67 protein-coding genes, 2 rRNA genes, 1 other RNA gene and 8 pseudogenes (2 of these 78 running past the window's edge) are annotated in these 105,229 nt (G+C 70.7%); 37 read left to right on the top strand and 41 right to left on the bottom strand.

What is annotated here, in order from left to right; all coding sequences use genetic code 11:
- Both N8I84_RS16580 and rrf read left to right on the top strand, forming a co-directional pair.
- A 23S ribosomal RNA gene (locus tag N8I84_RS16580) occupies window positions 1–1,557 on the top strand; it begins 1,566 nt to the left of the window's first position.
- A gap of 88 nt (window positions 1,558–1,645) precedes the next feature.
- Window positions 1,646–1,762: ribosomal RNA gene (rrf, locus tag N8I84_RS16575) — 5S ribosomal RNA — on the top strand.
- Window positions 1,763–1,877: 115 nt separating this feature from the next.
- Here rrf and N8I84_RS16570 read toward each other — a convergent pair.
- From N8I84_RS16570 to N8I84_RS16550, 5 genes and pseudogenes are all read right to left on the bottom strand, one after another.
- Window positions 1,878–3,188: a DUF58 domain-containing protein gene (locus tag N8I84_RS16570; RefSeq protein WP_263230255.1), complete on the bottom strand. Its 1,311-nt coding sequence runs from the start codon at window positions 3,186–3,188 to the stop codon at window positions 1,878–1,880.
- Window positions 3,188–4,177 (bottom strand): AAA family ATPase, encoded by a 990-nt coding sequence (locus tag N8I84_RS16565; protein ID WP_390899033.1) that lies wholly within the window; start codon window positions 4,175–4,177, stop codon window positions 3,188–3,190. Before N8I84_RS16565 ends, N8I84_RS16570 begins: the two co-directional genes overlap by 1 nt.
- Complete coding sequence (locus N8I84_RS16560) at window positions 4,177–5,367, bottom strand: DUF4350 domain-containing protein (protein WP_263230253.1); 1,191 nt, start codon at window positions 5,365–5,367, stop codon at window positions 4,177–4,179. The genes N8I84_RS16565 and N8I84_RS16560 overlap by 1 nt, the downstream gene beginning before the upstream one ends.
- A complete protein-coding gene (locus N8I84_RS16555; protein ID WP_263230252.1) occupies window positions 5,364–6,080 on the bottom strand; it encodes a DUF4129 domain-containing protein in 717 nt (238 codons plus the stop codon). The genes N8I84_RS16560 and N8I84_RS16555 overlap by 4 nt, the downstream gene beginning before the upstream one ends.
- Before the next feature lie 4 nt (window positions 6,081–6,084).
- Window positions 6,085–7,424, bottom strand: a pseudogene (locus N8I84_RS16550) (glycerophosphoryl diester phosphodiesterase membrane domain-containing protein).
- Between the two features lie 140 nt (window positions 7,425–7,564).
- On the opposite strand from N8I84_RS16550, the gene mtnA reads away from it, so the two are divergent.
- The 7 genes and pseudogenes from mtnA (at window position 7,565) to N8I84_RS16515 (ending at window position 16,215) form a co-directional block, all read left to right on the top strand.
- Window positions 7,565–8,710: an S-methyl-5-thioribose-1-phosphate isomerase gene (gene mtnA / locus N8I84_RS16545; RefSeq protein ID WP_263230251.1), complete on the top strand. Its 1,146-nt coding sequence runs from the start codon at window positions 7,565–7,567 to the stop codon at window positions 8,708–8,710.
- An 8-nt stretch (window positions 8,711–8,718) separates the two neighbouring features.
- Window positions 8,719–9,408: a two-component system response regulator MtrA gene (gene mtrA, locus N8I84_RS16540; protein WP_200417736.1), complete on the top strand. Its 690-nt coding sequence runs from the start codon at window positions 8,719–8,721 to the stop codon at window positions 9,406–9,408.
- A 2-nt stretch (window positions 9,409–9,410) separates the two neighbouring features.
- Window positions 9,411–11,461: pseudogene (mtrB, locus tag N8I84_RS16535) on the top strand (MtrAB system histidine kinase MtrB).
- A complete protein-coding gene (locus tag N8I84_RS16530) occupies window positions 11,451–13,283 on the top strand; it encodes an LpqB family beta-propeller domain-containing protein (protein ID WP_263230250.1) in 1,833 nt (610 codons plus the stop codon). The pseudogene mtrB and the gene N8I84_RS16530 overlap by 11 nt, the downstream one beginning before the upstream one ends.
- A 115-nt stretch (window positions 13,284–13,398) precedes the next feature.
- Window positions 13,399–14,256 carry a ComF family protein gene (locus N8I84_RS16525; RefSeq protein WP_263230249.1) on the top strand — a complete coding sequence of 286 codons (858 nt, stop codon included), beginning with the start codon at window positions 13,399–13,401 and terminating at the stop codon, window positions 14,254–14,256.
- 314 nt (window positions 14,257–14,570) lie between these two features.
- Window positions 14,571–15,263 (top strand): ribosome hibernation-promoting factor, HPF/YfiA family, encoded by a 693-nt coding sequence (gene hpf / locus N8I84_RS16520; protein WP_263230248.1) that lies wholly within the window; start codon window positions 14,571–14,573, stop codon window positions 15,261–15,263.
- Window positions 15,264–15,468: 205 nt separating this feature from the next.
- Window positions 15,469–16,215: a response regulator gene (locus N8I84_RS16515; RefSeq protein WP_263230247.1), complete on the top strand. Its 747-nt coding sequence runs from the start codon at window positions 15,469–15,471 to the stop codon at window positions 16,213–16,215.
- 21 nt (window positions 16,216–16,236) lie between these two features.
- Here the strand turns inward: N8I84_RS16515 and N8I84_RS16510 are convergent, their stop codons facing one another.
- Together N8I84_RS16510 and N8I84_RS16505 are read right to left on the bottom strand one after the other, a co-directional pair.
- Window positions 16,237–17,439 carry a winged helix-turn-helix domain-containing protein gene (locus N8I84_RS16510; RefSeq protein WP_263230246.1) on the bottom strand — a complete coding sequence of 401 codons (1,203 nt, stop codon included), beginning with the start codon at window positions 17,437–17,439 and terminating at the stop codon, window positions 16,237–16,239.
- Window positions 17,440–17,495: 56 nt separating this feature from the next.
- A complete protein-coding gene (locus N8I84_RS16505) occupies window positions 17,496–18,074 on the bottom strand; it encodes a GNAT family N-acetyltransferase (protein ID WP_263230245.1) in 579 nt (192 codons plus the stop codon).
- Window positions 18,075–18,391: 317 nt separating this feature from the next.
- Between N8I84_RS16505 and secA the strand changes: the two genes are divergently transcribed.
- On the top strand, window positions 18,392–21,202 hold the full coding sequence (gene secA / locus N8I84_RS16500) for a preprotein translocase subunit SecA (protein ID WP_263230244.1): 2,811 nt from the start codon (window positions 18,392–18,394) through the stop codon (window positions 21,200–21,202).
- Window positions 21,203–21,279: 77 nt separating this feature from the next.
- Here the strand turns inward: secA and N8I84_RS16495 are convergent, their stop codons facing one another.
- Entirely contained in the window at window positions 21,280–21,627 is a 348-nt protein-coding gene (locus N8I84_RS16495) for an Rv3235 family protein (RefSeq protein WP_263230243.1), read from the bottom strand.
- Window positions 21,628–22,195: 568 nt separating this feature from the next.
- Here N8I84_RS16495 and N8I84_RS16490 point away from each other — a divergent pair.
- Both N8I84_RS16490 and N8I84_RS16485 read left to right on the top strand, forming a co-directional pair.
- A complete protein-coding gene (locus N8I84_RS16490; protein WP_263230242.1) occupies window positions 22,196–22,711 on the top strand; it encodes a DUF6912 family protein in 516 nt (171 codons plus the stop codon).
- 68 nt (window positions 22,712–22,779) lie between these two features.
- A complete protein-coding gene (locus N8I84_RS16485) occupies window positions 22,780–23,445 on the top strand; it encodes an HAD family hydrolase (RefSeq protein WP_263230241.1) in 666 nt (221 codons plus the stop codon).
- Between the two features lie 95 nt (window positions 23,446–23,540).
- Here the strand turns inward: N8I84_RS16485 and N8I84_RS16480 are convergent, their stop codons facing one another.
- Complete coding sequence (locus N8I84_RS16480; RefSeq protein ID WP_263230240.1) at window positions 23,541–24,107, bottom strand: DJ-1/PfpI family protein; 567 nt, start codon at window positions 24,105–24,107, stop codon at window positions 23,541–23,543.
- Window positions 24,108–24,732: 625 nt separating this feature from the next.
- Here N8I84_RS16480 and N8I84_RS16475 point away from each other — a divergent pair.
- The 3 genes from N8I84_RS16475 (at window position 24,733) to N8I84_RS16465 (ending at window position 31,972) form a co-directional block, all read left to right on the top strand.
- Entirely contained in the window at window positions 24,733–29,673 is a 4,941-nt protein-coding gene (locus N8I84_RS16475) for an NAD-glutamate dehydrogenase (protein WP_263230239.1), read from the top strand.
- Window positions 29,674–29,888: 215 nt separating this feature from the next.
- Window positions 29,889–30,401 carry a GtrA family protein gene (locus N8I84_RS16470; RefSeq protein WP_263230238.1) on the top strand — a complete coding sequence of 171 codons (513 nt, stop codon included), beginning with the start codon at window positions 29,889–29,891 and terminating at the stop codon, window positions 30,399–30,401.
- Window positions 30,398–31,972, top strand: coding sequence for a hypothetical protein (locus N8I84_RS16465; protein ID WP_390898903.1), 1,575 nt, complete (start codon window positions 30,398–30,400; stop codon window positions 31,970–31,972). The genes N8I84_RS16470 and N8I84_RS16465 overlap by 4 nt, the downstream gene beginning before the upstream one ends.
- Window positions 31,973–33,283: 1,311 nt before the next feature.
- On the opposite strand, the gene N8I84_RS16460 is transcribed toward N8I84_RS16465, so the two are convergent.
- From N8I84_RS16460 to N8I84_RS16445, 4 genes are all read right to left on the bottom strand, one after another.
- Complete coding sequence (locus tag N8I84_RS16460; protein ID WP_263230237.1) at window positions 33,284–34,960, bottom strand: glycosyltransferase family 2 protein; 1,677 nt, start codon at window positions 34,958–34,960, stop codon at window positions 33,284–33,286.
- Window positions 34,957–37,188: a bifunctional glycosyltransferase/CDP-glycerol:glycerophosphate glycerophosphotransferase gene (locus N8I84_RS16455; protein WP_263230236.1), complete on the bottom strand. Its 2,232-nt coding sequence runs from the start codon at window positions 37,186–37,188 to the stop codon at window positions 34,957–34,959. The genes N8I84_RS16460 and N8I84_RS16455 overlap by 4 nt, the downstream gene beginning before the upstream one ends.
- A 138-nt stretch (window positions 37,189–37,326) precedes the next feature.
- Window positions 37,327–38,211 (bottom strand): ABC transporter ATP-binding protein, encoded by an 885-nt coding sequence (locus tag N8I84_RS16450; RefSeq protein ID WP_263230235.1) that lies wholly within the window; start codon window positions 38,209–38,211, stop codon window positions 37,327–37,329.
- Complete coding sequence (locus tag N8I84_RS16445; RefSeq protein ID WP_263230234.1) at window positions 38,204–39,118, bottom strand: ABC transporter permease; 915 nt, start codon at window positions 39,116–39,118, stop codon at window positions 38,204–38,206. Before N8I84_RS16445 ends, N8I84_RS16450 begins: the two co-directional genes overlap by 8 nt.
- A 259-nt stretch (window positions 39,119–39,377) precedes the next feature.
- On the opposite strand from N8I84_RS16445, the gene N8I84_RS16440 reads away from it, so the two are divergent.
- Window positions 39,378–40,004 carry a TetR/AcrR family transcriptional regulator gene (locus N8I84_RS16440; RefSeq protein ID WP_263230233.1) on the top strand — a complete coding sequence of 209 codons (627 nt, stop codon included), beginning with the start codon at window positions 39,378–39,380 and terminating at the stop codon, window positions 40,002–40,004.
- 285 nt (window positions 40,005–40,289) lie between these two features.
- Window positions 40,290–43,085, top strand: a complete 2,796-nt coding sequence (locus tag N8I84_RS16435; protein WP_263230232.1) for an N-acetylmuramoyl-L-alanine amidase — start codon at window positions 40,290–40,292, stop codon at window positions 43,083–43,085.
- A 121-nt stretch (window positions 43,086–43,206) separates the two neighbouring features.
- Here N8I84_RS16435 and N8I84_RS16430 read toward each other — a convergent pair whose 3' ends face one another.
- Window positions 43,207–43,803, bottom strand: a complete 597-nt coding sequence (locus N8I84_RS16430; RefSeq protein WP_263230231.1) for a TetR/AcrR family transcriptional regulator — start codon at window positions 43,801–43,803, stop codon at window positions 43,207–43,209.
- A gap of 82 nt (window positions 43,804–43,885) precedes the next feature.
- Here N8I84_RS16430 and N8I84_RS16425 point away from each other — a divergent pair, with 82 nt between their 5' ends.
- Window positions 43,886–44,818 carry an oxidoreductase gene (locus tag N8I84_RS16425; protein ID WP_263230230.1) on the top strand — a complete coding sequence of 311 codons (933 nt, stop codon included), beginning with the start codon at window positions 43,886–43,888 and terminating at the stop codon, window positions 44,816–44,818.
- 5 nt (window positions 44,819–44,823) lie between these two features.
- Here the strand turns inward: N8I84_RS16425 and galE are convergent, their stop codons facing one another.
- From galE to N8I84_RS16410, 3 genes are all read right to left on the bottom strand, one after another.
- On the bottom strand, window positions 44,824–45,804 hold the full coding sequence (galE, locus tag N8I84_RS16420) for a UDP-glucose 4-epimerase GalE (protein WP_263230229.1): 981 nt from the start codon (window positions 45,802–45,804) through the stop codon (window positions 44,824–44,826).
- Window positions 45,805–45,886: 82 nt separating this feature from the next.
- A complete protein-coding gene (locus tag N8I84_RS16415; protein ID WP_263234781.1) occupies window positions 45,887–47,491 on the bottom strand; it encodes a glycosyltransferase family 2 protein in 1,605 nt (534 codons plus the stop codon).
- 53 nt (window positions 47,492–47,544) lie between these two features.
- Complete coding sequence (locus N8I84_RS16410; protein ID WP_263234780.1) at window positions 47,545–48,738, bottom strand: glycosyltransferase 87 family protein; 1,194 nt, start codon at window positions 48,736–48,738, stop codon at window positions 47,545–47,547.
- Window positions 48,739–48,982: 244 nt separating this feature from the next.
- Here N8I84_RS16410 and N8I84_RS16405 point away from each other — a divergent pair, with 244 nt between their 5' ends.
- Window positions 48,983–50,503: a glycosyltransferase family 39 protein gene (locus N8I84_RS16405; protein WP_263230228.1), complete on the top strand. Its 1,521-nt coding sequence runs from the start codon at window positions 48,983–48,985 to the stop codon at window positions 50,501–50,503.
- On the opposite strand, the gene N8I84_RS16400 is transcribed toward N8I84_RS16405, so the two are convergent.
- Window positions 50,500–51,000 carry a MarR family winged helix-turn-helix transcriptional regulator gene (locus N8I84_RS16400; RefSeq protein WP_263230227.1) on the bottom strand — a complete coding sequence of 167 codons (501 nt, stop codon included), beginning with the start codon at window positions 50,998–51,000 and terminating at the stop codon, window positions 50,500–50,502. The two genes, N8I84_RS16405 and N8I84_RS16400, sit on opposite strands and share 4 nt — an antisense overlap.
- Before the next feature lie 130 nt (window positions 51,001–51,130).
- Here N8I84_RS16400 and N8I84_RS16395 point away from each other — a divergent pair, with 130 nt between their 5' ends.
- Window positions 51,131–51,544, top strand: coding sequence for an organic hydroperoxide resistance protein (locus N8I84_RS16395; RefSeq protein WP_263230226.1), 414 nt, complete (start codon window positions 51,131–51,133; stop codon window positions 51,542–51,544).
- A 58-nt stretch (window positions 51,545–51,602) separates the two neighbouring features.
- On the opposite strand, the pseudogene N8I84_RS16390 reads toward N8I84_RS16395, so the two are convergent.
- The 7 genes and pseudogenes from N8I84_RS16390 to N8I84_RS16360 form a co-directional block, all read right to left on the bottom strand.
- Window positions 51,603–53,809, bottom strand: a pseudogene (locus tag N8I84_RS16390) (bifunctional glycosyltransferase/CDP-glycerol:glycerophosphate glycerophosphotransferase).
- A gap of 5 nt (window positions 53,810–53,814) precedes the next feature.
- Entirely contained in the window at window positions 53,815–56,007 is a 2,193-nt protein-coding gene (locus tag N8I84_RS16385) for a bifunctional glycosyltransferase family 2 protein/CDP-glycerol:glycerophosphate glycerophosphotransferase (protein WP_263230225.1), read from the bottom strand.
- A gap of 78 nt (window positions 56,008–56,085) precedes the next feature.
- Window positions 56,086–58,340 (bottom strand): annotated as a pseudogene (locus tag N8I84_RS16380) (bifunctional glycosyltransferase/CDP-glycerol:glycerophosphate glycerophosphotransferase).
- A gap of 167 nt (window positions 58,341–58,507) precedes the next feature.
- Entirely contained in the window at window positions 58,508–59,416 is a 909-nt protein-coding gene (locus N8I84_RS16375; protein WP_263230224.1) for a carbohydrate ABC transporter permease, read from the bottom strand.
- The gene (locus tag N8I84_RS16370; RefSeq protein WP_263230223.1) at window positions 59,413–60,756 is read right to left on the bottom strand and encodes a carbohydrate ABC transporter permease; all 1,344 of its coding nucleotides are present in this window, start codon (window positions 60,754–60,756) and stop codon (window positions 59,413–59,415) included. Before N8I84_RS16370 ends, N8I84_RS16375 begins: the two co-directional genes overlap by 4 nt.
- A gap of 7 nt (window positions 60,757–60,763) precedes the next feature.
- The gene (locus N8I84_RS16365; RefSeq protein WP_263230222.1) at window positions 60,764–62,155 is read right to left on the bottom strand and encodes an ABC transporter substrate-binding protein; all 1,392 of its coding nucleotides are present in this window, start codon (window positions 62,153–62,155) and stop codon (window positions 60,764–60,766) included.
- A 187-nt stretch (window positions 62,156–62,342) separates the two neighbouring features.
- Window positions 62,343–65,610 (bottom strand): annotated as a pseudogene (locus N8I84_RS16360) (FHA domain-containing protein).
- 557 nt (window positions 65,611–66,167) lie between these two features.
- Here N8I84_RS16360 and N8I84_RS16355 point away from each other — a divergent pair.
- The 4 genes and pseudogenes from N8I84_RS16355 (at window position 66,168) to N8I84_RS16340 (ending at window position 71,620) form a co-directional block, all read left to right on the top strand.
- Window positions 66,168–67,837 (top strand): annotated as a pseudogene (locus tag N8I84_RS16355) (serine/threonine-protein kinase).
- Between the two features lie 160 nt (window positions 67,838–67,997).
- A pseudogene (locus N8I84_RS16350) lies at window positions 67,998–69,226 on the top strand (serine/threonine-protein kinase).
- A 266-nt stretch (window positions 69,227–69,492) separates the two neighbouring features.
- Window positions 69,493–70,599, top strand: coding sequence for a peptide chain release factor 2 (gene prfB, locus N8I84_RS16345; protein ID WP_263230221.1), 1,107 nt, complete (start codon window positions 69,493–69,495; stop codon window positions 70,597–70,599).
- 346 nt (window positions 70,600–70,945) lie between these two features.
- Complete coding sequence (locus tag N8I84_RS16340; protein ID WP_263230220.1) at window positions 70,946–71,620, top strand: hypothetical protein; 675 nt, start codon at window positions 70,946–70,948, stop codon at window positions 71,618–71,620.
- Between the two features lie 105 nt (window positions 71,621–71,725).
- Here N8I84_RS16340 and N8I84_RS16335 read toward each other — a convergent pair whose 3' ends face one another.
- Window positions 71,726–71,917 (bottom strand): hypothetical protein, encoded by a 192-nt coding sequence (locus N8I84_RS16335; protein WP_200417705.1) that lies wholly within the window; start codon window positions 71,915–71,917, stop codon window positions 71,726–71,728.
- 264 nt (window positions 71,918–72,181) lie between these two features.
- On the opposite strand from N8I84_RS16335, the gene ftsE reads away from it, so the two are divergent.
- The 7 genes from ftsE to N8I84_RS16300 all read left to right on the top strand — a co-directional run bounded on the left by ftsE (window position 72,182) and on the right by N8I84_RS16300 (window position 79,109).
- Window positions 72,182–72,871: a cell division ATP-binding protein FtsE gene (ftsE, locus tag N8I84_RS16330; RefSeq protein WP_103841080.1), complete on the top strand. Its 690-nt coding sequence runs from the start codon at window positions 72,182–72,184 to the stop codon at window positions 72,869–72,871.
- A 28-nt stretch (window positions 72,872–72,899) separates the two neighbouring features.
- Window positions 72,900–73,817 carry a permease-like cell division protein FtsX gene (gene ftsX / locus N8I84_RS16325; protein ID WP_200417704.1) on the top strand — a complete coding sequence of 306 codons (918 nt, stop codon included), beginning with the start codon at window positions 72,900–72,902 and terminating at the stop codon, window positions 73,815–73,817.
- A 67-nt stretch (window positions 73,818–73,884) separates the two neighbouring features.
- On the top strand, window positions 73,885–75,045 hold the full coding sequence (locus N8I84_RS16320; RefSeq protein ID WP_263230219.1) for a S41 family peptidase: 1,161 nt from the start codon (window positions 73,885–73,887) through the stop codon (window positions 75,043–75,045).
- Window positions 75,046–75,114: 69 nt separating this feature from the next.
- Complete coding sequence (gene smpB, locus N8I84_RS16315; RefSeq protein WP_200417702.1) at window positions 75,115–75,594, top strand: SsrA-binding protein SmpB; 480 nt, start codon at window positions 75,115–75,117, stop codon at window positions 75,592–75,594.
- Between the two features lie 200 nt (window positions 75,595–75,794).
- Window positions 75,795–76,195, top strand: a transfer-messenger RNA (tmRNA) gene (gene ssrA / locus N8I84_RS16310).
- A 470-nt stretch (window positions 76,196–76,665) separates the two neighbouring features.
- The gene (locus N8I84_RS16305) at window positions 76,666–77,898 is read left to right on the top strand and encodes a DUF6215 domain-containing protein (protein ID WP_263230218.1); all 1,233 of its coding nucleotides are present in this window, start codon (window positions 76,666–76,668) and stop codon (window positions 77,896–77,898) included.
- 230 nt (window positions 77,899–78,128) lie between these two features.
- Complete coding sequence (locus N8I84_RS16300; RefSeq protein ID WP_263230217.1) at window positions 78,129–79,109, top strand: extracellular catalytic domain type 1 short-chain-length polyhydroxyalkanoate depolymerase; 981 nt, start codon at window positions 78,129–78,131, stop codon at window positions 79,107–79,109.
- 50 nt (window positions 79,110–79,159) lie between these two features.
- Here N8I84_RS16300 and N8I84_RS16295 read toward each other — a convergent pair whose 3' ends face one another.
- The 7 genes and pseudogenes from N8I84_RS16295 to N8I84_RS16265 all read right to left on the bottom strand — a co-directional run bounded on the left by N8I84_RS16295 (window position 79,160) and on the right by N8I84_RS16265 (window position 89,995).
- A complete protein-coding gene (locus N8I84_RS16295) occupies window positions 79,160–82,060 on the bottom strand; it encodes a glycoside hydrolase family 3 C-terminal domain-containing protein (RefSeq protein ID WP_263230216.1) in 2,901 nt (966 codons plus the stop codon).
- Window positions 82,061–82,141: 81 nt separating this feature from the next.
- Window positions 82,142–83,151, bottom strand: a pseudogene (locus N8I84_RS16290) (LacI family DNA-binding transcriptional regulator).
- Between the two features lie 31 nt (window positions 83,152–83,182).
- Window positions 83,183–85,441, bottom strand: a complete 2,259-nt coding sequence (gene yicI, locus N8I84_RS16285) for an alpha-xylosidase (protein ID WP_263230215.1) — start codon at window positions 85,439–85,441, stop codon at window positions 83,183–83,185.
- Between the two features lie 9 nt (window positions 85,442–85,450).
- Window positions 85,451–86,308, bottom strand: a complete 858-nt coding sequence (locus N8I84_RS16280; protein ID WP_263230214.1) for a carbohydrate ABC transporter permease — start codon at window positions 86,306–86,308, stop codon at window positions 85,451–85,453.
- A complete protein-coding gene (locus tag N8I84_RS16275) occupies window positions 86,305–87,273 on the bottom strand; it encodes a carbohydrate ABC transporter permease (RefSeq protein WP_263230213.1) in 969 nt (322 codons plus the stop codon). Before N8I84_RS16275 ends, N8I84_RS16280 begins: the two co-directional genes overlap by 4 nt.
- Entirely contained in the window at window positions 87,270–88,565 is a 1,296-nt protein-coding gene (locus tag N8I84_RS16270; RefSeq protein ID WP_263230212.1) for an ABC transporter substrate-binding protein, read from the bottom strand. The genes N8I84_RS16275 and N8I84_RS16270 overlap by 4 nt, the downstream gene beginning before the upstream one ends.
- Before the next feature lie 119 nt (window positions 88,566–88,684).
- Entirely contained in the window at window positions 88,685–89,995 is a 1,311-nt protein-coding gene (locus N8I84_RS16265) for an MFS transporter (protein ID WP_263230211.1), read from the bottom strand.
- An 84-nt stretch (window positions 89,996–90,079) separates the two neighbouring features.
- On the opposite strand from N8I84_RS16265, the gene N8I84_RS16260 reads away from it, so the two are divergent.
- Entirely contained in the window at window positions 90,080–91,045 is a 966-nt protein-coding gene (locus N8I84_RS16260) for a LysR family transcriptional regulator (RefSeq protein ID WP_263230210.1), read from the top strand.
- 103 nt (window positions 91,046–91,148) lie between these two features.
- Here the strand turns inward: N8I84_RS16260 and N8I84_RS16255 are convergent, their stop codons facing one another.
- From N8I84_RS16255 to N8I84_RS16240, 4 genes are all read right to left on the bottom strand, one after another.
- Window positions 91,149–92,822 (bottom strand): glycoside hydrolase family 13 protein, encoded by a 1,674-nt coding sequence (locus N8I84_RS16255; protein ID WP_263230209.1) that lies wholly within the window; start codon window positions 92,820–92,822, stop codon window positions 91,149–91,151.
- Window positions 92,823–92,873: 51 nt separating this feature from the next.
- The gene (locus N8I84_RS16250; protein WP_263230208.1) at window positions 92,874–93,707 is read right to left on the bottom strand and encodes a carbohydrate ABC transporter permease; all 834 of its coding nucleotides are present in this window, start codon (window positions 93,705–93,707) and stop codon (window positions 92,874–92,876) included.
- Window positions 93,704–94,606, bottom strand: a complete 903-nt coding sequence (locus N8I84_RS16245) for a carbohydrate ABC transporter permease (RefSeq protein WP_263230207.1) — start codon at window positions 94,604–94,606, stop codon at window positions 93,704–93,706. Before N8I84_RS16245 ends, N8I84_RS16250 begins: the two co-directional genes overlap by 4 nt.
- Before the next feature lie 170 nt (window positions 94,607–94,776).
- Window positions 94,777–96,078, bottom strand: coding sequence for an ABC transporter substrate-binding protein (locus tag N8I84_RS16240; RefSeq protein ID WP_263230206.1), 1,302 nt, complete (start codon window positions 96,076–96,078; stop codon window positions 94,777–94,779).
- A 316-nt stretch (window positions 96,079–96,394) separates the two neighbouring features.
- On the opposite strand from N8I84_RS16240, the gene N8I84_RS16235 reads away from it, so the two are divergent.
- Complete coding sequence (locus N8I84_RS16235; RefSeq protein WP_313884264.1) at window positions 96,395–97,444, top strand: LacI family DNA-binding transcriptional regulator; 1,050 nt, start codon at window positions 96,395–96,397, stop codon at window positions 97,442–97,444.
- 139 nt (window positions 97,445–97,583) lie between these two features.
- Here N8I84_RS16235 and N8I84_RS16230 read toward each other — a convergent pair whose 3' ends face one another.
- From N8I84_RS16230 to N8I84_RS16215, 4 genes are all read right to left on the bottom strand, one after another.
- A complete protein-coding gene (locus N8I84_RS16230) occupies window positions 97,584–98,171 on the bottom strand; it encodes a CGNR zinc finger domain-containing protein (RefSeq protein ID WP_263230205.1) in 588 nt (195 codons plus the stop codon).
- 284 nt (window positions 98,172–98,455) lie between these two features.
- Window positions 98,456–99,607 (bottom strand): uroporphyrinogen-III synthase, encoded by a 1,152-nt coding sequence (locus tag N8I84_RS16225; protein ID WP_263230204.1) that lies wholly within the window; start codon window positions 99,605–99,607, stop codon window positions 98,456–98,458.
- A 141-nt stretch (window positions 99,608–99,748) separates the two neighbouring features.
- Entirely contained in the window at window positions 99,749–101,131 is a 1,383-nt protein-coding gene (locus tag N8I84_RS16220; RefSeq protein WP_263230203.1) for an MFS transporter, read from the bottom strand.
- Between the two features lie 246 nt (window positions 101,132–101,377).
- The gene (locus N8I84_RS16215) at window positions 101,378–102,631 is read right to left on the bottom strand and encodes an RNA-guided endonuclease InsQ/TnpB family protein (protein WP_263230202.1); all 1,254 of its coding nucleotides are present in this window, start codon (window positions 102,629–102,631) and stop codon (window positions 101,378–101,380) included.
- Between the two features lie 252 nt (window positions 102,632–102,883).
- Between N8I84_RS16215 and N8I84_RS16210 the strand changes: the two genes are divergently transcribed.
- From N8I84_RS16210 to N8I84_RS16195, 4 genes are all read left to right on the top strand, one after another.
- Window positions 102,884–103,108 (top strand): hypothetical protein, encoded by a 225-nt coding sequence (locus N8I84_RS16210; RefSeq protein WP_263230201.1) that lies wholly within the window; start codon window positions 102,884–102,886, stop codon window positions 103,106–103,108.
- A gap of 180 nt (window positions 103,109–103,288) precedes the next feature.
- Window positions 103,289–103,879: a sigma-70 family RNA polymerase sigma factor gene (locus N8I84_RS16205; RefSeq protein WP_103841015.1), complete on the top strand. Its 591-nt coding sequence runs from the start codon at window positions 103,289–103,291 to the stop codon at window positions 103,877–103,879.
- Window positions 103,876–104,694, top strand: a complete 819-nt coding sequence (locus N8I84_RS16200; protein ID WP_263230200.1) for an anti-sigma factor family protein — start codon at window positions 103,876–103,878, stop codon at window positions 104,692–104,694. Before N8I84_RS16205 ends, N8I84_RS16200 begins: the two co-directional genes overlap by 4 nt.
- A 213-nt stretch (window positions 104,695–104,907) precedes the next feature.
- Window positions 104,908–105,229: the start of a HelD family protein gene (locus tag N8I84_RS16195; RefSeq protein WP_263230199.1), read on the top strand. It continues 1,988 nt past the right edge of the window; only the first 322 of its 2,310 coding nucleotides appear in the window; it begins with the start codon at window positions 104,908–104,910; its stop codon lies beyond the right edge, outside the window.

The following is a 105,229-nucleotide window of genomic DNA, read 5'->3' as shown; positions in this document are numbered from 1 at the left end:
GCCGCCTGCCACCGTCTTTGACGTTGGTGGGAGTGGTGGAGCCGGTGACCCGAGCTGGTAGTAGGTGAGTGATGGGGTGACGCAGGAAGGTAGTCCATCCCGGGCGGTGGTTGTCCCGGGGTAAGGGTGTAGGCCGCAAGGTAGGCAAATCCGCCTTGCATACGGCTGAGACCTGATGCCGAGCCGATTGTGGTGAAGTGGATGATCCTATGCTGTCGAGAAAAGCCTCTAGCGAGTTTCATGGCGGCCCGTACCCTAAACCGACTCAGGTGGTCAGGTAGAGAATACCGAGGCGTTCGGGTGAACTATGGTTAAGGAATTCGGCAAAATGCCCCCGTAACTTCGGGAGAAGGGGGGCCAGCTCTGGTGATCCGATTTACTCGGTGAGCTGGGGGTGGCCGCAGAGACCAGCGAGAAGCGACTGTTTACTAAAAACACAGGTCCGTGCGAAGCCGTAAGGCGATGTATACGGACTGACGCCTGCCCGGTGCTGGAACGTTAAGGGGACCGGTTAGCTCACTTTCGGGTGGGCGAAGCTGAGAACTTAAGCGCCAGTAAACGGCGGTGGTAACTATAACCATCCTAAGGTAGCGAAATTCCTTGTCGGGTAAGTTCCGACCTGCACGAATGGCGTAACGACTTCTCGACTGTCTCAACCATAGGCCCGGTGAAATTGCACTACGAGTAAAGATGCTCGTTTCGCGCAGCAGGACGGAAAGACCCCGGGACCTTTACTACAGTTTGATATTGGTGTTCGGTTCGGCTTGTGTAGGATAGCTGGGAGACTGTGAAGCCTGGACGCCAGTTCGGGTGGAGTCGTCGTTGAAATACCAGTCTGGTCGTGCTGGATGTCTAACCCGGGTCCGTGATCCGGATCGGGGACAGTGTCTGATGGGTAGTTTAACTGGGGCGGTTGCCTCCTAAAGGGTAACGGAGGCGCCCAAAGGTTCCCTCAGCCTGGTTGGCAATCAGGTGTTGAGTGTAAGTGCACAAGGGAGCTTGACTGTGAGACCGACGGGTCGAGCAGGGACGAAAGTCGGGACTAGTGATCCGGCGGTGGCTTGTGGAAGCGCCGTCGCTCAACGGATAAAAGGTACCCCGGGGATAACAGGCTGATCTTCCCCAAGAGTCCATATCGACGGGATGGTTTGGCACCTCGATGTCGGCTCGTCGCATCCTGGGGCTGGAGTCGGTCCCAAGGGTTGGGCTGTTCGCCCATTAAAGCGGTACGCGAGCTGGGTTTAGAACGTCGTGAGACAGTTCGGTCCCTATCCGCTGTGCGCGTAGGAGTCTTGAGAAGGGCTGTCCCTAGTACGAGAGGACCGGGACGGACGAACCTCTGGTGTGCCAGTTGTTCTGCCAAGGGCATGGCTGGTTGGCTACGTTCGGGAGGGATAACCGCTGAAAGCATCTAAGCGGGAAGCCTGCTTCGAGATGAGGACTCCCACCCACTTGATGGGGTAAGGCTCCCAGTAGACGACTGGGTTGATAGGCCAGGTCTGGAAGCCCGGTAACGGGTGGAGGTGACTGGTACTAATAGGCCGAGGGCTTGTCCTCAGTTGCTCGCGTCCACTGTGTTGGTTCTGAAACCACGAACAACCCCGTTGTGATTGTCACGGCGACCGGGTTGTCAGTTTCATAGTGTTTCGGTGGTCATAGCGTGAGGGAAACGCCCGGTTACATTCCGAACCCGGAAGCTAAGCCTTACAGCGCCGATGGTACTGCAGGGGGGACCCTGTGGGAGAGTAGGACACCGCCGAACAATTCTTGAGAAAACCCCCGTGCTATTCAGCACGGGGGTTTTCTGCGTTAAAGGACAAAGAGCGAGGGGCGAGGGGTAGGGGCGTTGAAGGCCGCGGGCTCACGCCCCTCTGGACTCAGAGCCGCCCCGCCGCCTTCAGCGCCAAATACGCGTCCGCCAACGCCGGCGCCAGATCCTCCGGCGTCGCGTCCACGACCGTCACCCCGTGACGCCGCAGCTGCTCGGCCATGCGTGTCCGTTCCGAATGGGCCTTGGCCGCCGCGGCGGCCTCATAAACCGCCTCCGTGCTGCCGCGCGCCGTCGCCATGCGGGCGATGTGCGGATCGGCCACCGACGCCAGCAGCACCGTATGGCGTTGAGTGAGCTGGGGCAGTACCGGAAGGAATCCCTCTTCGATGGGCGCTGTGTCCAGTGTGGTCAGCAGGACGATCAACGAGCGCCGGGGTGCCGACCGTAGTGCGGTGGCCGTGAGACCGCGTGCGTCCGTTTCCACCAGTGCCGGCTCCAGCGTCGCCATCGCGTTGACCAGCGACGGCAGGACGTCGCCGGCGGCACGCCCCTGGACCAGAGCGCGTACGCGGCGGTCGTAGGCGAGCAGATCCACGCGGTCTCCTGCACGGGTCGCCAGCGCGCCCAGCAGTAGCGCCGCGTCCATGGAGGCGTCCAGGCGTGGGGCGTCGCCGACCCGGCCGGCTGAGGTACGGCCCGTGTCCAGGACCAGCAGGATGTGACGGTCGCGTTCGGGCCGCCACGTGCGTACCGCGACCGAGTTCTGCCGTGCCGTGGCGCGCCAGTCGATGGAGCGGGTGTCGTCCCCGGGGACGTATTCGCGCAGGCTGTCGAACTCCGTGCCCTCGCCGCGCGTCAGCACGCTGGTGCGGCCGTCGAGTTCCCGTAGGCGGGCCAGTTTGGCGGGAAGGTGCTTGCGGCTGGTGAAGGGAGGCAGAACCCGGACCGTCCAGGGGACTTTGTGCGTCCCTTGGCGGGAGAAGAGGCCGAGTGGCCCGTACGAACGGATGGTGACGCGGTCGGCTTGGCGGTCGCCTCGGCGGGTGGGCCTCAGACGGGTCGTCACGCGGCGGCGCTCACCCGGAGGGACCGTCAGAACGTGGCGGGAAGCGCTCACTTCGGTTCCGGGGTGCCAGCTGCTGGGCGGCCAGGCGTCGCGTAGGCGGGCGCGCAGCGGCCGTCCTGACGGGTTGGTGACCGTGAGTGTCACGTCGGCCGTTTCCCCCAGGCGTACGGAGGCGTCGCCAGAGCGGGTCAGACCCAGTCGGCGTACCGGTGCGGCCAGTGCGAAGTCGCAGGCGCACGCCAGTGCGAGGGAGCCGTTGACGGCGAGGATGCCTGTCCAGCTGGGGTCCCAGATGCCGACCGGGAGGGTGCCGAGTGCCGCTAGGAGCGCGGCGCGTCCGGTGAGTGCCATCAGCGGGGGACGGGGACGTGGGCGAGGATCGCGTTGATGACCGAGTCGGTGGTCACTCCTTCCATCTCCGCCTCGGGGCGGAGCTGGACCCGGTGCCGGAGTGTCGGAAGGGCGAGTGCCTTCACGTCGTCGGGGGTGACGTAGTCACGGCCCGTCAGCCAGGCCCATGCTCGGGATGTGGCGAGCAGGGCCGTGGCACCGCGAGGGGACACGCCGAGCGTGAGGGACGGGGATTCGCGGGTGGCCCGGCAGATGTCCACGACGTAGGCGGTGATCTCGGGAGAAACCGTTGTCTTGGCGACGGCGGCGCGTGCGGCCTCGAGGTCCTCGGCGCTCGCCACGGGGCGTACGCCGGCGGCGCGCAGGTCGCGCGGGTTGAAGCCCGCGGCGTGCCGGGTGAGGACGTCGATCTCGTCCTGACGGGATGGCAGAGGGATCGTCAGCTTGAGCAGGAAGCGGTCCAGTTGGGCCTCGGGGAGGGGGTACGTCCCCTCGTACTCGACCGGGTTCTGCGTCGCGGCGACCAGAAACGGCTCGGGGAGCGGGCGCGGGGTGCCGTCGACCGTGACCTGGCGCTCCTCCATGGCTTCGAGGAGGGACGACTGGGTCTTGGGCGGCGTGCGGTTGATTTCGTCCGCGAGGAGGAGGTTGGTGAAGACCGGGCCGGGCTGGAAGGAGAACTCGGCGGTGCGGGCGTCGTAGACGAGAGAGCCCGTGACGTCGCTCGGCATCAGGTCCGGTGTGAACTGCACGCGCTTGGTGTCGAGTTCGAGGGCTGACGCGAGCGCGCGGACCAGCAGTGTCTTGGCGACGCCGGGGACCCCTTCCAGCAGGACGTGCCCACGGCACAGCAGAGCGACGACGAGGCCGGTCACGGCGGGGTCCTGGCCGACCACGGCCTTGGCGATCTCGGCGCGCAGGGCCTCCAGGGAGGCGCGGGCTGCGCCCGGATCCCCGGCGATCCCGGCGTTGTCAGTGGTCGGGTCCATCATGGACGGCGTACCTCTCTTTCGAGGGCGTCGAGTTGGTCGGCGAGGGCGATCAGGGCCGCGTCGTCGCCGGGCGGCGGGCCGAAGAGGAGGGAGTGCAGGGACTGTCCGTCGCCGTGCAGATGGGCGGACAGCGCGGGGAGCATGGCCTCGGGCGCGTGCGCCTGGGCGAGGGGGACGCCTACGAGGGGGGCGAGACGGGTGCGGGTGGTGGAGCGCAGAGCGTCGGCCGCGCGGTCGCGGGCGTCGGCTTTGCGGTAGAGGCGGGCGCGGCCTTCGACGGTTTCGGAGGCGCGGATCGCCACGGGGAGCTTTTCGAGGACGAGCGGGCCGAATCGGCGTGCCCGCCACAGGGCGGCCAGGGCTGCGGCGATGAAGAGCTGGAGCGTGCCCCACAGCCAGCCCGAGGGGAGCAGGTCGAGGAAGCTCCGGCCGTCCGAGTCGGTGGCCGAGGCGTCGGAGAGCGAGGGGAGGTACCAGACCAAGTGGGCGCGGGAGCCGAGCAGTTGCAGGGCGAGCGAGGCGTTGCCCTGCTCGCCGAGGCGGTTGTTGTAGAGGATGTCGGGCGCGCCGAGGACGACGGTGTCGCCGCCCCCGGATGCGGCCGGGATGCGCACCAGGGTGGGCAGGCCCTCGCTGGGGTAGCAGTGCTCCGTGCGGGCGTCGCTCGCACGGTAGCGGACCCCGCCCGTGTCGGCGGTGCCCGCTCGCCGGGCCTCGGGCAGGTCGCAGGCCGGCGCCAGTGTCGAGTCGAAGCTGACGGCGGGGTCGGCGGAGACGCCGGGAGCCAGCGTGCCGGTGGACGTCTCCGGAGCGACGAGGATCGTCCGGCCGCCGGAGCTCTGCGTCGCCTGGTGCAGCAGGCCCTGTTGACGGTGCGTCAACTGATCGGGGACGGCGACCAGGAGCGTGGTGTCGGCGCCGGCAGCGGCGCGTGCCTCGTCGAGGGTGGTGACCACGCGCGTGGACACGCCCCGGTCGGCGAGGAGTCGGGCGACGGCGTGGCTGCCGGAGGAGTCGGCGGAGCGCGGGTCGAGGCGGCCGTGTCGGTCCCCGGACCGGATGACGGCGATCACGAGGGCGCCGACCAGCAGGATGAAGACGGCGAGGAGCACACCGCGTGCCCGCGTCCACACCTGGCGCACGGTGGGCGAGGCCGACGTGGATGCGACTGCGGCCTCGGCGGTCATCCGGGGGCTCCCTGGCGGGTGTTGTGGGCCGCGCTGGGGGCGTTGTCGGTGAGGTGGGGCTTGGCGCGTTCCAGGTCGTCGTCGAGAGCGGCGAGCCGGCGGTACGTTCCTTCCCCCGCGGCCCGGCCGCCGTATGTGACGTCGTCGAAGTCCCGGGCGGCGGCGCGCAGCCGGTCCGCGTGGTCGGGGAGGGCGCGGCCGGCCTCGGATGCCGCCTCGTCGGCCGTGCGCCCCGGGCGGGTGTCGAGGAGGGCGCGTTCCTCCAGGGAGCGGACGACGGCGCGCATGCGTTCCTGGACGGCCTGGTTCCAGTGGCCCTGGGCGGCGTGCGCCTCGGCGGCCGCGCGGTGTTCGGCGGCGCTGCGGGGGCGGTCGTCGAAGAGCGTGGCGGACGGGGTGGGCATGCGGCGCGGGGTGCCCAGGCGCCACCACAGGGCGGCGACGAGCGCCAGGACCACCGCCACGATGACGAGGAGGCCGACGGGGCCGCCGGGCGTCGCGGTGGAGGCCTCGGCGAAGAGCCGGTCCAGCCAGTCCCAGAAGGCGTTCAGCGCGCGCTGCAGCAGGCCGGGATCGTGCTCGTGGTACATCCGTTTGGACAGCTCGCGCCGGGCCGCCTCACGCGCGGGGTCGCGCGATGTCGTCACCGGTGGTCCGTCGCCCGAGCGCCACAGCACCGGTGCGGCTCTCAGTGCTCCCCCCGTCAGTCTCACCCCGTCAGCTCCCCGCGGTGGTGCCGGGGACGTCGGAGCCGTAGCCCTGCAGGCCGGCGGCGCGGGCCAGCTCGAGGTCGAGGGCCTCGCGGCGGATGCGCTGGTCGATGTAGAGCAGCACGGTGACGCCCGCGGTGATCGGGAACGTGATCATGCGTCCGATCACCGAGCCGAGGCCGCTGATGATGAGAAACGCCCAGCCGGGGCTGCCGGTGGAGCCGCCCATGAGGCTGCCGAGGCCGTCACCGCTGAACACCCCGGCGAGGAAGGCGAAGGGGATGACGACGATCGACGCCACGATGCCCGCGATGAGCTGCGCGAGCAACTGGATGCCGAAGACCCGCCACCACGAGCCGCGCACCAGCTTCACGGAGCGGCTCATCGCCTTGCGGATGCTCTGCTTCTCCAACATCAGCGCGGGCGAGGCGAGCGAGAAACGGATCAGGATCCACAGAGCGACCACGCTGGCGCCGAGGCCGCCGAGGACGGCCAGCGAGACGCCTGCCGCGGTGGACCCGGACCAGACGATGAGGATGCCGGGCAGCGTGCCCACGGCGACGATCGCCGTGCCCATGAGCGGCAGCAGGATCGTGAGTCCGCCGAGCCGGGCGAGCTGCGGGCGGGCGTCGCGCCAGGCCTCGGCGGCGGTCACCGGCCTGCCGAGCACCGCCCGGCTGGTGACGGCCGTGAGCAGGGCCGTGGCGAGGATGGTGCCGAGCAGCACCAGCAGCATGACCACGGCGGAGCCCAGCAGCGCGTCGCCCAGAGCGCGGCTCACCTCGGTCATGGAGGCGCTGGGGTCGTTGAGGGTGCTCGTGTTGGTGGTGTCGTTCAGGACGAGGCCCTGCAGCAGGATGACGACGGTCTCCGTGACGACCGCGACGGTCAGCGAGATGCCGAGGACCGTGCGCCAGTAGGTGCGCATCGTGGAGACCGCGCCGTCGAGGATCTCGCCGACGCCGAGCGGGCGCAGCGGGATGACACCGGGCTTGGCCGCGGGCGGCGGACCCCAGGCACCGCCCCAGCTTCCGTTGCCGCCGAACCCCTGTTGGGGGCGCCCCAGCCGCCGCCGGGCCCTGCGTAGCCGCCGGGAGCGGCGGGAGGGCGGGTGCCCCAGCCCGGGCCGGGCGGAGGCGGTGGCGGGGCCTGGCCGGGGCCTTGAGGCTGAGGAGCGGTCCACTGTCCGGGCGGGGGCTGCGCCTTGGACCACTTGCCCGACGGCTGCGGCTGATCGGTACCGCTCTGGTCCGAGGGCTGCTCCGGGGCCTGCGCGCCGGAGGCGTCCGGCTGCCGCCCGTCGGAGGGGGAAGATCCGGGCGAGGCCCAGCCCGGAGTGTCGTTCATCGTCGCTCCTTCACGGTGCCCGTCCGCGGTCGCGGCGGCGGGTTGGCAGCCATCGTGCCACGGTGTGTCCGCCGGGGAACCGGGGGTGGTGCGCGCAGCATGCCTTCAATAGTCGGCGGTGTACGGGGCAGACTGACCGCATGGCTGATCAGTACGCGCGATCCGGCGAGGAAAACGGGGCGGCTGCGATACCGGCGATCCGCTGGGACGAGCCGCCCGAAGGCCCGGTTCTGGCGCTTCTCGACCAGAGAAGGTTGCCGGCCGAGGAGGTGGAGCTCGTGTGCACGGACGCGCCCGCGCTCGTGGACGCGATCCGTACGCTCGCCGTGCGCGGGGCACCGCTGCTCGGGATCGCCGGGGCCTACGGTGTCGCGCTCGCCGCCGCGCGCGGTTTCGACGTGGACGAGGCCGCCGCCGCGCTCGCGGGCGCCCGGCCCACCGCGGTGAACCTCGCCGTCGGCGTGCGCAGGGCCCAGGCCGCGTACCGGGCCGCGTTCGCCGACGGCGGTGACCTGCGGCAGGCCGCCGAGGCGGCGCTCACCGCCGCGCGGGCGCTGCACCGTGAGGACGCCGAGGCGAGCGCGCGGATGGCGCGGCACGGCCTGGAACTGCTGGACGAGCTGCTCCCGGGCGGCGGGCACCGCCTGCTCACGCACTGCAACACGGGTGCGCTGGTGTCCGGCGGGGAGGGCACGGCGTTCGCGGTGGCGCTGGCCGCACACCGGGCGGGGCGGCTGCGCAGGCTCTGGGTGGACGAGACGCGTCCGTTGCTGCAAGGTGCTCGACTGACGGCGTACGAGGCGGCCCGCAACGGGATGGCGTACACCTTGCTCACGGACAACGCGGCGGGCTCGCTGTTCGCCGCGGGCGAGGTGGACGCTGTACTCATCGGGGCGGACCGGATCGCGGCCGACGGCTCGGTCGCGAACAAGGTGGGGAGCTACCCGCTCGCTGTGCTGGCCCGGTACCACCACGTGCCGTTCATCGTGGTGGCGCCGGTGACGACGGTGGATCCGGAGACACCGGACGGGGCGTCCATCGAGGTGGAGCAGCGGCCCGGGCACGAGGTGACGGAGTTCACCGCACCTCAGGTGCAGGTGGCTGGAGCGGAAGCGGGAGGCGGGATACCTGTGGCACCCCTCGGGACCCAGGCGTACAACCCGGCGTTCGACGTGACGCCTCCGGAACTGGTGACGGCGATCGTCACCGAGGAGGGCGTCGCGTCGCCTGTGACGGCCGATTCACTCGCTGCGCTGTGTGACAGGTCACGCCAGGTAACGATTTAGTTAATGGGATGATGTGGTCCATGAAGGGACGAGTCCTTGTCGTCGACGACGACACCGCACTGGCCGAGATGCTCGGCATCGTGCTGCGTGGTGAAGGTTTTGAGCCGTCTTTCGTAGCCGACGGTGACAAGGCGCTGGCCGCCTTCCGTGAGACCAAGCCCGACTTGGTGCTGCTCGACCTGATGCTGCCGGGTCGGGACGGCATCGAGGTGTGCCGTCTGATCAGGGCGGAGTCCGGTGTGCCGATCGTGATGCTCACCGCCAAGAGCGACACCGTGGACGTGGTGGTGGGCCTCGAGTCCGGCGCGGACGACTACATCGTGAAGCCCTTCAAGCCGAAGGAGCTCGTGGCGCGCATCCGGGCGCGGCTTCGCAGGTCGGAGGAGCCTGCGCCGGAGCAGTTGGCCATCGGTGACCTCGTCATCGACGTGGCCGGTCACTCGGTGAAGCGCGACGGGCAGTCGATCGCGCTGACCCCGCTGGAGTTCGATCTGCTGGTGGCGCTGGCGCGCAAGCCGTGGCAGGTGTTCACCCGTGAGGTCCTGCTGGAGCAGGTGTGGGGCTACCGCCACGCGGCGGACACCCGCCTGGTGAACGTGCACGTCCAGCGGCTGCGCTCGAAGGTCGAGAAAGACCCGGAGAAGCCGGAGATCGTCGTGACCGTTCGCGGCGTCGGTTACAAGGCCGGGCCGAGCTGATCATGACCCAGGACAGTGCCGCTCCGGCGCCCGGCCGGCCCGGAGCCCACCCGGGGCGGCCTGTCGATCGGCGGACGACGCGCTCGGCGTGGGAACGGTTCTTCGAGGGCGGGCTGCTTCAGGGCGGAGTCCACGGCAGCCCGGTCCTCCGGCTCTTCATGCGCTGGGTGCGCCGCCCGCTGCTGCCGATGATGCGGCTGTGGCGGCGCAACATCCAGCTGCGGATCGTCGTCACGACTCTGCTGATGTCGCTCGGCGTGGTGCTGCTGCTGGGCTTCGTCGTCATCGGGCAGGTCCGCAACGGTCTGCTGGACGCCAAGGTGAAGGCGTCGCAGAGCCAGGCCGTCGGCGGGTTCACCGTCGCCGGGCAGAGGGCCGACAGCGCGGCCAGCGCGAGTGACGGCAACGACAACTCCGGCACGGGCAACAACCCGGTGCAGAACGTCAGCGGGTGGATGAGCGACCTCGTCGAGTCCCTGTCCAGCGGTGGTCAGGGCGCCTTCGACGTGGTCACGCTCAGCACCACCGCCGCGGACAACGACAACCGCGGCCTCGGTCCGCGCGCCTCGGGCGAAGTGGATCCGAGCCAGAGCGTGCCGGAGGACCTGCGCAAGCGCGTCGACGCCGGCATGGGCGTGGCCCAGAGCTACACCCGCATCGTCTACACCGACGGCCGGGCCACCCAGCCCGCGCTGATCATCGGCAAGCAGATCAACGACCCGAACGGCGACCCGTACCAGCTGTACTACCTCTTCCCGCTCACCCAGGAGGAGAAGTCCCTCAGCCTGGTCAAGGGGACGCTCGCCACCGCGGGGCTCTTCGTCGTCGTACTGCTCGGCGCCATCGCCTGGCTCGTGGTGCGCCAGGTCGTCACTCCCGTACGGATGGCCGCGGGTATCGCCGAACGGCTGTCCGCCGGGCGCCTGCAGGAGCGGATGAAGGTCACCGGCGAGGACGACATCGCACGCCTGGGCGAGGCCTTCAACAAGATGGCACAGAACCTGCAGCTGAAGATCCAGCAGTTGGAGGACCTGTCGAGGATGCAGCGCCGGTTTGTCTCGGACGTGTCGCACGAGCTGAGGACGCCGCTGACGACCGTGCGGATGGCTGCCGACGTCATCCACGAGGCGCGCGTCGACTTCGACCCGGTGACCGCGCGGTCGGCGGAACTGCTCGCCGACCAGCTGGACCGGTTCGAGTCGCTGCTCGCGGACCTGCTCGAGATCAGCCGGTTCGACGCGGGTGCGGCGGCGCTGGATGCCGAGCCGATCGATCTGCGGGACGTCGTGCGCCGGGTGGTGAGCGGGGCCGAGCCGCTCGCCGAGCGCAAGGGCACGCAGATCCGGGTCGTCGGCGACCAGCAGCCCGTCGTGGCGGAGGCGGACGCCCGGCGTGTCGAGCGGGTGCTGCGCAACCTGGTCGTGAACGCGGTCGAGCACGGCGAGGGCAAGGACGTCATCGTCAAGCTCGCCTCGGCGGGCGGCGCGGTCGCGATCGCGGTGCGCGACTACGGCGTGGGGCTCAAGCCCGGGGAGGCGACCCGGGTGTTCAGCCGCTTCTGGCGGGCGGACCCGGCACGCGCGCGTACCACCGGCGGTACGGGCCTGGGGCTGTCCATCGCCCTGGAGGACGCGCGGCTGCACGGCGGCTGGCTGCAGGCGTGGGGCGAGCCCGGAGGGGGTTCGCAGTTCCGGCTGACGCTGCCGCGGACCGCGGACGAGCCGCTGCGGGGTTCTCCGATACCCCTGGAGCCGCTGGACTCTCGGCGCAACCGAGGGCTCAGCGACGCCGGACTGCCGCAGGGAGACTCCGGCAAGCGCGCCACGGTGCCGGCGCAGTCGACCGGCGAGAAGGCGGCCGGACGTGACCCGATCGCGCCGCGGCGGCCGTGACGCCGACCGCGGACCCGACGGCGATGCCCGGCAACGGGGCGCGTGTGGTGCCACGGCCCGCCGAGGGCGCGCGACGCCCGGACGGCAGAGGACAGGAGCCGCCGAGGGGCGGCGGCGGACCCGACGAGCGTGAGCATGGGGAGGCGTTTCGTGGGCGCTGAGGGGGGCGGCCGGCGGCGTGCGCTGCTCAGGGGGGTGTACGCCGGCCTTGGTGCCGTACTGCTGGCCGGGTGCGCCTCGATGCCGGACAGCGGGGACCTGCGGGGGGTCGAGTCGACGCCCCGGCAGGACCCGCAGGTCCGCGTCTTCGCGATGCCCCCGCGTGAGAACGCCGGGCCGGCGGAGATCGTGCAGGGCTTCCTGGAGGCGCTGACCAGCGACGACCCGCAGTACGAGACGGCACGCAAGTACCTCACGGCCGCCGCGTCGCGCGGGTGGGACCCCGACGCGTCCACCACGGTGCTCTCCGACGGGCCGAACACGGTGCCCGAGCACTCCCCGAGCCGGGAGGCGGGCGACGACTACGCGTACACGCTGACCGGCACCAAGCTCGCGATGGTGGACGAGCAGCACGCCTACACCCCGGACTCGGGGACGTACAGCGCCACGGTGCACCTGACGCTGGTGAAGAAGACCGAACAGTGGCGCATCGACGCGCTGCCGCAGGGCGTGGTGATGGGCAGGTCCGACTTCCAGCGCAACTACGTGTCGGTCAACAAGTACTACTACGCCGCGAACGTGCCCGCGGGGGAGGGCGGACAGCTGAGTACCGTCGCGGACCCGGTGTACGTGCGCAGCAAGGTGGACCCGGTGACCTCGACGGTCCGCGCGCTGCTGAAGGGCCCCACACGCTGGCTGGACCCCGTGGCGACCTCGAGCTTCCCCTCGGGCACGGCACTGCGGAAGGACGTCACCTCCCTGTCGCCCGACGACCAGAACAAGTTGACGGTGCCGCTCAACGACAAGGCCGACCGGGTCGGGGCGACGCAGTGCGACAGGATGGCGGCGCAGCTGCTGTTCACCCTGCAGGACCTGACGCCCACGGGTGTGAGCCAGGTGGAGCTGCGCGGGTCGAAGGGCACGAAGCTGTGCGCGCTCAACGAGGACCGGGCCGAGGCCATCGCCTCGCACGGCACGGGCCGGCGACCCGAGTACGAGTACTTCATCGACGGCAGGCAGCGGCTGGTCCGCCTGCCCAGCGGCAGCGGCTCCAAGCAGCCCGAACCGGTGCCGGGCCCGTTGGGTGAGGGAGACAAGCCGCTGCGGGCGGCCGCCGTCTCGCGGGACGAGGACACCGCTGCCGGCGTCTCGGCCGACGGGGAGTACCTGTACGTGGGCTCGCTGGCGTCGGGAGCCCCGCTGGGGAACGCGGTGCTGACCAGTGGCGGCGCGTCGAAGGCCGACCGGCTGACGACTCCCAGCTGGGACGGCGGGGGCGACCTGTGGGTGGCCGACCGTGACCCGAAGCGGCCTCGGCTGCTGATGCTGCAGCAGGGCGCGGGCACGCCGGTGGAGGTGCGCACACCGGGCCTCGACGGGCGGATCGACGCGGTGCGGGTGGCGGCCGACGGTGTGCGGATCGCGCTGATCGTGGAGAAGGACGGCAAGACGTCCCTGCAGATCGGGCGCATCGAGCGGGACAGCGAGAGGGGCGGACAGCCTGCTGTGTCGATCCTGGAACTGCACTCGGTGACTCCGCAGCTGGAGGAGGTCACGGCCATGTCGTGGGCCGGAGACAGCCGGCTCGTGGTGGTCGGCAGCGAGGCCGGCGGGGTGCAGCAGATCCGGTACGTGCAGGTCGACGGCTCGACGCCGGCGGGCTATCCGCCCGCCTCGCTGACGGGCGTGAAGCAGATAGCGGCGTCCGAGGACGAGCGGCTGCCGCTGGTGGCGTACTCGGAGGACGGGATCGTGCGCCTGTCGTCGGGGGCCCAGTGGCAGAAGGTGGTCAAGGAGGGGACGGCGCCGGTCTATCCCGGGTGACGCCGCGCCCCGAGCAGGGCCCTCCGCCGGTGGTTCGACGGCCGCCGCCCGGTTGTCCACAGGGAGTTTTCCACAGGGGTGGCAGGCCGCTGCGGGCGTTGGCACAGTGGTCGCCATGCGGGGGTGGTGGCAGGACCTCACCGACCTGGTACTGCCGGCCGAGTGCGGAGGCTGTGGCAGGCCGCGCACGGTGCTCTGCCCGGAGTGCCGGGCGGCCCTCCACGGCACCGCGCCACGCCTGGTGCGGCCGGTGCCGGAGCCGGCGGGCCTGCCCCCGGTGCACGCGGCGGCGCCGTACGAGGGCGCGGTCCGCGCGACGCTCCTGTCCCACAAGGAACGGGGCGCGCTCACCCTCGCGGGACCGCTGGGGACCGCTTTGGCGGGGGCGGTGCGGGCCTGCTGCGGCTCGCTGGCCTCCCGTGCCGGTGGCGGTCCGACGCCCGTGCTGCTCGTGCCCGTCCCCTCCGCGCGGCGGGCCGTGCGGGCGCGGGGGCATGATCCGACGCGGCGGATCGCGCTCGCGGCGGCGGGACAGCTGCGCCGGGCCGGGACGGCGGCCAGGGTGGCGGCCGTGCTGCGGCAGCGGCGGGCCGTGGCCGACCAGGCGGGGCTCGGCTCCCGGGAGCGGCTGACCAATCTCGCGGGCGCTCTGGAGGTGCCCGCAGGCAGCGCCCGGCTGCTGGCCGGCGGGCGGATCGTCCTCGTCGACGACCTGATGACGACGGGTGCTTCGCTGACGGAGGCGGCACGCGCGGTACGGGCGGCTCTCGCGGAGACCGACAGTGCGGACACGGAGGTGTATGCGCGCGTGGCAGGGGAAGCAAGGGGGGAACGAAGAGCGAGGGAGACGACGGCAACGGCGCACCGGCCCCGGGGGCCGCGGGGAACGGCCGCCGGGAACGGCCTCCAGGACGGGATCTGCGCGGCCGTGATCGCCGCTTCGCCGGAGTCTTTCGAAACAAACCGGAACTGACCGAGAACTTGCTTCGTTGCAGGTAATGAGCAGGTCAATTCACCTGAACGGAGGTACGCCGCGGTAGAGGGTGACGACATCCGTCCGGGCGAGATATGTTCGGTTGAGAGGGAAAGGCGCAGGCCGTCCCTCCCTTGTCCGAATGCCGTGCTGCGGGTTTTCTGCAATCACCCGTAGCGGTGGGGTGGAGACCTCGCCCCCGGGGGAGGAGGAGGTGGACGTCACCGAGTCCGAGGTTCCGGCGCTCGCCGGAGCCTGGTGCACAAGGGAGATGCTCCGCCAGGGAGCGGAGCGATCCGGGAACGGAGTTCTGCGTGGACATCGTCGTCAAGGGCCGCAAGACCGAGGTGCCCGAGCGGTTCCGGAAGCACGTGGCCGAGAAGCTGAAGCTGGACAAGATCCAGAAGCTGGATGCCAAGGTGATCAGCCTCGATGTCGAGGTGTCCAAGGAGCCCAACCCGCGGCAGGCCGACCGCTGTGACCGAGTGGAGATCACCCTCCGCTCCCGTGGTCCGGTGATCCGTGCGGAGGCGGCGGCAAGCGATCCGTACGCGGCACTCGACCTCGCGGCGGAGAAACTGGAGGCCCGGCTGCGCAAGCAGCACGACAAGCGGCACACCCGCCGAGGGGTCCGCAGGCTCACGGCAGCCGAGGTGCCCGACCACGTCCCGGGTGCCGCGACGCTCAACGGCAACGGCGGCCTCGTACCGGAAGAAGACTCGGACGCCGTGCCGACCAAGAAGATCGGATCGCTCGAGGTGAAGGGCGAAGGCCCCCTCGTCGTCCGCGAGAAGACCCACGTCGCGTCTCCGATGTCACTCGACCAGGCGCTCTACGAAATGGAGTTGGTCGGGCACGACTTCTATCTGTTCGTCGACTCCGAGACCAAGCAACCCAGCGTCGTCTACCGGCGGCACGCCTACGACTACGGCGTCATCCACCTCAGCACCGACCAGATGGTGGCCGAGGCACAGGCGGCCGACGCCGGCGGAACGCTCCGCGGCTGAGCCCGCCGGGTCATGGCATAACCCGGTGCCCCTGGTGAGCCCATGCGCCCCCAGGGGCACCGGTGTGCCACCACTTCGCGCCGCGCTCTGTCACCTGTCTGTCGCCCGGGCATGGAATCATGGCCAAAACGGCTCAACCGGTGGGTCGTTGCCTTGGGTTGGCGATGGCACAGGACCACAGGCCACAGCCTTCAGGGGGAGGAACATGGCGGACAGCTTCGGACCGACGCAGGACGAGAACGCCGACGACGGCGTCGCCGGCACGGTCCCGGAGACGGGCCCTGCACGCAAGGAGCCGATCCGCGTTCTCGTCGTGGACGACCACGCCCTCTTCCGCCGCGGCCTGGAGATCGTGCTGGCGGCCGAGGAGGACATCCAGGTCGTCGGCGAGGCCGGGGACGGCGCGGAAGCGGTCGACAAGGCGGCCGATCTGCTGCCGGACATCGTGCTGATGGACGTGCGGATGCCCAAGCGGGGTGGCATCGAGGCATGCACCTCCATCAAGGAGGTGGCGCCCAGCGCCAAGATCATCATGCTGACGATCAGCGACGAAGAGGCCGATCTCTACGAAGCGATCAAGGCGGGCGCCACGGGTTACCTCCTCAAGGAGATCTCCACCGACGAGGTGGCCACCGCCATTCGCGCGGTCGCCGACGGGCAGTCGCAGATCAGCCCCTCCATGGCGTCGAAGCTCCTCACCGAGTTCAAGTCGATGATCCAGAAGACCGACGAGCGCCGGCTGGTCCCGGCGCCGAGGCTCACCGACCGGGAGTTGGAGGTCCTCAAGCTCGTCGCCACCGGAATGAACAACCGGGACATCGCCAAGGAGCTGTTCATCTCCGAGAACACCGTGAAGAACCACGTGCGCAACATCCTGGAAAAGCTGCAGCTCCACTCCAGGATGGAGGCCGTGGTCTACGCGATGCGGGAGAAGATCCTCGAGATCCGCTAGCGGGGCCGGGCAGTCAAGGGATCAGCCCAGGGCACGGTCCAGCTCCCGGACGAGCGGCTCGCGCAGTTCCGGGGCGTCCACCCGCTCCACGCGGACGTTGGTGCAGTCCACCCAGCTCGCCGCCTCCAGCAGCGCCTGCGCCACCGACGGGACCGCCTTCACGCCGTCCAGCGTGACCTGCCGGGCGACCAGCGTGCGGCCCTCACGCGCGGGGTCCACCCGGCCGACCAGCCGGCCCCCGGCGAGGACCGGCATCGCGAAGTAGCCGTGCACCCGCTTCTGCTTGGGGACGTACGCCTCCAGGCGGTGGGTGAAGCCGAAGATCCGCTCCGTGCGCGCCCGCTCCCAGATCAGCGAGTCGAACGGCGACAGCAGTGTCGTCCGGTGGCGGCCGCGCGGCGGGGTCCGCAGCGCCTCCGGATCCGCCCAGGCAGGCTTGCCCCAGCCCTCGACCGTCACCGGGACCAGGCCCGAGTCCGCGATCACGGAATCGACCTGCTCGCCCTTGAGACGGTGGTAGTCCGCGATGTCCGCGCGTGTGCCGACGCCCAGGGAACGGCCGGCCAGGGAGACGAGGCGGCGCAGGCACTCGGCGTCGTCCAGCTCGTCGTGCAGCAGCGCCTCGGGGACGGCGCGCTCGGCCAGGTCGTACACCCGCTTCCAGCCGCGGCGCTCGACGCACACCACCTCTCCGTACATCAGCGCGCGCTCCACCGCGACCTTCGTGCCGGACCAGTCCCACCACTCGCTGGTCTTCTTCGCGCCGCCCAGATCCGTGGCCGTCAGGGGGCCTTCGGTGCGCAGTTGCTTGATGACCTGGTCGTAGGCACCGTCCGGCAGGGTGTGGCTCCAGTGCGGGCGGGAGCGGTAGGCGCGGCGGCGGAAGGCGAAGTGGGGCCACTCCTCGATGGGCAGGACGCAGGCGGCGTGCGACCAGTACTCGAACGCGTGCGGGCCGGCCGTGGACGGGCCGTCGGACGAACGCGTCCAGTACGCCGAGTCGACCGCCTTGCGGCCTATGGCTCCGAGGCGGGCGTACGGAATGAGTTCGTGCGAGCGGGCCAGAACCGAGATGGTGTCGAGCTGGACGGCGCCGAGCCGGCGCAGCAGGCCACGCACGCCGGCCCTGCGGTCGCCGGCACCGAGGAAGCCCTGCGCCCGCAGGGCGATACGGCGGGCTTCGTCGGCGGTCAGTTCGATGGTGGGGCGGGGGAGACTCGGCATGGTCACACCGTAGGGGGCGGCACTGACAACGCGGGACGAGCTGCGAGAGCCCGCGCCTACGGCGCCGGTGCCGGCGCCGGCAGATACGCCGCCGTCGACGGCAGGCCCACGTCCGAGGGCAGCAGGGAGCCGACCCAGCAGTCCCGGCGCACCCCCTTGTTGTTGATCGCGGACCGCAGCACCCCCTCGATGGTGAAGCCCGCGCGCTCCGCGACCGCCCGCGAGCCCGCGTTGCCGACCTCCGCGCGCCACTCCACGCGGTCGACCGACAGGTGGGTGAACGCCCAGTGCGCAGCGCGGAGCGTGGCCTCCGTGATGTAGCCGTTGCCCCGGTGCTCCTTCGTCGCCCAGAAGCCGACCTCGGCGACACCCAGCGAGCGCATCGTCAGGCCGAGCATGCCCACCAGCTCCCCGGAGGGAAGGAAGACGCCGAACGTGAACATGGAGGCGTCCCTCCAGCCGTCCGGCGCGATCTGCTCGACGAACAGCTCCGCGTGTTCAAGCAGATACGGCGACGGGATCGTGGTCCAGCGCTGGATTTCGGGGTCCTGGGCTGCCGCGTACACCGCGTCGGTGTCCTGGGGACCCACGGTGCGCAGCAGGAGGCGTTCGGTGGTCAGGGTGACGGGGTCCATCGCTTGATTCTGCTAGGCCCCCCGCCCGGCCGCCATGATTTTCCACGTCACGCCGGGCCGCGGTCGCCGCCGGTGCCGGTCCGCGGCGCGCCCGTCCGCACCCGCCACGCCGTCGTCGTGCCTGCCTCGTCACGTCGTGACTGCCCGGTTACTTTTCGTGGCACGGACGCGGCACCTTCCGCCACGCCCGTCCGTTGTCCTAGTGGCTGTCGGTGGCAGACCTCCCGGCGCGGCGGGGTCCTCGCTTACGATGGCCGTTGCTCAAGCTGTCATTTAACCGACCGTCCCAGGCCCGACCGGCAAGGAGACAAACCCCCGTGTCCGTCCTCTCGAAGATCATGCGTGCAGGCGAAGGCAAGATCCTGCGCAAGCTGCACCGCATCGCGGACCAGGTCAACTCCATCGAAGAGGACTTCGTCGACCTCTCCGACGCCGAGCTGCGGGCCCTCACCGATGAGTACAAGCAGCGGTACGCCGACGGCGAGAGCCTCGACGACCTGCTCCCCGAGGCCTTCGCCACCGTGCGCGAGGCCGCCAAGCGCGTCCTCGGCCAGCGGCACTACGACGTGCAGATGATGGGTGGCGCCGCCCTGCACATGGGTTATGTGGCCGAGATGAAGACCGGTGAGGGCAAGACCCTGGTCGGCACGCTCCCCGCGTACCTGAACGCCATTTCCGGAGACGGCGTCCACATCGTCACGGTCAACGACTACCTGGCCGAGCGCGACTCCGAGATGATGGGTCGCGTCCACAAGTTCCTGGGTCTGTCCGTCGGCTGCATCCTCGCCAACATGACCCCGGCCGAGCGCCGCGAGCAGTACGCGTGCGACATCACCTACGGCACGAACAACGAGTTCGGCTTCGACTACCTCCGCGACAACATGGCGTGGTCGAAGGACGAACTCGTCCAGCGCGGCCACAACTTCGCGATCGTCGACGAGGTGGACTCCATCCTGGTCGACGAGGCCCGTACGCCGCTGATCATCTCCGGCCCGGCCGACCAGGCCACCAAGTGGTACGGCGACTTCGCCAAGCTGGTCACGCGGCTGAAGAAGGGCGAGGCGGGCAACCCGCTCAAGGGCATCGAGGAGACCGGCGACTACGACGTCGACGAGAAGAAGCGCACGGTCGCCATCCACGAGTCCGGCGTCAGCAAGGTCGAGGACTGGCTGGGCATCGACAACCTCTACGAGTCGGTGAACACCCCGCTGGTGGGCTACCTGAACAACGCGATCAAGGCCAAGGAGCTCTTCAAGCGCGACAAGGACTACGTCGTCATCGACGGCGAGGTCATGATCGTCGACGAGCACACGGGCCGTATCCTCGCCGGCCGCCGCTACAACGAGGGCATGCACCAGGCGATCGAGGCGAAGGAAGGGGTGGACATCAAGGACGAGAACCAGACGCTCGCCACGATCACCCTGCAGAACTTCTTCCGCCTCTACAAGAAGCTCTCCGGCATGACCGGTACGGCGATGACCGAGGCCGCCGAGTTCCACCAGATCTACAAGCTCGGCGTCGTCCCGATCCCGACCAACAAGCCGATGATCCGCAAGGACCAGTCGGACCTGATCTACCGCACCGAGGTCGCCAAGTTCGAGGCGGTCGTGGACGACATCGCCGAGAAGCACGAGAAGGGCCAGCCGATCCTGGTCGGCACCACCTCGGTCGAGAAGTCCGAATACCTCTCGCAGCAGCTCAGCAAGCGCGGCATCCAGCACGAGGTGCTGAACGCCAAGCACCACGAGCGCGAGGCGGCGATCGTCGCCCAGGCCGGCCGCAAGGGCGCCGTGACCGTCGCGACGAACATGGCCGGCCGTGGTACCGACATCAAGCTCGGCGGCAACCCCGAGGACCTCGCCGAGGCCGAGCTGCGCCAGCGCGGGCTCGACCCCGAGGAGCACATCGAGGAGTGGGCCGCGGCCCTGCCCGCCGCCCTGGAGAAGGCCGAGCAGGCGGTCAAGGCCGAGAAGGAGGAGGTCGAGGCACTCGGCGGCCTCTACGTCCTCGGCACCGAGCGCCACGAGTCCCGCCGTATCGACAACCAGCTCCGCGGTCGTTCCGGCCGTCAGGGTGACCCGGGCGAGTCCCGGTTCTACCTCTCGCTGGGCGACGACCTGATGCGCCTGTTCAAGGCCCAGATGGTCGAGCGCGTGATGTCGATGGCGAACGTCCCGGACGACGTGCCGATCGAGAACAAGATGGTCACGCGTGCGATCGCGTCCGCCCAGTCCCAGGTCGAGCAGCAGAACTTCGAGACCCGGAAGAACGTCCTCAAGTACGACGAGGTCCTCAACCGGCAGCGCGAGGTCATCTACGGCGAGCGGCGCCGTGTCCTGGAGGGCGAGGATCTGCACGAGCAGATCCAGCACTTCATGGACGACACGATCGACGCGTACGTCGCCGCGGAGACCGAGGAGGGCTTCCCGGAGGACTGGGACCTGGACCGGCTGTGGGGCGCCTTCAAGCAGCTCTACCCGGTGAAGGTCACCATCGAGGAACTGGAGGAGGCGGCCGGCGACCGTGCCGGTCTGACCGCCGAGTTCATCGCCGAGTCCATCAAGGACGACATCCACGAGCAGTACGAGCAGCGTGAGGCGCAGCTCGGCTCCGAGATCATGCGTGAGCTGGAGCGCCGGGTCGTGCTGTCGGTGCTGGACCGCAAGTGGCGCGAGCACCTCTACGAGATGGACTACCTCCAGGAGGGCATCGGTCTGCGCGCCATGGCGCAGAAGGACCCGCTGGTCGAGTACCAGCGCGAGGGCTTCGACATGTTCCAGGCCATGATGGAGGGCATCAAGGAGGAGTCCGTCGGCTACCTGTTCAACCTGGAGGTCCAGGTCGAGCAGCAGGTCGAGGAGGTCCCCGTCGAGGACGCCACGCCTTCCCTGGAGAAGGAGGAGGCCGTGGCGGCCCAGGCGGCCCGCCCGGAGATCCGCGCCAAGGGCCTGGAGGCCCCGCAGCGCCACGAGCGGCTGCACTTCTCCGCGCCGACCGTGGACGGTGAGGGCGGCATCGTCGAGGGCGACTTCGCCAGTGACGGCGAGCCGGTCCGCTCGGAGGCGGACGGCCTGACCCGTGCCGAGCGCCGCAAGCAGGCCAAGAGCGGGCGGCGCCGCAAGAAGTAGCGGGGCCGCAAGAAGAGCGGCGCCGCGTGGCGAGGGGCCGGGCATCCGAGGGTGCCCGGCCCCTCCCTGTTCGTACGTCACACGCCGTCCCCGTGCGGCGCCCGCGGTCCGCCCAGTTCCACCGCCGTGCAGCGCCAGCGGTGGTCCCGGCCGCATTCCAGGCGGAACGCCATCGCGCGGAGCTGGTCGCCCGCGCCGATGCGGGCGAAGGCCTCGATGGCGCCGGGGCGCGGGACGTAGTAGCCGATGTCGCGGACGACCGGGCGGGTGCCGCGGGTGCGGAGCGGGCCGCGTTCGGCGAGCCGGGCCAGGTCGTCGTAGGCCGGGCCGACGGTGTGCCGGAGCATGCTGTGCACCGGGCGCTGACCGCTCAGCACGGACAGCAGGCGGTCGGCGAAGACATCGGTGGGACGGACGTGCGGCACGGGCCTGAGCGGCCCCTGGGCGGCCTGCTCGGGCGGTGAGACGGCAGTCGCCGGCGTGGCACTGCCCGGCGCGGCACTCGCCGGGGCGGCTCCCGTCGACGTGGCCCCCGCCGTCGTGGTGGACGGGCGCTGGAGCGCCCTCCCCGCGACGCGCCCTGGCCCCCTTCCGCGCGGCGCGGCGCGCTGCCCGGACGGCGCGTGTCGTGGCGGACCGGCGGGCGGGCGCCCGGGGCGGGCTTCGTCCTGGTCATCGCCTGGTTCCTGGTCATGACCTTGTGCATGGCGGATCCCCGTTTCGCGAGGCCGGTGAGTACCGGTTGGTAACTTCCTGGGGATCTTGTACGGGGCGGGCGACCGCCTCGCAACGGAGCCGGGAGCCTGCCGGGCCGACCGGAGAGTTCACCTATCAGGGTGAGAGACGGGGCCAAGTCCCGGCGACGGCACGGGTTCACAGGGTGAGCCGTGCAGGCCCCCGTTGACGTCCCGCAGGGCCGCGGGCGGGGCCCGAAGGGGGACGCCCGCACGTATCCTGAGGTGACCACTTGACCGACTACGAAAGCGGCTCGCCATGCGCGTCTACGTCCCCCTGACCCTCTCCGGTCTCGCCGAGGCGTACAAGACGGGCGAGCTGGGCGCCGGACCGGTCGTCGCGTACGCCGTCACGCCCGCGCTGCGCGAGTGGTACCTCTCCGACGACATCGAGGAACTGGAGTACGCGGCGCTGAGCCGGGCCGCGCTCGCCTCCCTGCGCCTGCTGGCGGCCGACCCGGGGACGCCCCGGAGGCGGGTCGTGGTCGCGGTCGACGTCCCCGACGGCGCGGCGACCACCGATCCCGACCGCGGACTCGACCCGGCGGCGCTCGGCGAGGTGCGCGTCGCCGGCCCCGTGCCGCTGGCCAAGGCGGCCGCCGTGCACGTCGACGCGTCCGACGCGGAGCCGGACGTGACCGCGGCGGCCCAGGCGCTGGAGGCGGCCGACCGCGGGGACGACGACGCGCAGTTCGTCGTGGACGGCGCCGAGGACCACGAACTGCTCTGGTACGCCACGCAGGAGATCCCGAACCTGCTCGGCTCCACGGACTGACCAGACGTTCTCCCGGACGCGGTGGCCGCGCACGGTGATTGTCGGTGCCGCCGGGTACGTTTCATGGCATGGGGACGTACGGAAGCGCGCACATTGTGTGGGACTGGAACGGGACGCTGTTCCACGACAATGACGCGATCATCGGGGCGACGAACGCGGCGTTCGCCGAGCTGGGGCTGGAACCGATCACGCTGGAGCAGTACCGGGCGCTGTACTGCGTGCCGGTCCCGAGGTTCTACGAGCGGCTGATGGGGCGGCTGCCGACGGACACCGAGTGGCAGCTGATGGACGAGGTCTTCCACCGGTACTACGCGGAGCACCGCGTCCGCTGCCGGCTCACCGAAGGCGCGGTGGAGCTGCTGGCGGGGTGGCGGTCGGCGGGCCGCAGCCAGTCGCTGCTGAGCATGTACGGGCACGAGGAACTGGTCCCGATGGTCCGGGCGCTCGGGATCGAGGCGCACTTCGTGCGGGTGCAGGGGCGCACCGGACCGTCCGGAGGCAGCAAGGCGGAGCACATGGTCCGCCACATACGAACGCTCGACGGCGTGAATCCGGCGCGCACGGTGGTGATCGGCGACGCCGCCGACGATGCGGTCGCCGCCCGCCACGTCGGGGCACGGGCCGTGCTGTACACCGGGGGCTCCCACAGCCGCGCCAGCCTCGAGGAGGTCGGCGTGCCGGTGGTCGACACGCTCCAGGAGGCGGTGGCGGAGGCGGAGCGCCTGGCGGCCTGAGGAGTGCCCGAGCGCTTCGCCGGAAGTGCCACGACGGGCCGCCCATCGGCGGAAGGGTGCGGCGCCCGGCGGGCACCGCACCCGGGTGGCTCCGCTCAGGTCGCCGGTGCCTTGGCACGCAGGACGGTCAGGAACTCCCGCATCCAGCCGGAGTGGTCGGGCCAGGCCCGGGACGAGACCAGCGTGCCGTCGACGACCGCCTCGACGTCCTGGAAGTCGGCACCGGCCGCCTGCATGTCCAGCTCCAGGGCCGGATAGGCGGTGACGCGCCGTCCGCGCAGGGCGTCCACCGCCGCGGTGAGCAGGGGACCGTGGCAGATCTGGGCGACCGGCTTGTCCGTGTCGAAGAACGACTTGAGGATCTTGCGGAGTTCGGGGTCGTTGCGGAGGTACTCCGGGGCGCGCCCGCCGGGGATCACGACGGCGGCGTAGTCCCCGGGGTCGACCTCGGAGAAGGCGAGGTCGGCGGGCCAGCTGTAGCCGGGTTTCTCGGTGTAGGTGTCGAAGCCGGGTTCGAAGTCATGGACGACGAAACGGAGCTGCTTGCGGGTCGGGGCCGCGATGTGGACCTCGTAGCCCTCCTCCCGTAGGCGCTGGTACGGGTAGAGGACCTCCAGTGATTCCGCCGCGTCGCCGGTGACGATCAGGATCTTCTGCGTCATGGTGGCCGCGCTCCCCTCGGTGGTGCGGACGGCTGCGTCGTGTTGCTTCTGGCAACGTGCCTCGGCCGCGGGCGCTTGCCAAGGGGCCGCGCACTGCCCCGGCACTGCCTCCTGACGGCTCACACAGCCGGTACAGCCATGCTCGCACCGTGCGCCCTGCACGGCATCGCCCTCGGTGCCCCTGTGCAGAACGTCAAAGTTGGGCCCCCTGTTTTGTACACATACGGCTCATGACGTGCCCCCCACGGGGAGCGATAGCCTTGTGGCGTGATCAGCGCGATAGCTCGCGGGGACGACGCCGTCCCTGCCCTGCGCCCGGTGAGCACGGACCACCTCCGTGACCGGGCGGCGGTCGCTGGTCTTCACAGGCGGGGCCGGTCGGACAGGGCGCCGCAGGCGCCCGCCGGGGCAACCGGGGCGCCGGGGACGCGGAAGGCGCCGAGCGCGCCGGGAACAGCGTCACAGTCGCCACGGGCGCCGGAAATGGCCGATAAACCCCCGCACTTCTCTCCATGCGGCATAGCGTCGAAGCAGACCGGACACCCCGCGTCGCGGCGTTACGTCGGAGAAGAGACCGTACTTCCTTCTACGTCACGCAACGGCGCGCGACAGGAGCCAGAGGACAATGCAGACCAAGCTGGACGAAGCCAAGGCCGAGCTGCTCGAAAGGGCCGCCCGGGTAGCTGAGAACAGCCCGGTCGGGGGGCACCTACCGACCGGGACGACGGACGAGGGCACCCCGGACCGGGAGACCGTGCTCGCGTTCCTCCAGCGCTACTACCTGCACACCGCCCCCGAAGACCTGACCGACCGCGACCCGGTGGACGTCTTCGGCGCCGCCTTCTCGCACTACCGGCTGGCCGAGACGCGCCCGCAGGGCACGGCGAACGTGCGCGTGCACACCCCGACCGTCGAGGAGAACGGCTGGACCTGCAGCCACTCCGTCGTCGAGGTCGTCACCGACGACATGCCGTTCCTCGTCGACTCCGTGACGAACGAGCTGTCCCGCCAGGGCCGCGGCATCCACGTCGTGATCCACCCGCAGTTCCTCGTCCGCCGCGACCTGACGGGCAAGCTCCTCGAGGTGCTGCCCGACGCCCCCGGGGTCGAGCTGCCGCACGACGCGCACGTCGAGTCGTGGATCCACGTCGAGATCGACCGCGAGACCGACCGCGCCGACCTCAAGCAGATCACCTCCGACCTGCTGCGCGTCCTGTCCGACGTCCGCGAGGCCGTCGAGGACTGGGAGAAGATGCGCGACTGCGCGCTGCGCATCGCCGAGGGGATCCAGAAGGAGCCGGTACCCCAGGATCTGCCGCAGGCGCAGATCGAGGAGGCCGGTGAGCTGCTGCGCTGGCTGGCCGCCGACCACTTCACCTTCCTCGGCTACCGCGAGTACGAGCTGCGTGACGACGACACGCTGGCCGCGGTGCCCGGCACCGGGCTGGGCATACTGCGATCGGACCCGCACCACGCGGGCGAGGACCAGCACCCGGTCAGCCCGTCCTTCGAGCGGCTGCCCGCCGACGCCCGCGCCAAGGCGCGCGAGCACAAGCTGCTGGTCCTCACCAAGGCCAACAGCCGCGCCACCGTGCACCGGCCTTCGTACCTCGACTACGTCGGCGTGAAGAAGTTCGACGAGAACGGCAACGTCGTCGGGGAGCGCCGCTTCCTCGGCCTGTTCTCGTCCGCCGCCTACACCGAGTCCGTGCTGCGCGTGCCGGTCGTCCGGCGCAAGGTCGACGAGGTCCTCAAGGGTGCCGGGTTCTCGCCCAACAGCCACGACGGCCGGGACCTGCTCCAGATCATGGAGACCTACCCGCGCGACGAGCTGTTCCAGACCCCGGCCGACGAGCTGCGCTCCATCGTCACCTCCGTCCTCTACCTCCAGGAGCGCCGTCGCCTCAGGCTCTACCTGCGCCAGGACGAGTACGGGCGCTACTACTCGGCCCTCGTCTACCTGCCGCGCGACCGCTACACCACCGGCGTCCGGCTGCGCATCATCGACATCCTGAAGGAGGAGCTGGGCGGCACGAGTGTCGACTTCACCGCCTGGAACACCGAGTCGATCCTGTCCCGGCTCCACTTCGTGGTCCGGGTCCCGCAGGGCACCGAGCTGCCGGAGCTGTCCGACGCGGACAAGGAGCGCATCGAAGCCCGCCTGGTGGAGGCCGCCCGCTCCTGGACCGACGCCTTCAGCGAGGCGCTGACCGCCGAGCTCGGCGAGGAGCGCGCAGCGGAGCTCCAGCGCCGCTACACCAACGCCTTCCCCGAGGGCTACAAGGCCGACCACACCCCGCGCGCCGCGGTCGCCGACCTCGTCCACCTCGAACAGCTCACCGACGAGCAGGGCGGCAAGGACTTCGCCCTCAGCCTGTACGAACCCGTGGGCACCGGCCCCGGCGAGCGCCGCTTCAAGATCTACCGCAAGGGCGGGTCCGTCTCCCTGTCCGCCGTGCTGCCGGTGCTCCAGCGGATCGGCGTCGAGGTCATCGACGAGCGGCCGTACGAGCTGCGCTGCCAGGACCGTACGACCGCGTGGATCTACGACTTCGGTCTCCGGCTGCCCAAGGAGGTGGCCGGCAACGGCGACTACCTCGGCGACGACGGCCGCGAGCGCTTCCAGGACGCGTTCGCCGCCGTGTGGACCGGGCAGGCGGAGAACGACGGGTTCAACGCGCTCGTCCTGAGCGCCGGCCTCACCTGGCGGCAGGCCATGGTGCTGCGCGCCTACGCCAAGTACCTGCGCCAGGCCGGTTCGACCTTCAGCCAGGACTACATGGAGGACACCCTCCGCAACAACGTCCACACCACCCGGCTGCTGGTCTCCCTCTTCGAGGCACGGATGTCGCCGGAGCGGCAGCGGGCCGGCCTGGAGCTGACCGACGCCCTGCTGGAGGAGCTGGACGCCGCCCTCGACCAGGTCGCCTCGCTCGACGAGGACCGGATCCTGCGCTCCTTCCTCACCGTCATCAAGGCGACGCTGCGCACCAACTTCTTCCAGGAGGCGCATGGCGGCAAGCCGCACGACTACGTCTCCATGAAGTTCGACCCGCAGGCCATCCCGGACCTGCCGGCGCCGCGCCCGGCCTACGAGATCTGGGTGTACTCGCCGCGCGTCGAGGGCGTGCACCTGCGCTTCGGCAAGGTCGCGCGCGGTGGCCTGCGCTGGTCCGACCGGCGTGAGGACTTCCGCACCGAGATCCTCGGCCTGGTCAAGGCGCAGATGGTGAAGAACACCGTCATCGTGCCGGTCGGCGCCAAGGGCGGGTTCGTCGCCAAGCAGCTGCCGGACCCGGCCAAGGACCGTGACGCCTGGCTCGCGGAGGGCATCCGCAGCTACCGCACGTTCATCTCGGCGCTGCTCGACATCACCGACAACATGGTGGCCGGCGAGGTCGTGCCGCCGGTGGACGTCGTACGCCACGACGGTGACGACACCTACCTGGTGGTCGCGGCCGACAAGGGCACCGCGACGTTCTCGGACATCGCAAACGAGGTCGCCGAGAAGTACAACTTCTGGCTCGGCGACGCCTTCGCCTCCGGCGGCTCGGCGGGCTACGACCACAAGAAGATGGGCATCACCGCCCGAGGCGCCTGGGAGTCCGTGAAGCGGCACTTCCGGGAGCTGGACCTGGACACCCAGTCCGAGGACTTCACGGTCGTCGGCATCGGCGACATGTCCGGTGACGTGTTCGGCAACGGCATGCTGCTGAGCGAGCACATCCGCCTGGTCGCGGCCTTCGACCACCGGCACATCTTCATCGACCCGAACCCGGACGCGGCGACCTCCTACGCCGAGCGCCGCCGCCTGTTCGAGCTGCCGCGCTCGTCCTGGGCGGACTACGACACCGAGCTGCTGTCGGCAGGCGGCGGTGTGTTCCCGCGCACGGCCAAGGCGATCCAGGTCAACGCGCACATCCGTGAGGCGCTGGGCATCGAGGGCAAGGTCACCAAGATGACCCCCGCCGACCTGATGCAGGCGATCCTCAAGGCACCGGTCGACCTGCTGTGGAACGGCGGCATCGGCACCTACGTCAAGGCCTCCACGGAGTCGAACGCGGACGTCGGCGACAAGGCCAACGACGCGATCCGCGTGGACGGCAAGGACCTGCGCGTCAAGGTCGTCGGCGAGGGCGGCAACCTGGGCCTGACCCAGCTCGGCCGGATCGAGTTCGCCCAGCACGGCGGCAAGATCAACACGGACGCGATCGACAACAGCGCGGGCGTGGACACCTCCGACCACGAGGTGAACATCAAGATCCTGCTCAACTCGGTCGTGGCCAACGGCGACCTGACCGTCAAGCAGCGCAACCAGCTGCTCGCCGAGATGACCGACGAGGTCGGCGCCCTGGTGCTGCGCAACAACTACGCGCAGAACGTGGCGATCGCCAACGCCCTGTTCCAGTCGAAGGACATGCTGCACGCGCAGCAGCGGTTCATCCGCTACCTGGTGCGCGAGGGCCATCTCGACCGGGCGCTGGAGTTCCTGCCCACCGACCGCCAGATCCGTGAGCGTCTCACCGGCGGAGCGGGCCTGACCAGTCCGGAGACGGCCGTCCTGCTGGCGTACACGAAGATCACGGTCGCCCGGGAGCTGCTGGACACGCCGCTGCCCGACGACCCGTACCTGCGCAGCCTGCTGCACGCGTACTTCCCGACCGCGCTGCGCGAGAAGTTCCCCGAGCAGATCGACGGCCACGCGCTGCGCCGCGAGATCGTGACGACCGTCCTGGTCAACGACACCGTGAACACGGGCGGTACGACCTACCTGCACCGTCTGCGTGAGGAGACCGGCGCCTCGCTGGAGGAGATCGTCCGGGCGCAGACCGCGGCCCGCGCGATCTTCCGCTCCGCTCCCGTGTGGGACGCGGTGGAGGCCCTGGACAACAAGGTCGACGCCGCCGTGCAGACCCGCATCCGTCTGCACTCCCGCCGGCTGGTCGAGCGCGGCACGCGCTGGCTGCTCAACAACCGGCCGCAGCCGCTTCAGCTCACCGAGACCGTCGCGTTCTTCGCCGAGCGCGTCGAGCAGGTCTGGAGCGAACTGCCGAAGCTGGTGCGCGGTGCGGACCTGGAGTGGTGGCAGAAGATCTACGACGAGCTGACGGGCGCCGGCGTCCCGGACGAACTCGCCACACGCGTGGCCGGGTTCTCCTCCGCCTTCCCCGCGCTCGACATCGTCTCGGTGGCCGACCGCATGGGCAAGGACCCGATGGACGTCGCCGAGGTCTACTACGACCTCGCCGACCGGCTCAAGATCGCCCAGCTCATGGACCGCATCATCGAACTGCCGCGCGCCGACCGGTGGCAGTCGATGGCCCGCGCCGCGATCCGCGAGGACCTGTACGCGGCCCACGCGTCCCTGACCGCCGAGGTCCTGGCGGCCGGCAACGGCACGTCGACGCCGGAGCAGCGCTTCAAGGCCTGGGAGGAGAAGAACGCGGCGATCCTGTCGCGGGCGCGTACGACGCTCGACGAGATCTCGAACTCCGACTCGTTCGACCTCGCGAACCTCTCGGTGGCGATGCGCACGATGCGGACGCTGCTGAGGACGCACAGCTAGGACCGGTACGACATGGGGGCGCCCCTCGGTGAGGAGTGGGCGCCCCCATGTGCGTATCCCCGAAGCATGCCCGCGATCGCTCATCGGCTAACGTAGTCTGACGCTTTCTTGCCAAGACCTAGGGGAGTCCAACCCTTCGGTTTACTCGTCCCTGTTAGACGGGACGTTCGAACAGGTTTGGCGTGATCGTCGGACGAGTTGGAGGACCCCCACCCGTGTCTGTGAACCTCACCGAGCAGCGGCCCAAGGTCGCTCGCCCGGTTGCCGCGAGCGTCCAACCCGCCCCCGTCCCGGCGCTTTCCCGGGTCCGGCGGCTGGCGGTCGAGGTGATCAAGTTCGGGGTCGTCGGCGGCAGCGGAGTCGCGGTCAACATCCTCGTCTTCAACGCCCTGCTGCACGGTCTGGCATGGGCCCCGATGACGGCGACCGTGCTCGCCAGCGTCGTCGCCATGGGCACCAACTACCTCGGCTTCCGCTTCTTCGCCTACCGCGACCGGGCCTCGCGCACCCGGCAGCAGATCATGCTGTTCTTCGTCTTCAGCGGGGTCGGCGTGGTGATGGAGAGCGTCCTGTTCTACCTCGGCTACCACGGCCTCGGCATGAACGGGCCGATCGGCTCCAACGTGGCGAAGGTGCTGTCGATCGTGCTGGCGTCGGCGTTCCGCTTCCTGGTGTACCGGACATGGGTGTTCCAGCACGGGGCCAAGCAGGGCAGCGGAGCACGATGAGCATCGCAGCGAAGGGGGCCGGAGGGACCGACGAGGCTCGCGGCCGGTCCGGCGGGAAGCGGCTCGGGCGGCCCTGGCGCCCGCTCGCGGCCGTGAGGACGCCGCAGGGCGCGGTCGGCGCGGCGCTGTGGGCGGTGGTGGCACTGCTCGTGGTGCTGATGCTGCTCGTCATCGTGCGGCTGCCGTGGGTCGGCGACCTCGGCATGCACGCGGCGACGGTGGAACGGCTGCGGCACCGGCTGCTGGACCCCGGCAACCCGCTGGTCGACGAGAACACGCCGAGCCCGTACTACTCGCCGTGGATGCTCTTCCTCGGCGTCGTGGCCCGGGTGACCGGGCTGTCCGTCTGGGTGGTCCTGCGCATCGGTGCGCTGATCAGCCTGACGCTGCTGGTGACGGGCGTGTGGCGGTACGTCCGCACGCTGAGCCCGCACCGCCTCGCGCCGCCGCTCGCCCTGCTGAGCCTGGTGTTCCTGTGGGGCACGCAGGTGTTCAACTGGAGCGGCTTCATCGGGCTGAACTCGCTGGCGCTGACGGTGGCGTATCCGAGCGTGTTCGCGCTGGGGCTGGCCTTCCACTTCTGGGCGCTGCTCGCTCGGACGCTGAAGAGCGAGGGCGGCTGGGTGGCGTTCCTCGGCCTCGGCGCGCTGTGGGCGGTGATCCTGCTCAGCCACCAGTTCACCGGGGTGGTCGCGACGCTGGGCGCGCTGGCGACGGTGGTCGGGGCGCGTGCCGGACTCAGGACGTGGCTGCGTCTTGGCGCCGGGCTCGTCCTGGGGGCCGTGATCCTCGCGCTCTGGCCGTACTACGACTTCTTCGCACTGTTCGGTGTGGGGGGCCTGGAGGAGATCCACCGCCCGCTGTACGAGCAGCTGTTCCCGCGGTTCTGCCTGGTGCTGCTGGGCGTGGTGGCGCTCGGGGTACGGGCGCGGCGGGACCGTCTGGACCCCCTGGTCCTGTTCTTCGTTCTGGGCGTGCTCCTGTTCGGCCTGGGCGGCCTGACGGGCCACTACTCCTGGGGACGGGCGCTGCCGGCGGTGTTGATCCCGGCGCAGCTGGCGGCGGCCGTCGAGGTGGCCGGGGCGGCGCGGGGCGCACTGCGGAACGTGGCGGCCGGGGTACTGGCCGCGGCGCTGGCCGTGGGGGCGTGGACGCAGATCCAGACGGTCGGGTACGTGACGGGGCGGAGCGCGCTGCCCGAGGCGGTCGCGGAGAAGTACCGGGACCCGTGGGTGGGGTACCACTGGATCACGCCGTGGGTGCGGTACGGGGACGTGGTGATGGCCAAGACGAACCCCGCGCGGCAGATCCCGGCGTACGGGGCGTACACGGTGGCGCCGGGCTACCCGGACTTCTTCCTGCCGGACGAGGCGCGGCGGGACGCGGCGGTACGGACGTACTTCGCGACCGGGTCGTCGCGGGCCGAGCGGCTGGGGGTGCTGCGGAAGTACGGGGTGCGGTGGGTTGTCCAGCGCCGGTCGGACGGGGGGCTGCCGGCGGGGGACGCCGCCTTGCGGAAGGTGGCTTCCGGACCTCGGGGGCAGGTGCTGTACGAGGTGGTGGCACGCTAGGGGGTTTTCTCGCCCCCGCCGCCCCTACCCGTCCCGTCCTCCAGGGGCTCCGCCCCTTCAACCCCCCGGGGCTCCGCCCCTTCAACCCCCCGGGGCTCCGCCCCTGGGCCCCGGCGGGCTACGTCGCCTGCGCTCCTGGCGGGGCTTTGCTCCTGGGCTGTGGCGGGGATTGCGTCGTCTGCGCTCCTGGCGGGGCTTTGCTCCTGGGTCGTGGCGGGGATGGCGTCGTCTGCGCTCCTGGCGGGGCTCCGCTCCTGGACCCCGGCGGGCTACGTCGACTGTGCCCTGGCGGGGCTTTGCTCCTGGGTCGTGGCGGGGATGGCGTCGCCTGTGCCCTGGCGGGGCTCCGCTCCTGGACCCCGGCGGGCTACGTCGACTGTGCCCTGGCGGGGCTTTGCTCCTGGGCTGTGGCGGGGATTGCGTCGTCTGCGCTCCTGGCGGGCTCCGCTCCTGGGCCGCGGCGGGCTACGTCGACTGTGCCCTGGCGGGGCTTTGCTCCTGGGCTGTGGCGGGGATGGCGTCGTCTGCGCTCCTGGCGGGCTCCGCTCCTGGGCCGCGGCGGGCTACGTCGACTGTGCCCTGGCGGGGCTTTGCTCCTGGGCTGTGGCGGGGATGGCGTCGTCTGCGCTCCTGGCGGGCTCCGCTCCTGGGCCGCGGCGGGCTACGTCGACTGTGCCCTGGCGGGGCTTTGCTCCTGGGTCGTGGCGGGGATGGCGTCGCCTGTGCCCTGGCGGGGCTCCGCTCCTGGACCCCGGCGGGCTACGTCGACTGTGCCCTGGCGGGGCTTTGCTCCTGGGTCGTGGCGGGGATGGCGTCGCCTGTGCCCTGGCGGGGCTCCGCTCCTGGACCCCGGCGGGCTACGTCGTCTGCGCTCCTGGCGGGGCTTTGCTCCTGGGCTGTGGCGGGGATTGCGTCGCCTGCGCCCCTGGTGGGCCTCTGCCCCTGGACCCTGGCGGGGATTGCGTTTCCCTGTACCCCCGGCGGGGGCTCTGCTCCTGGGTCGTGGCGGGGACTGCGTTCGCCTGTACCCTCAGCGGGGCTCTGCCCCTGGCCGTGGGGGGACTGCGTCCCCTGTACCCCTCGCGGGGCTCTGCCCGGCACCCCGCGTGGGCTCGTTCCAGACCTCGTCGGGGGCCGGCCCTCGTACCCCGCTCGCAAAAACGCCGGAGGGGCTGATTTTCAGCTCCTCCGGCGTTTGAGCACGAGGCCGTAGGCCGACGGCGGGGTCTGGGGGCGCAGCCCTCAGGGGGCGGGAAGGGCAAGGGCGGCGGGGGCGAACAGACCTCTGCTCGCCTCCGCCGCCCCGCACCCTTACCGCAACGCGCTCCGCACCAGCCGTGCGGCCCGCCGCATCCGCGGACCCGCGACCCGCCGGACCACCGGACCGACCTTCGCCGTGACGCCCACCGGTCGCCACCGCATCTGCAGGCGTCCCGCCCCGCGGCCCTCCGGCTCCACGGTCACCTCGTGCGGCAGCGTGCCCACCTGTGTCGCGGTCAGCGCAGGGAACGTCAGCGGTGCCAGCAGCACGCCCGTGTTGAACAGGCCCTGGTTCTCCAGGCGCAGCATGGGATGGCGGATGCCCTGGAATCCCTGGACCGGCAGCTGCGCCGCCGCCAGGTCGACCCGCACCCGGCCCTCGAAGACACCGGGACGCACGGGGTCCAGGCGGAACGCCGTCACCAGGCGGCGCCGCCCGGGCGCGACCACGATGCTCGCCCGCTGCGGGCCCACGGGGAGCCGCAGACCAGGGTCGTAGGTCCGGATCGACAGGTTCACCGACGCACCCGGGCCCGGCTCCACCGACGTGATCTCATGCCGGAACAGCGCGCTCGGGAACGGCCGGTACTCCAACTCCAGGTCCGAGACGTCCAGTTCCCGACGCGCCCATGACGACGCCGGCACCTGCGAGCCCCAGTACACGGCCCCCGAGTCGTCCGTGGACGTCGTCCGGGGAGCCACGCCGTGGCCCAGCCCCCGCGCCGCCTCCTGCGCCTCCGTCAGCCGCCGGTCGCGGATGAGCTGGATCACCACCCGCTCCACTCGCGGCAGCCGGGCGTAGGCGTCGTCGGCGAGCTCCTCCAGATACGGGGTCACGATGTCCGCGAAACCGGCCAGCCACTCCTCGTCTCGGTAGGGCAGGTCACCGGCGTACATCCGGAAGTCGTGCTTGAGGAACTTGTAGTCCTTGTGCCGGCGCAGCCCCTCGTGCCCGCTCTCCTTCAGGAACTCGTCGATCAGCGTCTGCACGTAGATGCGGTCGCTGACGTTCGACAGCTTGTGCCGCTGGTTGGAGATCGACGCCGCCTCGGCCGCCACGAACGGCGCTATGTACCAGCGGTACACCGGCTCCGGGATGATCGTGAAGGACCGGGCCAGACAGTACGCCTGCGCCGAGAAGAGCTGGTCCTCGTAGTGGATCCCCTCGGGGAAGCGCAGCTGGTGCCGGTCCAGGAACTCCCGCCGGTACATCTTGCTCGTCGACAGGTGCTCGAAGAGCAGTTCCGGCTCGGCGTCGATGCCCTCCACCGTGCGCCGCTCGGCGACGAGGTGCGCCATCCAGGTCGAGCGCCGACCGGTGTCGACACGGACCCGCTCCACCGCGCCCATCGCGAAGTCCACTTCCCGTTCGCGGTGCGCCGCCAGCAGCAACTCCACCGCGTTCTCGGGCAGTTCGTCGTCGCTGTCGAGGAACATCAGATACGGCCCCCGGGCGATCTCCAGCGCCCGGTTGCGCGGTGCGCTGCACCCGCCGCTGTTCTCCGGCAGGCGCAGATAACGCACCCGCTCGTCCTGGGCGGCCAGCCTCCGCGCCACCGACGGCGTGTCGTCCGTCGAGTGGTCGTCGCTGATGATCACCTCGATGTTGGTGTGCGTCTGCCGCAGCAGCGACGCCACCGCACGCGGAAGGCGTTCCGCGTCGTTGTAGACGATGACCGTGATCGTCACATCGGGGGTTCGGGTCTCGGCGGTCACGGCCGTCGTCACGCGTTCGCCTCCTCAGGAGTCGGGGCCGGGATGCGTTCGTCCACGGGGATCACCGGCGGCAGCGACTCCTCGCTCTCGCCCAGGAACACCCGGCGCACCACCCGTTCCGCGGCCCGCCCGTCGTCGAACTCGCAGAACCGCCGCCGGAAGGTGGTCAGCGACTTCCGCGCGGCCTCGTCCCGCCACGCCTCGGTCTCGAACACCGCCGCCAGTTGCTCCTGGGTGCGCGCCACCTGGCCCGGTGCCTCCGCCATCAGGTCGAAGTAGACGCCGCGCGTCTTCGCGTACGTCTCCCAGTCGTCGGCGTAGATCACGATCGGGCGGTTGAGGTTGGCGTAGTCGAACATGATGGACGAGTAGTCCGTGACCAGCGCGTCCGCCGCCAGGCACAGGTCCTCGACGGGGTCGTACGACGACACGTCGACCACCCGCCCGGAGCGGCGCAGATCGGTCAGCGGGGAGGCCGCGCCGCCGTAGAAGTAGTGGCCGCGGACCAGCAGGACCGTGTCCTCGCCGAGCCGGTCGGCCAGGGAGGCGAGGTCGAGGCGCGGGGTCCAGCCGGCCTCGTAGTCGCGGTGGGTGGGCGCGTACAGGATGGCCCGGCGGCCCGGGGCGATGCCCAGGCGCTCGCGGATCGCGCGGATGTCCTCGGCCGTCGCCGAGTAGAAGACGTCGTTGCGCGGGTAGCCGTGGTCCAGCTTCGTGTACCGCGACGGGTACGCACGCTCCCACATCCGCGTGGAGTGGCTGTTGGACGAGAGGCTGTAGTCCCACTTGTCGATACGGGCCAGCAGCGCGTCGAAGTCGAGCCCCTTGGAGGCGGCCGGGAAGTCCAGCTGGTCCAGGCCCATGCGCTTGAGCGGGGTGCCGTGGTGGGTCTGGAGGTGGATCGCGTCCGGGCGCTTGACCACCGAGTTCGGGAAGTTGACGTTGTTCACGAGGTACTTGGCACGTGCCATCACGTCCCAGTAGCGCCGGGTGCCCGCGATGATGTGGTCGGTGCCCGGCGGCAGCAGCGCCGCCTTGGCCCGGGCGACCACCCACACCTGGTGGATGTGCGGGGCGAGCTCGGTGAGCTTCGCGGCGATCGCGGCCGGGTTGCAGGCCACGCCCCGGTCCCAGTACGCCGAGAAGACGGCCAGGTTGGGGTCGACGGGCTCGCTCAGGGCACGCCGGTAGCGGTGGTCGCGCAGCTTCGCGCCCACCTCCCGCTTGCCGGTGGTCACCGCCGACTTCACCTCGCGCCGCTTCTGGTTGGCGGCCTGGAAGGCGCGGTAGCGGGTGTACGCGTTCTCCTCCAGGAGCGAGCGGCGGATGCCCTCGAATCCGCCCGGGCGCTGGTGGTGCTCCGGCCGCCAGCGCACGGCGGCCCGGGACGCGCGGGCGAAGAACTCCCGCGCGACCTGCTCCGGCATCCTGCTGCGCGCGAACGTGCGCAGCAGGTCGCGGACCATGACGTCGTACAGCACCGCGCGCGGTCCCTCGGGCGCGCCCTGGTCGGCCAGGACCTGCTGCAGCCGCTCGTACCGCTCTATCACGGCGTACCGCTGGGCGGCGGTCACCGGCGGCAGGCTCTCCTCGCGCAGTTCCCTGATCTCGTACGCGACGTGGTCGAGGGCGGCGATCCGGTCGGCGTGCAGGAGCACGGCGAGCGCGGTGTACGCCTCGTCGTCACGGAAGTCGCCGTCCGCGATAGCCGCGATGTCCTGGTTTCGCCAGAAATCAGCGCGTATCACTCGATTGCCCAGCACCGGGGTGAGCCGCAGCAGTTGCGGGAAGTCGGCGAGCGGGACGCCGCGCCGACTCGCCCGGGCCAGGAACCGGTGGTCCTCGCTGGGCGCCCCGGAGGTCTGCCAGGTCGAGCGGAGGTGGTCCACGACCAGGACGTCCGCCGAGTCCCCGAGCTCCGCGGTGCGGTCGGCGACCGTGCGCACGGCGCCCACGGGCAGCCCGTCCTTGGCGTGCACGAAGTGCAGCCAGCGGCCGGTGGCCCGCTCGGCGCCCGCGACCCGGGCCGCGCCGTCGCTCGTGCCCTCGGGCAGCGACACCACCACCATCCGGGGGTCGTCGGCGGCGCGTCGCTCGGCCTCCTGTCGGGCCCAGTCGCCGACGGCCGCGATCACCACCTCGGCCTCGGCGAAAGGCTGGGTCGTGAGGGCGTCGAGAAGCTCGCCCAGGTGGCCTTGGGTCTCGGGGCCGTGAACGATCACGCTCAGCCCTGGTTGCACGTGGTCTCCCTGCTCTTCAGACGCCCACGGCGGCACTGCTGCTGATGAACAACACGAATAAGGCGTATACGAGATAGTAAGAGACACGTACGAGAGGGGAACAACCGCTCTCGTCCCGCGCCTCGGTAAAGGAAAATGCTACTTCGCTCCGGCGGGTGCCTTCTTCTGGGCGCTCGCCTGCCCGGTTGTGCTCCCGCTCCTGACCTTGTCGGCGCCGCCCGTGAACGCCTCGTACGCCTCAAGGACCTCCTCGGTCGGGCCGTCCATGCGCAGCACACCGCGCTCCAGCCACAGCACCCGGTCACAGGTGTCCCGGATGGACTTGTTGTTGTGGCTGACCAGGAAGACGGTGCCCGCCTGCTCGCGCAGCTCGAGGATGCGTTCCTCGGACCGCTTCTGGAAGGACCGGTCGCCGGTGGCGAGCGCCTCGTCGATCAGCAGCACGTCGTGGTCCTTGGCGGCGGCGATGGAGAAGCGCAGACGGGCGGCCATACCGGAGGAGTACGTCCGCATGGGGAGTGTGATGAAGTCGCCCTTCTCGTTGATGCCGGAGAAGTCGACGATGTCCTGGTAGCGCTCCTTGATCTGCTCCCGGGACATGCCCATGGCCAGGCCGCCCAGGTAGACGTTGCGCTCGCCGGTCAGGTCGTTCATCAGGGCCGCGTTGACGCCGAGGAGGGACGGCTGACCGTTGGTGTAGATCCTGCCGTTCTCCACGGGGAGCAGGCCGGCGATGGCCTTGAGCAGCGTGGACTTGCCGGAGCCGTTGGTTCCGATCAGGCCGATGGCTTCGCCCTTGTATGCGGTGAAGGACACGTTCTTCACCGCGTGCACCCGGCGCACGCCCGCCGCCTTCTCCGCCTGCTTGCGGCGCAGGATGCGGTTGAGCGCGGCGGTCGCGGAGCCGCGGCCCGCCCCGGTTCCGTTGACGCGGTAGACGATGTCGACGCCGTCGCAGACGACGGTGGGGACCGGCTCGTCGTCCGGCCCGTCGTTCCGCCGGTCGTTCACAAGATCAGCCACGGCCGTACGTCTCCTCAGCCTTCCAGAAGTAGATGAAGCCGCCGACGCCGGCGAGCAGGGCCCAGCCCGTCGCGTACGCCCACACGTGGTGCGGGAGCTGGTGCGCCTTGAAGCTGTCGATCAGGGCGAAGCGCATGAGGTCGATGTAGACGGCCGCGGGGTTCGATTCCAGCAGCAGCTTCGCCCAGTGGGGCATGCCGCTGTGCTTCAGCGTCTTGGCGATGCTCCACATGACGCCCGAGACGTACATCCAGGTGCGCAGGATGAACGGCATCAGCTGCGCGATGTCCGGCGTCTTGGCGCCCATCCGGGCCACGATCATCGACACGCCGGCGTTGAAGACGAACTGCAGGAACAGGACCGGGACCGCGAGGACCCACGAGGCGGCCACCGGCACCCCGAAGCACAGGAGGATCACGACCAGGGCGGCCATCGAGAACAGCAGCTGCTGGAGCTGCTGGAGCGCGAAGGAGATCGGCAGCGCGGCCCGCGGGAAGTGCAGGGCGCGCACCAGGCCGAGGTTGCCGCAGATCGCCCGGGTGCCCGCCATGATCGAGCTCTGCGTGAACGTCCAGACGAACACACCCGTCACCAGGAACGGGATGTAGTCCGGCACGCCTTTGCTGGTGCCCAGCAGGATGCCGAAGATGAAGTAGTACACCGCCGCGTTCAGCAGCGGGTTCGCGACCTGCCACATCTGGCCGAGCTTCGCCTCGCTGTACTGGGCGGTGAGCTTGGCGGTGGCGAAGGCCGTGATGAAGTGCCGACGCGCCCACAGCTGGCGGACGTACTCCGGCAGGGAGGGGCGGGCACCGCTGACCGCGAGGCCGTACCGGGCGGCGAGCTGCGCCGGGGTCTCGGCCGGGTCGGCGGCCGTCGGAGGCGGTGTGTGGAGGACCTGGCTCACATCCGCTGCTTTCGCTCGGGGGGTCGGTTGCGCAACCGGTACCGAGTGTTCCGCCGCGCTGTCCCCTCTGGTACCGCTGCCCTGCGTTTCTCACGTTTCTTGCCGGTGTCTTGCTCGGCTCTAGGGCTCTTGTACTGCTCTTGGGGCTTTGGACTACTGTCCTTTACGTCGGAACGGGACCGTATCGTCGCAACGCGAGACTAAGCCGATTCGACGTCGGAACGCAACCGTTTCGTCGTCACGCCCTATGCTGGTCCGCATGACGACGAACGCCGACACTCCCCAGGTGAAGCGGCGCCGCAGGGCGCCCGCGGGTGCCGCCGTCCTCCGCGAGGACGTGACGGAAGCCATTCGCGCGGCGGTCTTCGAGGAGCTGGCGGCCGTCGGCTACGCCCGGATGTCCATCGAGGGCATCGCGCGCAGGGCCGGTGTCGGCAAGACGGCGGTGTACCGCCGGTGGCGCTCGAAACTGCACCTGGTCCTGGACCTGGTCTCGGCGATCGCCGTCCAGGGCCTGCCGGCCCCCGACACGGGGTCCCTCGAAGGGGACCTCCGCCTCCTCTACGAGGTCACCTCCCGAGCCCTGCGCCACCCGGTGGCCGGCCAGATCATCCCGGACCTCCAGGCGGAGGCGGCCCGCAACCCCGACATCGCCGAGGCCATGCAGAAGGCGCTGCGCGAGGGGCAGGACAGCGTGGCGAGCGGCATCGTCGCGGCGGCCGTCGCCCGCGGCGAGATCGGCGCGGAGATCGACACGGACCTGGCCCTGGACCTGATCTCGGGCCCGCTGTACTGGCGCGCGGTGGTGGTCCGGGGGCCGAAGCTGCCGAAGGGGTATCTGGCGGGGTTGGCTCGGGCCACCGCGGGGGCCCTCAAAGCCTTGTGAGCCCGGCTGTTATCGTCGGGGCCTCGCGCGGACAGCGGTCGTCCGCCCAACAGCCCTCGAGCCGCTCGGTGAACGCGGCCCAGGAGGCGGTGGAGAGGACGAGCGGACGCGCACCCGGACCGTGAAACGATCTCTGTTCGGCGTACCAAGTGTGTGCACGCTCGTCTTCCCTGCTAACGTCCCGGTGCCACCCCCCTGGTAGGCCGAGGCATGGCCAGAACAGGATGTGACGGTCTTTTGAATCGCAAGCAGCGAAGACACCGCCGGTCAAGGGTGCGGGTGGGAATGGCTGCCGGGGGCGTGCTCGCGTTGGTCGCGGTGGGAATCGCGGCTGTGGCGCAGGCCAGCCAGTCGGGTGGCTCACCGTCGACGGCGGTCGCCCCCACTGCACTGCAGGATGAGTTCGCCTCTGCGGCACGGGAGTTCCACGTGCCGCAGAGCGTGCTGATGGCCGTGGCGTACCAGCAGAGTCGCTGGGACACCCACGCGGGTCGACCGAGCATGACCGGCAATTACAACGTGATGGGCCTCACGCAGGTCGCCTCGACGGACGTGCCCAAGCCGTCGGTGAGCGACCGCATGCGGGAGTTGAACCTGCGGGGTGAGGACCACCCGAAGCCCTTCCATCCGTCGAAGCGCGTGCTGGCCGACGTCGGCGCCGTGCAGACCGACGCGCCCGCACTGCACACGCTGGACCGGGCGGCCAAGCTCATCGATACGTCGACGACGTCACTGCGCACGGACATGAGGCAGAGCGTGCGCGGAGGTGCGGCGCTGCTGGCCGAGTACGAGCGCGCGGCGACCGGCGGGCTGCCGGCCGACCCGGCGCAGTGGTACGCGGCGGTGGAACGTTACAGCCAGTCGCCGGACAGCCGGGGCGCGGCACAGTTCGCACAGCGCGTCTACGCCCACATGCGTTCGGGGATCAGCCGGGTGACCGCCGACGGCCAGCGGGTGACGCTCGAGGCGCAGCCCGGGCTGAAGCCGCAGGCGAGCACGGCTGCCTACTCGACCACCGGCAGCACGCACACCGGCTACGCCACCGCGACGGACGCGAGCTACACCACCGCGACGGCGGCCACGGCGGCCGACACCCCGGCCCCGGAGTGCCCGTCCGGCCTGACGTGCAACTATGCACCCGCCGCGTACAAGCAGACCAGTTCCACCGACAAGACGCAGTACGGGAACTACGACATCGCCAACCGGCCCTCGGACGGCGACGCGATCAACTACATCGTCATCCACGACACCGAGGGCCAGTACTCCTCGGCACTCAGCCAGTTCCAGGACCCGACCGCCGGCGCCAGCGCCCACTACCTGATCCGCTCCTCGGACGGGCTGGTCACGCAGATGGTGGCCAACAAGGACGTCGCCTGGCACGCGGGCAACTGGTACATGAACCAGCACGCCATCGGCATCGAGCACGAGGGCTTCGCGCTCCAGGGCGGGAGCTGGTACACCGAGTCGGAGTACGAGTCGTCCGCCGCGCTGGTGAAGTTCCTCGCGAGCAAGTACGGCATACCGCTCGACCGCGAACACATCATCGGCCACGACGACATCACGGGCCCGCTGGACGCGTACGTCGCCGGCATGCACTGGGACCCGGGCACGTACTGGGACTGGAACCACTACATGTCCCTGCTCGGCGTGCCGAACAGCAACCCGGCCGGCTCGCCGCTCGTCGCCGGCGAGGTGGTGCGGATCGCGCCGCCGTTCGACTCGTCGTACGAACCGCCCGTCAGCGGTCAGTCGGCGCAGCCCGCCGACTTCGTGTACCTGCGCACCTCGCCGTCGGACAGCGCATCGCTGATCACGAATCCGTACTTCTCCTCCGGGACGACCGCCGCATCCGACTGGAGCGACAAGGCGGTCGCCGGTCAGGACTTCGTGGTGGCCGACCAACAGGACGACTGGACGGCGATCTGGTACGGCGGCACCAAGGCGTGGTTCTACAACCCGCACGGCGCGTACACCGTTCCGGTCTCCGACACCTCCGCGGTCACGGTGGTCACCGCTCGCGACGGGGTCGGCTCCATCCCGGTCTACGGCCGCGCCTACCCGGAGGCGAGCGCGTACCCGAGCGGCCTCACGCCGCAGTCGGTGACGCCGCTCACCAAGTACTCGATCCCGTCCGGGCAGGCGTACGTCGCCAACGCGAAGGAGACGTCGGACTACTACCGCTCGACGACGTTCGACGGCAGTGCCCAGTACGACCGAACGGTGATCAGCGGCACCACCACGTACTACCCGATCCGCTACAACCACCGTCTGGCGTACCTGAGTTCGGCGGATGTGAAGGTGATCTCCGCGGTGCCCGGGCCGGCCGCCTCGACGCGGCAGAACCTCCTGGCCCGCGACTCGTCGGGCAACCTGTGGCAGTACCAGGGCACGGGCGTGGCGTCGTCGCCGTTCCTGTCGCGGTACAAGGTCGGCTACGGCTGGGGCGGCTACAACGCCATGACGCCGATGTCGGTCTTCCACGCCGACGGCACGGGTGACATGGTCGCCCGCGACGGCTCCGGCAACCTCTGGTACTACCAGGGCAGTGGCAACCCGTCGGCACCCTTCAAGGCGCGTGTGCAGGCGGGCTACGGGTGGGGCGGTTACACCATGCTCGGCATGGGGGACCTGACCGGTGACGGCAAGCCGGACCTGCTCGCCCGCGACTCGTCCGGGAACCTGTACGTCTACCCCGGTACGGGCAGCACGACGTCGCCCTTCGGTCCGCGCATCAAGGCGGGCTACGGCTGGGGCGGCTACACCATGGTCAACTCCGGCGACCTCACGGGTGACGGCAAGCCGGACCTGCTCGCCCGCGACTCGTCCGGGAACCTGTACGTCTACCCCGGTACGGGCAGCACGACGTCGCCCTTCGGTCCGCGCACGAAGGTCGGCTACGGCTGGGGCGGCTACATCATGGTCGGCCCTGGTGACGTGACCGGCGACGGCAAGCCCGACCTCGTCGCACGGGACTCCTCCGGGAACGCGTACCTCTACCCGGGTACCGGCAGCCCGACGTCGCCGTACGGTTCACGGAGCAGCATCGCCACGGGGTGGGACATCTACGACCCCATCATCTGACCGGTATCACCACCGGCCTGCCGACCCCCGTCCGAACTGCGCGGTTCACCGCCAGGGCGGACGGGGGTCGGCCGTATGCGCCGGACGGCCCCGGGCGCGCAGGGCCCGGGGCCCGTATCCGCTACTCCGGAGCGCAGCCCCGCAGGATGTACGCGACCAGGTCGTCCAGGCCCTGGGCGCGCACCTCCGGCGGCAGGTGATCGCCCGCCACGAGTGAGGCGTAGCCGTGCAGGCTGGAGAAGACCCCGATGCCCACGCTCTCCAGGGAGCCGTCGCGTACCTCCCCACGGCGCTGGGCGTCGCCGATCAGGTTCTCCATCTGCGCGATCCACCGCTGGGACGCGGCGCTGAGCTCCTCGGAGGCTTCCGGGGCGTGCTTGATCGCGTACATCAGGTCCAGCAACTCGGCGTTGGCGGTGGCGAACTCGACGTAGGCATGGGCTCCGGCCCGCAGCCGCTCGGCGAACGACTCGCCCGTCTCCTCCAGCGCCGCTGTCATCGTCTGCGCGAGCCGGTGGAAACCGGTCAGCGCCAGGGCGTCCAGCAGTGCCTGCTTGTCCTTGAAGTGGCGGCTCGGTGCGGCGTGGCTCACGCCCAGGTCGCGGGCGAGCTCGCGGAGGGACAGCGCGGCCGGTCCCCTCTCCCGGAGGGTCTCCTCGGCCCGGGTGAGCAGCGCGGCGCGGAGGTCTCCGTGGTGGTAGCGGCGGCGAGTGTGCATACCGGTCAGTGTATCGGCGGCGTGGTCGATGCCTACATTGTTGTCATTGACAGCATTGTTGGCGGCGCCTACTTTGAAGGGCATGCCAAAGACACAGCACAAGTGGAATGCCGACGACATGACCGACCGGACCGGCCGCACCGTCGTCATCACCGGCGCCAACAGCGGCCTCGGGCTCGCCACCGCCGACGCCCTCGCCCGGGCCGGCGCCCATGTGGTGCTCGCCGTACGCGATCCCCGGCGCGGCGAGGCGGCCGCCGCCACCGTGCGCGGGGCGAAGGGCCGCCTGGAGGTGCGCCGACTCGACCTGGCCGACCTGGCCTCCGTACGGGAGTTCGCCGGCGAGTGGCAGGGCCGCATCGACGTGCTCGTCAACAACGCCGGGGTCATGAACGTCCCCGAGGGAACCACCAAGGACGGCTTCGAAACCCAGTTCGGCACCAACCACCTGGGGCACTTCGCCCTGACGAACCTGCTGCTGCCGCATGTGACGGATCGCGTGGTCACCGTGTCATCGGGCATGCACCGGTATCCGGGTGCGCGCATCCACTTCGAGAACCTGAACCTGACCGGCGAGTACTCCCCGATGGCGGCCTACGCCCAGTCCAAGCTGGCCAACCTGCTGTTCACCCTGGAGTTGCAACGCCGCCTGACCGAGGCGGGCTCGCGGGTGCGGGCTCTGGCCGCGCACCCGGGCTGGGCCGCGACCAACCTCCAGGGCCACGACGCGAGCGCCCTGCGCCGGATCGCGATGCAGGTCGGCAACCGCCTGTTCGCCCAGGACGACAGGGCGGGCGCGTTGCCCACCCTGTACGCCGCGACCCAGGACCTGCCCGGCGCGAGCTACGTCGGCCCCGACGGCCTGAACGAGATGCGCGGCGCACCGACCCTGGTCGGCCGCTCCCGGGCGGCCAGTGACCCGGAGGCGGCCCGCCGTCTGTGGACGGTCTCCGAGGAACTGACCGGCGTCACCTTTCCGCAGCTCCCGGAGCCCTCGCGGGCCGCGAGGGCCTGAGCGTCCTACCGCCGAGCCGCCTCCGGATGCCTGCGCACCCAGCCCTCCCACGCCGAGGTGATCATGTCCTCCACGTCGCGCTTCGCCGTCCAGCCCAGTTCCCGGGCGATACGGTCGGCCGAGGCGACGACGCGGGCCGGGTCGCCGGGGCGGCGCGGGGTGACCGTCGGCGGGGTGTCGTAGCCGGTGACCGCGTTGATGCGGTCGATCATCTCGCGGACCGACACGCCCTCCCCGCGGCCGATGTTGAGGGTGAGGTCCGTGCCGGGAGAGGCCTGGAGCGCGCGGGCGGCCGCGACGTGGGCCTCCGCAAGGTCGGCCACATGGATGTAGTCGCGGATGCAGGTGCCGTCGGGTGTGGCGTAGTCGTCGCCGAAGATGCGCGGTGCCGCGTTCTCGGTCAGCTTCTCGAACACCATCGGGATCAGGTTGAAGACGCCGACGTCCGCCAGCTCGGGGCTCGCCGCGCCCGCCACGTTGAAGTAGCGCAGGGACGCCGTGGACAGGCCGGTCGCCCTTCCCGTCGCCCGGACCAGCCACTCGCCGGCCAGCTTGGTCTCACCGTACGGCGACATCGGGACGCACGGAGTCTCCTCCGTGACCAGGTCCACATCCGGCATGCCGTACACGGCGGCGGACGAGGAGAACACGAAGGACGGAACCTGGGACTCCGTCACCGCTTCCAGCAGGACGCGCAGCCCCTCCACGTTCTCCCGGTAGTAGTGCAGCGGCAGCTCCACCGACTCGCCCACCTGCTTCTTCGCCGCCAGGTGCACGACCCCGGTCACCGAGTGCTCCGCCAGCGTGCGGCGCAGCAGGTCGCCGTCCAGGGTGGAGCCCTCCACGAACGGCACCTCCGCGGGCACGCGCTCGGCGATGCCCGTGGACAGGTCGTCGTACACCACGGCACGCTCGCCCGCCTCGGTCATCGCACGGACGACGTGCGCCCCGATGTAACCGGCACCGCCGGTGATCAGCCAGGTCATGATGCGGCCGTCTCCTTGCTCGTTGGCCTGTCGTGTTCTTGCTGCGACTCCAGTGAAGCAGGTGGGGTTCTCCTGCCGTCCTTCACCTCAAGTGAAGCAGGCGCCGGAGCCTGCGCCGCGCGACCGATGTCACACCTCGCGCTCCCGACGCCACCCTCAGCGCCAACGCACCCGAGTGCGTCGCGTACGGCTGCACCAGCAGCACGCCGTGCCTAAGACTCGGCACCGCCTGGCGGCGCAGCAGGCCGGCGCCGGCGACGGCGTGCGGCGCGGTCTCGCGGCTCGTTCCGTCATCGAAGCGGAGCGTCAGCTTCAGGTCCCAGGTTCCGGCGCCGAGCGCCGCCAGGTCCACCGGTGTCTCGGCCGTCCAGCCGGCGGAGTCCGGGTCCTTCCGGAGCTCGGCCGTGGTGGACAGCCCCACCCGCTTCTCGTCCTCCCGGAGCACGAACTCCACGTCCACCCGGGCCGGACGCGCGTTCTCCACCCGCCCGTACAGCTCGTGCAGGCGCAGCCGCAGCCGGGCGGCACGCGCCCCGGGACGCAGTTCCGCGTCGACGGTGACCGGCAACTGCTCCATGGGGCATTGCAGCAGGTGCTCGAGCCGGACCTGCGGCAGGTCGTCCGACCAGACGGGCGTGCCGTCCGCCGTCCTCGCGTACCGCGGGGTCAGCCGTGCCGGACGGGCCGCGAGCTCCTTGAGCCGGTGCAGGTCGCGCGGCTGCTCGGAGGCGAGCACCACCTGTGCGACGACCCGCCCGGGCACGGACGCCTGCGCGAAGTCGGCCGCCTCGAATTCCTCGAGGTACGCGCGTGTGAGCCGCCACCACTCCTTGCGGTACTCCTCGTCGCGCAACGGCAGCTCCCGCGTGTACATGCGCAGGCCCCGGTCCAGGAAGGTGGTGCGGGCCGCCCGCGCCAGCTGTTTCTCGCCGGCGCCCAGCAGGATCTCGTGCGACTGCCGGGTCGCCTCCATGCGCGCCTTCCAGTTCTCGATGTCGGCGCGGGCGAGGGAGATGGACAGGCGCTGGGCGGAGCGGCGCACGTGCCAGATGTACACGATGTCGGGGATCACGGCGATGCTCGGGCCGGCGGCCAGCACGCGCGCGCTGAAGACGAAGTCCTCGTAGTGGAAGCGGCCGTCGGGGAAGCGGATGCCGTGCTCGCGCAGGAAGTCGGTGCGGTACAGCTTGTTGACGCACAGCGTGTCGTGGGCCAGGCCGGGGCGCCGGGAGGGGTGGGAGACCACCACGGCCCGCTCGTACAGCTCCGGCTGCCAGGGCACCTCGCGGCCCGAGGGCAGCTCGCGGCGCACACACAGGCCGGCGGCGAGCTGGGTGCCGTGCGCGACGGCCGCCATGAGCAGCGCGTCCACCGCGCCCGGCGGCAGCACGTCGTCGCTGTCCAGGAACATCACGTACGGGGCGGTCGCCGCCTCGATCCCGTCGTTGCGCGGGGTGCCGCAGCCGCCGCTGTTGGTGGTCCGGCTGATCACCTTGACGCGCGGCTCCTCGGCCGCCAGGGCGTGCAGCAGCTCGGCGCTGCCGTCCGACGAGCAGTCGTCGACCGCGATCACCTCGCGGACGACCCCGCCCTGCGCGAGGGCCGAACGGACCGCGTCTGCCACATGGGCGGCGTCGTCGTATCCGATGACGACGACGCTGACCTGTGCATCGTGAGGGTGACCCATCGCTTCCACGTGCCGAGAATACGGGCAGCCGGTAATGATCTGTTAAGCGGCCCTTAACGCCCTGTGGGGAAGAGGGCGGCAACCCGGTCCTTCCCTGCGGGGGCGTCCGCATCCTCTCGCTGCGGCACCGCGCGCCCGGAGCGCCACAGGCGGACGAACGACATGACCGCTGCGGTGGTCAGCAGTCCGTTGCGGGCCAGCATGAGCAGACAGCCCCTCCAGGTGGAGTTGATCACTTGCCCGTAGAAGGCGGGGTACACCACGGCGCTGATCGCGGTCGCCGCCAGGATGAGCCAGGCCACCGGGCGTTGAGTGGTGTGCCGTGTGGTCAGGCAGACGGCACAGAGGCCGACCAGCCAGATCATGTACTGGGGGCTGATCACCCGGCTCGTCACCGTGAACAGCAGCACGGCCGTCAGCGCCGCGTCGTACGGGGTCGCCGGCGTCCAGTGGCGGGCGCGCAGCCGCCACAGCAGCAGCAGCGCGAAGGCGACCGCGGTCAGCGCGAGCGAGCAGTCTGCGACCGCGCGCACATGCGGGCCGACGAACTCCACGGCGCCGTACTGGTAGCGGGTGGTGCCCGACCAGCCGGCCCGGCGCGCCAGCATCAGTACCGTGCCGCCCAGCGACTCGATCTGCACGCCCCGGCCGCCCTGTTGGCGCAGGAAGTCGAACGGGTTGCGGAACAGGACCGCGACCACGGCGAGCAGCGTCACCACGGTGACGGCCGCCGTCGTCCACGCCTGGCGGGTGCCGCGGCCTCGTGGTGTGCCGATGAGCGCCAGCGCCGGCCACACCTTGACGAGGGCGCCGAGGGCCGCGAACGCGCCGCCCAGGCGCGCGGAGCGCCCCACCGTGAGCAGCGAGACGACGGCGAAGGCGGTGACCTGGATGTCGTACCGGACGAGCGGGATGTGCCACAGCAGCGGCAGACCGCCGATCCACAGCGCCGCGCCCCGCAGCGAGCGGCCCCGGCGGGTGCCTGCGTACGCGAGGACGAGCGTGATCAAGGCGTCCGTGAACAACGTGATGACCACGAACGCCTGAAAGTAGGTCAGCCCCGGCAGGAGCCCGGGCGAAAGGAGCACCGCGCCGGCGCCCGGCGGGTACTGCCACAGGTGGTCGCCGGAGGGGAAGGCGCCGTGCCGGAGGATGCCGTACCAGTGGAAGTAGAGCTTCCAGACCTCCTTCGCGACTCCGCCCCGGCCGAGCAGCGCGTACTGGTCGTGGGCGAGCAGCCAGAGCATCAGGGCACGGGTGGTGAGCCAGCCGACGGCGAGCAGAAGCAACCGATGCGTCCGGCGCACCCTCTTCCAGAAGGGCGGCGGGAAAAAGGGTGCCGGTCTGGTCGCCGGGCGTTCCAGGGCAGTCTTCAAGGCACTCATCAAGCCCGGATGGTAGGCCGTCTGCGTGGCGCGTGTGGTGGATACAGCGTCAACTCGGGGCAAAAGTTATTTAATCGTACGAAACCCGCGCATGTTGAATGCGGGCATGAGCCGATCACCGATGAGGCGCGAGGAGCGCATCGCCGTCCTGGTGCCCGTCGTCGTCATGTTCACACTCGGGCTGTGGGGGCTGGACCGTGACGGCATGTGGCGTGACGAGGCGGCCACGTTCCAGGTGGCGCGCCGCTCGCTGCCGCAGATCTGGCATCTGCTGCGGAGCGTGGACGCGGTGCACGGCCTGTACTACCTGCTGATGCACCCGGTCCTGGCCGTCCACCCGGGCGAGGTGCTGCTGCGGCTGCCCTCGGTGTGCGGGGCGGCCGCGGCGGCGGGTCTGGTCGCCGCGCTGGGAGTGCGCCTCGGGCGGCCGCGCGTGGGGCTGTGGGCGGGGCTGCTCTACGCGGTGACGCCGATGGTCGGGCACTACGCGCAGGAAGGGCGTTCCTACGCGCTGGTCGCGGCCGGGGTGGCGGGGGCGACCCTGCTGCTCGTGCGGGCCGTGGAAGGCGGGAGGTGGTGGCCGTACGGGGTGGTCGTCGCCGTCACGTGTGTACTGCACGAGTTCGCGGCGCTGATGCTGGCGGCGCACGCCTGCACGTTGGCGCTGGCACGGGTGCCGGGGCGGCTGTGGCTTCGGTGGGGGAGTGCGGCCGGGGCCGCCGTGGCGGTGCTGGTGCCGCTGGTGCTGGTGTCCCGGGGGCAGGCGGAGCAGGTGGCGTGGCTGACTGTGCCGGACGCGCGGAGCGTGCGGGGGCTGGTGGAGCAGTTCTTCGGGCCGTCGCGCCGGGTGCTCGTGCCGTGCCTGGGGCTGGCGGTGCTGGGGGCTCTGGCGCCGTTGCCGCGGGGGGTTTCCCTGGCGGGGGTCGCGGCGCCGCTGCTGGTGGTTCCGCCGACGGTGCTGATGGCGGTGTCGCAGTTCCGGCCGTTGTACTACGACCGGTATGTGCTGTACTCGCTGGCCGGGGTGCCGTTGCTGGCGGCGGCCGGGGCGGAGCGGGTGGTCGGGTCGGCGCGGCGACTGCGGCTCGGTGGGTGGACGCACATCGACCGCCGGCTGTACGGCGACGGCGTGGCCCTGCTCGGGGTCGTGGCCGTCTGTTGTGTGTTCCTCGTGCAGCTGCCCCTGCTCCGGGACGACCGGCGGGCCGCGCACCGGCCCGATGATCTCGGGGCCGTGTCCGCGGCCGTGGCGCAGCGGGTGCGGTCCGGGGATCCCGTGTTGTTCCTGCCCTCGCTGGAGCGGCGGTCGGCGCTCGCCTATCCGGCCGGGTTCCGGGGGGTCCGGGACGTGGCGTTGGGCGTGCCGGCCGCCGAGAGCGGGACGCTGTACGGACGGGAGGTCGGTCCCGAGGAGCTGCGGCGGCGGCTCGAGGGGCTCAGGTATGTCTGGGTGGTCACCGAGCGGTACGCGCTGGATTCCTCCTGGACCCCCTGGAACGCGACGGACCGCGTCAAACTCGCGGTCGTGAAACGCGACTTCGTCACCCGCGAGGAGTACGTGCGCCCGCACCTCACACTTCGACTCTACGTACGCCGCCAGGTGCCGCCGTCGAACGGGTCGAACTAGGCGCAGCCGGGCGTCTCGTCCAGTGCCGCCGCGTCCAGGGTGCGGGTCAACTGGTCGAGGCGCTCCCGCAGTTCGATGATCTCCGTCAGGTCGAAGCCCGTCGCCGCGGCGATTCGGCGCGGCACCAGCAGCGCGCGTTCCCTGAGCGCCGTGCCCTCGTCCGTGAGGTGGATGTGCACGGACCGCTCGTCCCGGGTGCTGCGCTCCCGCCGCACCAGGCCCGCCGCCTCCAGCCGCTTCAGCAGCGGGGAGAGCGTGCCGGAGTCCAGTCGCAGATGCTCGCCGAGCTTCTTCACCGGCAGCTCCCCGTGCTCCCACAGCACCAGCATCACCAGGTACTGCGGGTACGTGAGCCCCAGGTCCTTCAGGACGACGCGGTAGACGCCGTTGAAGGCGCGCGACGCGGCGTGCAGCGAGAAGCAGATCTGGCGGTCGAGGCGCAGGTACTCCTCGGCCGCGGAGACCGCCTCCGTACGGGGGGTCCGGGTGGTCGTCATGCAGACAGGGTAGCTCCTGCCCGTCATTTAGTTGTGCACAACTGAATTGTGTGCTCTACTTGTCTGCGTAAGGCGGCCCCCGGTCAGCAAGGGACCGGCCGCCCTGTGACTTCGAGAGGGATGGTTTTCCATGGACGCGCTCTACACCGCTGTCGCCACCGCCACCCACGGCCGTGACGGTCGCGCCGTCTCCTCCGACGGCAGGATCGACCTCAAGCTGGCCCCGCCGGCGGAGCTGGGCGGCAACGGCGAGGGCACCAACCCCGAGCAGCTGTTCGCCGCCGGTTACGCGGCCTGCTTCGGCAGCGCGCTCGGCCTCGTCGGCCGGGCGGCCAAGGTCGACGTCAGCGACGCGGCGGTGACCGCCGAGGTCGGCATCGGCAAGCAGGGCGAGGGCTTCGCGCTCGCGGTCACCCTGCGCGTCGAGCTGCCGGACACCGTGGACCAGGAGACCGGCCGCAAGCTGGTCGAGCAGGCCCACCAGGTCTGCCCCTACTCCAACGCCACCCGCGGCAACATCCCCGTCGAGCTCGTCATCGAGTAACACCGGCGCGGCCCACGGCCTCGTACGCACTTTCCCCGGCGTACGAGGCCGCGGGCGTTCACGGCGACGTCGTCAGCGCCTCGCTGTCGCCCACCGCCGGTGCCGGCACCGACGGCTGGACGTCCGGCTCGCCCAGCATCAGCGTGCGCACCACGCGCTCGGCCGCGCGCCCGTCGTCGAACGCGCAGAACCGCGCCCGGAACACCGCCCGAAGCCGCGCCGAGTCCTCGTCCCGCCAGCACCCGGAGGCGAACAGCCACGCCAGCTCCCGGTACGAGCGCGAGACGTGCCCCGGCGCGTCCTCCGTGATGTCGAAGTAGGCGCCCCGGCTCGCCCGGAACGCACCCCAGTCGTCGGCGTGCACGACGATCGGCCGGTCCAGGTTGGCGTAGTCGAACATCAGGGCCGAGTAGTCGGTGACCAGGGCGTCCGAGGCGAGCATCACCTCCTCGACGTGCGGCTCGTCGGTGGCGTCGACCAGCACGCCCCGCCGGTGCAGCTCGGCCAGGCCCGTGCCGCGCGCCCAACCGTCCGCCAGCGAGGGGTGCAGCCGTACGACGAGGGTGTGGCCCTCGCCCAGGTCCTCGGCGAAGCGGGTCAGGTCGAAGCGGTCGATGTGACCGCCGCGGACGTAGTCGCGGCGGGTCGGCGCGTACAGCACCACCGTGTGGTCCTCGGGGATGCCGTGCCGGAACCGGAACCCGGCCCCGTCGCCGGGCTTGGCGTCCACGAGGACGTCGTTGCGGGGGCTGCCGCTGCGCACCGAGGTGAAGTCGCAGGGGTAGGCGCGGTCCCACACCAGTTCGGAGTGGCGGTTGGCGACCAGGCTGTAGTCCCATCGGTCGGCGCGCCGCAGCATCTGCGGCACGTCGAGCCCCAGCCGGGCGCCCGGCTTGTCCCGCAGGTCGGCTCCCATGTACTTCAGCGGCGTCCCCCGATGGGTGTGGATGTGGACGCTTCCCGGGCGTTTGGCCAGGGTGCCGGGCCAGTTGACGTTGTTCACGAAGTACGTGGCCCGCGCCGTGACCCGCAGATAGCCCAGGGAGCCCGGCAGGACGTACTCGACGTCCGGCGGCAGGTGCTGTGCCTGGTCCGGGCGCACCACCCACACACCGCGGATGTGGGGGGCGAGGTCGCGTGCCGCGCGGTGGATCGCGGCCGGGTCGCCGAGGACGCCGCGGTGCGAGAACGCCGAGTAGACGGCCAGGTCCGGATCCAGCGGCCGCCGCTCGTACGCCCAGGACCAGCCGCGCTTGACCCGCCGGGCCGCCACCGCGCGGGCCTGTCGGCGGCGCCGCCGAGCGCGTCACCCACGGCGGCGGCCCGCTGCCGGAGCAGGTGGCCGGCGTAACTCCCCTCCAGCACGTGCAGCTCGGCCGGGACCGGTTCCCCAGCGCTGTGGGCGCGGAAGAGGTCGGCGGTACGGCGGAAGAACTCGCCCTTGTCGCAGGCGGGCAGCCGGTCCGGCTTGGCGAGGATGTCCAGACAGTGCTCGCCCATCTTGCGGTGCAGGTACGGCCGCCAGGAGGCCAGCTCCGGATGGGCGTCGACGTATGCGAAGACCCGCTCGTACTGGTCGTGGACGTCGAAGTGCTTGCGGCTGGTGGTGGACAGGATGTTGCCCTGGCGGCGCTGCCGGTAGCTGACGCAGATCCGGTCGAGGGTCGCGATCCGCCGCGCGCTGAGCAGCGCGGGGAACGTCCAGGGCGTGTCCTCGTAGTAGCCCGGCGGGAAGACGAAGCCGTGCTCGGTGACGAAGTCCCGGCGGTACGCCTTGTTCCACACCACCATCAGCAGTTCCAGGATCTGGGGCCGCTCGGCCGCGGTGAAGGTGCCCTCGCCGCTCTCGGCGAGGATCCGGGCCAGCACGTTGCGGCGGGTGCCGCCCCACCAGTAGGTGCGGGCGTAGTCGAAGACCAGCACGTCCGGGTCCCCGGTCTCCTCCAGCCGGTCCGCGATCGCACGCAGCGCGCCAGGGGTGAGCGTGTCGTCGCTGTCGAGGAAGAGCAGGAAGTCCCCGCCGGCGTGCGGCAGTCCGGCGTTGCGGGCCCGGCCGAGGCCGACGTTCTCCGGCAGGTGCAGCACCCGCACGCGCGGATCGCGGGCGGCGTACTCGTCGAGGATCGCCCCGCAGCCGTCCGGGGAGCGGTCGTCGACCGCGATCACCTCGAAGTCGGTGTACGACTGCGCGAGGACCGAGTCCAGGCACTCGCGCAGGAAGCCCTGCACCTTGAAGACGGGCACCACGATGCTGAAGCGGGGCACGGCGGTCAGCTCCTCACCAGGGCAGGGGCCGGGGCCGGGATGCGCTCGGCGAGCGGGATCACGGGCGGGATCGACGCCGGCGGCTCGCCCAGCAGCACCCGGCGCACGACGCGTTCGGCGGCGCGCCCGTCGTCGAACTGGCAGAAACGCTGCCGGAAGGCGGCGCGCACGGCCCTGGCCTCCGCGTCCGCGAACGAGCCGTCGCGGAAGACGGCCGCGAGCTCCTCCGAGGTGCGCACCACCCGGCCCGGCGGCGCCTCCATCAGGTCGAAGTAGACGCCCCTGATCTCCCGGTAGACGTCCCAGTCGTCGGCGTACACGACGATCGGGCGGTCCAGGTTGGCGTAGTCGAACATGATCGACGAGTAGTCGGTGATCAGTGCGTCGGCGGCCAGGCAGACGTCCTCCGAGGAACGGTGCCGGGTGACGTCGATGACGCGGTCCGCGGCCCGGGCAGCGCCCCGGTCGTAGAAGTAGTGGGCGCGCAGCAGCACCACGAAGTCGTCGCCGACCGCGTCGCAGAACGCCTCCAGGTCCAGCCCCGCGTCGAAGCCGGTGCTGTGGTCGCGGTGCGTCGGCGCGTAGAGGACGGCCGTCTTTCCCTCCGGGACGCCGAGTTCGCGGCGGACGCGGGCGACGTCGTCGGCGGTCGCCGTGTAGTAGACGTCGTTGCGCGGATAGCCGTACTCCAGCGTCTCGTACGCGCCCGGGAACGCGCGCTCCCACATCTCGGTCGAGTGCCGGTTGGAGGAGAGGTTGTAGTCCCAGCGGTCCATGCGTGCGAGCAGCTTGGCGAAGCTGCCGGTGGACGCCGCGACCACGGGGTACGGCGACTGGTCGACGCCCATCTTCTTCAGCGGCGTGCCGTGCTGGGTCTGCAGGTGCACGCTGCCGGGGCGCTTGACCACGCCGTCGGCGAAGTTCGCGTTGTTGATCAGGTACTTGGCGCGGGCCAGCACGTCCCAGTAGGCGCGGGAGCCGATCACCGCGTACTCGACGTCCTTCGGCACGCTGCCCACCGCGTCCGCCTCGACCAGGAACACCGAGCGGATGTGCGGGGCGAGTCGACGGGCCCGGGCGTGGATCGCGGCCGGGTTGCAGGCGTAGCCGCGGCCCCAGTAGGCGCAGTACACGGCGAGGTTCTCATCGAGCGGGCGGTGCAGCTGGAGGGTGTAGCGGGCACGGGTTCGCGCCAGGTGCGGCAGGGGCGCCTTCCTGGTGGCCTTCGCCACGCTCTGGTTGGCGGCCCGCAGCGCCCGGAACGTGCCGTAGGCGCCGGACGCGAGCAGCCGGTGCTGTACGCCGAGGCTCCCCGCCGGCGGCCGGAACCCGGCCGGGCGGTGGCGTCGGTGGAGACGGCCCGCCCGCCGGAAGAACGCCCGGCGGCGGTGCGCGGGCAGCAGCTCCGGATGCGCGGCCGTCCGCAGCACCGCGGAGAACAGCTGCTCGAACAGCGGTCGCGCCCGGTCGGCGGGCAGACGGAGTTCTGTGGCCCGTACGAGCACCCGCTCCACCTGGTCCAGCAGATCGAACTGGTGCTCGCCGGGGGTGTGCGGCCGGCTGCCCTGCCGGCGCACCAGATGCCGTACGCACACCGTGCGCAGCACCGCCAGGCGCTCGGCGGCGAGGGTGACCAGTCCGCCCCAGCCGACGTCGGCGAAGTGACCGGCCGGAAAGGCGAGCCGGTGCCCGGTGACGAACGCCCGCCGGTAAGCGGCGCTCCACACCGGCACGGCCACCCCGGTCAGCTCCGGCGCCTGCCCGGGGGCGAACGCCCCGTCCGGCGCCGGGCCGAGCGGCGGTGTGGAGGTCTCGGGGTCCCACCAGTGCGCCCGCTCGTGGGCGAAGTAGAGGACGTCCACGTCGCCGGTCGTCCTCAGACGCGCATCGATCGCCGCCAGCGCGCCGGGCAGCAGGACGTCGTCGCCGTCCAGGAACAGCAGATACGTCCCCGTGGCCGCCTCCGTCCCGGCCGTGCGGGCCACGCCCGGACCGCCGGAGGTCGGCGAGGTGAGCGGGGCCACCCTGCTGTGCCGCTCGGCGTACGCGGCGGCGACCGCCCCCGCGGGCGAGTCGGGCGCGTCGCAGACCGGGATCAGCTCGAAGTCGCCGAAGGACTGGGCGAGGACCGAGTCCAGCGCCTGGGACAGACGGCCGGCGACACCGGAGGCGGGGACGATGATGCTGAAGCGGGGCATTCTGCTCTTTCTCTCGTGCTCCGGTTTTCTGCGACGGGGCCGGTGTGTCGGGTGTGCGGCAGCGTCAGAGGCAGGGGATCAGAGGCGTTCGGTGACGGGCAGGCCGTGGCCGGGCACCCGGACCGAGGCGAGCGGCGGGGCCGGCAGCCCCGCGGCGGCGGACGGGGCCGGGTGGCGGTGTGAGAGCGGTACGACCGCCGGCTGCCAGGCGTTCTCCCCGAGCACCACCCGGCGCACGATCCGCTCGGCGGCGCGTCCGTCGTCGTACGGGCAGAACCGCTTGCGGAACGCGGCCCGCCGCTGCTCCGAGCGTGAGCCGCACCAGTGGCCCGTCGCGAAGATGTCGATCAGGTCGTCCTCGTCGTGGGCGACCGGGCCCGGAGGGAAGGCACGGACGTCGAAGTAGGTGCCGCGCGCCGCCTCGTACGCCTCCCAGTCGTCCGCGTACACGATGATCGGCCGATCCAGATTGGCGTAGTCGAACATCAGCGCGGAGAAGTCGGTGACCAGGGCGTCCGATGCCAGGCACACCGACTCCACGCTCGGATGACCGGTGACGTCGATGACCCGCCCCTTCACCGTCCGCGCCAGCGGCCCGCCGCAGGCGGGTGCGCGCGGGTCAGCAGCACGAACCGCGGCCCGAGCCGGCGCAGCAGGCGCTCCGGGTCGAGACCGGGGCGGTGGCCGCGGCGGTAGTCGCGGTACGTCGGCGCGTAAAGGATCGCCACCGAGCCCTCGGGGATGCCGAACGTCTGCCGCAGCCGGGCCACGTCCGCGGAGGTGGCCCGGGCGAAGACGTCGTTGCGGGGCTGCCCGTACTCCAGCGTGGTGAAGCCGGACGGGAACACGCGCTCCCAGACGAGGGTGGAGTGGCGGTTGCCGGAGACGACGTAGTCCCAGGTGTCGGCGGTGCGCAGCATCCGGGCGAAATCCGTGTCGCGGGCGGCGGCCGGACGGTCCTGGAGGTCCAGACCCATGCGCTTGAGTGGGGTGCCCTGCCGGGTCTGGACGAGGATCTGGCCCGGGCGCTTGACCACGCGCGGGTCGAAGTCGGCGTTGTGGACCAGGTACTTGGACCGGGCCAGCGCCGTCCAGTACGCGGCCGAGCCGGGCCGCAGCCGGCGGGTGGCCACCGGGACGGTGTGGTGGTGCTCGGGGCGGGCGATCCAGGAGGTGCGGATCTGCGGGACCAGGTTGCGGAACGCGGACTCCAGGGCGGCCGTGTTGCAGCCGTAGCGGCCGCCCGCGTCCCGGGTGAAGACGGCTCGGTCGGCGCGCAGGGGCAGGCGGAGCTGGATGCGGTAGTGCGCCTGGAGGGCGGCGGCTGCCAGGCGGCGGCTGGACCCGGCGACCGTGCGCCGGGCCGCGCGCGCGAGGCGGGAGGCCAGGGACAGCAGGCGGTGGGTGCGGTGGCTGCCGAAGCGGATCAGCAGGTGGCGCAGCCGGAACGGGGCGCCCGGGACGCGGTGGCGGCGGTAGTGGGCGCGGGCCAGCCGCAGGAACTCGGCGCGGCAGGTGCCCGGCAGCCGGCCGCGCCGGGCGAGGATGGCGGCCAGGTGGTCGGCCATGCGGTGGAACAGCACCGGCCGCCAGCGGGCCAGCTCGGGGTGCGCGTCCAGGTGCGTGAAGACCCGGTCGTACTGGTCGAAGACGTCGAAGTGCCCACGGCTGGTCGTGCCGAGGGTGCCGCCCCTACGGCGCCGGCGCCAGTGGACGCAGACCCGGTCGAGGGTGGCGATGGTCTCGGCGGTCAGCAGCACCGGGAACGTCCACGGCGTGTCCTCGTAGCAGCCGGGCGGGAAGGTGAAGCCCTCCCGCTCGACGAACTCCCGGCGGTACGCCTTGTTCCACGCCACCGTCGGCAGCGACAGCACACCGGGGCGGTCGTCCAGGCGGAAGGGGGCCGGGCCCTGTTCGGTGAGCAGGCCGGCGAGCTGGTTGCCGACGGTCTTCCCGGTCCAGTACGTGCGGGCGTGGTCGAAGACCAGGACGTCCGGGTCGGAGGTCTCCTTCAGCCGGTCGGCGATGTCCCTCAGCGCGTGCGGGGTCAGGGTGTCGTCGCCGTCCAGGAAGAGCAGGTAGTCGCCCCTCGCCTCCTTCAGGCCCGCGTTGCGGGCGGGCCCGGGGCCCACGTTGCGGGGCAGGTGCAGGGGGCGGACGCGGGTGTCACGGGCGGCGAACTCATCGATGATCACCCCGCAGGCGTCGGGCGAGCTGTCGTCGACGGCGATCACCTCGACGTCGGTGAACGACTGCTCCAGCACGGATGTGAGGCATTCCTCCAGGTACGCCTGAACCTTGTACGCGGGGACGATGACACTGAACCTGGGCAAAGGGCATCCATGGGGGTCGGCGCGGACAACCTGCCCGAAAACGTCCGATGGAGTGGTTTGGTTACGCGCCGTGCGGCATGTGGGGGACCGCCTCGGAAAGCCTCCGGTGAACGGCGGAGGGTGGACCGTGCTGCCGGTCCACCCCAGGAACCGCCGTGCGGATCGCCCTACTTGACGGCGCCCGCCATGACGCCGGACACGAACTGCCTCTGGAAGGCGAAGAACACGGCCAGCGGGATCACCATCGAGATGAACGCGCCGGGTGCCAGGACGTCGATGTTGTTGCCGAACTGGCGGACCTGTGTCTGCAGCGCGACCGTGATCGGCTGCGTGCCCGACTTGGTGAACACCAGCGCGACCAGCATGTCGTTCCACACCCACAGGAACTGGAAGATGCCGAGGCTCGCGATCGCCGGACCGCCGAGCGGCATCACGACCCGGGCGAACAGCCGCAGCTCGCCCGCGCCGTCCAGACGGGCCGCCTCCAGCAGTTCCCGGGGGATCTCCGCGAAGAAGTTCCGCAGCAGGAAGACCGCGAAGGGCAGGCCGAAGCCGGTGTGGAAGAGGATCACTCCGAGCACCGTGCCGAACAAGCCGGTCTTCCCGAACAGTTCAGCGATCGGCATCAGCGCCACCTGTACGGGCACGACCAGCAGGCCGACCACGCCCAGGAACCACCAGTCGCGCCCCGGGAACTCCATCCAGGCGAAGGCGTAGCCCGCGAGGGAGCCGATGACGACGACCAGGATCGTCGCCGGGACGGTGATCAGGACCGTGTTCAGCAGGGAGTTGGTGATGTCGCTGTTCTCCAGCAGCTTCTGGTAGCTGTCGAACGTCAGCTGCGAGGGCTTGCTGAAGACGGTCCACCAGCCGGAGGCGTTCATGTCCTCCGGTTTGCGCAGCGAGGCGAGCAGCAGCCCGATCGTCGGCACCAGCCAGAACAGCCCGACGAGGATGAGGAAGACGCGCAGCAGTCCCCCGCCGACGCCCTCCGCGATCCGCGCCCCGAGGGACCGCCCGGCCTTGACGACGGTGACCGGGGCCGCCTTGGTCAGACGTCCGACCTGCGTGGTCATCGCCGTACCTCCCGCCTCAGTCGACGGATGTTGAACAGCATCACCGGGATGACGAGCAGCAGCAGGAACACCGCGATCGCGCTCGCGACGCCCGGCTGGTCCTCGGAGAAGCCCTTGCGGTACAGCTCCAGGGCCAGGACGTCGGCGTCGTCCTGCGAGGAGCCCGGCGGGATGATGAAGACCAGGTCGAAGATCTTCAGCACGTTGATCATCAGCGTGACGGTGACCACCGCCAGCACGGGCGCCAGCAGCGGCACGGTGACCCGGCGGAACACCTGCCACTCGTTCGCGCCGTCCACGCGCGCCGCCTCCAGCAGCTCCCGCGGCACGCCCGCGAGCCCCGCCGCGATCAGCACCATCGCGAAACCGGCCCACATCCACACGTACGCCCCGATGACCGCCGGGGTGACGAGCGCCGGGCCGAGCCAGTCGACTCCGTTGTACGGCTCTGTGAAGTTGCCCGCGGGGAGGCGCAGTTGTGCTCCGTCCGCGGCTGCGGGCAGCGTGAACGTGCCGTCGCCGGCCGCCTTGGTGGAGGCGACGACCCTGCCGTTCTCCACCGCCTCGATCCGCATGCCCGCGTAACCCTGCTCGGAGGGGTCCACCGCGCCGAGCTTCCCCACGCCCCTGCCGCGAGTGAAGTCCTGCCAGGCCGTGCCGGTGATCTTCCCCGGCTCGGCCTCGGCCCGCACCGCCCGCCTCGCGCTCTTCGGCATCTGGTCGGGCGCTACACCGACCAGCGGAAGCGCGACCGACTCGCCCGTGTGCACGGTCGTCCGGGTGATGAAGCCGCCCCCGTCCGGCTTCAAGGGCGACTCACGGCCGGGGTGCGCCTTGGGGAACGCCGACGACGGGGCGAACGTGTCGTGGATGCCCACCCACACGGCGTTCGCGACGCCTTTGTCCGGGTCCTGGTCGTACACCAGCCGGAAGATGATCCCGGCCGCGAGCATCGAGATGGCCATCGGCATGAAGACGACCAGCTTGAACGCCGTACCCCAGCGCACCCGTTCGGTGAGCACCGCGAAGATGAGCCCCAGCGCGGTCGACACCGTCGGCGCGAACACCACCCAGATGATGTTGTTCTTCAGCGCGGTGCGGATGCCGTCATCCGTGAACAGCGCTTTGTAGTTGTCGAATCCCGCGAAGGAGTCACCGGAGCGGTCGAGGAAGCTGCGGATCACCGAGTACCCGATCGGGTAGACCACGAGCGCGCCGAGCAGCACCAGTGCGGGCAGCAGGAACAGTGCTGCCACGGTCCTGCGGGTGCCGGTCACGCTCTTGCGGCTCTTGGGTGCGGCAGGGGCCGGCGGGGCCCCTGCCGCCGTGGCCGACGTCATCGCCGGATCAGCTCCCGCTCCCGTACGCCGCCGCCGCGTCCTTCTCCAGCTTCGCCTGCGTCCCCGCGACGTCCGTCGGGTTCTTCAGGAAGTCCTGGAGGTCCTTCCACTCGCCCTTGCCGGGCGTGCCGCCGAACGCCTGCGGGGCCTGGTCCGACATGTCGAAGCGGAAGCTGTCACCGGCCGCGAGCAGCGCCTTGGCCATCTTCTGCTGCACCGCGTTCGGGTACGCGGAGTCCGGGACGTTCTTGTTCGGCGAGAGGTAGCCGCCGAGCTTCGCCTGGATGGAGGCCGCGTCCGGCGAGGCCAGGAAGGTGACCAGCGCCTGGGCCGCCTTGGAGTCCTTGAGGATGACGGCCGCGTCACCGCCGGTGACCACCGGTGCCTGGGCGCCCACGGCCGGGAACGGGAACACCTTCGCGTCCGCGCCGATCCTCGCCTTGGTCTCGCCGATGTTGACCTGCGCGAAGTCGCCCTCGAAGACCATGCCGGCCTTCGGCTGGTCGCCACCGGTGAAGGTCTGGGTGACGGAGGCCGGGAACTCGGTCTGGAGGGCGCCGTTCGGGCCGCCCGCGATGTAGTCCTTCTTGCCCCAGATCTGCGCGAGCGTGGTCAGGGCCTGCTTGACGGACGGGTCCGTCCACTTGATCTTGTGCTGGGCGAGCTGGTCGTACTTCTCCGGGCCCGCCTGTGAGAGATAGACGTTCTCGAACCAGTCGGTGAGGGTCCAGCCGTCCGCGCCGCCGATGGAGAACGGGGTGACACCGGAGTCGTAGATGTTCTGCGCCGCCGTCAGCAGCTCCTGCCAGGTCTTGGGCTCCTTGCCGTTCGCCCCCTCGAAGACCTTCGCGTTGTACCAGATCAGGGACTTGTTGGCGGCCTTGTAGTAGACGCCGTACTGCTTGCCGCCGACCTTGCCGATGTCCTGCCAGCCCTGCGAGTAGTTCTTGGCGAGCTCCGCCTGGGCCTCGGCGCCGAGCGGCTTGGCCCACTTCCTGTCGACGGCCTGCTTGATCGCGCCGGGCTGGGGGAGCAGCGCGACGTCCGGCGGCTGACCACCGGCGATCTTCGAGCCGAGGAAGTTGATGATCGGGTCCTGGGCGGGCACGAAGGTGACCTCGGCGCCGGTGCGCTTCTGGAACTCGGCGAGCACCGTCTTGAAGTTCTTCTGCTCGCCGCCGGTCCAGACGGCGGCGACCTCCAGATGCTGCCCGTCCAGCTTGGGGAGGGTGACGGTCGCGCCACCGGTCTGCGTGCTTCCGCTGCTCTTGTCGCTGCTGCTCTTGTCGTCGTGGCTTCCGCCGCACGCGGTGAGCGTGAGCGCCAGCGCTCCCGCGATGACCGCGGCCGCGGTCCTGGCGGCCCTCAGTGTCCGGATGGTGCTGCTCGTGCTGCGCATGACTGCCCCGTTCTCCGTCCCTCGTCGAACGTTCGAGCTGCTGTCCGTGCGCTCTGGTCTACGCGGGGAGGTTCGGGGCGGCAAGAGCGCCTGCACTGTCAAGTGGCCGATTGTGATCGCGTTGTGACGTATGGTCAGCTGGGGTGTCGGTGCTGCTCGGCAGTCGGCGGGGCCGGAGGGGACGGCGTCACAAAAGCGAAGGCACCTCCACCGCCGACACCGACCGCGCCGCCCGCTCCAGCGCGCTCGCCAGCAACGCCAGGTCCGTCGGCCCGTTCCCCAGTTCCCGCACCGGACGCCGTGCCGGCGGGTCGCCCATGCGGTGCCACTCCAGCGGTACGACCGTCGGCCGCACGGTCGCCGTCCGGGGAATCCGCCCCGTGATCCGCCCGCCCTGGAACGGCGTCCCCCTGCCGTCCGCCCGGGTCAACCGCCCCCGCCCCGGCCCTGGTTCGTCCGTGCCCGCGGCCACCGCCTCCAGGCCGATCCGCAGCGAGGCCGCCCGGGCCGGCTCCCACTGAGCCGTCCGCCCACCGGGCCCCGACGCGGCCACCAGGTGCACACCCAGCCGTTCCCCGTCCCGGGCCACCGCCTCCAGCGCCCGTACGACCGACCCGGCCGCCGGGCGGCCGGGGAGCCGAGCGCCGGGGACAGCAGCGCGTCCAGGTCGTCGACCAGCACCACCAGCCGCGGCAACGGAGGACCCGCCTCCGCCCGCTGCCGTGCCGCCGCCGGACGCAGCCGCAGCGTGACACTCGGCGGGCTGTCGAGGTCCCCCGACTCCGTACCTCCCGACCGCTGCGGCCCGATCCGCCTCGACACCTCCTGCCGCGTGTGCCACTCGGCGAATCCGAGCTGCCCGAGCAGTTCCGCCCGCCGCTTCAGCTCGGCGCTCAGCGACTGGGCGAACTCCCGCATGCGCACCGGGTCGTTGACCGCCAGATACGTCGTGACGTGCGGCAGGTCCGTGCAGACCCGCAGGCCGTCCCCGCCCGTACTGCCGTGCGCCGCGCAGTCACGGCCGTCGACGAGTGCGATGCTCAGTCGGTCCGGGCGCTCCGCCGACGCCAGCGAGGCGGCGAGGGCGCGCAGCAGTTCCGTACGACCGCTCCCGGGCGGCCCCTCGACCAGCAGATGCGGTCCCTCGGCGGCGAGGTCCACGCTCACCGGACCGCGCGGGCCCGCGCCGAGCACCGCCCAGGCGCGCCCGCCCGGTGACGCGGTGTCGTCCGCCGCGTCCGCCCAACGTGCCATCAGCGACGCCGGGGTGGCCCGGGCCAGCCCCAACTCGTCCAGCAGCCGCGCCGCCCGGGGCAACGGGGCCGACACGCGCGGGTGCCGCTCACCGCCGCCGTCCGTCCGCAGCGGGGCGAGCGCCCGGGCGAACCGCTCCGCCCACGCCGCCGACACCGCGTCCACGGCGGCGACCGTGCCGTGCCCCACGGGTGCGCGCGCGGCGTCCGCACCCTGCCCCGGCGCGACCCGCAGCAGCCGCAGCGCTGTGGCCACATCGCCGCTCAGCAGCGCGACGGCCCCGCACTCCCGGAACACCGGGGAGGCCGCGCACGCCGCCTCGTACGTCTCCGCCACCGGCGACGCGGGGGAGGCGGCCGGCGCCTCGGCCAGACAGACGACATGGATCCCGGCCCGCGCCCCCTCCCGGGCCAGCCGCGCCACGGCCGCCCGCACATCGGCGCCACCGGGGTCACCGTCCACGACCACGACGGAGTACGGCCCCGCGTGGGCGTCGTCCCGCGCCCAGGAGGGGCGGTGGGTGGCCCCCCGTGGCGAAGGGTCCTCCGGTGGGGCGGGCAGCGGACCGTCCTGGTCCGTCAGCTGGTCCTCCAGGCGGCGCAGCAGCTCCTGGGTGCGGGCCGTCGCCTGTTCGCGGTCGTAGGCCAGCAGCAGGCGGCAGTCCTGGCCGTGGGCCGGGCGGAGATGCGGGAGCCAGCCGAGCCAGGACCAGTCGGCGGTGCGCTCGTGCAGCGGGCGCGTGCGGTCGGCGCTGATCAGGACCAGCTCCAGCAGGTCGGGCGAGTGCAGCGCGGCGAGCTGCGCCACCACCGCGCGCGTCAGCCCGGCCAGCCGGGCGCGCGGCCCCGCGAGCCCCAGTGCGCCCACCTCGCGCAACCCCGCGGTCACCGGCACCGCCGGCAGCAGGCCCGCACCGTCCGGTGCCGTCCGGTCCGCCGTGCCCAGCCGCACGGTGAGCGCCTCCGGGTGCCCCGGGCCGCGCTCCCACAGCCGCGGACCCGGGCCGAGCGCGGTGAGCAGCAGCGCTGCCGGGTCCGGCCACTTCTCGGGCGCCCGGGCCGCGGGCGGCGCGGAGGCGTCCCCGCCCTCCTCGTACGCGCCGCGTTCGGTGCCGCCCTGTTCGCCGCGGCCCCCGGTCAGCCGGCGTGCCCATGCCGTGAGCCCGCCGCGCCTGCGCAGCCCCGGCGGAACGTCCGTGCCGCGCAGCGGGGTGCCCTTGCGCGTGCTCTCGTCCGGCGTGACCTGTCCCGGTTCGGCGTGCGCCGGAAGGGGCGACTCGACGGAACCGTGTTCCTGAGCTCCGGGGATCACCCCGCCGGACGCGCCCCACCCGGTGATGCCGAAGCCGTGGTGCGTGTCGCTGTCGGGGGAGGACCGCCCGTCCCGGGAGGCGGAACCCGAGCCTTGTCCCTCCGGGGAGGTGCCGCCCGTGCGGCCGTCCCCGGCGGCGGTGCTCCCGGCGCGCGCGTGCCCCACGGCCGCCGCCCGCGTCGGGTCCGTGGGCTCTCCCGGGCCCTCCGCCCGCCGCACCCGTACGTGCCCCTCCCCGTCCGGCGCCGTCCCCACGGACCGCTCCTCTCCGGGCGGGACCAGCCGCAGGGCCGATTCGCCGAGCCGCAGCAGCGCGCCGGCGCTGAAGCGCACCGGGCGGTCGCTCACCCGGTGGCCGTCCAGCACCGTGCCGTTGGTGGAGCCGAGGTCGGCGACCGAGACGTGGCCGTCCGGGGTGACCGTGACCGCGCAGTGCAGCCGGGACACGTCCGGGTCGTCCAGCGGGACGTCGGCGTCGGCGGAACGGCCGATCCGGATCACCCCGCCGTGCAGCAGATGGACGCCGCCCGCGTCCGGGCCCGCGACCACGTGCAGCTGGGCCGCGCCCTCGTCCGGCTCGGGGCCCGGCTCCGCGGGCGCGCCCAGGGTCAGCACCGCGCCGTCCAGCAGCGGAGGCTCGCCCAGCGTGCAGCGCTGCGGGTCGAGCCGCTCCGTGCCCGCGTACAGAACCACCGAGCCTGTCCCGGGCTCCCGGCTTCGCTCGGGCTGGGAGGGACCTGCCTCCCCGCCGACCGCCGAGGCCAGGCCCGACGCCACCGCGGCCAGCGCCGTCCCGGCGGGCGCGGTGACCAGTACGTCACACCCGCGGCGCGGGCCCGTGACTCCGTGGGCGGGGCCGGTGGGGCTACGACGGTCAGCCGGATCTGCATCGCCGTCAGCGGTCCCTTCTGTCTGCGTCCGCGGTCGCCCACGAGGCGCACGAGCCGGTGCCGGGACCGCGACCGCGCCCGGTCCTCCGGGCCCGCGCGCTCGCCCCCCTCGACACCGACGCGCCCCTTCGGCTCCCGCGCGTGCGGGCGCCCGAGGACGGGGAAGGAGCCGCTCCACGGTCCCCCACCGCGGACTCCCCACCGCACACGAGCACATCGGCCAGTACGGGATGCATCCTCGCACCTGCCACTGACAGTGCGCCTGCCCTCCACCGTCAAATGATCTTGATTGGTCGGCTCTGCCCGTAAAAGTGCCTGACCAGTGCCCGGCAGGTGCACGCTTGAGATCGGTCACGCCCGGATCGGGCAACCAACTGAACCGAAGCGAGCGTCTTGTCATCGAACAGGTGCGGGAGCCGAATACGTACCTCATCCATGCGGGGCCCGTGACCCACAGGCCGTCGACAGCTCGCTGCCAGGTACCTCGGCACTACAGTGGGCGGAACACCGGTAGCGCGGTGAACGACCGGAAGAGCAAGCAACAGGGAGCGCATGACGTGCGGCCGGTAGGGAGCAAGTACCTCCTTGAGGAGCCGCTGGGACGCGGCGCCACGGGCACCGTCTGGCGAGCCCGCCAGCGGGAGACCGCGGGTGCCGAGGCGGCCGTCGCGGGCCGGCCCGGCGAGACCGTGGCGATCAAGGTCCTCAAGGAGGAGCTGGCGAGCGACCCCGATGTCGTCATGCGGTTCCTGCGGGAGCGGTCCGTCCTGCTCCGGCTGACCCACCCGAACATCGTGCGGGTTCGCGACCTGGTGGTCGAGGGCGATCTGCTGGCCCTGGTCATGGACCTCGTCGACGGCCCCGACCTGCACCGCTACCTGCGCGAGAACGGCCCCTTCACGCCGGTCGCCGCCGCCCTGCTCACCGCCCAGATCGCCGACGCGCTGGCCGCGAGCCACGCCGACGGCGTCGTGCACCGCGACCTGAAGCCCGCGAACGTCCTGCTCGCGCAGCACGACGGGCAGATGCACCCGATGCTGACCGACTTCGGCATCGCCCGGCTCGCCGACTCGCCCGGCCTCACGCGCACGAGCGAGTTCGTGGGCACGCCCGCGTACGTCGCCCCGGAGTCGGCCGAGGGCCGCCCGCAGACCTCCGCGGTGGACATCTACGGCGCCGGCATCCTGCTGTACGAGCTGGTCACCGGACGTCCGCCGTTCTCCGGCGGCTCGGCCCTCGAGGTGCTCCACCAGCACCTGAGCGCCGAACCGCGCCGCCCGTCCACGGTGCCCGACCCGCTGTGGACGGTGATAGAGCGCTGCCTGCGCAAGAACCCGGAGGGCCGGCCGAGCGCCGAGAACCTGGCGCGGGCGCTGCGGGTGGTCGCCGAGGGCGTCGGCGTGCACGCGAACTCCGCGCAGATCGCCGCCGCGGAGGGCGTGACCGCCCTGCTCGGCCCCGACCCGGCCCCGGCGGCCGTCCCCGGCTCCGCCGACCCCACGCAGGTACTGCCGCAGGGCCCGGCGTCCTCGTACGACCCGAACGCGGCGACCAGCGTTCTGCCGCACACCCCGCCCGGCTCCGCCGACCCCACCGCCGTCCTGCCCACGGGCGGGGCCGCCGACCCGACGGCCGTCATGCCGCCCATGCCGCCGCACGGCCCGGCGGGCAGCCCCGGCAGGAGGAGCCGCACCCCTGGCAGAGCCAGCTGCGCGCGGCCCGCGACCGCAACGAGCAGACGCAGGTCCAGGCGTACCTCGACCCCGGCGAGGACCCGCTGCGCCGCCGCCCGCAGCGGCAGGTGGCGCGGCCCCAGCAGCATCCGCAGCAGGGCCCGCCGCAGCGGCAGCAGCCCGGGCCGGGGTACGGCCGTCCGCAGGGGCAGCCCCAGCAGTACGCGCCCCAGCGGCAGCAGTACGCGCCTGCCCCGCAGCAGCAGCCCCAGCGGTACGCGCCCGCGCCTCAGCAGCCGCAGCAGCCGGCGCCCCGTCCGGCGCGTGAGCCCCGGCCGCCGCGGCAGCGCAGCGCGAACCCGATGAAGATCCCGGGGCTCGGCTGCCTCAAGGGGTGCCTGTTCACGATCGTCATCCTGTTCGTCGCCGGGTGGCTGGTGTGGGAGTTCAGCCCGCTGCAGCAGTGGATCGGGACGACCAAGTCGTACTGGCAGCAGTTGAGCGACTGGTTCTCCACCGCGGCGGACTGGATCGGGCGGCTGGGCAACAAGTAGCGGGCTCCGGACGGCCTTCGTGCACGCCGAGCTTGGGGATTTGTCGACATCCGACGGGTGATTTCCCGTTCGGCGGTGAAGGTTGCCGCTTCGGACGCGTAGTTTTGTCGATCGGGGTCCGGCGCAGGGTCGGCAACACGCGTCCCCAGTAGGAGCAGACTTGGCACGGAAGATCGGCAGCCGGTACACCGCCAACCAGATCCTGGGGCGGGGAAGCGCCGGCACGGTGTGGCTGGGCGAGGGACCGGAGGGGCCGGTCGCCATCAAGCTGCTGCGGGAGGACCTCGCGTCCGACCAGGAGCTCGTGGGCCGCTTCGTCCAGGAGCGCACGGCGCTGCTGGGGCTCGACCATCCGCACGTCGTGTCCGTACGGGACCTGGTGGTCGACGGCAACGACCTGGCCCTCGTCATGGACCTGGTCCGCGGCACGGATCTGCGCACCCGTCTGGACCGGGAGCGCCGCCTCGCGCCCGAGGCGGCGGTCGCGATCGTGGCCGACGTGGCGGAGGGGCTGGCGGCGGCGCACGCGGCCGGCATCGTGCACCGGGACGTGAAGCCGGAGAACATCCTGCTCGACATGCAGGGGCCACTGGGCCCCGGCGGGGCGCACCCGGCACTGCTGACGGACTTCGGCGTGGCGAAGCTGATCGACTCGCCGCGGCGGAGCAAGGCCACGAAGATCATCGGTACCCCGGACTATCTGGCGCCGGAGATAGTCGAGGGCCTGCCGCCGAGGGCGGCGGTGGACATCTACGCGCTGGCCACGGTGCTGTACGAGCTCCTCGCGGGCTTCACGCCGTTCGGCGGCGGCCACCCGGGCGCGGTCCTGCGCCGCCACGTCACGGAGACGGTCGTCCCCCTGCCCGGCATCCCGGACGAGCTGTGGCAGCTGATGGTGCAGTGCCTCGCGAAGGCGCCGGCATCACGACTACGGGCGTCGGAGCTGGCGGCGCGGCTGCGCGAGCAGCTGCCGCTGCTGGCGGGGATGCCGCCGCTGGACGTGGACGAACCGGACGCGGAGCCGCTGGAGGAGCCGTACGAGGCGCCCGGGGAGCCGGTCGTGGCACGGGCGCGGCGAGGAGCGGTGCCCCTGGTGCCGGGGGCGAAACCGGACTCGAACCGGGACACGCACACCTCGATGCGGGTGCCGGGCCCGGACGAACTGGCGGGCGGCGCCCGCGGCACGGCCCGCGCCCCTCGCACCCCGGGCGCCCCCGCCCGGGCTCGGCCCGCCACCGCGCTGCGGCCCGGCGCCGCCGGATCACGCTGGGCGTGGCGGCGGCGGTACTGGCGGCGGCGATCGGCGTGGGCGCATGGTGGGCGACCTCCGGGGACGACACCGGGGCGCCACCCCCGACCTCGGGGAACTCGGCGTCGGCGGCGCCCTGAGCCGGGGACCGGAGAGGCGGTGGCTGCGCCCCTGAAGGGGCGCGGGGAACTGCGCGACCGGCCACGGACGGCCCGCCCCCGCGCGTCCGCCGATGCCACCGCGGTGCGACTGCGTCGCCGGCCGTCAGGCCGACTGGGCCCCGGCCCGGCCGTCAGGCCGATCGGGGTCCGGGGCGGAGCCCCCAGGGCCGCACCCCGGGTTTGGGCGCCCGGTAACCACGCGGTCACCGGCATGGCACGCCTGGCGGAGCCGTTACGCTGGATGCGTGGCAGTCGTCGATGTATCCGAAGAGCTCAAGTCCCTCTCCTCGACCATGGAGTCGATCGAGGCCGTTCTGGACCTCGACAAGATGAGGGCAGACATCGCCGTGCTCGAGGAGCAGGCGGCCGCGCCGTCCCTCTGGGACAACCCGGACGAGGCGCAGAAAATCACCAGCAGGCTCTCCCACCTCCAGGCGGAGGTGCGGAAGGCCGAGGCCCTGCGCGGCCGGATCGACGACCTCGGTGTGCTCTTCGAGCTCGCCGAGGCCGAGGACGACCCGGACACCCGCGTCGAGGCCGAGGCCGAGCTCGCCGCGGTCAAGAAGGCGCTGGACGAGATGGAGGTGCGGACGCTCCTCAGCGGCGAGTACGACGCCCGCGAGGCGCTCGTCAACATCCGTGCCGAGGCCGGCGGCGTCGACGCGGCCGACTTCGCCGAGAAGCTCCAGCGCATGTACCTGCGCTGGGCCGAGCAGCACGGCTACAAGACCGAGGTCTACGACACGTCGTACGCCGAAGAGGCCGGGATCAAGTCCACGACGTTCGCCGTCCAGGCCCCGTACGCCTACGGCACCCTCTCCGTCGAGCAGGGCACCCACCGGCTCGTCCGTATCTCCCCCTACGACAACCAGGGGCGGCGCCAGACCTCCTTCGCGGGCGTGGAGATCCTTCCCGTCGTGGAGCAGTCCGACCACGTCGAGATCGACGACTCCGACCTCCGCGTGGATGTGTTCCGGTCCTCCGGGCCCGGTGGCCAGGGCGTCAACACGACGGACTCCGCGGTGCGGATCACCCACCTCCCCACCGGCATCGTCGTCACCTGCCAGAACGAGCGGTCCCAGATCCAGAACCGGGCCTCCGCGATGAACGTTCTCCAGGCCAAGCTCCTCGAGCGGCGACGCCAGGAGGAGCAGGCCAAGATGGACGCCCTCAAGGGCGACGGCGGCAACTCCTGGGGCAACCAGATGCGTTCGTACGTCCTGCACCCGTACCAGATGGTCAAGGACCTGCGCACCGAGTACGAGGTCGGCAATCCCGAGGCCGTCTTCAACGGCGAGATCGACGGCTTCATCGAAGCCGGAATTCGCTGGCGCAAGCAGCAGGAGAAGTAAACCGGCCGCGCTCGGTCCGGCGTAGCCGGAAAAACCGGCCGCGGAAACAGCGTTTTGTCGACAAGGCAACTGCCCCTCACCCAGGGGTAGTTGCCTTGTCTGTCTCCGGATGTCTGGGTTTTACATCACACTCACAGTCCCGCTTCTCCCGTAAAAGACGCGTTATCGGACATGGCGCCCGCAACGACCTTGACGTTGCTGTGAAAACTCGGAAGGGTGAAGCGCGGCATGCGTATCTCTGGGGCGCATGTGAACCGGGGGGCTCGCTGAAAAGCACAGTTGTCCCCGAGTGCCGTCGCCCCGGACGCTGCTCCAATGACGATCAGCTACTGGGGGTAGCAGCCTGATGACCAAGAAGACGCGGATCCGGGTGGCGCGGATAGCAGCCGGTGCGGTGATCGCAGCCGGTGCGTCGCTGACCGCCGCGGGTGCCGCCTCGGCGCTCGACATCAAGATCGGCGCGAGCGTCGACCAGACCGGTATCGGTGCCGGCGTGAGCGTCAACGACGACCCGACCGACGGGAGCACCGGTATCCCGACCGGCCCGGCGACCCCGCCCACCACCCCTCCGGCGACCCCGCCCACCGACCCGGGGACCCCGCCCACCATCCCGGCGACCCCGCCCACCGACCCGGGCCAGCCGACCGACCCGCAGCAGCCCACCGGGAACCCGACCGAGCCGACGGAGGCGCCCCCCTCCAACGGCCACGGCGGCGGCAACGGGAACGGGAACGGCAACGGGAACGGCCACGGCAACAACGGCGGCGGCAACAACACCAACCCCGACGGCGGCGGCAACAGCCCCGTCCAGCAGGGCAAGGGCTCCTCGGTCCTGACCGACACGGGCTCCGACAGCGGCACCACCGACGCCTCCGCCCAGGGCAGCGGCAAGCAGCTGGCCGAGACGGGTGCCGGCCAGACCGCGTTCCTGCTGGTCGGCGCCGCCACGATGATCGCCGGCGGTATCGGCTTCCGGGTGATGCCGCGCCTGATCAACGGCCGCGGCGGAGCCGCCGCCTGAGTCAGGGGCGCACAGCCTCACCCGCAGGTGTGAGAACTGCATGAGAAGGGCCCGGGGCGGCATCGCCCCGGGCCCTTCCCGTACACCCGTCTTTTCCCCGCTCCGCTACGCCGTCTGGTGCGCCAGCAGCGCCACCGCCGCGATCAGCACGGCCACCAGGGCGATCAGCGCCGCCGGCGTCAGCCCTGACCAGGGGTTCTCCTGCTGAAGGCGCTCCCGGCTGGCGCGGCACACGGGACAGCGGCCCTCGCTGACGGGCGCCGCGCAGTTCGCGCACACCAATCGGTCGTACGTCATGCGCCTCGCCCTCCTCGTGCCGCTTACAGGTACACAACGCTTTCGGTAACGCGACAGTTCCCACTCCACTGTGCCAGGTTCCGGGAGCCACTGCGCGGGCTCCGCCAGTCCTGTGGCCGTGGAGGGCATCACAGCGCGCCTCCGTACCCCGTGGGGCTATGACAAAACGCGCAACCCTCCCGTATCCATGACCGGCGACTGCGCTCCTGCACCCGGTTCGCGTATGGTCACGCTCACATACCCCCGACGGCCCGTGGTGCATCCGTGATCCGATTCGACAACGTCTCCAAGGTCTACCCCAAGCAGACCCGCCCCGCACTCAGGGATGTCTCCCTGGAGGTGGAGAAGGGCGAGTTCGTCTTTCTCGTGGGGTCCTCCGGCTCCGGAAAGTCCACCTTCCTGCGGCTGATCCTCCGCGAGGAGCGGTGCAGCACCGGGCAGGTGCACGTCCTGGGCAAGGACCTCGCCCGCCTCTCCAACTGGAAGGTGCCGCAGATGCGCCGCCAGCTGGGGACGGTCTTCCAGGACTTCCGGCTCCTGCCCAACAAGACGGTCGCCGAGAACGTGGCCTTCGCACAGGAGGTCATCGGCAAGTCGCGCGGCGAGATCCGCAAGTCCGTGCCCCAGGTGCTCGACCTCGTCGGGCTCGGTGGCAAGGAGGACCGGATGCCCGGCGAGCTCTCCGGCGGTGAGCAGCAGCGCGTGGCCATCGCGCGGGCCTTCGTCAACCGGCCCAAGCTGCTGATCGCCGACGAGCCCACCGGCAACCTCGACCCGCAGACCTCCGTCGGCATCATGAAGCTGCTCGACCGGATCAACCGGACGGGCACGACCGTGGTGATGGCGACCCACGACCAGAACATCGTGGACCAGATGCGCAAGCGCGTCATCGAGCTGGAGAAGGGCCGCCTCGTCCGCGACCAGGCGCGCGGCGTCTACGGCTACCAGCACTGAGTTCCACGGAAAGGCTTGAGCAGACGCCATGCGCGCGCAGTTCGTTCTGTCGGAGATCGGTGTCGGTCTCCGCCGCAATCTGACGATGACCTTCGCGGTGATCGTCTCGGTCGCCCTCTCCCTGGCGCTCTTCGGCGGCTCGCTGCTGATGAGTGATCAGGTCAACCAGATGAAGGGCTACTGGTACGACAAGGTCAACGTCTCGATCTTCCTGTGCAACAAGAGCGACGCGGAGTCCGACCCCAACTGCTCCAAGGGCGCGGTCACCCAGGAGCAGAAGGACCAGATCCTCTCCGACCTGAAGAAGATGTCGGTCGTCGAGAAGGTCACCTACGAGTCCCAGGACGAGGCCTACAAGCACTACAAAGAGCAGTTCGGCGACTCCCCGCTGGCCAGTTCGCTCACTCCGGACCAGATGCAGGAGTCGTACCGCATCAAGCTGAAGAACCCGGAGCAGTACCAGGTCATCGCGTCCGCCTTCAACGGCCGCGACGGCGTGCAGTCGGTGCAGGACCAGAAGGGCATCCTGGACAACCTCTTCGGCCTGCTCAACGGCATGAACTGGGCCGCGCGCGCGGTCATGGCGATGATGCTGGTCGTCGCGCTGATGCTGATCGTCAACACGGTGCGCGTCTCCGCCTTCAGCCGTCGCCGTGAGACCGGCATCATGCGTCTGGTCGGTGCCTCCGGCTTCTACATCCAGGCGCCGTTCATCATGGAGGCCGCGGTCGCCGGGCTCATCGGCGGCACGGTCGCCTGCGGATTCCTGCTGATCGCGCGGTACTTCATCATCGACCACGGCCTCGACCTGTCCCACAAGCTCAACCTGATCAACTTCATCGGCTGGGACGCCGTCCTGACCAAGCTGCCGCTGATACTCGCCACGAGCCTGCTGATGCCCGCGCTGGCCGCGTTCTTCGCGTTGCGCAAGTACCTCAAGGTGTGACGCACGCCAATGGGGGCGTACGGGCAACCGCCCGTACGCCCCCATGCGTTGTCCTAGACTCACCGGCATGTCAGGCCGTGACCTGTTCTGTCAGCCCCGTCGCATCCGCCACGGGGCGGCCCTGACGTTGGTCTTCGCGAGCGTCCTCGTCGCCGGCGCCGCGACCGGCTCGTTCGGCGGAAGCGACGCGAAACAGTCCTCCACGGAGTCGGCGGTCCCGGCCGGCCACGACGACGTCACCGAGGCCGCCGAGCGGGCGATGGCCGACGGCAAGTCCCCGATGGAGGCCGCCGAGCGCGCGGTCAGCCGCAGCGGCGACCGGTGGAGCGCCGTCTACTCCCAGGGCGAGTACGAGGAGCTGGAGGAGGCCCTCGACGGCCAGTACACCGGCGTCGGGCTGTCGGCCCGGCGGGAGAGCGACGGGCGGATCGAGGTGACCCGGGTGCAGCCCGGCTCGCCCGCGGCCCGCGCCGGGATCCGCAAGGGCGACCTGCTGCGCCGCGTCGACGGCGAGGACGTCACCGGCAGGCCCGTCACCGAGGTCGTCTCTCTGCTGCGCGGCGACGCGGACGACGCGGGGGCCGGCTCCCGGGTGCGGCTCGGACTGCAGCGCGGCACGCAGACCTGGACCGAGGTGCTGCGCCGGGCCCGGCTTTCCACGGACTCGGTGACCGTGCGCCGGCTCGCCCGTGGCATCACCCTGATCAAGGTCACCGCGTTCACCAAGGGCTCCGGGGACCGCGTACGGGACGCCGTCGACCGGGCACCCAAGGGCGGCGGGATCGTGCTCGACCTGCGCGGCAACTCGGGGGGATTCGTCGCCGAGGCCGTCACCGCCGCGTCCGTCTTCCTCGACGGCGGGCTGGTGGGCACCTACGACGTCGACGGTGACCAGCGCGTCCTGCGCGCCGAGCCCGGCGGCGACACCACCAGACCCCTGGTCGCGCTTGTCGACGGCGGCACCATGAGCGCGGCCGAACTGCTCACCGGCGCCCTCCAGGACCGCGGCCGGGCCGTGGTGGTGGGCACCCGCACCTTCGGCAAGGGCTCCATCCAGATGCCGAGCCGCCTTCCGGACGGCTCCGTCGCCGAGCTGACCGTCGGCCACTACCGCACCCCCGCGGGCCGCGGTGTCGACGGCCGCGGCATCACCCCCGACCTGGAGGTCGACGACGGGGCGCTCCAGCGGGCCGAGACGGTGCTCGGGGGCCTGGGCGACGCCTCGTAGCCACGCGCCGCGACGCCACGTAATCGACTTCCCCGCGCACCCCCCTGTAGTGCGAAAATGGTCGGCACTATGGCTAAGGAAAAAGGGCGCAAGCTGATCGCGCAGAACAAGAAGGCGCGGCACGACTACCACATCCTCGACACCTACGAGGCCGGTCTCGTCCTCATGGGCACCGAGGTGAAGTCGCTGCGTCAGGGGCGGGCATCGCTGGTCGACGGCTTCGTGCAGCTCGACGGGCACGAGGCGTGGCTGTACAACGTGCACGTGCCGGAGTACAGCCAGGGCACCTGGACCAACCACAGCGCCCGCCGCAAGCGGAAGCTGCTGCTGCACCGCGACGAGATCGACAAGCTGGAGTCCAAGGCGCAGGAGACGGGTCACACGATCGTGCCCCTGTCCCTGTACTTCAAGGACGGCCGCGCCAAGATCGAGATCGCGCTGGCGAAGGGCAAGAAGGAGTACGACAAGCGGCAGACGCTCCGCGAGAAGCAGGACCGCCGCGAGGCGGAGCGGGCGATGTCGGCGGTGCGCCGCCGGCAGCGGGCGTGAGCGGGAACGCCGCGCCGAGCGGGAACACCGGCGTGAGCCGGGAAGAACCGGGCACCCGTCGGTGTTGAACCGGGTACCACGGCGGGGTGACCGCCGGGAATACGCTGGCGACGGGATGCGTTGATCCCGTACGATGGCATCGCACCGCTCGGCCGGTGCGAGTCCCTCCCGGTGAGGGGCGCCGATTGAAAAATCAACATGGGGATGATCGGTTTCGACAGCGGCTGTCGAAGCAGGGGAAGCGTGTCGAGGAAGCGGCCATGATCTCGTAAACCACAGGCCGAAAAAAATAATCGCCAATTCCAAGCGCGATCTCTCCCAGGGCCAGCTGGCCCTCGCTGCCTGATCAGGTAGCGAGCAGCAGCTGCCCTACTAAAGGGAGTGTCAGCCCGGGGGTGTTCCCGACCCGGATCCTGGCATCAGCTAGGGAACTAAACCTTGATCCCGGTCACGGGGTGAAGAGGGAAACCACACAGTGACTGGGCCCGTCGGAGACTTGTCCGCGTGATCTCCGGGGCCGAGAAAAGCACAGCGGACTGCACACGGAGAAGCCCTGATTCTTCACCGTTGGACGCGGGTTCGATTCCCGCCATCTCCACGATCGGGAGGCCCCGGCCTCCTGAACCCCATGTGGGCGAGGCCCCGTCGCTTTCAAGCGGCGGGGCCTTTGCCGTGCGCGGACGCGGGCGACGTGTTCCGGCCAACTTCGAGCGGTGCCGAGGCCCTGTTGCGCCCGCGATCTTCACATGTGGTGCACAGATTCTGCGCCGTTTCACAACGATCGGCCGAGTGGTCGGCTTTTGGCCATGCCTCGCACGGATCTTGTCGTCGTCCGTCTTGGCATGTCTATGGTGACCGTCGCGTCCTCGCGGACCTGACCCCTCCGCCGACGCGCACTCCAGCCCGCGGTTCGGGGGGACCGCCGCCACGTCCACTGCTTCGGACGGACAAGCCTCGGCCTGCCTGTTTCACGCAGAAGGATGTCTCTCGCGGCCCGGACCAGGCTTTCCCAGCTGCGCCCGCACCCTTGCCTGACTCGGCTCACCGACATTCAGAAGGACTCATCGACCGATGTTCTTGCTCCGCCTCCTCCCGCCGCTTCCCCGCGAGATATCCCTCGCCGTCGTCGGGCTGCTCTTCGGTCTGTTCCTGACCGTGCAGGGGGCTCGGCAGGCCTATGCAGAGGCGACAGGAGTGCCCGGCACGGTCAAGGTGGCCGAGTGCACGCCTGCGACCGGCGGTTTGGGCGATCTGCGGCAGGACGGCTGGGCCTGCAAGGGCTCGTTCGAGGCCACTGACCACTCCGTGAGCATCAGCCGCGTCGCCGTCGACGGAATCATCGAGAACCGCCCCGCCGACGGCACCCTGGCCGCCCTCGTCGACGGCTCCGGTGACCACACCGCGACCCGCGACGGCTCCGGCAGTTGGAAGATTCCCACTCTCACCGGCGTGGTGCTCCTCGCCTTCACCGCTTGGCGGATCCGCACCGTCAGAGGCATGCTCCGCCTGCGCCGAGCCGTGCGGACCGCCGAGTCCGGTGGCCCGACCCCAGTGCCTGTGAACGAAGGAAGCAGGGAGGGGAGGGAAGGGGCGCCCAAGCAGGACGAGCCGCACCACGTGGTGCCCCCGAAGGGGCCGAACCCCTGGGGACAGGCCGTCGCGGCCGTGGCGGTGGTGGCGGTACTCGGTGTCGTTCTGTGGACGTTCGGGCAGACGTCGTCCTCGGGCAGTGCTGCGACGACCGCCACGTGTTCGGACGGGGAGCCCGACAAGTCGCCGGGCAAGGCGTCTCGGCACGTCTCCGGTGCGCAACTCTGCAAGGCAGTGAACCGTCCCGACCTCGCCGAACTGCTGGGCACGGCCGGGGAGAGCGCGAAGAACGCCAGCGGCAGCGACGGCTCGGTCGAACTCGCCGGTGGCAAGGAGATCGACAACCCCTCGGCTCAGGTGGAGTTCGGCACCTACACGGTGACGCTGTCGGCCACCTACGACCGCCTTCCGGTGGCCGGGGCGGCCGCGCTCCTGGGGGACGGCGCCCTGCAGCGGACCGTTCTCGGGCGACCGGCCGTCCTGTACTCGGACCGCACCATCAGCATCCATTTCCGCCTCGACGGGAGCGACACCGACAGCGGTCCGGGCGTCCCGGCCCGCGTCCTCTCGGTGGCCCGCGATGCCAAGGACAGCGGCGGCTCCTTCGAGGTGGCCCTGTGGCGCGCGGACGGCGCGGTGCCCGACGACGCGGTACTGCTCCGCGTCGCCGAGAAGGTGCTGCCGACGATCCCGGGGTGGGCCGCCAACGGATGACGGACCGCCGGCAGGGAGGCGCGCCTGTGGACCGTCGGGGGAAGCCGGTGGCCGCGCACGAGTACCTGAAACCGGAGCCGTTTCCACAGCGGGTGCAGCAGGACGGGACGCGGCGGCGCCAACGCCTGGGTGCCGTACTGCTCCTGGCCGCAGTCCGCACACAGGCAGTGCCTTTGTTGTGGTGTCCCGTCCCATATCGGGGGGAGGCGTCTCTCCCTACGGTCCCCGGCATGACGCACACCAGAGCCGCACGTCGCTACTTCGTCCTGGCGAGTCTCCTGGTCGCTCTTCTCGCCGCCTTCCTCACGCCGGGCACAGCCACGGCGGCCTCCCTGGAGGAGGTCACCGGGTTCGGGTCGAACCCCGGTGCACTGCGCATGTACCGGTATGTGCCCGGTGGGCTTCCCGCCGGGCGGCCCGTCGTCGTCGCGTTGCACGGGTGCACCCAGGACGCCGCCGGGTACGGCACCGGAAGCGGGTGGATCCAGCTCGCCGACCGGTGGGGGTTCTCCGTGGTCCTGCCGCAGCAGCAGAGCAGCAACAACCCCTCGAACTGCTTCGACTGGTTCCAGAGCGGGGACATCGAGCGCGGCCAGGGTGAGGCCGCCTCGGTCGCGCAGATGGTCGACCGGCAGCTCGCCGACGTCTCCGGTGACCCCGGGCGGGTGTACGTCACCGGGCTCTCGGCGGGGGGCGGCATGACCGCCGTGATGATGGCGACCTACCCGGAGAAGTTCGCCGCGGGCGGGGTCGTCGCCGGGCTGCCGTACGGGTGCGCGCAGGCCGCCGGGTCGCCGTACGTCTGCATGTACGTCGGGGCCACCCAGACCCCCAAGCAGTGGGGCGACCGGGTGCGGGCCGCGCGCCCGGGGTACAGCGGGCCCTGGCCGACGCTCACGGTCTTCCAGGGGACGGCCGACTACACCGTCAAGCCCGTCAACATGACCGATCTGATGAAGCAGTGGACCGATGTGCACGGGGCGGATCAGGTCGCCGACGTGAGCGACACCGTCGCCGGATACCCGCACCAGGTCTTCCGGGACCCGTCCGGGAACGCCGTAGTGGAGACGTACAGCATCACCGGCATGGGGCACGGCCAGCCCGTCGACCCCGGGACGGGGAGCGAGCAGTGCGGGGCGGCAGGCTCCTACTTCCTCGACGTGAACCTGTGCGCCGCCTACCGGCTCGGACGGGTCTGGGGGCTCGGCTGAACCGGTGCGCCGCGTACCGGCTCGGGGGAGCCGGTACGCGGTCCGGTGCGTCAGCGAAGCGTGAACGTCGAGAGCCGGAGCCCCTTGCTCAGGACCAGGTACACGTCCGTACGCCCCTTCGCTCCCGTCAGTGGAGCCGTCACGGCGTCGTACGTGTACGGCGACGACGTCCCGTCGAAGTGTGCCGTGCCCACCAGTCGGCCCGTGGGCGAGCCCAGTCGCACCTCCAGCGTTCCGGCCGCGCCCGCCAGTCGCGCCGTCAGCGTCGAAGCTCCCGACCCCAGCCGCGTGTCCGCGAACTTCAGCCACGCCCCGTCCGCCGCGGCCGACACCGCCGTACCGCTCGCCTTCGACTCGTCGACCAGGCTGATCGCGTTGTAGTCGTCGAAGTTCTCGGCCCGCGTCAGTGCCGACAGGTCCCGAGGCGGGATCGTCTCGCCCCGTACCCTCAGCGACGTCCGCGCGCGGATGTCCGCCGACGACGCGCCGACCATCACGTCGTACGCCCCTGTCTCCACGATCCACTTCGAGCGCGTGACGTCCCAGTGCGCAAGGTCCGAGTCCCGCAGCTTCAGACGGACCGTCTTCGTCTCGCCCGGCTTCAGCGACACCCGTTCGTACGCCTTCAGCTGCTTCAGCGGCTGCTTGTCGCGGGATTCCCGCTGGTGGACGTACAGCTGGACCACCTCGTCACCGGCCCGGCGGCCCGTGTTGGTGACCGTCACCGCGTAGCCGTCGGAGACCCGCTTCAGCCCGCCGTAGCGGAACGACGTGTACGACAGCCCGTAGCCGAAGGGGTAGAGCGGCTGCCCCTTGTAGTAGAGGTACGTCCGGTTCGACTTGATGATGTCGTAGTCCAGGATCGACGGCAGATCCGACTCCGAGCGGTACCACGTCTGTGTCAGGCGGCCCGCCGGGTTCGCGTCGCCGTACAGCAGGTCGGCCAGCGCGTTGCCCGTCTCCTGGCCCGCGTGCGTCGTCCACAGCAGGGCCGGGACCTCCTTCTGCAGCGCGCCCAGCGTGGTGGGGTAGCTGTTCTCGACCACGACCACCGTCTTCGGGTTCGCCTTGCGGACCGCCTCGACCAGTGCCTCCTGCGACGGGGCCAGGCCCATGTCCGTGCGGTCGTGGGCCTCGCGCCCGTTGATCGCCGGCATCGAGCCGACCACCACCACGGCCGTGTCCTTGCCCTTGACCGCGGCGACCGCCTCGTCGACGCCGCTGCGGACCACGTCCTTCGTGTAGTGCGCGGCCTTGTCCTTGGCCACCAGGCCGAGCGTGCCGTCGGCGTCCACCGGGCCCAGGTACACCGGGTTCGACCACCACGACTCGCCGGTCTCGTAGCCCGCGTACCGCAGCAGGTACGTCCCGTCTTCCTGCCGCTCCAGCTTGAACTGCTGCTGCACGTACCAGCCGTTCGGCTGCGTCTGGTCGTTGACGAAGTTCGACCAGTTGTAGCCGACGTACTTCCCGTTCGCGGCCGAGCGGAGGGTGACGACTCCCGAGCCCCAGTCGAACACGTCGAACTGCGCACCGGCGCCGCTCTCCGTCGTCTCCTTCAGCGGCGCTCCCGCATCCCCCGCCCCGGCCGTCACGTACTTGCCGGTCGCCGTGTCCTTCAGTGCGATCCGGTCCACGCCCTCGCTGCTCGCCGCGGAGGTGCCGAGCTTGGCCTCGATGCCGTCCTTCGGCGTCACCGCGTACGGCAGGCTGCCCGAGTACCAGTCCGTGTAGAGGGTGTCGGCGAGCGGGCCGACCACTGCCGCGCTCCCCGACTTCTTCAGCGGCAGCGCGCCGTCGTTCTTCAGCAGCACCGCCGCCTCGGTCGCCGCCTTGCGCGCCAGCGCTCGGTGCGCCGGGCTGTCGATGACCGACGCGTCGATGGAGCCGTACTCGCCGCCGCCCGGGTCGAACTCGCCGAGCCGGACACGGATGCTCAGGACATGGCGTGCGGCGGTGTCGACGTCCGACTCGTTCAGCAGGCCGGAGGACAGGGCCGACTTGATCGCCGCCGTCGTCGGCCCCGAGTCCGTGTCGTTGTCGGTGAAGCTGTCGATGCCCGCCTTCAGCGCCGCCGCTTCCGCCTCGGTCCGGGTGCCGTAGTACTTCTGACTGCCGACCAGGTTGCCGGGCGCGTAGGCGTCCGTGACGTTCAGCAGGTCCTGCGAGGTCCAGGTGCGCACGGTGTCGTTCAGTGCCGGGTTCACCGTGTTGGGGCGCCCGTTGACGAGGTTGTACGAGGACATGACCCCCGTCGCCGCGTCCGCCTCGATCGCCGGCTTGAACGCCTGCTCGTCGTACTCCTTCAGCACGCGCGGGCGCAGTTCGGAGGACGTGGTGTCGCGGTGCTCCTCGTTGTTGTTGGCGAGGAAGTGCTTGATCGTGGGTGCTGTCTTGAGGTGGTTCGGGTCGCCGCCCGTCAGGCCCGTGCCGTAGGCCGTGGAGATCGAGCCGGTGAGGTACGGGTCCTCGGAGTAGCCCTCCTCGTTGCGGCCCCAGCGCGGGTCCCGCAGCAGGTTGGCCACCGGCGCCCACAGGTTGAGGCCCCAGCCGGCCGGGCGCTGCTGCTGAAAGCCGCGGGCCTCGTCGCCGACCGCCGAGCCGACCTGGCGGATCAGCGAAGGGTCCCAGGTGGAGGCGAGCCCGATCGCCTGGGGGAAGACCGTCGTCTTGCCGAGCCAGGCCACGCCGTGCAGGGCCTCGGTGCCGGTGCGGAAGGACTGGATGCCGAGGCGGGGGATCGCGGGTTCGTACTGGTGGAGGAGGGAGATCTTCTCGTCGAGGGTGAGGCGGGAGAGGAGGTCGTCCACGCGCTTCTCGACGGGGAGGTTCGGGTTGCGGAAGGGGTGGGCGGGGTCGTCGGCCTGGGCGGGGACGGTGGCTCCGAGCCCCGCGATCAGGGCGAGCGCCACGGCCAGGGTGGTTCTGCGTCTTCCTCGCGTGCCTTTCATGCCACGGCTCCTTCGGTCAGGGCCTTGCAACGGGACGAATACGGTCAATTCGAGGCTTCGCGGCTTCGCACGTTCCGGGATTCAGGGTGCTGAGCGCGGTGCGGTGCTCGCGCGGAGCGTGAGGTGCGGGACGAGCAGGGTGGCTTGCGGAACGGCCGACCCGCCCAGCTTCTTCATCAGCAGCGCCACCGCCCGCTCACCCACCTCGGCGGACGGGACGGCGACGGACGTGACCGGCACCCGGGCGCCGGCGGCCTGCTCCTCCGGGCAGATCGCGGTGACGGAGAGATCGCCGGGTACGCGCAGGCCGAGCGACTCGAAGGCGTCGATCAGCGGCTCGAGCACCGCCTCGTTGTGCACGACCACCCCGGTCAGCGCGGGCTGCTCGCGCAGCAGCCGCTCGGCGACCCCGCGGGCGGCGGCGGCACGGCCTCGCAGGGGTGCACCGACGACACCAGCCGGTGCCGGTCGGCCGCCGCAGTGAACCCCTGCACCACCCGCTGCGCGAACCCCGTTCCCCGCACGTACACCTCCGGCGGCGACCCGACCAGCGCGACCACCCGGTGCCCGAGTCCCGCCAGGTGCTCCACGCACAGTTCGCCCGCCGCCATGAAGTCGAGGTCGATGCAGGTCAGCCCCTGCGCGGAGGCAGGGAACCCGATCAGCACGGACGGCCGGTCCAGGGCCCGCAGCAGCGGCAGCCGCGGATCGTGCAACTGGACGTCCATCACGATCAGCGCGTCCACCAACGCCGTGTCCGCCACGCGCCGCAGCCCGTCCTCGCCCTCCTCCTGGGTGAGCAGCAGCACGTCGTGGTCGTGCCGGCGCGCGGCCGTGACGACGGAGACCGCGAACTGCATGACCACCGGGACGTTGATCCCGGAGCGCAGCGGCATCACCAGCGCCAGCACGTTGGACCGGCTGCTGGCCAGCGCGCGGGCGCCGGCGTGCGGGCGGTAGCCCAGCTCGCGGATGGCCTCCTCGATGCGCAGCCGGGTCTCCTCGGAGATGGGGCGCTTGCCGCTGAGGGCGTAGGAGACGGTGCTGGGGGAGACCCCCGCGTGCCGGGCCACGTCCGTGATCTTCACCATGTCAGTCCAGCTCCTGTGGGGGGAGGAACCATCACTCCGACTCCAGCTCCAGCGAGAGGAACCCGGTGCCCGCCGCCGCACGGGCGGTCCGCTCCCCGCTCGCCAGGGCCCAGGGCGCCCGGGGATCACTGCAGGAGGCCCGCAGCGTCTTCCCCTCGCGTACGACGGTGAAGGTCACGTCCCCGACCGGCACCGTCACCTGCGCGCCCTGCTCCAGCCCGAACGCGCGCAGGGTGACCCCGTCGGCGTACGGATAGTCGGGGCGGTCGTCCACCGCACCGACCGGGATCACCGCACCCGGCCTGACCAGCAGCGGAACACTGGAGAACCCGTGCCGCTCCCGCACCCAGCGCGGCCCGGTCACCGTCCTCCCGGTCAGGTAGTCGGTCCACGTGCCCTCGGGCACGTAGTACGAGACCTCCCCCTCGTCGCTGAAGACCGGCGCGACCAGCAGGTCCGGGCCGAGCATGTACTGGCGTTCCAGGTGCGCGCAGCCGGGGTCGTCGGGGAACTCCAGCACCATCGCCCGCATCACCGGCACGCCCTCGGCCTGGGCGGTGCGCGCGGCCTCGTACAGATAAGGCATCAGGCGCAGCTTGAGCCGGGTGAAGTGCCGCAGCACGTCCACGGACTCCTCGTCGAACAGCCACGGCACCCGGTAGGAGGAGCTGCCGTGCAGCCGGCTGTGCGAGGACAGCAGCCCGAAGGCCAGCCACCGCTTGAACAGCGCCGGGGTCGGCGTGCCCTCGAAGCCGCCGATGTCATGGCTCCAGAACCCGAAGCCCGACAGACCGAGGCTGAGCCCGCCGCGCAGCGACTCGGCCATCGACTCGTACGTGGCCTCGCAGTCGCCGCCCCAGTGCACGGGGAACTTCTGGCTGCCCGCGGTCGCCGAGCGCGCGAAGACCACGGCCTCCTGCTCACCGCGGTGCTTGCGCAACACCTCGAAGACGGTCCGGTTGTAGAGGTGCGTGTAGTAGTTGTGCATCCGCTCCGGGTCCGAGCCGTCCGCGTAGGCCACGTCGACCGGGATGCGCTCCCCGAAGTCGGTCTTGAAGCAGTCGACGCCCTGGGCGAGCAGCGCCTCCAGCTTGGCGGCGTACCAGTCGCGGGCGTCCGGGCTGGTGAAGTCGACCAGCGCCATCCCGGGCTGCCACAGGTCCCACTGCCACACGCTGCCGTCCGGCTTCTTCAGCAGATGGCCCAGGGCCTTGCCCTCCGCGAAGAGGGGGGAGCGCTGCGCGATGTAGGGGTTGATCCACACGCACACCCGCAGTCCGCGCTCCTTCAGGCGGGACAGCATGCCCTCCGGGTCGGGGAAGACCCGCGGGTCCCACTGGAAGTCGCACCAGTTGAACTCGCGCATCCAGAAGCAGTCGAAGTGGAAGACCGACAGCGGCAGTTCCCGTTCCTTCATGCCGTCGATGAATGAGGTGACGGTGGCCTCGTCGTAGGAGGTGGTGAAGGAGGTCGACAGCCACAGGCCGAACGACCAGGCGGGCGGCAGGGCCGGGCGGCCGGTGAGGGCGGTGTACTTGCGCAGGATGTCCTTCGGGGTGGGCCCGTAGATGACGTAGTACGTCAACTGCTGGCTCTCCACGCTGAACTGGACCCGTGACACCGCCTCCGAGCCGACCTCGAAGGACACCTTGCCCGGGTGGTCGACGAAGACGCCGTAGCCCGCGTCCGTCAGGAAGAACGGGACGTTCTTGTAGGCCTGTTCGGTGGCCGTGCCGCCGTCCGCGTTCCAGATGTCGACGACCTGGCCGTTCTTCACCAGCGGACCGAAGCGTTCACCGAGGCCGTAGACCGACGTGCCGACCCCGAGGCCCAGCTGTTCGCGCAGGTAGTGGGCGCCGGTGGCGTCGCGCATGATGCCCATGTTCTTGGGGCCGCTGGTGGTGAGGGTGCGGCCGTGGGCGAGGAAGTCGACGTGCCAGGGGCCGGTGCGGGCGACCCGGACGGCCAGGGCGCCCGCGGTGAGGGTAGCCGTCTCCTCGTCGTACTCGGCGTGCGGCGTGAAGGCGTCGTCCCGCTGGATCTCGAACCTCGGCCCCCGGGGCTGCTCGCCATCGAAGTGCGTGAAGGTGAGGCCGATGACGTCCGGCATCGGCGCGTGCGCGCTGATCGTCACGACCGGTCCCTTCAACAGGTCGCCGCGATGGCGGATGGGCTGGGTCGGGGCGTGGATCTCCAGGGCTCCCGGGGGCGTGGTCACGTCCAGGACCTGCACCGGGTGGGCCGCGGTGACGCCTTCGCGCAGCAGCCAGTAGCCGTCGGTGAACTTCAAGCGTGCCCCCTACTTGACGGCACCCACGGCGATGCCGCGGGTGAGAGTCCGCTGGAAGACGAGGAAGAAGACGATGGCGGGCAACACACCCAACAGGGCGGCCGCGTTGGTCATCGTGGCGTCCATCAGACGCTGGCCCTGGAGGACGCCGAGCGCCACCGACACCGTCTGGTTGTCGTTGGAGATCAGCATGACCAGGGGCAGCAGGAACTCGTTCCACGTCCAGATGAAGAAGAAGACGAGCAGCACCCCGATCGTGGGCCGGCTGACCGGGACCACGATCCGCCACAGCACCTGCCACTTGTTCGCCCCGTCGATCCGGGCGGCCTCGATGATCTCGCGCGGGAACTGCCCGAGGACCGAGGAGAGCAGATAGGTGCCGAAGGCGGCCTGGATCACCGTGAAGACGATGATCACGCTCAGCCGGGTGTCGTAGAGGCCCGCCTGCTTGCTCAGGTAGTACAGCGGGTAGACCAGCGCCTCCTGCGGCAGCACGTTGGCGAGCACGAAGAAGGCCAGCACCCAGGTGCGTCCCTTGATGCGGCCGATGCCGATCGCGTACGCGTTCAGCAGGGACAGGACCGCCGCCAGGACGGCCACCGAACCGCTGATGAGGACGGAGTTGAGGAGCTTCTGGCCGTAGTCGACGCGCTGCCAGAAGTCCTTCAGACCGTCCAGGTACAGGCCCTTCGGCAGGCTCAGCGGCCCGTGCTGGGAGTACTCGGCGGGCGACTTCACGGCGTTGACGGCGACGATCAGGAACGGCAGCACCATGAACAGGGCCGCGATGCACAGGGCGACGAGGACGGGATAGCGGCCGAGGGCCGTGCGGGGCCGGGTGCGGACCTCGGTGCGTACGGCGGTCATGCGCGGGCCCCTTCCTCGGCGTCCTCGGCGCGGGTCTGGAGCTTCAGGCCCACCATGGCGAGGAGCAGGATGATCACGGTGAGGACGGTGGAGATCGCGGCGCCGTACCCGGCCTGCGTCTTCTCGAAGAAGGTGGTGAAGGAGAAGTAGGACGGGACGTCGGTCGCCCCGCCGGGGCCGCCCTTCGTCAGCACGTACACCGCCCCGAACACCTTCAGCGCCGCGACCGTGCACCAGGTCAGCACCACGTAGATCTCCGGCCTGATCTGCGGCAGCGTGATGTGCCAGAAGCGGCGCCACCAGCCGGCGCCGTCCAGTTCGGCCGCCTCGTACAACTGCGGGTCGACGCGCTGGAGCCCCGCCATGAAGACGACCAGCGGGAAGCCGATCTGCACCCACACCATCACCCCCATGACGCTGTAGAGGGCGACGTCCGGGTCGCCGAGCCAGTCCTGCTGCCAGGAGCCGAGACCCACCGCCTTCAGCAGCGCGTTCAGGGAGCCGTTGTCCGGGGCGAGGATCCAGCTCCAGACGATGCCCGCCACCGCGATCGGCAGCACCTGCGGCAGGTAGAAGCAGGCGCGCAGCACGGCGGCCGTCCTGCTGCCGAAGTGCTTGCCGATGTAGTCGAACAGCGCGGCGGCGAGGACGAGTCCGATCATCGTCGGGACGACCGCCATGGCGACGACCATGAACAGGCTGTGCCGGAACGACGCCCAGAACTCGCTGTCGTCGAGCAGTTGGCGGTAGTTGTCGAGGCCGGTCCACTTCGGCGAGCCGATGCCGCTCCACTCGGTGAAGCTGATGCCCGTGTTCATCAGGAACGGGACGATGATCACGGCGAGGAACGCGAGCACGCCGGGGAGCAGGAAGAGCGCGTACGAGGTCTGGGAGCGGGGGCGGCGCGGACCGGTGTGCGGGCGCTTGCCCACGGCCCGCGCGCCCCGTTCGGCGGTGATGGTCATTGCTTCGGCACGCCCTGGTCGTACGCCTTCTGCAGCGCGCTGAGATAGGCGTCGGGCTGCTCACTGCCCGTTATCAGTTTCTGGGTCTCGGAGATGAGGGTGTCGTAGAAGCCGGGGACGGGCCAGTCGGGGTAGAAGGCCAGGCCGTCGCGCTGGGAGAGGGTGTTGAAGTCGGCGATGAGGGTCTTGGCCTGCGGGTCGGTGATGGCGTCGGGGTCTGCCGCGACCGGGACGCCGCCCTTGTTGCCCAGCAGGTTCTGGATCTTCGGCGACATGGTGATGTCGATGAAGTCGTAGGCGAGGTCCTTGTTCTTGGAGCCCCTGGGGACGACCCAGATGTTGCCGCCGGACCCGAGCGTGAGGTTGGAACCGGGCCACAGGAAGGTGCCCCAGTCGAACTTGTTCTCCGTCTTGAAGCGGCCGTACCACCAGCTGCCGCTGAACAGGATCGGGTTCTTGCCCTGGATGAAGGAGACGCCCGCGTCCTCGGACTTCGTGCCGCTGGACGTCTTGCTGATGTAGCCCTTCTTCACCCAGTCGGCGAAGGTGGTCGCGCCGTACGTCCAGGCCGCGTCGTGGAAGTCGGTCTTGCCCTTGTACAGCTCGTACTTGTCGACCCAGGAGCGGTCGGCCTTCGACAGGGCCAGCTGGTACAGGTACTGCTGGGCCATGTACTCGGCGCCGGCGTTGGCGAGCGGGGTGATGCCCTTGGCGACGAACTTGTCCATCGCGGACGTCAGGTCGTCGAACGTCTTCGGCTCGGCGATCCCGTACTTCTTGAACAGGTCCTTGTTGTAGAAGACCATGGTGTATTCGGCGTAATTGGGTATTCCATACCATTTGCCGGAGCCCATGATGCCGTTGGCGTCGTAGCGGCTGATGGTCTGCACGCCCGCGCTGAGCTTCTTGTCCCAGCCGCGCTTGGTGACCTCGGGAGTCAGATCGGTGAGAAGTCCCTGCTTGGACAGCAGGCCCGCCGTCGCGTTGCCCTTGCTGTACTCCATGATGTCGGGTGCGTCCGAGGAGTTGAGGACCATGGGCGCGGTCTTCTGTATCTGTTCGAAGCCCTTCTCCTCGAACTTCACCTTCACGCCCGGGTGCTTGGCCTCGAACTCCTTGATGGCCTCGTTCCAGGCGGCGCCCATCGCGCTGTCCGGGCCCTCGTAGTGCCACAGTTTCAGCGTCTTGCCGTCGGAAGAGCCGCTGTCCGAGCCACCGCAGGAGGCCAGGAGCAGGGATCCGGAAAGGACCACCGCAGCCGTCGCCACCACACGCCGTCGTGCTGTCAACATCCAGTGCCTCCGGGGAGTCGGATGGGTATCGAAGCCATCACGCAGGGTTCATCGAAACGATTCGATGGCTGATGTCGAAGCGCTTCGACGGGGGAAGCTATGTGGACGTTGGGAGCGCGTCAATGGGGGGCGCACGAATCGGTGCGGATTCCTTCGACCGCCCTGTGCCCGAGGGCGATCGCCAGGGCGAGGCCCGAGGCCGTCGCGGGAAGGGCGAAACCGGCGGTCGGGGACAGGTGTTCCACGGCCCAGCCGCCGATGGCGGAACCGCAGGCCACGCCCCCGAGCAGAGCCGTCACGGCGAGGGTCATGCCCTCGTTCGAACGGCCCTCGGGGGTGCGCCGCTGGACCAGCACCATCGCCGTGACCATCGTCGGGGCGGTGGCCATGCCCGCGAGCAGCAGGGCGGGCGCGAGTGCGAGGAGGGAACCGGTGGTGCGCGCCGCGAGCAGGGGCAGGGTCATGAGGGCCGTCATCGCCGCGAGGCACCACGCGTAGCGGCGCTCGGCGGGACCGGCGGGCCGCAGCGCGCCGTAGAGCAGTCCGGCGGCGCACGAACCGGCGGCCTGCAGGGCGAGGACCGGGCCGGCAGCCGCCTTGTGCCCCTGTGCGTCCGCGAACGCCACCGTGACGACCTCCATCGCGCCGAAGACCGCGCCGGTGGCCAGCAGGCCGAGCAGGAGCGGGGGCATACCGGGGGCGCGCAGCGGGGGCCGGGTGCCCGGGCGGCGGCTCGGCGGCGGTTCCGTGGCGCGTCGACTGGTGAAGATCAACATGCCGGCGAGCAGCAGGAAGGCGCCGGCCAGAGTGCCGGCCTCCGGGAAGAGCCGGGTGCAGAGGAAGGCGGCGAGCACCGGGCCGAGCAGGTAGCACAGCTCGTCGGCGGCCTGCTCGAAGGAGTTCGCCGTGTGCAGGGCGTCCGGGGCGTTCCGGAACAGGTGGGCCCAGCGGGCGCGGGACAGGCCGCCGATGTTCGGGGTGGTGGCGGTGGCCGCCTGGGCGGCGAGCAGGGTCCAGTCGGGGGCGTCGTAGTGCACGCACAGGACCAGTGCGAGGCTCCCGAGCAGCGCGAACAGCGTGGCGGGCAGGGCGACCCGGGCCTGGCCGTGACGGTCGACGAGGCGTGCCACCCAGGGCGCGACCGCGGCCGTGGCCACGAGGCCGGTGGCGGTGACCGCACCGGCGAGGGCGTACGAGCCCCGCGAACCGGCGATCATGATGACCGAGCTCACGCTGAACATGCCGATGGGGAGCCGGGCGATGAGGTTCCCGATCGTGAAGGCGCGGGTGCCTGGGTGGGTGAACAACCGGCGGTAGGGGTTGCGCGGGGCGGGTGCCCTGCCGGCGGTGCGCGGGGTGAAGTCGACGGCGACGAGGGTGTCCTGGGTGACGGTGAGCAGGGGTGGTCTGCGGGAGGAGGGCTGCGGCATGCAGGGAAGCGTCGCCCGGCCGGTGACCTGCGGTCCAACACTTACTCCGTGGCGATTGACGCACCTGCGTTGTAAGTTCGCCGGATGCCCGCCGCCGTCGACCCCCGCCTGCTCCGCGCGTTCCTCGCCGTCGCGGAGGAACTGCACTTCACCCGCGCCGCGACCCGCCTGTACGTCGCCCAGCAGGCGTTGAGCCGGGACATCCGCAGGCTGGAGCGGGAGCTGGACACCGAGCTGTTCGTCCGTACGACTCGGCAGGTCACGCTGACCCCCGAGGGCGAGCGCCTGCTGCCGTACGCACGCAGGGTGCTGGACGCGCAGGACGAACTCCTCGCCGCCTTCGGGCAGGCACGGCCGCTGCTGGTGGACCTGAACTCCCCGGGGCTGGTCACCGGGCGCCGGGTGCTGCACAAGGCCCGTGCGCTCGCCCCCGACCTGGAGTTGATGGCCCGCTACGAGAGCGGTCTCACGCATGCCGCGGCCGAAGTGCTGGCGGGCCGGCTGGACGCGTCGTTCGGCCGGTTTGCGGGCCTTCCCCCGGCGCTGCGGGCCGGGCTCGACCAGCAGCCCGTGCGGTACGAGCCGATGGCGGTCCTCCTGCCCGAGCACCACCGTCTGGCGTCGCTGGAGGCGGTGCCGCTGGCCGCGCTTGCCGGGGAGACGGTGTACGCGGGCGCCGGGAACCCGCGCACGCCGGAGTGGACCGACCTCGCGCACCGCCTGTTCGCCGGGCGGGACATCCGGGTCGCGCCTCCGGTCCCGCTGGCCGTCGGGGACGAGGAGTTCCAGCGGATCATGGCGAGGACGGGCCATCCGATTCTCGCCGTGGTGGACTTCCCCGCGCTGCCCGGGACGGTGAGGCGTCCGCTCGTCGATCCCGTACCGCTCTCGCCCGTCTCGCTGGTGTGGCGACAAGGGCTGACGCATCCGGGACTCGATGCGCTTCGACGGGCCTCGGCCGAGGTCGCCGCCGCGGAGGGATGGCTGCGGCGGCCCGTGGATGGATGGATTCCGGCCGTTGACGCCGGGGTCATGGCCGCCTGGGGCTGATGACCCGGGGCATCCGCCCCGACGTCCGCGTGCACGCTCTCGCAGAACCAGGGCCGTCCGGTGAGCGGGGGCGCACCGGACGGCCCTGGTCTCTGCCGGACGGTTATACCGCCAGCCAGGCCGCCTGGTCGGGTGCCAGCAGGCCGTCCTCCACGGGGCCGCTCGCGAGCAGGACCGAGGTGTGGTCGGGCAGCCGGTACGCCTCGGACGAGAGGTTGACCACGCAGACGAAGCCGGGTTCGCGGCGGAGGGCGAGGACTCCGGCGGGAGTGTCCAGCCAGGCCAGAGTGCCGTCGCCGAGCGCCGGGTGCTCGCGGCGCGTGCGCAGGGCGCGGCGGTAGAGCTCCAGCATCGACGTCTCGTCGCCGGTCTGCGCCTCCACGCTGCGCTCGCCCCAGTCGGCGGGCTGCGGCAGCCAGGGCGCGGCGGAGGCCCCCTCGGGGCTGAAGCCGAACGGCGCGCTCTGCCCGGACCAGGGGATCGGCACCCGGCAGCCGTCACGGCCGCGGTCCGTGTGTCCGGAGCGCTCCCAGATCGGATCCTGGAGGACGGACTCGGGCAGGTCCTCGACCTCCGGCAGGCCGAGCTCCTCGCCCTGGTAGACGTAGGCGCCGCCGGGCAGGGCGAGCATCAGCAGGGCGGCCGCACGGGCGCGCCGGATACCCAGTTCGAGGTCCAGGGGGCCTTCGGGCTCGTAGCGTTCGTTGGCCAGCCACCGCTTGACGGTCCTGCGGCCGTAGCGGCTGACGTGGCGCATGACGTCGTGGTTGGACAGCACCCAGGTGGCCGGTGCGCCGACCGCGCCGAGCATGGCGAGTGAGTCGTCGATGACCGCGCGCAGGTCCTTCGCGTCCCAGCTCGCCATCAGGAAGTCGAAGTTGAACGCGGTGTGCAGGCCGTCCCGGCGCACGTAGGCGGCGAGCCGCTCGGGGGTGTCCGCCCATGCCTCGGCGACGAAGGACCGGTCGCCGGGGAACTCGTCGGCCACCTTGCGCCAGGCGCGGTAGATCTCGTGGACCTCGTCGCGGTCCCAGTGCGGATGGTCGACGTGCTGCCGGACCCGCTCCTCCGCGTCCTCGCGGCGGGAGAGCGGTCCGAGTACCGCCGGCTCGGTGCGGGGCGGCAGGTCGGGCAGCTCGGGGTGCTTGATCAGTCCGTGCGCCACATCGATGCGGAAGCCGTCCACGCCCCGGCTGAACCAGAACCGCAGGACGGACTCGAACTCGGCCCTCACCTCCGGGTGTTCCCAGTTGAGGTCCGGCTGCTCGGGGGCGAACAGGTGCAGGTACCACTCCCCGTCGGGCAGCCGTGTCCAGGCGGGGCCGCCGAAGCAGGAGACCCAGTCGTTGGGCGGCTCGGCGCCGTCGGGACCGCGGCCGGGCCGGAAGACGTAACGCTCGCGTTCGGGGCTGCCCGGCCCCGCCGCCAGGGCCGCCTGGAACCAGGCGTGCCGGTCGGAGGTGTGGTTGGGCACGATGTCGGGGATGACGCGGATCCCGTGCCGGTGCGCCTCCTCGATGAGCTCCTCCGCCTCGGCCACGGTGCCGAACAGCGGGTCGATCTCACGGAAGTCCGCCACGTCGTAACCGTGGTCCGCCATCGGCGACTTGTACCACGGGTTGATCCAGATGGCGTCGACCCCGAGCGACTTCAGATACGGCAGACGGGAGCGGATGCCGGCGATGTCGCCGACGCCGTCACCGTTTCCGTCGGCGAAACTGCGGATGTAGATCTGGTAGATGACGGCGCTGCGCCACCACGGTGCGGTACCGGACATACGAGTGCGTTGCTCCTTGGACGTCGGGAAGGGGTGGCGCGGCGCCGGTGCCTACTTGGCCGCGCCTGCGGTGAGTCCGGCGACGATACGGCGCTGGAAGAGCAGCACCATGATCACCAGCGGGATCGTGACGATGACGCCTGCCGCCATCTGGCTGCCGAACGGCGTCTGGTACGTCGTGGCTCCGGAGAACTTCGAGATGGCGACCGTCGCGGTCTGCATGCCGGGTTTGTTGGTCATCGACAGGGCGATGAGGAACTCGTTCCAGGCGGCGATGAACGTGATGATCGCGGTGGTGAAGATGCCGGGCGCGGCGAGCGGGATGATGATCCTGCGGAACGCCTGGCCGCGGGTGCAGCCGTCGACCATCGCGGCGTGCTCCAGCTCGTCCGGCATCTGGCGGAAGAACGTGGTCAGGTTCCAGACCGCGAGCGGCAGAGCGAAGGACATGCTCGGCACGATCATGGCCTGGTAGGTGTTGATCCAGCCGATGTCCGTGAACAGCTTCAGCAGCGGAACCACGATCGACACCACCGGGAACATCGAGGTTGCGATGATCAGCGTGAGGATCAGCCGCTTGAACCGGAAGTCCAGCCGGGCCATCGCGTACGCGGTGAACGTGGCCAGCAGCAGCGCCAGTGCCGTGGTGATGCCGGCCACGATCAGGCTGTTGAGCAGTGCCCGCGAGAACCCCTGGGAGGGGCTGAACACCGCCTGGTAGTTGTCGAACGACAGCGGCGAGGGGAACAACGAGGTGCTGAAGATGTCGTCGTTGCGCCGCAGGCTGGAGACCACCATCCAGTAGAACGGGGCCAGGCAGTAGGCGACCACCGCGGCGACACCCACGTAGGGCAGCCGCCGGCGCCAGGTGGCTGTGAGGGTCATGCCGTCACCTCCGCACGGCGCAGCGCCACGGCACCCCGGCGCCCGGTCCTGCGCTCGCGCCCGCTGCGGACGCCGCCGTCGCCGACGAGGTCGGCGCCCAGCAACCGGACGAAGGCGAGCGCGATGAGGAAGACATAGAGGAAGAGGAGCACCGCGTAGGCGGAGGCCGGTCCGAAGCGGACGTTGGACGCCTCGTTCTGCGCGAGCATCGACAGGGTTTCCACCGAGTTCTTCTGCGCGCCGATGAGGATGTAGGGCAGGTCGAACATCCGCAGCGCGTCCAGGCACCGGAACAGCACCGCCACCAGCAGCGCGGGCTTCACCAGGGGCAGGGTGATGTGCCAGAACTGCCTGAGGGCGCTCGCTCCGTCGATCCGGGCCGCTTCGTAGACCTCCTTCGGGATCACCTGTAGTCCGGCCAGGACCAGCAGTCCGATGAAGGGGGCGGTCTTCCACACGTCGGCGATGATGACCGCGATCTTGGCTGCGAAGCCGTCGGCGGTCCACAGGACCTGTTGTCCGACGAGCACGTTGGCGATTCCGTCGGCGTTGAAGATCCACCGCCACAGCAGGCCGGAGATGGCCGTGGGAATCGCCCAGGGCACGAGGATGCTCGCCCGCACCACGGCCCTGCCCCGGAACGCCTTGTGCATGATCAGTGCCATGGCCACACCGATCACCGTCTCCAGCAGCACCGTGACGACGGTGAAGAGGGTGGTGTTCCAGAAGGCGTTCCAGAACCGGTCACCGGCCTGGGTGAAGATGTCGGTGTAGTTCTTCAGGCCCACGAACGGCTCGGTGTTGCTGATGAAGCCGGTCTTGGGATCCAGCCCCTTCGGCCCGTACAGCGACTCGTTCAGCGCCATGAGCGTCGGATAGATCACGACGATCGTCAGCACCAGGAGCGTGGGGGAGACCAGCAGCGCCGCCAGCCGGCCGGTGCCCGTGGTCGCACCGGCCCGGGCGCGCGCGGTTCAGCGGCGCGGAGGGCCGCCCGGGGCGGTCGCCCGCCCCGGGCTCCCGTGCGGCGGTTCCGGACGGGATCTTGGTGTCGGCCATGACCCGGTCCTCACTGAGCCGTCAGCTTCTGCAGGTCCGCCTGCAGATCCTTCAGAGCCTGCGAGCTGCTCTTGCTGCCGGACAGCGCGGCGTAGGCCTCCTTCTCGATCGCCGAGGTCACGTCCCCGTACTGCACGACCCGCGGGCGCGGCACGGCATGCAGGATGGACTCCTTGAGGACGGGCAGGTACGGATACTGCTTGTCCAGCGACGCGTCGTCGTACAGGTTGGTGTACGGCGGGGCGAGGGAGGCGTTCTTCAGGAAGTAGCTCGCGCTCTCCTCACTGCTGAAGAACTTCATGAAGTCCAGGGCCGTCGCCTTGTTCTTGGCGAAGGACGACAGGGCCAGGTTGTGCCCGCCCAGGCTGGAGGAGCCGGTCCCGTTCAGGCCGGGCAGCGGAGCGACCGCGAACTTCCCCCCGATCGGGCTCTTCTGGGCCAGCGCGTACACGTACGGCCAGTTGCGCAGGAACACCAGCTTGCCGGACTGGAACGCCTGGCGGCCGTCCTCCTCCTGGTAGGTGATGGCCTCCTTGGGGATCGTCCCGTCCTTGAAGGAGTCGACGAGGAAGTCCAGGCCCTTCTTCGCCTGGGGCGTGTCGACGTCCGGCTTGCCGCTCGCGTCGGTGACGACGCCGCCCGCCGAGTTCACGGCCTCGGAGAAGTTCACCGTCAGGCCCTCGTACTTCTGGAACTGCCCGGCGTAGCAGGACATGTCCTTGGCCTCGGGCAGCTTCTTCACCTTGGCGCAGTCGGCCGTCATCTCGGACCAGGTGGCCGGAGGGCTGGTGATGCCGGCCTTCTTCAACAGGTCGCTGCGGTAGTACAGCAGGCCGCCGTCGGAGCTGCCCGGTACCGCGTACAGGCCTCCCCGGTACTTCGCGGTCTCCACCACCGGCTTCAGCATGTTCTGCAGCGGGAACGCGTTGTCGGGCAGGCGGTCGATCCACTGGTGGGCGGCGAACTCCGACGTCCACACGACGTCGAGGGAGAGCACCGTGTAGGCGTCGGACTTCGTCTCCGCGTTCTGGATCATCTGCTGCCGCTGCGAGTCCGCGTCCGTCGGCAGTTGGATGAAGGTGACCTTCTCCTTCGGGTGCAGCTTGTTCCAGCGGTCGATGATCGTCTGGATGGTGCCGGTGGTGTCCTTGCCGGCCACGTACGTGATGGGGCCACGGCCCGTGAACGACGTGCTCTGGGCGTTCTGCCCGGAACTGCCACCGCTGCCCCCGGACGAGCCGCAGGCGGTGAGGAGCAGCCCGGCGGCGACGAGCGTCGCCGAACACTGAAGGGCTCTGGTGGTCCTGGTCATCACTGTCTCTCCTGGTCGTGCGGAACCGAAGGCGCGGCTGACAGTGCTGTCACGGGGTGCGCTCCTTCAAAAGCGCAGGTCGCAGCCCTTGATGCCGACTGCGTGGAAGCGTCTTGCATGGCGCCGTGACAACGCTTGCACGCTAGGAGCGCCCCCAGGGGAAGTCAATCCATAAGCCGTCGATATTTCGGATAGATTTAGGTGTGCATCACAGCAACTTACGGGTGAAAACAGGCATATTCACCCCACAAGGGTCTTGTGGCAGCGCTTTCATCAGCCAGCTCTCGCATGCCCGTTTCTGTGCTAACTTCCGCTCATGTCACCAGCTCAGCGGCACTCCACGATGGCCGACGTGGCCGAACGGGCAGGGGTCTCCCTGTCGACCGTCTCCCGCACCCTGCGCGGCATGACGTCCGTCTCGCCGGAGGTCCGCGCCCGGGTCGAACAGGCCGCGCGTGAGCTGAACTTCGCGGCCTCACGGCAGGCCGCCAGCCTGGTCACGGGCAGAACCGGAGTCGTGGCGGTCCTTGTGCCCACGCTCAACTCGTGGTTCATGGGTTCGGCTCTGTCCACCCTCGGCCCGCTGTTGCGTGCGTCCGCAATGGAGCTGATGGTCTATGTGATCCCGAACCTGGCCGAGCGCACTTCGTTCTTCGAGCGTCTCCCGGCCCGGCGGAACGCCGACGCGCTGCTGGTGTTCGCCTTCGACCTCACCGACGAGGAGATGGCGCGACTGGACGACCTGGGGATGCCGGTCATCTACGTCAGCCAGCACGTCGAGGGCCGCCCGAGCGTGTACGTCGACGACGTGGCCGGAGCCCGCAAGGCCACGCGCCACCTGCTCAACCTCGGACACCGCCGGATCGCCTTCGCGCAGACCGCGACCATCAGCGGCTTCAGCTTCAGCTCGCGCGAACGGATGTACGGCTACCGGCAGGCGCTCTCCGAGGTCGGCATACCCCTGGACGACGAGTTGGTGGTCGCCATGTCGGTCCACGACAAGCGCGGCATCGTGGCGGGGGTCGGGCATCTTCTGAGCCTGCGGGAGCCGCCCACCGCGGTCTTCGTCGAGCAGGACGAGCTTGCCTCGGCCATCGTCTCCACCTTGCGCAGGGCGCGGATAGACGTGCCCGAGCGGATGTCCGTCATCGGCTTCGACGACCACCAGGTGGCGGAGTGGTTCGATCTGTCCACGGTCGCCCAGTCACCCTCGGACATGGGCCGGGTGGCCGGCGAACTCGCACTGAAGCTGATCGACGACCCCGACGCCGACCGCACGCGCCACGTCGTCCTGCCCACCCATCTGATCCCTCGTGCGACCACCGCGCCCCTCGTGCCCCAGGTCGAGCGGGAGGACTCCATCTGATCCGCGCCGGCTGATCCGCACGGACTGATCCACGCGGACTGATCCACACCGGGCAGCCGAACGACCGGTGTCCGGTGGTGAGGTCGTCCACGGGGTGTGCCCTGGCCCGGCGTGGCGCACCGGGAAGGCTTCGGTGGACCTACGCCCGTGCCAGTGCTGCCCGCCGGCGGTGGCGGGCGACCCGCTCACGGTTGCCGCACACCTCGCTCGAACACCAGCGGCGGCGTCGGCCCCGGGACGTGTCCAGGTAGACGATCGGGCAGTTGTCCCCCTCGCACCGGCGCAGGCTCGCCCTGGCCTTCGGATCGGTCAGCAGCTCGATGGTCTCGCGGGCCACCGCGGCCAGCAGGTCCTCGCAGGTGGGCAGTGCGCGCAGTCGTCGTACCAGCGCGCCGTCCTCCGTACGGACCGCGCACGGCGCGGGCGGTGCGCCCCGGGCCGCGGCGTTGACCCGGATCAGCGCCCCGTCCGCCGGACGCCCGTCCAGTTCGCCACCCACCAACTGGCCGACCTGCTCGCGCAGTTCACGGAACGCCCGCAGCCAGCCCGCGTCCACCCCGGTCAGCGGGGTACCCGGCGGCACCAGCCCGGACCCGGTGATCCACGCCCGCAACCGGTCCACCGAGTCGAGGCGTTCCTCGGGATGCGTCGTCGTCAGCAGGTCCAGGCAGATCCGCCCGGAATCGAACCGCAACGCGTACGAGGCCGTGGCCGTGCCGTATGCCATGTGCCTGTCACCGCCTTGGAGTCGCCGCGGTCGCCCCCTCTACAGTGCCCGCCCGCACACGCCTCGGGGAAGGCCCCGTACGTCCCCGAACTCCACGGTGCACGCCGCTCGATGCGCCCACGCGTCCCGGCGATGTCCCTCGCGCGCCTCAGTCGGCGGTACGGGCCCGCCGCCGACCCCCGCCTGGCCCGCCTCGCCCGGGCGCCCTCCAGGAGAAGGCTGCCTCGCCCGGGCGCTCTCCAGGGAGGCGTGTCCCGCCCGGGCGCCGCTCCAGTGGAGGCGGCTCACACGTCCGCGTACTTGGAGTCCGCCGCAGGGTCGAGCGCGAGCCGGTAGCCGCGCTTGACCACCGTCTGGATCAGCTTGGGCGCCCCGAGGGCCGTCCGCAGCCGGGCCATCGCCGTCTCCACGGCGTGCTCGTCGCGCCCGGCGCCCGGGAGCGCGCGCAGCAGGTCGGAGCGGGCGACCACCCAGCCCGGCCGCCGGGACAGGGCGCGCAGCAGGGACATCCCCGCCGGCGGTACGGGCCGCAGGTCGCCGTCCACCATCACCGCGTGCCCGCGGATCTCCACCCGGTGGCCGGCGATGGGCAGCGTACGGGCCCGGGCCGGCAGTTCCTGGCACAGGAGCTGGACGAGCGGGCCGAGCCGGAAGCGTTCGGGCTGGACCGTGTCGATGCCGAGGGCCTGGAGCGGCAGCGCGGTGACGGGGCCGACGCAGGCGGGCAGCACGTCGTGGTTCAGGGCGGCGAGCAGTTCCGGCAGCAGCCCGCGCTCCTCGGCCCGGGAGAGCAGGGACGCGGCAGCGGGCGCGCTGGTGAAGGTGAGGGCGTCCAGGCCCCGGCTGACGGTCGCGTCGAGGAGCCGGTCCATCGGCCCGATGTCCTCCGGCGGCATCCACCGGTACACCGGCACCCCCACCACCTCGGCGCCCCCCTCCCGCAGCGCCTCCACGAAGCCCGGCAGCGGCTCGCCGTGCAGTTGGACGGCGACACGGAGGCCGTCGACGCCTTCCTCGAGCAGCCGGTCGAGCACCTCGGCCATGGACTCCGAGCTGGGCGACCACTCCTCGGTCAGCCCGGCCGCCCGTATGGCGCCCTTGACCTTCGGACCGCGCGCGAGCAGCCGCACCCCGCGCAGCCGGGCGAGCAGGTCCTCGCCGAGCCCCCAGCCGTCGGCGGCCTCGACCCAGCCGCGGAAGCCGATCGCGGTGGTGGCGACCGCGATGTCCGGCGCCCGGTCGATCAACTCCTTGGTGGCGGCGAGCAGTTCCCCGTCGTCGGCGAGCGGCACGATGCGCAGGGCCGGTGCGTGCAGCACGGACGCGCCGCGCCGCTGGAGCAGGGCCCCCAGCTCGTCGGCCCGTCGCGCGGCCGTCACGCCCACGGTGAACCCCTCGAGAGGCCCGTGTTCTGGTCGCTGCTGGTTGTCGTACATGGCTCTCGTCCCGCACTCGAGTCGGCATACCGGTGGTCACGCGGTCGTGAACACCGGTCGTACGCGTCCTACCTACATGCCGACCGAGCCTGTCAACGGCTCGTGACAGGCTCGGTTCCGCTTCATGTCGCTGGTGTTACGTCACACCTCGGCGTAGCTGAGCTGCTGCTTCGCCTCGGAGGTGGAAGCGTTTGCCCGAGGTTGCGCGGCCGGGCGGCGAAGGTATACGGCCCAGGTGACCACGAAGGCCGCGGCGTAGAAGGCGAGGAAGGCGACGAAGGCGCCGGTGCCGGAGCCGTAGGAGAGGAAGGACTGCCGGAAGGCGAGGTTGATGCCGACGCCGCCGAGCGCGCCCACGGCGCCGATGAGACCCATGGAGGCGCCGGACAGCCGCCGGCCGTAGGCGGCGGCCTCCTCACCCTCGAGCCCCTTCGCGACGGCCTTGGCCTGGAAGATGCCGGGGATCATCTTGTACGTCGACCCGTTGCCGAGCCCGCTGAGCACGAACAGGACGACGAACGCGGCGGTGAACAGCGGCAGCGACTTCTGCATGCTCGCGAAGACCAGGACGGCGGTGGCCGCGCCCATGGCGACGAAGTTCCACAGCGTGATCTTCGAGCCGCCGTAGCGGTCGGCGAGCCAGCCGCCCACGGGCCGGATCAGCGAACCGAGCAGCGGGCCGATGAAGGTGACGTACGCCGCCTGCAGCGGGGTGCGCCCGAACTGGTTCTGCAGCACCTGACCGAAGGCGAAGCTGTAGCCGATGAACGAGCCGAAGGTGCCGATGTAGAGGAAGGACATGATCCAGGTGTGGGCGTCCTTCGCGGCGTCCTTGGCGGCGCCGGTGTCGTTCTTCACGGAGGCGAGGTTGTCCATGTAGAGGGCGGCGAGCACGGCGGCGACGACGATCAGCGGGATGTAGATCCCGAGCAGCACGCGCGGCCCGCCGCTCGCGCCGATGATCGCGAGGGCGACGAGCTGGATGACGGGCACGCCGATGTTGCCGCCGCCCGCGTTGAGGCCGAGGGCCCATCCCTTCTTCCGCAGCGGGAAGAAGGCGTTGATGTTGGTCATCGAGGACGCGAAGTTGCCGCCGCCGATGCCCGCGAGCAGCCCGACGATCAGGAAGGTGGAGAAGGAGGTCCCCGGCTTCATCACGACGAAGGCGGCGATCGTCGGGATGAGCAGCAGGCTCGCGGAGATGATCGTCCAGTTGCGCCCGCCGAAGACGGCGACCGCGAAGGTGTAGGGGACGCGGACGACGGCACCGACGAGCGTGACCATGGACGTGAGCATGAACTTGTCGGCGGGGGTCAGCCCGTACTTCGGCCCCATGAAGAGCACGAGGACCGACCACATGGTCCAGATCGAGAACCCGATGTGCTCGGAGAAGACGGAGAACAGCAGGTTGCGCCGGGCGATCTTCTCCCCGGTCTCGTTCCAGAACGTCTCGTCCTCGGGATCCCACTGCTGGATCCAGCGGCCTCCCCTGCCGGCGGCGGGGGCTGTGCTCGGGGCTGTCATGACGCCTCCACGGTTCTGCGGTGCCCGGGTGTCGGTACGCGGTGATGAGTCCCGAAGGTAGGGAGGACGCGTTTCCGCCCTGTGGCACCCGGTGACCGGAAGGGAACGTTGCTCTCACCTGGCGGGCAGGGGCGCGGTGAGGCGGCGGCCGGGCGTTGTCAGTCCCGTCTGCCATGGTGGGCGTACCGGGGGGTCCGGGTGCCGCTCTCTGTGGGGCGAGCTCCCGAGCGTGACTACTGGACGTTGTCAACTACCCGCCGCTGATGCGACAGGGCTTGCACAGCGGGCGTCGCTGGCGGTGACGTGCCGTTTGCGTCCGGCCCCACCCGTGGCTGCGACGGGTGAGGCGGGGGCCGTTGACTGGGCCCCGCGTCGCCACAACTCCCACGCGCGTGCGCGGATGTTGCGGGAGCCGTTCCGGTCCGCATGATCAACGAATCCGCAGGACCGGCACGCGAACCAGGCCTGCGAGACCCGGTTCGCCTTGTCGATGTGGCCGCACTCGGCGCAGGTGCGGGAGGTGTACGCCGGATCGACGTACACCACCGGCACCCCCTCCCGGCGGGCCTTGTACGCGATGAACGACCCCAGCTGGGCGAAGGCCCAGCTGGAGTGGGTGGCCCGTTGGGGCTTGCGAAGCCGTACCCGCTCGCGGATGCCCCTCAGATCCTCCAGGGCGATCCCACGACCGGTGCGTTCCGCCTCGGCCACCACATGCTTCGCGATCTTGTGGTTGATGTCTCTGGCCCGCCGCGCCTCCTTACGCCTTCGCTTCTTCAGGCGGCGTTTCGCGGAGGGGGTGTTCTTCTTCTGCAGCTTCGTGCGCAGCGTGCGTTCCCGGCGCCGGATGCGGTTCAGCTGACGCCCGGCCATGATCTCGCCGTCCGAGGTGGTGGCGATGTTCACGATGCCCAGGTCGACGCCGAGGAAGTCCACCGGATCGGTGTTCTGTGCGGCTTCGGGCACCTCGCAGGTGGCCAGCAGGAACCACATGCCGTCCCGGCACACCAGGTCGGACTCGCCCCTGCGGTACAGGGCGAGGGTGGCCAGCTGCTGCGGGGAGGCGGTGAACGCCACGTCCTTGACCCGCCCGGCCACCGTCCAGATGGACACCTTCCGCTGGTCGATCCGCCAGGACAGCATCCGGTCGTCGTAGGGCTGCGCGCTCTGCGACCGGAAGGCGATGGGCTTGCCGGTGGCCTTCCGGTACCGCCGGGAACCGGGCCTGCCCAGATTCCCGGAACTGAGGTTCGCCTTCAAAGCGGCATACGCGTCGCACGTCTTCTTGATCACGTGCTGGGCCGCCTGAGCTCCTAGCCCCCACCGGGTCTTGAGCTCGCCGTAGGTGTGCTCGCGCAGCGCGAAGTTCCGCTTCACGTCCTTGTCGAACGCCACGCCGCTGGCCCAGGTGGCCGCCTCGTTGCAGGCATGCAGGGTCGCCTCAAGCGCCGCCGCCTGCACGGGCGTCGGCAGCAGCCTGACCTGGACCACCAGCTTCATGATCAACAAACCTACACACGCGTACGACCGCCCACCGCACGTTCCCCACCTGTCACCCCACCGAGTGAACCCGGCGCCTGAGGCCCGGCTCTCACCGGCACCGCCGGACACGGCCCCCCAGCCGCTACGCGGCCAAACGGACGCAGCGAACCCGCGGCGCTGCCCGCCGCGAGCCCCAGGACGCGATTCCCCCAGGGCTGAAGCCCCGGGGTTCCTAGCAACAGGCTGAACGCCCTGAACACCGTGAACCCGTTGAACGCCCTGAACGCCATGAACACCCTGAAAGGAAAGGAAGCCGAGGGAAACAACGGCAAGGGAGGCCATTCGTCTAGCTCACGGAAAAAGCAGAGTTACCGAAGAATTTGGCTGAAATCGGGCAGTGCGCACCTCGATCTCGACAATTCCTCCACCGAAGTCCAGCCAAATTTTCACACGGCGATCTTGGTGAGTCCGGGAGTGAAGCGCCTGCCGGTGTGACCTGGGTCTCTCCGCTCCGGCGGCCGTATGTCCCGTTGGGGGAGAAATGGGTGCCCGGGAACAAGGGCTTCCACACCTTCTCCAAGAAATTTCTGGTGTCGCTTTGAACACGCGGACCTACTCGCGCGTACCCGGATGTGAGCGACCGACTGGGGGAACCCCCGGACACCGGAGGTAGGCGTGCGCAAGGATTCCGCCGTGGCTGATGAACGAAAGCGGCCCAGGGCCCGACATCGCATGACCTCGTCCTCGGCGTCCTCGACCGAGCCGGACGAGGAGCTGATGCGTGCCCTGTATCGAGAACATGCGGGACCCCTGCTCGCCTACGTGCTGCGCCTGGTCGCGGGCGACCGGCAGCGCGCCGAGGACGTCGTGCAGGAGACGCTCATCCGTGCCTGGAAGAACGCCGGCCAGCTCAACCGAGCGACCGGTTCGGTACGCCCCTGGCTGGTGACGGTCGCCCGGCGCATCGTCATCGACGGCCACCGCAGCCGGCAGGCCCGGCCGCAGGAGGTCGACCCGTCGCCGCTGGAGGTCATCCCCGCGGAGGACGAGATCGACAAGGCGTTGTGGCTGATGACACTGTCGGACGCGCTGGAAGACCTGACCCCTGCCCACAGGGAGGTCCTGGTCGAAACGTACTTCAAAGGGCGTACGGTCAATGAGGCGGCCGAAACGCTCGGCATCCCCAGCGGAACGGTGCGCTCCAGGGTGTTCTACGCCCTGCGGTCGATGAAGCTGGCACTGGAGGAGCGGGGGGTGACGGCATGAGCAACCTGTACGGGGGATTCGGCACTGGTGGCCCCGGGGCCGTGAGAGGCGGTCCCCAGGGGCAGGGCGACATCCATGAAACCGTCGGCGCCTACGCCCTCGGCATCCTGGACGACGCGGAGGCGACCGCCTTCGAGGCGCACCTCGCCACCTGCGACTGGTGTGCCCAGCAGCTCGACGACCTGGCCGGCATGGAACCGATGCTGGCCGCGCTCGCCGACATGCCGGGCAGCCACGGCACCCCCGCCATCGGCGAATCCCTGTCCGCCAAACCCAGCCCACGGCTCGTCGAGCGGCTGGTCGACGAGGTCTCCGAGCGGCGCGCCCAGAAGCGGCGGCGCAGCTTCTACCTTGTCGCGGCCGCCGCCGCGCTGATCATCGGCGGCCCGGTCGCCGTGATGGCGGTGAACGGCGGCGACGACGGCAACACCGGACACACGGTGGCGGCGGTCTCGCCCGCCAAGGCCGCCTTCCAGTCCATGACCGACAAGGTCTCGGCGACCGACCCGACCACCGGGGTCAGCGCCACGATCGCGATGCAGGCCAAGGACTGGGGCACCAGCGGCGCCATCGAGGTGAAGGGCGTCAAGGGCCCGCTCAAGTGCTCGTGGGTCGCCGTCGGCAAGAACGGCGAGCGCGAGACACTGGCCTCCTGGTCCGTCCCGCAGTGGGGCTACGGCATCCCCGACGGCAAGACGGAGGAGTCGAAGAACCCGCTCTACGTGAGCGGCGCCGCCGCCTTCACACCGAACCAGATCGACCACTTCGAGCTCATGACGTTCGACGGGAAGAAGCTGGTGGAGGTGAAGGCGTAGCCGCCCCCCACCGGCCTGAGCGCTTCCCGCGGCGTGCGTCCGAGTCACGCCGCGGGTCGACGTGTGCGGTCCTGTCGTCAAATTCCCGTCGTCCGCCCGCAGGGCGGTCGGGAGTCCGGCGACAGGGCCGCGTCGGTTCGGAGCGGGCCGTAGCCTCCCCGGTCCCCCTTCGCGTACGGTGGACGGCTGCTCAGCACGTCAGAAGGGGGCCCGGTGGCCGCTCAGGTTCAACAGGAAACCGCGCTCGGCCCGGTCGGCAAGTCCGCGCACGACTCGCTCCGTGACCGGGAGATCAGCGTCGAACAGGAACACCTGGACCGGGTCTACCGGCGTCTCGAGGAGAAGATCCACGAGGCGGAGTTCCTGATGAACGACGCCGCCCAGCGCGGCCAGGTCGGCACGCCCGGCGCGCTCGCCGAGCGTGACGCCCAGGTGTTCCGGGCCGGCATCCACCTCAACCGGCTCAACAACGAGTTCGAGGACTTCCTCTTCGGCCGGATCGACCTGCTGCTCGGCAAGGACGGCAAGAAGGGAC

The organism is Streptomyces cynarae (genome assembly GCF_025642135.1).
GTDB classification, from domain to species: Bacteria; Actinomycetota; Actinomycetes; order Streptomycetales; family Streptomycetaceae; genus Streptomyces; species Streptomyces cynarae.
Note: the sequence above shows the minus strand (reverse complement) of the source record. Positions and strands in the feature narration are given on the sequence as shown.

Coding starts and splice junctions, on each gene's coding strand:
- N8I84_RS16255 (WP_263230209.1), bottom strand. CDS start 92,822: ATGTCCGGTACCGCACCGTGGTGGCGCAGCGCCGTCATCTACCAGATC.
- N8I84_RS16250 (WP_263230208.1), bottom strand. CDS start 93,707: ATGACCCTCACAGCCACCTGGCGCCGGCGGCTGCCCTACGTGGGTGTC.
- N8I84_RS16200 (WP_263230200.1), top strand. CDS start 103,876: ATGAGCAACCTGTACGGGGGATTCGGCACTGGTGGCCCCGGGGCCGTG.
- N8I84_RS16405 (WP_263230228.1), top strand. CDS start 48,983: ATGAGCCGATCACCGATGAGGCGCGAGGAGCGCATCGCCGTCCTGGTG.
- N8I84_RS16320 (WP_263230219.1), top strand. CDS start 73,885: ATGTCAGGCCGTGACCTGTTCTGTCAGCCCCGTCGCATCCGCCACGGG.
- N8I84_RS16295 (WP_263230216.1), bottom strand. CDS start 82,060: ATGAAAGGCACGCGAGGAAGACGCAGAACCACCCTGGCCGTGGCGCTC.
- N8I84_RS16300 (WP_263230217.1), top strand. CDS start 78,129: ATGACGCACACCAGAGCCGCACGTCGCTACTTCGTCCTGGCGAGTCTC.
- N8I84_RS16225 (WP_263230204.1), bottom strand. CDS start 99,607: ATGTACGACAACCAGCAGCGACCAGAACACGGGCCTCTCGAGGGGTTC.
- N8I84_RS16505 (WP_263230245.1), bottom strand. CDS start 18,074: ATGGACCCCGTCACCCTGACCACCGAACGCCTCCTGCTGCGCACCGTG.
- N8I84_RS16235 (WP_313884264.1), top strand. CDS start 96,395: ATGTCACCAGCTCAGCGGCACTCCACGATGGCCGACGTGGCCGAACGG.
- N8I84_RS16525 (WP_263230249.1), top strand. CDS start 13,399: ATGCGGGGGTGGTGGCAGGACCTCACCGACCTGGTACTGCCGGCCGAG.
- ftsX (WP_200417704.1), top strand. CDS start 72,900: ATGCGCGCGCAGTTCGTTCTGTCGGAGATCGGTGTCGGTCTCCGCCGC.
- N8I84_RS16440 (WP_263230233.1), top strand. CDS start 39,378: ATGACGACGAACGCCGACACTCCCCAGGTGAAGCGGCGCCGCAGGGCG.
- N8I84_RS16275 (WP_263230213.1), bottom strand. CDS start 87,273: ATGACCATCACCGCCGAACGGGGCGCGCGGGCCGTGGGCAAGCGCCCG.
- N8I84_RS16425 (WP_263230230.1), top strand. CDS start 43,886: ATGCCAAAGACACAGCACAAGTGGAATGCCGACGACATGACCGACCGG.
- N8I84_RS16340 (WP_263230220.1), top strand. CDS start 70,946: ATGACCAAGAAGACGCGGATCCGGGTGGCGCGGATAGCAGCCGGTGCG.
- N8I84_RS16475 (WP_263230239.1), top strand. CDS start 24,733: ATGCAGACCAAGCTGGACGAAGCCAAGGCCGAGCTGCTCGAAAGGGCC.
- N8I84_RS16565 (WP_390899033.1), bottom strand. CDS start 4,177: ATGGACCCGACCACTGACAACGCCGGGATCGCCGGGGATCCGGGCGCA.
- N8I84_RS16215 (WP_263230202.1), bottom strand. CDS start 102,631: ATGAAGCTGGTGGTCCAGGTCAGGCTGCTGCCGACGCCCGTGCAGGCG.
- N8I84_RS16220 (WP_263230203.1), bottom strand. CDS start 101,131: ATGACAGCCCCGAGCACAGCCCCCGCCGCCGGCAGGGGAGGCCGCTGG.
- N8I84_RS16430 (WP_263230231.1), bottom strand. CDS start 43,803: ATGCACACTCGCCGCCGCTACCACCACGGAGACCTCCGCGCCGCGCTG.
- N8I84_RS16560 (WP_263230253.1), bottom strand. CDS start 5,367: ATGACCGCCGAGGCCGCAGTCGCATCCACGTCGGCCTCGCCCACCGTG.
- N8I84_RS16485 (WP_263230241.1), top strand. CDS start 22,780: ATGGGGACGTACGGAAGCGCGCACATTGTGTGGGACTGGAACGGGACG.
- smpB (WP_200417702.1), top strand. CDS start 75,115: ATGGCTAAGGAAAAAGGGCGCAAGCTGATCGCGCAGAACAAGAAGGCG.
- N8I84_RS16280 (WP_263230214.1), bottom strand. CDS start 86,308: ATGACCGCCGTACGCACCGAGGTCCGCACCCGGCCCCGCACGGCCCTC.
- N8I84_RS16270 (WP_263230212.1), bottom strand. CDS start 88,565: ATGTTGACAGCACGACGGCGTGTGGTGGCGACGGCTGCGGTGGTCCTT.
- N8I84_RS16265 (WP_263230211.1), bottom strand. CDS start 89,995: ATGCCGCAGCCCTCCTCCCGCAGACCACCCCTGCTCACCGTCACCCAG.
- N8I84_RS16410 (WP_263234780.1), bottom strand. CDS start 48,738: ATGCTCTGGCTGCTCGCCCACGACCAGTACGCGCTGCTCGGCCGGGGC.
- N8I84_RS16240 (WP_263230206.1), bottom strand. CDS start 96,078: ATGACCAGGACCACCAGAGCCCTTCAGTGTTCGGCGACGCTCGTCGCC.
- N8I84_RS16305 (WP_263230218.1), top strand. CDS start 76,666: ATGTTCTTGCTCCGCCTCCTCCCGCCGCTTCCCCGCGAGATATCCCTC.
- mtrA (WP_200417736.1), top strand. CDS start 8,719: ATGATGTGGTCCATGAAGGGACGAGTCCTTGTCGTCGACGACGACACC.
- galE (WP_263230229.1), bottom strand. CDS start 45,804: ATGACCTGGCTGATCACCGGCGGTGCCGGTTACATCGGGGCGCACGTC.
- N8I84_RS16490 (WP_263230242.1), top strand. CDS start 22,196: ATGCGCGTCTACGTCCCCCTGACCCTCTCCGGTCTCGCCGAGGCGTAC.
- N8I84_RS16510 (WP_263230246.1), bottom strand. CDS start 17,439: ATGCCGAGTCTCCCCCGCCCCACCATCGAACTGACCGCCGACGAAGCC.
- N8I84_RS16415 (WP_263234781.1), bottom strand. CDS start 47,491: ATGGGTCACCCTCACGATGCACAGGTCAGCGTCGTCGTCATCGGATAC.
- N8I84_RS16385 (WP_263230225.1), bottom strand. CDS start 56,007: ATGCCCCGCTTCAGCATCATCGTCCCCGCCTCCGGTGTCGCCGGCCGT.
- N8I84_RS16365 (WP_263230222.1), bottom strand. CDS start 62,155: ATGCGCAGCACGAGCAGCACCATCCGGACACTGAGGGCCGCCAGGACC.
- N8I84_RS16515 (WP_263230247.1), top strand. CDS start 15,469: ATGGCGGACAGCTTCGGACCGACGCAGGACGAGAACGCCGACGACGGC.
- N8I84_RS16335 (WP_200417705.1), bottom strand. CDS start 71,917: ATGACGTACGACCGATTGGTGTGCGCGAACTGCGCGGCGCCCGTCAGC.
- N8I84_RS16230 (WP_263230205.1), bottom strand. CDS start 98,171: ATGGCATACGGCACGGCCACGGCCTCGTACGCGTTGCGGTTCGATTCC.
- N8I84_RS16465 (WP_390898903.1), top strand. CDS start 30,398: ATGAGCATCGCAGCGAAGGGGGCCGGAGGGACCGACGAGGCTCGCGGC.
- N8I84_RS16435 (WP_263230232.1), top strand. CDS start 40,290: ATGGCTGCCGGGGGCGTGCTCGCGTTGGTCGCGGTGGGAATCGCGGCT.
- N8I84_RS16400 (WP_263230227.1), bottom strand. CDS start 51,000: ATGACGACCACCCGGACCCCCCGTACGGAGGCGGTCTCCGCGGCCGAG.
- mtnA (WP_263230251.1), top strand. CDS start 7,565: ATGGCTGATCAGTACGCGCGATCCGGCGAGGAAAACGGGGCGGCTGCG.
- N8I84_RS16570 (WP_263230255.1), bottom strand. CDS start 3,188: ATGGCACTCACCGGACGCGCCGCGCTCCTAGCGGCACTCGGCACCCTC.
- N8I84_RS16260 (WP_263230210.1), top strand. CDS start 90,080: ATGCCCGCCGCCGTCGACCCCCGCCTGCTCCGCGCGTTCCTCGCCGTC.
- N8I84_RS16370 (WP_263230223.1), bottom strand. CDS start 60,756: ATGACGTCGGCCACGGCGGCAGGGGCCCCGCCGGCCCCTGCCGCACCC.
- N8I84_RS16395 (WP_263230226.1), top strand. CDS start 51,131: ATGGACGCGCTCTACACCGCTGTCGCCACCGCCACCCACGGCCGTGAC.
- N8I84_RS16480 (WP_263230240.1), bottom strand. CDS start 24,107: ATGACGCAGAAGATCCTGATCGTCACCGGCGACGCGGCGGAATCACTG.
- N8I84_RS16375 (WP_263230224.1), bottom strand. CDS start 59,416: ATGACCACGCAGGTCGGACGTCTGACCAAGGCGGCCCCGGTCACCGTC.